113 protein-coding genes, 2 pseudogenes, 1 riboswitch and 1 other annotated feature (2 of these 117 cut by a window edge) are annotated in these 115,343 nt (G+C 45.7%); of the genes and pseudogenes, 93 read left to right on the plus strand and 22 right to left on the minus strand.

The window, feature by feature from the left end; translation table 11 throughout:
• From recA to ABJ225_RS03015, 7 genes are all read left to right on the plus strand, one after another.
• Positions 1-712 carry the 3' portion of a recombinase RecA gene (gene recA, locus ABJ225_RS02985; protein WP_053427238.1) on the plus strand. 326 nt of this gene lie to the left of the window's left edge, so only the last 712 of its 1,038 coding nucleotides appear in the window; its start codon lies off the left edge, out of view; the stop codon is at positions 710-712.
• 408 nt (positions 713-1,120) lie between these two features.
• Positions 1,121-2,680 (plus strand): ribonuclease Y, encoded by a 1,560-nt coding sequence (rny, locus tag ABJ225_RS02990; protein ID WP_048003983.1) that lies wholly within the window; start codon positions 1,121-1,123, stop codon positions 2,678-2,680.
• A 108-nt stretch (positions 2,681-2,788) separates the two neighbouring features.
• Positions 2,789-3,592: a TIGR00282 family metallophosphoesterase gene (locus tag ABJ225_RS02995; RefSeq protein ID WP_218245912.1), complete on the plus strand. Its 804-nt coding sequence runs from the start codon at positions 2,789-2,791 to the stop codon at positions 3,590-3,592.
• A 133-nt stretch (positions 3,593-3,725) separates the two neighbouring features.
• A complete protein-coding gene (gene spoVS, locus ABJ225_RS03000; RefSeq protein ID WP_034760060.1) occupies positions 3,726-3,986 on the plus strand; it encodes a stage V sporulation protein SpoVS in 261 nt (86 codons plus the stop codon).
• A gap of 81 nt (positions 3,987-4,067) precedes the next feature.
• The gene (locus ABJ225_RS03005) at positions 4,068-4,997 is read left to right on the plus strand and encodes a dipeptidase (RefSeq protein WP_347318337.1); all 930 of its coding nucleotides are present in this window, start codon (positions 4,068-4,070) and stop codon (positions 4,995-4,997) included.
• A gap of 129 nt (positions 4,998-5,126) precedes the next feature.
• On the plus strand, positions 5,127-6,878 hold the full coding sequence (locus ABJ225_RS03010) for a 2-oxoacid:acceptor oxidoreductase subunit alpha (protein ID WP_347318339.1): 1,752 nt from the start codon (positions 5,127-5,129) through the stop codon (positions 6,876-6,878).
• Complete coding sequence (locus tag ABJ225_RS03015; protein WP_218245914.1) at positions 6,865-7,731, plus strand: 2-oxoacid:ferredoxin oxidoreductase subunit beta; 867 nt, start codon at positions 6,865-6,867, stop codon at positions 7,729-7,731. Before ABJ225_RS03010 ends, ABJ225_RS03015 begins: the two co-directional genes overlap by 14 nt.
• A 68-nt stretch (positions 7,732-7,799) precedes the next feature.
• Here the strand turns inward: ABJ225_RS03015 and ABJ225_RS03020 are convergent, their stop codons facing one another.
• Positions 7,800-8,315, minus strand: coding sequence for a hypothetical protein (locus tag ABJ225_RS03020; protein WP_347318341.1), 516 nt, complete (start codon positions 8,313-8,315; stop codon positions 7,800-7,802).
• 468 nt (positions 8,316-8,783) lie between these two features.
• Between ABJ225_RS03020 and ABJ225_RS03025 the strand changes: the two genes are divergently transcribed.
• From ABJ225_RS03025 to ABJ225_RS03045, 5 genes are all read left to right on the plus strand, one after another.
• On the plus strand, positions 8,784-9,965 hold the full coding sequence (locus tag ABJ225_RS03025; RefSeq protein ID WP_142245911.1) for a BMQ_0737 family morphogenetic spore coat protein: 1,182 nt from the start codon (positions 8,784-8,786) through the stop codon (positions 9,963-9,965).
• A gap of 99 nt (positions 9,966-10,064) precedes the next feature.
• Positions 10,065-11,117 (plus strand): hypothetical protein, encoded by a 1,053-nt coding sequence (locus ABJ225_RS03030; RefSeq protein ID WP_347318343.1) that lies wholly within the window; start codon positions 10,065-10,067, stop codon positions 11,115-11,117.
• Between the two features lie 23 nt (positions 11,118-11,140).
• Entirely contained in the window at positions 11,141-11,275 is a 135-nt protein-coding gene (locus ABJ225_RS03035; protein WP_269430405.1) for a hypothetical protein, read from the plus strand.
• The gene (locus ABJ225_RS03040) at positions 11,259-11,669 is read left to right on the plus strand and encodes a M67 family metallopeptidase (RefSeq protein WP_197082247.1); all 411 of its coding nucleotides are present in this window, start codon (positions 11,259-11,261) and stop codon (positions 11,667-11,669) included. Before ABJ225_RS03035 ends, ABJ225_RS03040 begins: the two co-directional genes overlap by 17 nt.
• Before the next feature lie 133 nt (positions 11,670-11,802).
• A complete protein-coding gene (locus tag ABJ225_RS03045; protein ID WP_056537033.1) occupies positions 11,803-12,501 on the plus strand; it encodes a glycosyltransferase in 699 nt (232 codons plus the stop codon).
• A 150-nt stretch (positions 12,502-12,651) separates the two neighbouring features.
• Here ABJ225_RS03045 and ABJ225_RS03050 read toward each other — a convergent pair whose 3' ends face one another.
• Together ABJ225_RS03050 and ABJ225_RS03055 are read right to left on the minus strand one after the other, a co-directional pair.
• A complete protein-coding gene (locus ABJ225_RS03050; protein ID WP_347318346.1) occupies positions 12,652-13,557 on the minus strand; it encodes an NAD-dependent epimerase/dehydratase family protein in 906 nt (301 codons plus the stop codon).
• A 76-nt stretch (positions 13,558-13,633) separates the two neighbouring features.
• The gene (locus ABJ225_RS03055; RefSeq protein WP_347318348.1) at positions 13,634-14,701 is read right to left on the minus strand and encodes a glycosyltransferase family 4 protein; all 1,068 of its coding nucleotides are present in this window, start codon (positions 14,699-14,701) and stop codon (positions 13,634-13,636) included.
• 175 nt (positions 14,702-14,876) lie between these two features.
• Between ABJ225_RS03055 and ABJ225_RS03060 the strand changes: the two genes are divergently transcribed.
• The 8 genes from ABJ225_RS03060 (at position 14,877) to ABJ225_RS03095 (ending at position 21,774) form a co-directional block, all read left to right on the plus strand.
• Positions 14,877-15,578, plus strand: coding sequence for a glycosyltransferase family 2 protein (locus ABJ225_RS03060; RefSeq protein ID WP_048013107.1), 702 nt, complete (start codon positions 14,877-14,879; stop codon positions 15,576-15,578).
• Complete coding sequence (locus ABJ225_RS03065; protein WP_347318350.1) at positions 15,575-16,534, plus strand: hypothetical protein; 960 nt, start codon at positions 15,575-15,577, stop codon at positions 16,532-16,534. The genes ABJ225_RS03060 and ABJ225_RS03065 overlap by 4 nt, the downstream gene beginning before the upstream one ends.
• Before the next feature lie 19 nt (positions 16,535-16,553).
• On the plus strand, positions 16,554-16,712 hold the full coding sequence (locus tag ABJ225_RS03070) for a hypothetical protein (protein WP_159641135.1): 159 nt from the start codon (positions 16,554-16,556) through the stop codon (positions 16,710-16,712).
• Between the two features lie 4 nt (positions 16,713-16,716).
• Positions 16,717-17,925, plus strand: coding sequence for a glycosyltransferase family 4 protein (locus ABJ225_RS03075; RefSeq protein ID WP_347318352.1), 1,209 nt, complete (start codon positions 16,717-16,719; stop codon positions 17,923-17,925).
• A gap of 97 nt (positions 17,926-18,022) precedes the next feature.
• Positions 18,023-19,117: a non-hydrolyzing UDP-N-acetylglucosamine 2-epimerase gene (wecB, locus tag ABJ225_RS03080; RefSeq protein ID WP_347318354.1), complete on the plus strand. Its 1,095-nt coding sequence runs from the start codon at positions 18,023-18,025 to the stop codon at positions 19,115-19,117.
• Positions 19,107-20,099, plus strand: coding sequence for an SDR family NAD(P)-dependent oxidoreductase (locus tag ABJ225_RS03085; RefSeq protein WP_048003969.1), 993 nt, complete (start codon positions 19,107-19,109; stop codon positions 20,097-20,099). Before wecB ends, ABJ225_RS03085 begins: the two co-directional genes overlap by 11 nt.
• A complete protein-coding gene (locus tag ABJ225_RS03090) occupies positions 20,096-20,911 on the plus strand; it encodes an SDR family oxidoreductase (RefSeq protein ID WP_347318356.1) in 816 nt (271 codons plus the stop codon). Before ABJ225_RS03085 ends, ABJ225_RS03090 begins: the two co-directional genes overlap by 4 nt.
• Positions 20,893-21,774 (plus strand): NAD-dependent epimerase/dehydratase family protein, encoded by an 882-nt coding sequence (locus ABJ225_RS03095; RefSeq protein WP_347318358.1) that lies wholly within the window; start codon positions 20,893-20,895, stop codon positions 21,772-21,774. The genes ABJ225_RS03090 and ABJ225_RS03095 overlap by 19 nt, the downstream gene beginning before the upstream one ends.
• 34 nt (positions 21,775-21,808) lie before the next feature.
• On the opposite strand, the gene ABJ225_RS03100 is transcribed toward ABJ225_RS03095, so the two are convergent.
• Positions 21,809-22,690 (minus strand): glycosyltransferase family 2 protein, encoded by an 882-nt coding sequence (locus ABJ225_RS03100; protein ID WP_347318360.1) that lies wholly within the window; start codon positions 22,688-22,690, stop codon positions 21,809-21,811.
• Positions 22,691-22,812: 122 nt separating this feature from the next.
• Between ABJ225_RS03100 and ABJ225_RS03105 the strand changes: the two genes are divergently transcribed.
• Positions 22,813-23,973: a hypothetical protein gene (locus ABJ225_RS03105; protein WP_347318361.1), complete on the plus strand. Its 1,161-nt coding sequence runs from the start codon at positions 22,813-22,815 to the stop codon at positions 23,971-23,973.
• A 286-nt stretch (positions 23,974-24,259) separates the two neighbouring features.
• Here the strand turns inward: ABJ225_RS03105 and ABJ225_RS03110 are convergent, their stop codons facing one another.
• Positions 24,260-25,222 carry a coiled-coil domain-containing protein gene (locus ABJ225_RS03110; RefSeq protein WP_218245923.1) on the minus strand — a complete coding sequence of 321 codons (963 nt, stop codon included), beginning with the start codon at positions 25,220-25,222 and terminating at the stop codon, positions 24,260-24,262.
• Positions 25,223-25,525: 303 nt separating this feature from the next.
• Between ABJ225_RS03110 and miaB the strand changes: the two genes are divergently transcribed.
• Both miaB and ABJ225_RS03120 read left to right on the plus strand, forming a co-directional pair.
• Positions 25,526-27,082, plus strand: a complete 1,557-nt coding sequence (gene miaB, locus ABJ225_RS03115; protein WP_347318363.1) for a tRNA (N6-isopentenyl adenosine(37)-C2)-methylthiotransferase MiaB — start codon at positions 25,526-25,528, stop codon at positions 27,080-27,082.
• Position 27,083: 1 nt separating this feature from the next.
• Positions 27,084-27,515, plus strand: a complete 432-nt coding sequence (locus tag ABJ225_RS03120) for a YlbF/YmcA family competence regulator (RefSeq protein WP_056536995.1) — start codon at positions 27,084-27,086, stop codon at positions 27,513-27,515.
• A 93-nt stretch (positions 27,516-27,608) separates the two neighbouring features.
• Here ABJ225_RS03120 and ABJ225_RS03125 read toward each other — a convergent pair whose 3' ends face one another.
• A complete protein-coding gene (locus ABJ225_RS03125; protein ID WP_056536992.1) occupies positions 27,609-27,908 on the minus strand; it encodes a hypothetical protein in 300 nt (99 codons plus the stop codon).
• 76 nt (positions 27,909-27,984) lie between these two features.
• Between ABJ225_RS03125 and ABJ225_RS03130 the strand changes: the two genes are divergently transcribed.
• From ABJ225_RS03130 to ABJ225_RS03145, 4 genes are all read left to right on the plus strand, one after another.
• Entirely contained in the window at positions 27,985-28,521 is a 537-nt protein-coding gene (locus ABJ225_RS03130) for an outer spore coat protein CotE (protein WP_048003961.1), read from the plus strand.
• A gap of 144 nt (positions 28,522-28,665) precedes the next feature.
• A complete protein-coding gene (locus ABJ225_RS03135; protein WP_082529753.1) occupies positions 28,666-30,828 on the plus strand; it encodes a DNA topoisomerase 3 in 2,163 nt (720 codons plus the stop codon).
• A gap of 200 nt (positions 30,829-31,028) precedes the next feature.
• Entirely contained in the window at positions 31,029-31,190 is a 162-nt protein-coding gene (locus ABJ225_RS03140; protein WP_218245924.1) for a hypothetical protein, read from the plus strand.
• Between the two features lie 168 nt (positions 31,191-31,358).
• Positions 31,359-32,699: an aspartate aminotransferase family protein gene (locus ABJ225_RS03145; RefSeq protein WP_347318367.1), complete on the plus strand. Its 1,341-nt coding sequence runs from the start codon at positions 31,359-31,361 to the stop codon at positions 32,697-32,699.
• A 44-nt stretch (positions 32,700-32,743) separates the two neighbouring features.
• Here the strand turns inward: ABJ225_RS03145 and ABJ225_RS03150 are convergent, their stop codons facing one another.
• Positions 32,744-33,646: a VanW family protein gene (locus ABJ225_RS03150; protein WP_481900586.1), complete on the minus strand. Its 903-nt coding sequence runs from the start codon at positions 33,644-33,646 to the stop codon at positions 32,744-32,746.
• A 156-nt stretch (positions 33,647-33,802) separates the two neighbouring features.
• Between ABJ225_RS03150 and ABJ225_RS03155 the strand changes: the two genes are divergently transcribed.
• The 3 genes from ABJ225_RS03155 (at position 33,803) to mutL (ending at position 39,159) form a co-directional block, all read left to right on the plus strand.
• Positions 33,803-34,594 carry a hypothetical protein gene (locus tag ABJ225_RS03155; protein WP_481900587.1) on the plus strand — a complete coding sequence of 264 codons (792 nt, stop codon included), beginning with the start codon at positions 33,803-33,805 and terminating at the stop codon, positions 34,592-34,594.
• Positions 34,595-34,722: 128 nt separating this feature from the next.
• Positions 34,723-37,317, plus strand: a complete 2,595-nt coding sequence (gene mutS / locus ABJ225_RS03160) for a DNA mismatch repair protein MutS (RefSeq protein WP_347318369.1) — start codon at positions 34,723-34,725, stop codon at positions 37,315-37,317.
• A 9-nt stretch (positions 37,318-37,326) separates the two neighbouring features.
• Positions 37,327-39,159 carry a DNA mismatch repair endonuclease MutL gene (gene mutL, locus ABJ225_RS03165; protein WP_347319295.1) on the plus strand — a complete coding sequence of 611 codons (1,833 nt, stop codon included), beginning with the start codon at positions 37,327-37,329 and terminating at the stop codon, positions 39,157-39,159.
• A 40-nt stretch (positions 39,160-39,199) separates the two neighbouring features.
• Here the strand turns inward: mutL and ABJ225_RS03170 are convergent, their stop codons facing one another.
• On the minus strand, positions 39,200-39,646 hold the full coding sequence (locus tag ABJ225_RS03170) for a DUF4385 domain-containing protein (protein ID WP_218245928.1): 447 nt from the start codon (positions 39,644-39,646) through the stop codon (positions 39,200-39,202).
• 140 nt (positions 39,647-39,786) lie between these two features.
• Between ABJ225_RS03170 and ABJ225_RS03175 the strand changes: the two genes are divergently transcribed.
• The 6 genes from ABJ225_RS03175 to spoVK all read left to right on the plus strand — a co-directional run bounded on the left by ABJ225_RS03175 (position 39,787) and on the right by spoVK (position 46,583).
• Positions 39,787-40,797 (plus strand): class I SAM-dependent methyltransferase, encoded by a 1,011-nt coding sequence (locus tag ABJ225_RS03175; protein ID WP_347318371.1) that lies wholly within the window; start codon positions 39,787-39,789, stop codon positions 40,795-40,797.
• 12 nt (positions 40,798-40,809) lie between these two features.
• Entirely contained in the window at positions 40,810-43,185 is a 2,376-nt protein-coding gene (locus ABJ225_RS03180) for a penicillin acylase family protein (RefSeq protein ID WP_347318373.1), read from the plus strand.
• A gap of 45 nt (positions 43,186-43,230) precedes the next feature.
• Positions 43,231-44,022 carry an aminoglycoside adenylyltransferase domain-containing protein gene (locus tag ABJ225_RS03185; RefSeq protein WP_218245930.1) on the plus strand — a complete coding sequence of 264 codons (792 nt, stop codon included), beginning with the start codon at positions 43,231-43,233 and terminating at the stop codon, positions 44,020-44,022.
• Positions 44,023-44,056: 34 nt separating this feature from the next.
• Positions 44,057-45,043 carry a tRNA (adenosine(37)-N6)-dimethylallyltransferase MiaA gene (gene miaA, locus ABJ225_RS03190; RefSeq protein WP_481900588.1) on the plus strand — a complete coding sequence of 329 codons (987 nt, stop codon included), beginning with the start codon at positions 44,057-44,059 and terminating at the stop codon, positions 45,041-45,043.
• Between the two features lie 28 nt (positions 45,044-45,071).
• On the plus strand, positions 45,072-45,308 hold the full coding sequence (gene hfq, locus ABJ225_RS03195) for an RNA chaperone Hfq (protein WP_048003951.1): 237 nt from the start codon (positions 45,072-45,074) through the stop codon (positions 45,306-45,308).
• Positions 45,309-45,647: 339 nt separating this feature from the next.
• Entirely contained in the window at positions 45,648-46,583 is a 936-nt protein-coding gene (spoVK, locus tag ABJ225_RS03200) for a stage V sporulation protein K (RefSeq protein WP_235576324.1), read from the plus strand.
• 33 nt (positions 46,584-46,616) lie between these two features.
• Here spoVK and ABJ225_RS03205 read toward each other — a convergent pair whose 3' ends face one another.
• Positions 46,617-47,225, minus strand: coding sequence for a trimeric intracellular cation channel family protein (locus ABJ225_RS03205; protein WP_053427203.1), 609 nt, complete (start codon positions 47,223-47,225; stop codon positions 46,617-46,619).
• A gap of 190 nt (positions 47,226-47,415) precedes the next feature.
• Between ABJ225_RS03205 and ABJ225_RS03210 the strand changes: the two genes are divergently transcribed.
• From ABJ225_RS03210 to glnA, 3 genes are all read left to right on the plus strand, one after another.
• Entirely contained in the window at positions 47,416-48,693 is a 1,278-nt protein-coding gene (locus tag ABJ225_RS03210; RefSeq protein WP_347318378.1) for a methionine gamma-lyase family protein, read from the plus strand.
• A 190-nt stretch (positions 48,694-48,883) separates the two neighbouring features.
• Entirely contained in the window at positions 48,884-49,297 is a 414-nt protein-coding gene (locus ABJ225_RS03215; protein WP_053427201.1) for a MerR family transcriptional regulator, read from the plus strand.
• A 39-nt stretch (positions 49,298-49,336) separates the two neighbouring features.
• Complete coding sequence (gene glnA, locus ABJ225_RS03220) at positions 49,337-50,671, plus strand: type I glutamate--ammonia ligase (RefSeq protein WP_053427200.1); 1,335 nt, start codon at positions 49,337-49,339, stop codon at positions 50,669-50,671.
• A gap of 147 nt (positions 50,672-50,818) precedes the next feature.
• Here glnA and ABJ225_RS03225 read toward each other — a convergent pair whose 3' ends face one another.
• The 3 genes from ABJ225_RS03225 to ABJ225_RS03235 all read right to left on the minus strand — a co-directional run bounded on the left by ABJ225_RS03225 (position 50,819) and on the right by ABJ225_RS03235 (position 52,404).
• Positions 50,819-51,523 (minus strand): DUF421 domain-containing protein, encoded by a 705-nt coding sequence (locus ABJ225_RS03225; RefSeq protein ID WP_347318381.1) that lies wholly within the window; start codon positions 51,521-51,523, stop codon positions 50,819-50,821.
• 65 nt (positions 51,524-51,588) lie between these two features.
• Positions 51,589-51,993 (minus strand): DUF6944 family repetitive protein, encoded by a 405-nt coding sequence (locus ABJ225_RS03230; protein ID WP_481900603.1) that lies wholly within the window; start codon positions 51,991-51,993, stop codon positions 51,589-51,591.
• A gap of 9 nt (positions 51,994-52,002) precedes the next feature.
• Positions 52,003-52,404: a hypothetical protein gene (locus ABJ225_RS03235; RefSeq protein WP_347318385.1), complete on the minus strand. Its 402-nt coding sequence runs from the start codon at positions 52,402-52,404 to the stop codon at positions 52,003-52,005.
• Between the two features lie 125 nt (positions 52,405-52,529).
• On the opposite strand from ABJ225_RS03235, the gene ABJ225_RS03240 reads away from it, so the two are divergent.
• From ABJ225_RS03240 to ABJ225_RS22345, 4 genes are all read left to right on the plus strand, one after another.
• Positions 52,530-52,688, plus strand: coding sequence for a hypothetical protein (locus ABJ225_RS03240; protein WP_347318387.1), 159 nt, complete (start codon positions 52,530-52,532; stop codon positions 52,686-52,688).
• 249 nt (positions 52,689-52,937) lie between these two features.
• Complete coding sequence (locus tag ABJ225_RS03245) at positions 52,938-53,252, plus strand: hypothetical protein (RefSeq protein ID WP_347318389.1); 315 nt, start codon at positions 52,938-52,940, stop codon at positions 53,250-53,252.
• A 1,079-nt stretch (positions 53,253-54,331) separates the two neighbouring features.
• A complete protein-coding gene (locus ABJ225_RS03250) occupies positions 54,332-54,724 on the plus strand; it encodes an S-Ena type endospore appendage (protein WP_347318391.1) in 393 nt (130 codons plus the stop codon).
• A gap of 227 nt (positions 54,725-54,951) precedes the next feature.
• Positions 54,952-55,095 (plus strand): helix-turn-helix domain-containing protein, encoded by a 144-nt coding sequence (locus ABJ225_RS22345; protein WP_079516003.1) that lies wholly within the window; start codon positions 54,952-54,954, stop codon positions 55,093-55,095.
• 95 nt (positions 55,096-55,190) lie between these two features.
• On the opposite strand, the gene ABJ225_RS03255 is transcribed toward ABJ225_RS22345, so the two are convergent.
• Positions 55,191-57,623: a hypothetical protein gene (locus tag ABJ225_RS03255; RefSeq protein WP_347318393.1), complete on the minus strand. Its 2,433-nt coding sequence runs from the start codon at positions 57,621-57,623 to the stop codon at positions 55,191-55,193.
• 527 nt (positions 57,624-58,150) lie between these two features.
• Positions 58,151-59,611, minus strand: coding sequence for a SulP family inorganic anion transporter (locus ABJ225_RS03260; RefSeq protein WP_347318395.1), 1,461 nt, complete (start codon positions 59,609-59,611; stop codon positions 58,151-58,153).
• A 122-nt stretch (positions 59,612-59,733) separates the two neighbouring features.
• Here ABJ225_RS03260 and ABJ225_RS03265 point away from each other — a divergent pair, with 122 nt between their 5' ends.
• Positions 59,734-60,276 carry a recombinase family protein gene (locus tag ABJ225_RS03265; protein WP_347318397.1) on the plus strand — a complete coding sequence of 181 codons (543 nt, stop codon included), beginning with the start codon at positions 59,734-59,736 and terminating at the stop codon, positions 60,274-60,276.
• A 52-nt stretch (positions 60,277-60,328) separates the two neighbouring features.
• Here ABJ225_RS03265 and lexA read toward each other — a convergent pair whose 3' ends face one another.
• Complete coding sequence (lexA, locus tag ABJ225_RS03270) at positions 60,329-60,949, minus strand: transcriptional repressor LexA (protein ID WP_053427197.1); 621 nt, start codon at positions 60,947-60,949, stop codon at positions 60,329-60,331.
• Between the two features lie 157 nt (positions 60,950-61,106).
• On the opposite strand from lexA, the gene yneA reads away from it, so the two are divergent.
• The 15 genes from yneA to ABJ225_RS03345 all read left to right on the plus strand — a co-directional run bounded on the left by yneA (position 61,107) and on the right by ABJ225_RS03345 (position 73,535).
• Complete coding sequence (yneA, locus tag ABJ225_RS03275; protein WP_053427196.1) at positions 61,107-61,430, plus strand: cell division suppressor protein YneA; 324 nt, start codon at positions 61,107-61,109, stop codon at positions 61,428-61,430.
• 11 nt (positions 61,431-61,441) lie between these two features.
• Positions 61,442-62,092: a YneB family resolvase-like protein gene (locus tag ABJ225_RS03280; protein ID WP_053427195.1), complete on the plus strand. Its 651-nt coding sequence runs from the start codon at positions 61,442-61,444 to the stop codon at positions 62,090-62,092.
• Positions 62,093-62,161: 69 nt separating this feature from the next.
• On the plus strand, positions 62,162-62,392 hold the full coding sequence (locus ABJ225_RS03285; RefSeq protein WP_053427194.1) for a DUF896 domain-containing protein: 231 nt from the start codon (positions 62,162-62,164) through the stop codon (positions 62,390-62,392).
• 195 nt (positions 62,393-62,587) lie between these two features.
• Positions 62,588-64,594, plus strand: coding sequence for a transketolase (gene tkt, locus ABJ225_RS03290; RefSeq protein ID WP_347318400.1), 2,007 nt, complete (start codon positions 62,588-62,590; stop codon positions 64,592-64,594).
• A 54-nt stretch (positions 64,595-64,648) separates the two neighbouring features.
• Positions 64,649-65,104: a GNAT family N-acetyltransferase gene (locus ABJ225_RS03295; RefSeq protein ID WP_218245938.1), complete on the plus strand. Its 456-nt coding sequence runs from the start codon at positions 64,649-64,651 to the stop codon at positions 65,102-65,104.
• 102 nt (positions 65,105-65,206) lie between these two features.
• Entirely contained in the window at positions 65,207-65,644 is a 438-nt protein-coding gene (sirA, locus tag ABJ225_RS03300) for a sporulation inhibitor of replication protein SirA (RefSeq protein WP_218245939.1), read from the plus strand.
• 85 nt (positions 65,645-65,729) lie between these two features.
• A complete protein-coding gene (locus ABJ225_RS03305; protein WP_048003937.1) occupies positions 65,730-65,951 on the plus strand; it encodes a YneF family protein in 222 nt (73 codons plus the stop codon).
• Between the two features lie 200 nt (positions 65,952-66,151).
• Complete coding sequence (locus ABJ225_RS03310) at positions 66,152-66,643, plus strand: tyrosine-type recombinase/integrase (protein ID WP_347318403.1); 492 nt, start codon at positions 66,152-66,154, stop codon at positions 66,641-66,643.
• Positions 66,644-66,901: 258 nt separating this feature from the next.
• Positions 66,902-67,351, plus strand: coding sequence for a hypothetical protein (locus tag ABJ225_RS03315; RefSeq protein ID WP_056536932.1), 450 nt, complete (start codon positions 66,902-66,904; stop codon positions 67,349-67,351).
• Between the two features lie 313 nt (positions 67,352-67,664).
• Positions 67,665-67,871, plus strand: coding sequence for a DNA-binding protein (locus tag ABJ225_RS03320; protein ID WP_347318405.1), 207 nt, complete (start codon positions 67,665-67,667; stop codon positions 67,869-67,871).
• A gap of 138 nt (positions 67,872-68,009) precedes the next feature.
• Positions 68,010-68,198, plus strand: a complete 189-nt coding sequence (locus ABJ225_RS03325) for a hypothetical protein (RefSeq protein WP_286188198.1) — start codon at positions 68,010-68,012, stop codon at positions 68,196-68,198.
• A gap of 214 nt (positions 68,199-68,412) precedes the next feature.
• Entirely contained in the window at positions 68,413-68,481 is a 69-nt protein-coding gene (locus ABJ225_RS03330; protein ID WP_347319297.1) for a YneF family protein, read from the plus strand.
• 255 nt (positions 68,482-68,736) lie between these two features.
• Positions 68,737-69,858, plus strand: coding sequence for a CamS family sex pheromone protein (locus ABJ225_RS03335; protein ID WP_347318407.1), 1,122 nt, complete (start codon positions 68,737-68,739; stop codon positions 69,856-69,858).
• Between the two features lie 133 nt (positions 69,859-69,991).
• The gene (locus ABJ225_RS03340) at positions 69,992-71,734 is read left to right on the plus strand and encodes an ABC transporter transmembrane domain-containing protein (protein WP_347318409.1); all 1,743 of its coding nucleotides are present in this window, start codon (positions 69,992-69,994) and stop codon (positions 71,732-71,734) included.
• A gap of 4 nt (positions 71,735-71,738) precedes the next feature.
• A complete protein-coding gene (locus ABJ225_RS03345; RefSeq protein WP_218245943.1) occupies positions 71,739-73,535 on the plus strand; it encodes an ABC transporter ATP-binding protein in 1,797 nt (598 codons plus the stop codon).
• 91 nt (positions 73,536-73,626) lie between these two features.
• On the opposite strand, the gene ABJ225_RS03350 is transcribed toward ABJ225_RS03345, so the two are convergent.
• On the minus strand, positions 73,627-73,800 hold the full coding sequence (locus ABJ225_RS03350; RefSeq protein WP_079516015.1) for an aspartyl-phosphate phosphatase Spo0E family protein: 174 nt from the start codon (positions 73,798-73,800) through the stop codon (positions 73,627-73,629).
• 268 nt (positions 73,801-74,068) lie between these two features.
• Between ABJ225_RS03350 and ABJ225_RS03355 the strand changes: the two genes are divergently transcribed.
• The 3 genes from ABJ225_RS03355 to ABJ225_RS03365 all read left to right on the plus strand — a co-directional run bounded on the left by ABJ225_RS03355 (position 74,069) and on the right by ABJ225_RS03365 (position 75,793).
• Positions 74,069-74,773: a cytochrome c biogenesis CcdA family protein gene (locus tag ABJ225_RS03355; RefSeq protein ID WP_347318412.1), complete on the plus strand. Its 705-nt coding sequence runs from the start codon at positions 74,069-74,071 to the stop codon at positions 74,771-74,773.
• Between the two features lie 86 nt (positions 74,774-74,859).
• On the plus strand, positions 74,860-75,219 hold the full coding sequence (locus ABJ225_RS03360) for a response regulator (protein WP_056536912.1): 360 nt from the start codon (positions 74,860-74,862) through the stop codon (positions 75,217-75,219).
• Positions 75,220-75,313: 94 nt separating this feature from the next.
• Entirely contained in the window at positions 75,314-75,793 is a 480-nt protein-coding gene (locus ABJ225_RS03365) for a CcdC family protein (RefSeq protein ID WP_053427803.1), read from the plus strand.
• Positions 75,794-75,931: 138 nt separating this feature from the next.
• Here the strand turns inward: ABJ225_RS03365 and ABJ225_RS03370 are convergent, their stop codons facing one another.
• Positions 75,932-76,357 carry a DUF2621 domain-containing protein gene (locus tag ABJ225_RS03370; protein WP_053427186.1) on the minus strand — a complete coding sequence of 142 codons (426 nt, stop codon included), beginning with the start codon at positions 76,355-76,357 and terminating at the stop codon, positions 75,932-75,934.
• 202 nt (positions 76,358-76,559) lie between these two features.
• On the opposite strand from ABJ225_RS03370, the gene ABJ225_RS03375 reads away from it, so the two are divergent.
• The 13 genes from ABJ225_RS03375 (at position 76,560) to ABJ225_RS03435 (ending at position 90,244) form a co-directional block, all read left to right on the plus strand.
• A complete protein-coding gene (locus ABJ225_RS03375) occupies positions 76,560-77,897 on the plus strand; it encodes an ATP-binding protein (RefSeq protein ID WP_347318414.1) in 1,338 nt (445 codons plus the stop codon).
• A 219-nt stretch (positions 77,898-78,116) separates the two neighbouring features.
• Positions 78,117-78,632, plus strand: a complete 516-nt coding sequence (locus tag ABJ225_RS03380; protein ID WP_347318416.1) for a hypothetical protein — start codon at positions 78,117-78,119, stop codon at positions 78,630-78,632.
• 99 nt (positions 78,633-78,731) lie between these two features.
• Positions 78,732-78,869 carry a YvrJ family protein gene (locus tag ABJ225_RS03385; protein WP_048004508.1) on the plus strand — a complete coding sequence of 46 codons (138 nt, stop codon included), beginning with the start codon at positions 78,732-78,734 and terminating at the stop codon, positions 78,867-78,869.
• 110 nt (positions 78,870-78,979) lie between these two features.
• Positions 78,980-80,122: an exonuclease SbcCD subunit D gene (locus tag ABJ225_RS03390; protein ID WP_347318419.1), complete on the plus strand. Its 1,143-nt coding sequence runs from the start codon at positions 78,980-78,982 to the stop codon at positions 80,120-80,122.
• A complete protein-coding gene (locus ABJ225_RS03395) occupies positions 80,119-83,250 on the plus strand; it encodes an SbcC/MukB-like Walker B domain-containing protein (protein ID WP_347318421.1) in 3,132 nt (1,043 codons plus the stop codon). The genes ABJ225_RS03390 and ABJ225_RS03395 overlap by 4 nt, the downstream gene beginning before the upstream one ends.
• Positions 83,251-83,261: 11 nt before the next feature.
• Complete coding sequence (locus tag ABJ225_RS03400; RefSeq protein WP_218247241.1) at positions 83,262-84,071, plus strand: type II pantothenate kinase; 810 nt, start codon at positions 83,262-83,264, stop codon at positions 84,069-84,071.
• Positions 84,072-84,146: 75 nt separating this feature from the next.
• Complete coding sequence (locus ABJ225_RS03405; RefSeq protein ID WP_347318423.1) at positions 84,147-84,746, plus strand: SCO family protein; 600 nt, start codon at positions 84,147-84,149, stop codon at positions 84,744-84,746.
• 516 nt (positions 84,747-85,262) lie between these two features.
• Entirely contained in the window at positions 85,263-85,811 is a 549-nt protein-coding gene (locus ABJ225_RS03410) for a VanZ family protein (protein WP_056536892.1), read from the plus strand.
• Between the two features lie 74 nt (positions 85,812-85,885).
• Entirely contained in the window at positions 85,886-87,091 is a 1,206-nt protein-coding gene (locus ABJ225_RS03415; RefSeq protein WP_347318426.1) for a phospholipase D-like domain-containing protein, read from the plus strand.
• Positions 87,092-87,199: 108 nt separating this feature from the next.
• Complete coding sequence (locus tag ABJ225_RS03420) at positions 87,200-87,631, plus strand: hypothetical protein (RefSeq protein ID WP_347318428.1); 432 nt, start codon at positions 87,200-87,202, stop codon at positions 87,629-87,631.
• Positions 87,597-88,223, plus strand: coding sequence for an NUDIX hydrolase (locus ABJ225_RS03425; RefSeq protein WP_056536882.1), 627 nt, complete (start codon positions 87,597-87,599; stop codon positions 88,221-88,223). The genes ABJ225_RS03420 and ABJ225_RS03425 overlap by 35 nt, the downstream gene beginning before the upstream one ends.
• A 35-nt stretch (positions 88,224-88,258) precedes the next feature.
• Positions 88,259-88,885, plus strand: a complete 627-nt coding sequence (locus ABJ225_RS03430; protein WP_053427175.1) for a metal-dependent hydrolase — start codon at positions 88,259-88,261, stop codon at positions 88,883-88,885.
• Between the two features lie 55 nt (positions 88,886-88,940).
• Positions 88,941-89,162: a binding site (T-box leader), on the plus strand.
• A gap of 86 nt (positions 89,163-89,248) precedes the next feature.
• Positions 89,249-90,244, plus strand: coding sequence for a tryptophan--tRNA ligase (locus ABJ225_RS03435; RefSeq protein WP_347318430.1), 996 nt, complete (start codon positions 89,249-89,251; stop codon positions 90,242-90,244).
• A 90-nt stretch (positions 90,245-90,334) separates the two neighbouring features.
• Here the strand turns inward: ABJ225_RS03435 and ABJ225_RS03440 are convergent.
• A pseudogene (locus ABJ225_RS03440) lies at positions 90,335-91,435 on the minus strand (alcohol dehydrogenase catalytic domain-containing protein).
• 280 nt (positions 91,436-91,715) lie between these two features.
• Positions 91,716-91,824, plus strand: a riboswitch (SAM riboswitch).
• A 75-nt stretch (positions 91,825-91,899) separates the two neighbouring features.
• Here ABJ225_RS03440 and ABJ225_RS03445 point away from each other — a divergent pair.
• From ABJ225_RS03445 to metH, 4 genes are read left to right on the plus strand one after another with little or no spacing between them, the layout of a single operon-like run.
• A complete protein-coding gene (locus ABJ225_RS03445; protein ID WP_347318432.1) occupies positions 91,900-93,021 on the plus strand; it encodes a methionine biosynthesis PLP-dependent protein in 1,122 nt (373 codons plus the stop codon).
• A complete protein-coding gene (gene metC, locus ABJ225_RS03450; protein WP_218247233.1) occupies positions 93,014-94,201 on the plus strand; it encodes a cystathionine beta-lyase in 1,188 nt (395 codons plus the stop codon). The genes ABJ225_RS03445 and metC overlap by 8 nt, the downstream gene beginning before the upstream one ends.
• Positions 94,202-94,216: 15 nt before the next feature.
• Complete coding sequence (locus tag ABJ225_RS03455) at positions 94,217-96,067, plus strand: bifunctional homocysteine S-methyltransferase/methylenetetrahydrofolate reductase (protein ID WP_218247232.1); 1,851 nt, start codon at positions 94,217-94,219, stop codon at positions 96,065-96,067.
• The gene (metH, locus tag ABJ225_RS03460; RefSeq protein WP_218247231.1) at positions 96,048-99,494 is read left to right on the plus strand and encodes a methionine synthase; all 3,447 of its coding nucleotides are present in this window, start codon (positions 96,048-96,050) and stop codon (positions 99,492-99,494) included. The genes ABJ225_RS03455 and metH overlap by 20 nt, the downstream gene beginning before the upstream one ends.
• 19 nt (positions 99,495-99,513) lie before the next feature.
• On the opposite strand, the gene ABJ225_RS03465 is transcribed toward metH, so the two are convergent.
• Both ABJ225_RS03465 and ABJ225_RS03470 read right to left on the minus strand, forming a co-directional pair.
• The gene (locus ABJ225_RS03465) at positions 99,514-100,320 is read right to left on the minus strand and encodes an STAS domain-containing protein (protein WP_347318435.1); all 807 of its coding nucleotides are present in this window, start codon (positions 100,318-100,320) and stop codon (positions 99,514-99,516) included.
• Between the two features lie 124 nt (positions 100,321-100,444).
• Complete coding sequence (locus tag ABJ225_RS03470; RefSeq protein WP_347318437.1) at positions 100,445-100,663, minus strand: hypothetical protein; 219 nt, start codon at positions 100,661-100,663, stop codon at positions 100,445-100,447.
• A gap of 398 nt (positions 100,664-101,061) precedes the next feature.
• Between ABJ225_RS03470 and ABJ225_RS03475 the strand changes: the two genes are divergently transcribed.
• From ABJ225_RS03475 to ABJ225_RS03530, 13 genes and pseudogenes are all read left to right on the plus strand, one after another.
• Positions 101,062-101,895: an STAS domain-containing protein gene (locus ABJ225_RS03475; RefSeq protein ID WP_218247228.1), complete on the plus strand. Its 834-nt coding sequence runs from the start codon at positions 101,062-101,064 to the stop codon at positions 101,893-101,895.
• Positions 101,896-102,004: 109 nt separating this feature from the next.
• Positions 102,005-102,976, plus strand: a complete 972-nt coding sequence (locus ABJ225_RS03480) for a ring-cleaving dioxygenase (protein ID WP_347318439.1) — start codon at positions 102,005-102,007, stop codon at positions 102,974-102,976.
• Positions 102,977-102,989: 13 nt separating this feature from the next.
• Positions 102,990-103,601: an alpha/beta hydrolase gene (locus ABJ225_RS03485; protein WP_347318441.1), complete on the plus strand. Its 612-nt coding sequence runs from the start codon at positions 102,990-102,992 to the stop codon at positions 103,599-103,601.
• Between the two features lie 88 nt (positions 103,602-103,689).
• Positions 103,690-103,992: a TIGR04104 family putative zinc finger protein gene (locus ABJ225_RS22350; protein WP_481900589.1), complete on the plus strand. Its 303-nt coding sequence runs from the start codon at positions 103,690-103,692 to the stop codon at positions 103,990-103,992.
• Positions 103,993-104,100: 108 nt separating this feature from the next.
• A complete protein-coding gene (locus ABJ225_RS03490) occupies positions 104,101-105,084 on the plus strand; it encodes a DUF3231 family protein (protein WP_347318443.1) in 984 nt (327 codons plus the stop codon).
• Between the two features lie 158 nt (positions 105,085-105,242).
• Entirely contained in the window at positions 105,243-105,935 is a 693-nt protein-coding gene (locus ABJ225_RS03495; RefSeq protein WP_218247223.1) for a YwaF family protein, read from the plus strand.
• A 68-nt stretch (positions 105,936-106,003) separates the two neighbouring features.
• A complete protein-coding gene (locus ABJ225_RS03500) occupies positions 106,004-106,570 on the plus strand; it encodes a glycerol-3-phosphate acyltransferase (protein ID WP_347318445.1) in 567 nt (188 codons plus the stop codon).
• Positions 106,571-106,582: 12 nt separating this feature from the next.
• On the plus strand, positions 106,583-108,193 hold the full coding sequence (locus tag ABJ225_RS03505) for a GNAT family N-acetyltransferase (protein WP_347318447.1): 1,611 nt from the start codon (positions 106,583-106,585) through the stop codon (positions 108,191-108,193).
• Positions 108,186-110,048, plus strand: coding sequence for an LTA synthase family protein (locus ABJ225_RS03510; RefSeq protein ID WP_347318449.1), 1,863 nt, complete (start codon positions 108,186-108,188; stop codon positions 110,046-110,048). Before ABJ225_RS03505 ends, ABJ225_RS03510 begins: the two co-directional genes overlap by 8 nt.
• Before the next feature lie 525 nt (positions 110,049-110,573).
• Positions 110,574-111,413 carry a YitT family protein gene (locus tag ABJ225_RS03515; protein ID WP_373921207.1) on the plus strand — a complete coding sequence of 280 codons (840 nt, stop codon included), beginning with the start codon at positions 110,574-110,576 and terminating at the stop codon, positions 111,411-111,413.
• A 98-nt stretch (positions 111,414-111,511) separates the two neighbouring features.
• The gene (locus ABJ225_RS03520; RefSeq protein ID WP_347318451.1) at positions 111,512-112,330 is read left to right on the plus strand and encodes an undecaprenyl-diphosphate phosphatase; all 819 of its coding nucleotides are present in this window, start codon (positions 111,512-111,514) and stop codon (positions 112,328-112,330) included.
• A gap of 120 nt (positions 112,331-112,450) precedes the next feature.
• Positions 112,451-112,894: pseudogene (locus tag ABJ225_RS03525) on the plus strand (GNAT family N-acetyltransferase); the annotation flags it as partial.
• 57 nt (positions 112,895-112,951) lie between these two features.
• Positions 112,952-113,338 carry a GNAT family N-acetyltransferase gene (locus ABJ225_RS03530; protein WP_286188401.1) on the plus strand — a complete coding sequence of 129 codons (387 nt, stop codon included), beginning with the start codon at positions 112,952-112,954 and terminating at the stop codon, positions 113,336-113,338.
• A 22-nt stretch (positions 113,339-113,360) separates the two neighbouring features.
• Here ABJ225_RS03530 and ABJ225_RS03535 read toward each other — a convergent pair whose 3' ends face one another.
• Positions 113,361-113,588: a hypothetical protein gene (locus ABJ225_RS03535; protein ID WP_053427156.1), complete on the minus strand. Its 228-nt coding sequence runs from the start codon at positions 113,586-113,588 to the stop codon at positions 113,361-113,363.
• A 193-nt stretch (positions 113,589-113,781) separates the two neighbouring features.
• On the opposite strand from ABJ225_RS03535, the gene pssA reads away from it, so the two are divergent.
• Entirely contained in the window at positions 113,782-114,456 is a 675-nt protein-coding gene (pssA, locus tag ABJ225_RS03540; RefSeq protein WP_056536837.1) for a CDP-diacylglycerol--serine O-phosphatidyltransferase, read from the plus strand.
• A 38-nt stretch (positions 114,457-114,494) separates the two neighbouring features.
• Here pssA and chrA read toward each other — a convergent pair whose 3' ends face one another.
• On the minus strand, positions 114,495-115,343 hold the 3' portion of the coding sequence (chrA, locus tag ABJ225_RS03545) for a chromate efflux transporter (RefSeq protein WP_347318453.1). The gene runs 330 nt beyond the window's last position; 849 of the gene's 1,179 nt are visible here — the last part of the coding sequence; the start codon falls outside the window, past its right edge — the gene reads right to left on this strand; the stop codon is at positions 114,495-114,497.

The following is a 115,343-nucleotide window of genomic DNA, read 5'->3' on the forward strand; positions in this document are numbered from 1 at the left end:
CGACGAACTCCTGCTTTCACAGCCGGATACGGGTGAACAGGCATTGGAAATCGCTGAAGCCCTCGTACGAAGCGGTGCAGTCGATGCGATTGTTATTGACTCTGTGGCTGCCCTGGTGCCTAAAGCCGAGATTGAAGGGGAGATGGGGGATTCCCACGTTGGTCTCCAAGCTCGTCTCATGTCCCAGGCCTTGAGGAAGCTTTCTGGTGCCATCAACAAATCCAAGACCATCGCCATCTTCATCAACCAGATCCGTGAAAAGGTCGGGGTTATGTTCGGAAACCCGGAAACGACACCTGGTGGACGCGCACTTAAATTCTACTCTTCCGTCCGTCTTGAAGTCCGTCGTGCCGAGACCCTTAAACAGGGAAATGAAATGGTAGGGAACAAGACAAAGATCAAAGTCGTCAAGAACAAAGTTGCTCCTCCATTCCGTGTTGCAGAAGTAGATATCATGTACGGAGAAGGGATTTCCAAAGAAGGTGAAATCGTCGACCTTGGTTCAGAACTTGATATCATCCTCAAGAGCGGTGCCTGGTATTCCTATAATGAAGAGCGTCTTGGTCAAGGACGTGAAAATGCAAAAGTATTCCTCAAAGAGAATCCGGACATCCGCAATGAAATCATGCTGAAGATCCGTGATCACTATGGGTTGGATACAGGCCGTGCCGAGACAGAGGAGACGGGAGAAATGAGTCTTTTAGACGACTGATGCACTCCTCCTTGGCTTTGGCTGCACTTTCCACCCCCAAGAGTCATCGTACCTTGTTTGCGGGGGAAAGGGCAGAGCACGGCTTTATGAAAAGCGGACTGGTTATGGCCAGTCTGCTTTTCTGCTTTTTAAGGAATGAATTGTCCGGGAAGTGACCACAATGATACTAATGTCATTCATTCAGGAGTATAAAACGTGCCGATTGATGGGATTGCTTCATAAATCTGGACACAAAGCTCCCAACCCCTTGACAATAAATTTTCTGAGATTTAAAATTAACATGTATATTTTACAATATTTTCGAATGACATTTGAAAGCCTTGCGCTGTATGTTGAGATCAATTTGTGCAATGTACAAGCCGACATGTAAAAAACATGATGAAAGTGATAGCAAGAGGAGGTGAAATGATGCAACCTATAACACTCATCTCCATTTTGCTTAGCCTTATCGTCGGTGTCGTTGTTGGATACTTTATTCGCAGATCCATTGCCGAAGCGAAGATTGCAGGAGCCAAAGGTTCCGCAGAGCAGATTTTGGAAGAGGCCAGGCGTGAAGCGGATGCTCTGAAAAAAGAGGCCTTGCTTGAGGCAAAGGACGAAAATCATAAACTTCGCACTGAAATGGAAAATGAACTCCGTGAACGAAGAAATGAACTGCAAAAACAAGAAAATCGTTTGATGCAAAAAGAGGAGAATCTGGACCGTAAAGATGAGACGCTCGACAAACGGGAATCTCAGCTTGAACGCAGAGAAGGTACTCTAAACGAGAGACAACAACATATTGAAGAGATGGAAAGCAAAGTGGACGAGATGGTAAGATTGCAGCAAACGGAGCTTGAACGCATCTCGAGCCTGACGCGAGAAGAAGCGAAGGGCATCATTCTTGAGCGTGTGGAAAATGAACTGTCCCATGATATTGCCATCATGGTTCGCGAACATGAAACCCGTGCTAAGGAAGACGCAGACAAGAAGGCGAAGGAAGTTCTATCCCTCGCAATTCAGCGTTGTGCCGCAGAACATGTGGCTGAAACGACTGTCAGCGTCGTGAACCTGCCTAACGATGAGATGAAAGGTCGTATCATCGGAAGGGAAGGAAGAAACATCCGTACTCTGGAAACACTAACAGGAATTGATCTCATTATCGATGATACCCCAGAGGCGGTCATTCTTTCAGGATTCGACCCGATCCGCAGGGAGACTGCTCGAATCGCACTTGAGAAATTGGTCCAGGATGGTCGTATCCATCCGGCACGCATCGAAGAAATGGTCGACAAATCCCGTCGTGAAGTGGATGAATACATCCGCGAGATCGGTGAGCAGACCACATTCGAAGTAGGTGTCCACGGATTGCATCCTGACCTCATCAAGATCCTCGGTCGCTTGAAGTACCGTACGAGCTATGGACAGAACGTCTTAAAGCATTCCATCGAAGTAGCTCATCTATCCGGGCTATTGGCGGCAGAACTTGGTGAAGATGAACGTTTGGCAAAACGGGCAGGCCTTCTTCACGATATCGGTAAGGCCATTGACCACGAAGTGGAAGGAAGTCACGTTGAAATCGGCGTTGAACTTGCCACCAAGTACAAGGAACATCCGGTTGTCGTGAACAGTATCGCATCCCATCACGGGGATACTGAGCCGACGTCTATCATTGCAGTCCTCGTCGCTGCAGCAGATGCTCTTTCTGCAGCAAGACCGGGCGCAAGAAGCGAAACCCTTGAGAACTATATCCGACGCCTTGAGAAACTCGAAGAGATCTCAGAGTCCTATGAAGGGGTCGAGAAGTCATTTGCCATCCAGGCAGGGCGTGAAGTCCGGATCATGGTCCGGCCGGAAGCCATCGACGATCTGGAATCTCACAGACTTGCACGGGACATCCGAAAACGGATCGAAAGTGAATTGGATTATCCGGGACATATAAAAGTTACGGTGATTCGTGAGACAAGGGCAGTAGAATACGCGAAATAACAGGTTGACTCAGGAGGGGCTCCCCTTTCTGAGTCAGCTTTTTTATTGATTCAAATGCTTCCGGATGTGATACAATAACGTAATGAAGCAAACAGAAGGGATTTTTTTATGAAATTATTATTTGTAGGAGATGTCGTAGGCTCAATGGGCCGGGAAATGATCTCTGAATATTTACCTAAATTGAAGAAAAAACATCTTCCGGATTTTACGATTGTAAACGGGGAGAATGCAGCCTCAGGCCGGGGAATCACGGAAAAGATATACAAGCAGTTCATTCAAGATGGAGCCAACATGGTGACCCTTGGGAACCATGCATGGGATAACAGAGATGTTTTTGACTTCATCGACGGAGCAAAGCAGATTGTTCGACCTGCGAATTTCCCTGAGGGTACACCTGGGCAAGGATTGGTATTTGCCCAAGTACACGGCAAGGAAGTTGCGGTGATCAATGCACAGGGTAGGACATTCATGCCCCCACTCGATGATCCTTTTGCTGTTCTCGACGACTTGGTGACCGAAGCAAGGAAACGGACGCCGATCGTTTTCGTTGATTTTCATGCCGAAGCAACAAGTGAAAAACAGGCGGTGGGCTGGTTCCTCGATGGCAGGGTATCTGCTGTCATCGGAACACACACCCATGTGCAGACAGCAGACAACCGGATATTGCCGAACGGGACGGCATTCATGTGTGATGTCGGCATGACGGGTCCCTATGATGAAGTACTCGGAATGAACAAAGACTCGGTGATCAAACGATTCCAGACGAGTCTTCCTGTGCGCTTCGAAGTACCTAAGACCGGTAGGAAAACCCTGAGTGCCTGCTTGATCGATATTGATCAAAAAACCGGAAAGGCATCGAAGATTGAACGCATCCTCATCAATCAAGATCATCCGTTCATGACTGAATACTAAAATTCACTCCTTTTTCATCCATACCGGAATGATTTGTCCATTTCCTGAATATAGTAGCAGTGGAATTGTTTATACCAAGTTTGTTCTTTACCACAAGCATACGGTATAGGGGAAATGACAAGGAGGAAAAGGAATGGAAATATTAAAAGTTTCAGCAAAATCTAATCCTAATTCTGTAGCAGGTGCACTTGCCGGTGTTCTTCGTGAGAGAGGGGGAGCTGAAATCCAGGCAATCGGTGCCGGTGCACTGAACCAAGCTGTAAAGGCCGTTGCCATCGCCCGCGGATTTGTGGCTCCGAGTGGTTTAGATTTGATCTGTATTCCGGCATTCACAGATATCCTGATCGACGGAGAAGAACGAACCGCGATCAAGTTGATTGTAGAACCAAGATAAAGAACGTCAAGGGCTGTCCGCCAAGGTGGACAGCCCTTATTTCGTTGATTACGATAGATATAATTACTGGGAGGTGCTTGTATGATCATCGATACACATTGTGACGTACTAATGAAACTGTACATGGGTCCGGGTCGACATTTATTCAATACAAAAAATGGATTGATGATCACCTACCCACAGCTGAAGCAGCAAAACAGTCGGGTGCAGCTCTTCGCCATATTTGTACCCACACATCTGAAGCCTGGCGAACGGTTTCAGGCTGCCCTGACGATGGTCAATCTCTTTCACCGTCAAGTGATCGCTCCTAATGAGAAGATGGTGATGGTACGGTCAAGGAAGGACGTACTCGCTTTGCAAGAAGGTGAAATCGGTGCCATGCTGTCTCTGGAAGGCATTGAAGCAATCGAAGAGGATATGGAGAAATTGGAGATTCTCTATCGCCTGGGGGTGGCGTCAGTCGGTCTGACCTGGAACTGGGCCAATGCCGCAGCAGACGGGGCTCTTGAACCGAGGGGGGCGGGCCTGACGAAGTTCGGGATGGAGATCATCACGTTCCTCAATGGTCATGGGATGTGGACGGACATGTCACATCTCAGTGAAAAAGCATTTTGGGATGCACTGCCTGTTGCCGAACATCCTATCGCTTCCCATTCGAACGCCTATACGATTTGTCAAAACCCACGAAATTTAAAGAATGAGCAAATAGAGGGGCTGATTGCAAAGGACGGGTTCATCGGCATCACCTTCGTCCCTCCATTCTTGAATACGGCGAAAGAGGCCTCCATGAATGACGTGATCCGCCATGTCGATCATGTGTGCAGTCTAGGCGGCGAGGACCATATCGGTTTTGGCTCTGATTTTGACGGGATCGATCAAACAGTGAGCGGGTTAAGCAGCTTTTCTGATTATGGCTCGCTGATCGGTATGCTTCTTCGTTATTTTTCAGAAGCTCAAGTGCGAAAATTCATTGGTGGAAATGCGCTGAAAAGGCTTCCTGAAATCGTGTAATCCACAGTGGAATGGTGCGAATTGCAGGTAGTGATTTTTAGGTAAAAGTGATACACTGTTTAAGTGAGTAAGGTATAGGGGGAGACCGTTTTCCCATTTAATAGTTTGCTATGGAAGGGATTGAATGGAATGAAGCATCAGCTTTCCTGGAAGGTCGGCGGACAACAAGGAGAAGGGATCGAGAGTACAGGAGAAATCTTCTCCATGGCTTTGAACCGCCTCGGTTATTATTTATATGGATATCGTCATTTCTCCTCTAGGATCAAGGGAGGACATACGAATAACAAGATTCGCGTCTCAACCACGCAGGTAAGGGCGATTGCCGATGATCTTGATATTCTCGTTGCATTCGATCAAGAGACGATCGATGTGAACTATAAGGAATTACATAATGAAGGCATCATCATTGCCGATGCGAAATTCAACCCGATCAAACCTGAGGATACAGCCGCAGAACTATATGTGGTTCCTTTCACGGAGCTTGCCACAGAGCTTGGGACTTCCCTGATGAAGAATATGGTTGCGGTCGGCTCCACTTGCGCAGTGATGAACCTGGACCCATCTGTATTCAAAGAAGTGGTCGTTGAAATCTTCGGTCGTAAAGGGGATGCCGTGGTCGACAAGAATATGGAGGCGATCAGGCAGGGGTTTGAGAAGATGAATGCCGATCTAGGTGACAAAGCCGGTTCCCTTCAGTTGGAAGCGGCAGATGGGAATAAGCGTATGTTCATGATTGGGAATGACGCCATTGCTCTCGGTGCCCTTGCAGGAGGAGTGCGCTTAATGGCTGCTTACCCCATCACGCCGGCCTCGGAGATCATGGAGTATCTGATCAAGAAGTTGCCACTCGTTGGCGGGACGGTGATTCAGACCGAGGATGAGATTGCTGCGGCGACGATGGCAATCGGTGCCAACTATGGCGGAATCCGATCATTCACGGCATCTGCAGGACCTGGCCTTTCACTCATGATGGAGGCTATCGGATTATCCGGCATGACCGAACAGCCTCTAGTCGTGGTGGATACGCAAAGGGGAGGACCGTCCACCGGACTTCCTACAAAGCAGGAACAATCCGATCTGATGGCGATGATTTACGGGACGCACGGCGAAATTCCTAAAATCGTCCTCGCTCCAAGTACGGTGCAGGAAGCGTTTTATGATACGGTTGAAGCCTTCAATCTCGCCGAGGAGTATCAGTGCCCTGTCATCATCCTTTCCGACCTGCAGCTTTCATTAGGTAAACAGACCGTGGAGCCGCTTGATTATTCAAAAGTGGAGATCAGGAGGGGGAAGCTTGCGGACGAAGAGCTGGATGAACTTGAGCCGAAGCACTACTTCAAGCGCTATGAAGTGACCGGAGATGGCGTGTCTCCAAGGGTAATTCCAGGAATGAAAAACGGCATTCACCATGTTACCGGGGTGGAGCATGACGAAACGGGGAAACCGTCGGAATCGCCGGTGAACAGGCAGGCACAGATGGATAAGAGGATGCGCAAGCTGAATGATATCCGCTTTGACACACCGGTTCATATTCAGGCACGACATGAGGAGCCCGATCTCCTCCTCGTGGGATTCAATTCCACCAGGGGAGCGATCGAAGAAGCCATGGTGCGTTTGGAGAAAGAGGGGATCTCAGTCAACCATGCCCATATCCGCCTCATTCACCCTTTCCCTACGGAAGCCATACAGCCTCAGCTTGCAGTCGCGAAAAAAGTGGTTGTCATCGAGAATAATGCTACCGGACAGCTGGCGAATATCTTGAAGATGAATGCAGGATACGGCCAAAAGGTCGTCAATATGACCAAATATGACGGGACACCTTTCCTCCCGCATGAAATACATGAAAGATGTAAGGAGCTGAAGCAAAATGGCAACATTTAAAGATTTCAGGAATAATGTCAAGCCGAACTGGTGTCCCGGATGCGGTGACTTCTCTGTCCAGGCCGCCATACAGCGTGCTTCTGCGAATGTAGGACTGGATCCGGAACAGCTGGCCGTCGTTTCAGGTATCGGTTGTTCCGGCAGGATTTCCGGCTATATCAATTCATTCGGTTTCCACGGGATCCATGGTCGTTCCCTGCCTATAGCTCAGGGGCTGAAAATGGCAAATAGGGAGTTGACGGTAATTGCATCCGGAGGTGATGGCGATGGTTTTGCCATCGGGCTCGGTCATACGATCCATGCAATCCGGAGAAACGTCAACATTACGTATATCGTCATGGATAACCAAATATACGGATTGACTAAAGGACAGACTTCCCCAAGGTCTTCTACCGGTTTTAAAACAAAATCCACTCCTCAAGGGAGCATCGAACCTGCTCTTGCACCGATGGAGATGGCTTTGACCGCCGGTGCCACATTTGTCGCACAAAGCTTTTCTTCTGACCTGAAGGAACTGACTGCACTGATTGAAGCCGGGTTGAACCATGAAGGGTTTTCTCTGATCAACGTATTCAGTCCATGTGTGACCTATAATAAGATCAATACGTACGACTGGTTCAAGGAAAACCTCACCAAGCTTTCCGATGTGGAAGGATATGATCCTTCAAATAAGGAAGAAGCCATGAGCCTCCTAATGGAGAAACAGGGACTCGTGACGGGCCTCATCTATCAGAACAGCCATCAACCTTCCTATCAGGAATTGATCCCCGACTACTCGGAAGAACCATTGAGTTCTCATGATATTCGTCTCGAAGAAGCTACGTTCGATCAATTGGTGAAGGAATTTATGTAAAAGAAACCGGGCTCTCTACGGAAGAGTCCGGTTTCTTTATGTGCACAGAACGGAACATCCGGCTCTGCTCATCGCTGACCACGCTGCATGCTTCTCATGTAGCCCGCTTTTAGAACCAGGAATCTTTGCTTCAAGCGTTCCAGTGTCTCGGCTACTTCGTTTTGTCTTTTCTTTTCCTCGTTTATAGAGGTGATCAACTTCCTGATCTCTTCATTCTTCTCATCAATGATCTTTGTAAACTCTCCGTGTGTTGATTCCTTGTGATGCCTTTCCTTCGCGAGTTCTGCCTCCAGTTGTAGGACTGTCTCTTTCAGCCTTTCGATCTCCGCCTTATCGTTCTTCACGATGCCTTCATTATCCCTGATAAGGAAAGAAAGGCTGTGGCGTCCGATTTCTTCCTTGGCGATTCGTTCGGTCAGCTGCCTGTTTTCTTCCTTCAGCTCCTCGACTTGGCGCTTCAGTGTCAGGATTGCCTTTCTTGATAAAGTGAACTCCAATGCCTCATATTCCTGTTTGAACCTTTGCATTTCCGATTTATAATGGATGATCAGCTGATTGAGCTGGATGGGATCGAGCCGATTCATGCGGGTCACCTCTCTTTCGCTGGTTTCTTTTACTTCTATATATATGTATAAACCGGGTCATTCGTCCATCCAATGAATAAAGCTGAGTAAACTTCCCAGCGTTTACTCGGCTTTCTTTCTGTATTTTTATCCGCACACGAATATTCATTCTAAGCGTAAACGTTTGATCATTCTTATTTAATCTCATCATCTCTTTGAATGATGCGACCATTGTTATTCCCGATGCGGGCGCATGTATGGAATCCATTCATAAGAGGTTGTTCTTCACCTTCCTTTTACATCCTATGCACGTCCAACGCAAAATTGTTGGATAGGTGTCAGGGGGGACTGCGCCTTTTTTTACATGCTGAAAATCAAGCCGTTTATATTTTTTTGGGGAATCTAGGTGTTTTCTCTATACCGATTCGCGATGCCCCCATAGGATGTAGTGTTAAATAAATATTCATGTAGACGAAAGGAAGGATTTGTTTGAATAAGCGTAAACAACTTAGGGGTTCCCAGACTCCTACGCCAACACCATCACCATCTCCAATTCCATTGGATCCAAATGATCTGGCTCCAGAATGTATTCGTGTCGACAAAGTGTATGATTGGGTGTTTTATGCCAATCGATACGAAAACAAAAACTTCATCCCTGATGAAGACTGCCGTGCAGCCGTCAGTGCAGCACTAGCGGCCGGTCAACGTGTGGAAGTACAGACAGCTCCGGTAGATCCTGCTAGCGTCAGTGTGACTGGTACCATCCTTGAAAATGGTAACCCTGGCCGCGTCCTGATCGTATGGACAGTTCCAGTAGAAGTCACCATCCTTATCGCAGGTGTACCAGCTTGTACGTTCACAGTCCGCACTCAATTCACTGATGAAATCATGCTTTGTGTGCCGACTGGCATCACGAATGCCAACCTGAACATCCGTGCAACGCAAGTCATCGCCTCTTCCGGTGGCGTCCTTATGGGACCAGATCCATTCGGACCGATGATTCCGCTTCGTGTTGTCCTTTGTAAAGATGTTCAAGTGGAATTCCCTGTGAAGTTGGAAGTACTGGCTAAGTTCTGCTTCCCACGTCCAAATAACATTCCAGTACCAGAAGAGCAACTTCAGTGTGACCTGAGCCTTCTTGAGTTCCCACGTCAATGCCCTGGCTTGTTCCCGGTTGCCAACTGTGAGTGTCAAGGTACAGCTCTTGCAAGAAATGAAGATACCGAAGCCACATTCGGTACCGGAGCAGCGGCAGAACTTGTTACAGGTCTATCCACTCTCAGAGCGGAAATCTGTCAAGAATGTTCCCTTGGGGACAGCACATGGTCTTACTCCTTTGTTGATACTGAGGTCGGACCGACTCCTGCACCGACTGCAACTGGATTCCAACCGGACTTCAGCTTCAGCTTCAACCCGTCTTCCATCGACCGCGTAACTTGCGGAACAGATGCATTGACTGCAGTTGGAGAAGGGATCCGCTACTTCGATGGCGCCCCTGAGCAATTGTTCTACGAACTTCAAATCTTCACTGGCCTGCTTGGACCGATTGCAGAAGGCTTCCGCCTGATCCTTCGTAACACAGCCAATGCCGTTATCTTCGACAGTGGAGTTGTAGAAGCCCTCGTTGAATTCAGCGAGTGTCAAACATTCAATGACCTATTGAACGGCTAATGATTAGGGAGAGAGGGGAAACTCTCCCTCCTTTTTTTAACATGGAAAGAATCTGTACATATGATGAAGGAAAGAGATTGATGGGGGTGTTTGCGGGTGGTGGATAAAGGTGAAGCATTGAAGGCACTCGATGATATTCGGGTCATATCGGAAGAAGTGGAATCGTTGTTCGGGGAATTGGCAGAACGCGGTCCAGGCCGCATGGAGAAGGCAAGGATGCCGGAGGAAGCAGGTGGCCACCGTGTCGTTGAATCCCTACAGGCTCAATTGAGAGAATGGAAGACCCGGGAAAGGGAGCAAGGTGAAGTAATTCTTACCCTGAAAAGAAAAATGGAGCAGCTAAAGGAAACGATTCATCAGGAAAGAGTGAAAGGAGGAAGGCCATCGCCCCCTTCAGTGGAAGTCATCATGATCGAGACCAAGGGACCCGAAATGCTGAAAGCAGTGAAGGAGAGGGTGGTTAAACTCGTATGTGAAACTCCATCCAGTGATGTTGTCAGGATTGACTGCGGTGGTATCCTCATGGGGTTGGAGACGAATAGAAAGATGGTGGAGCTGTTTTATCAACAGCTGAAATCTCATTCGGAAAGGTGGAGATATACAATGTGGCATTTTTTATCCGGTAAGGAGCACGCAGAAATGAATGCTGAGATCTTAAAGAGGCTGGAGGAAATCGATGGGCAGCTTCGAGAATATTCAGCAAAGTTCACAGAAGTGAAGGGTGCGATAGCCGAGCAGCAAAGCATAAACGAATCCGCTCAAAATCATCTCACCGAAGTGAAGAAGATCCAAGAAGAAATCAATAAAATTGAAACCTATTATGAGGAAGAAATCCAAAGCCTCAAGCAACAGATCGACCACTTCAAGGAGCGGGAAGGGGAGCTGGAAAGGGAAATCACCCTTCTGCATGATCAGCAACAAAGGGCTCCTAAACAAAGTGCAAGGGAGCTTGAATTGGAATCTGAGATTGAAGCTTTAAAAAGTAGAATCAAACAACAATCAAACAAAAAAAATGATCTGTATAACCAGATGAAATCCCAGAAAAAAGCGGAAGTCCCGCAGGTGAACCCGGAATTTGATGAGTATGGAAACATTCCCCTCCCCTCCGATTCCAAGAAGACGATGTTCAATCCGCAAAAGTACTTCCGATGACCCATGGAAGGGGGTGAACCACCATGATGAAAAAAGATCAAAACCAAATTTACAGACAGAAAAAAAGCATACCCATCGGCATCAAAAAAGAACAAATGGAAAAAATCGCAGCAGAGCGCACCAAGTTCAAGTTTAAAGGGTGTGGGTGCAACGCGTAAAGAGTCAGTCTTTCTTTCAAAGAATCTCTATAGCAGGTTGATCCTGGAGGCGAAATCTTCCATGCCGAATGAAGCATGCGGTCTCTTATCAGGAAGCGGATCCAAATGCACAAGGGTATGGCCTATGAGAAATACTGAACCGTCCCCGTTTTCCTTTGCCATTGATGAAGGGGAAAAGGAACGTGCGGTCAGGGAAATGCATGAACGCAATGAGGCATTTATCGGATTATACCATTCTCATCCGAATGGACTGCCTGTCCCTTCTCAAGATGATATTGATCATGCACCAGATGTATTCTACTTCATCATTTCCGTTGGAGGAGCGGAAGAAGGGATCCGCTGCTATAGAATCCGTGGAAGGCAGGTCATGCATTTGACCATCATTGTGGAATAAGAGTGCATCGGCACTCTTATTCCCATTTGTCTTTTAATTGAAAGGGTAGATTACGAGAGACGGTGAAACGCACAAGCGGGTTTACTACTGAATGCATATAGTATAGGGAGACAAGCAGGAAAGAGGTGATTATGTGAAAGTCTCAATCATCATCCCATTTTACAATTGTCCATATGTCGATCAGGCGATACGAAGTGCCATCCATCAAACCTATCCTGATATTGAAGTCATTGTAGTGGACGATGGTTCTACCAAGTTCACCGAGAAGATCGACCCTTACAGACACCGAATCAAATACATCCGGAAATCGAACGGAGGAACTGCTTCGGCACTTAATGAAGGATTGCGGCATGCAACAGGTCATTACTTCGCCTGGCTGAGCTCCGATGATCAATTTGTTGCCGATAAAGTACAAAAGCAAGTGACGTTTATGCAGAGGAATGGATCAAGACTCTCCTATACGGCATTTAAAACGGTTGATTCAAACAATACGATTATTAGCGAAATACGTTCTGCCCCTATGAGGCATGGGACATTCAAGCAGCGGCTGCTTCAAGGGTGCCCGGTGAATGGGTGTACGGTCATGGCAGAAATTTCCCTTATGAAGCAAGCAGGCTGGTTTGATGAAGGATATAAATTTGCACAGGATTATGAAATGTGGTGCCGACTCAGTTTGTTTACGCCCATGCATTACTTTGATGAATCCCTCGTGTTATACCGTGTGCACCCGGGGATGGGAACGGCCCGTTTTGCAGGCGGGATAGCAAACGAAGCACAACAGATTCAACAAACGTACAGCAAACTCTTTCAATCTCCCAGACGGAAAAAATAGAAAGAGGCTGGGACAAACATATTTTAGTCATAGTAAAACCCGAACTCCTTTTATCAGGCAAAGGAGTTCGGTTTTTTTCATTTCTGTTATGACTATTAAGAAATACTTGTTCCTAGTGGGTAGTTGAAGTGGATGATCTCTGTCATTCCATTAACGACAGACCGTTTCGGAAATGCCCATGTCCATGTTGAATCGGGGAGTCCAGCTGAGGACCCGGCTGATTAAAGCAGGATCCAGACAGCTGTGTTTAATATCCCCCGGCCGATCCTGACCGTGGATATAGTGAATGGATTTCCCTGTGGTAGTCTCAAGGATCTTGATAACGTCGAGAAGTGATGTGGGGATACCGGTCCCTACTACAAACGTTCCCACATCCGGTGCCTTACCAGCCGCCATGTTGGCAGAAACGATGTCTTGCACATATACATAGTCCCTTGTCTGCAATCCGTCTCCATTCACCTTTAACGATTCTCCTTTAGAGAGTTTGTCGCTAAAGACGGCGATGACACCGCCTTCCCCTTTTGCCGTCTGTCTAGGACCATAAACATTTCCGTATCTCAAAATGGTGTAAGGGATAGAAAAGAGGTCGTGATAGAGGGTGATATATCGTTCAGCTGCTAGCTTGGAGAGGCCATAATATGAAAGGGGAGAAGGAGGCACATCCTCGGTGAGCACAGACTCGGATGAATTTCCGTATACAGCAGAAGTGGAAGAAAAGACAAATTTCTTCAGGGACAAATTCCTGCACGCTTCCAAGATATTGATTGTGCCTCCCACATTCACCAACATATCCATGTGCGGATCATTCAATGACCGGTTCACATCTGCCTGGGCTGCAAGGTGATAGATAACATCCGGTTTAATGGAAGTGATGAGTTCCCTTGCTTCTTGAGATCTTATATCCAACTGATGAAACGAAGCGGAAGCAGGCAGATGCTTTACTTTTCCGCTGCTCAGATCATCGATGATATGAACGTCCAAGCCCTCTTTGATCAAATTGTCTGCCAGATGAGAGCCGATGAAACCCGCTCCACCGGTTACAATAGCTTTTTCCATAGTATTCACCTCTGTTTTTAATACCCTATGCAAAAAAGATGATTCGGGGTGAACAGCACGCCCATGTAAGGGTGTTTTAGATGCCTAAAGTTTTGAGCATGCCGTAGAAGTGAATTCTATAAGCTTCGTGCCCAAACTGCGATTTGAGGTGGAGAAGGGCATTTTCGATGATGTACGAACGCAGCTGTCCATCATCCATCAGCTGCACCGCCTGCTCGACTGCTGTCTGGACGTTCCCGATTGAATAATATTTTCCCGTTTGGTTATGGAGCACGGCGCTTCTGATCCCGTCTGAATCTGATGTGAGGACGGGACATCTGCAACTCATCGCTTCCAAAGGGGAATAAGGGGCTCCTTCGACCTTGGACGTGCAGCACAGGAATCCTCCGGAATCACCAATCCTCGAGAAATAATGAGGCATCTGGGAATGGGGGACATTCTGAAGGAGGTGAAGGTGGTCATCAAGTTTTAAAATCGATTTCAGCGTGTTGAAATCCTGACGTTCTTTTGGTGTGGATAGACTTGGATCTTCGAACATATATAGCTGGACTCCAGGCTTCCTTTTGATCATCTCGTGCCCGATGTGCAGGAATTCCCTCCAGTTTTTATTATCCTCGAGCCTGCCGATCCATGCGATGATCGGGGATGGGTGCTTCGGGAGCGCCCTGTAGGCAAAGGCATCCGCATCAAAGCAGTTATTGAATCCGAATGTTGGGGTACCAGGGAAAAACTCATTGAATATAGCTCCGATATGCGGTGTTTTCGGATAGAGCAACCCATCGCAGAATTGATTGACATAGGGAATGGCATTTTTCATTTCAGCCCGTGCTGTTGCCTGGGGACCATATCCTTGTATCTCCAATAGAATCTTCCCCTTGTAACCAAGTTTCCGGAATCTTTCCATGCCTCTGTAGTCGGATGTTATGATGATGGCATCGTACCGGCCTTTTTTTAGGATCCTCTGGATGTCTGCATCCTGATCAGCGATATACACATTGCTTTCTTCGTGGTTCAATAGATCCCTTTTCTTGCTGTAGTAGAGAAAGTCGCTCTGGATCCCTGCACAACGCAAAGCGGCAGCCCTCTGTCGATTCAGCGTTTCTACACCGCCACTTGGGACATAGAAGACAAATAATACATTCAAGATGATATCCTCCTTTAACCGAATGGACTTGTAGGTCCTTATTATCAGGTATATGTAAGAGGCGGGAAGTTGTACAGGACATTCAGGGAATAACCGCTGAAATTCCTGATTTTACTGTCAACGGAAACAAGCATTACATAGTATGGAGAAGAAAAGCTTATGAGGGGGTGAAAGGATGATTCCAAAAGTGTCTATTATCATTCCGTTCTATAATTGTGCTTACGTGGATCAGGCAATCGAGAGCGCCCTTAATCAATCGTATCCGTCAATCGAAGTGATTGTGGTGGACGATGGCTCCACCATGCATCTGGAAAAGCTTGAACCTTATGCCGATCGGATTACGGTCCTCCACAAAGTCAACGGAGGAACGGCAACAGCATTGAACTGGGGGATGGATACTGCGACTGGGACCTATACCGCGTGGCTAAGCTCAGATGATCTGTTCCTTCCGGAGAAGATTTCTCTGCAGGTAGAGTACTTGGAGCGGAACCGGATCGACCTTTGCTTCAGCGATTACCTTCTCATTACGGATAAAGGAACAGAATGGATGTGGTCGGTCAATGAATCCTTCGAGGATATAAAAAGGCTGAAAGACGTTCTGGCTTATCGTAATCCCATTAACGGTTCTACGATGCTCATGAAGAGGAAGATATTCAAGGAAGCAGGATTCTTCGAGCCGAAGTACCGTTTCACCCATGATTATGAGATGTGGATGCGGCTGATGATGAAGGGATCCTCATTTGGTTATCTTCATTTGCCCCTCATCAAGTACCGCACCCATCCGGCGTCGGGTAGCATGAACTATCAAGCTGATATTGGCCGGGAAACGAATGAACTGCAGTTGCTGTATAGAGAGAAAAGGAGTGAAGAAGATTGAGAGAACTCATCCTTTCGGGTGCCACCCAGAAAGCCGGTCTGAAGAAGGATTGGGAGCAATTTAAAAAAGGGCTCGTGCTTTCGTTTCACACAAGATCGCAGCAGATTCAAAAAGTGATTGAATATATCTCACCACCGGACGTGTGTGCTGATGGTGACCCCTCAATATCGTTTACGGCCGCTACGCTGAGGAAGAACAAGCTCTATGTTCCGACGCATACCGAAATATTGGTATACGATTTGAATACCTATCAGCTCGAGAAGTATTTCACCTATCCTTCATTGAATGATGTTCATCACGTGTATCCAAGAAACAACGGGAATCTGCTTATTTGTAACACAGGGCTTGATATGGTGATTGAAACGTCCCCTAAAGGTGTGATTTTGAACGAGTGGAATGTAGGCAGGGGCGGGCCGTGGAAAGCGTTTGATCCATCGATTGACTACCGGAAAGTCTCTACGACCAAACCCCATAAGCACCACCCGAACTTTGTGTTTGAACTGGAGGATGAAATATGGGTCACAAGATGCCTGCAGAAAGACGCGATCTGTTTGACCGATCCTTGGAAAGAAATCACGATCGGCAGACAGTTCATCCATGACGGAGTCCTTTATAAAAACCATTTGTATTTCACGCAGGTGGACGGCCACATCATCAAAGTGAATGCAGGGAGCCTGCAGGTCGTTCAGGATATCGACCTCACAACCGTGGGCTCACATGAGGAAAAACTAGGTTGGTGCAGGGGCATCAAACCGCTTACAGAGGACATCATCCTGGTGGGATTCACACGGATCAGACCGTCAAGCAGGGTGAATGAAGACGGCTCCAGGGAGTATTACGGACAGCACGGAGTCCTTCCAACCCGTATAGCCTGTTATAACATCAAGGAGATGGCTTTGATGTGGGAGAAAGATCTTGAGCCCTATGGAATGAATGCCATCTATTCAATTAGCTGATTAAAGGAGAGTGGAAGAGTTGTTGCCCAGAAAAAATACGTATCGCTTCCCTGTCAGGAGCACGCCCATTTCGGCTAAAAAACCGCTCCCGAGACCCCATTCGAATACACAGCCGAAGTATGCCATCCCAGATCCACGGCTGAGAGAACTGCTCGACCGGCATGCAGGGGGATGGTGAACCGATGAAAATCCTGATTGCTACCATCTTCCCATTACCCGGAGGTGGCATTTGGTCATTTGTCTCCAATCTTCATGATGGTCTTGTTGCAAAAGGGCACTCTGTCGATATCATCTGCTCGAACTCTACAAACACTCAAGTATTGAACCTCTTAAAAGGGAATACGACCGAACTTTTACCCTTCCGGCCCATGATCGAGCGGAAACTCAGGAAGTCCATTCCGAGATTGATTGAGGATCCATGGGTGTATCATGCAGAAGTGAACAGATATCTTTTTGAACGTGGACTGGCAGAACATGATTTGTCGCAATATGACCTCATCCATTGTCAGGATGTTCTGTCGGCGGTATCGATCAGCAGGATGAAACCTGCCCATACCCCCATGGTTACATCCATCCATGGTTTTTTGTCCGGAGCGATCTTCCATCAAATCAAAGCGACTAATCCCGGCAGATCCGACGGTGACATCTGGAGCAGTTTCGTCCTTCAGTATTACGCCAGGTTGGAGAAAATCGGCTATGACAGCAGTACATCTCTCCATACGTCAAGCAGGTGGATGAGGGGCATCCTGCTGAATCAATACAGCGTACCTTCTTATAAGATCATGACCTTCAACTATGGGGTTCCCATTGAACAATTCCCTGCCTATCCCGGAAAGCGTCCTTCAGGAAAGTGTACCATTGTGGCCATCAGCAGATTAGTGTACCTGAAAGGCCTCCACCACCTTCTGGAGTCGCTCGAAATGCTTTCTCCCTCACTGGAATGGGAATGCCAGATCCTCGGAGAAGGTGAGATGCAGGAGAGACTGGTGGCTCAGGCAAGGCAGCTTGGGATTGAATCCAATGTGAGCTTCCTTGGTAACCGGAATGACGTTGTGCAGATTCTGCAGAAGGCAGACGTTCTGGTCATTCCGAGCCTTCAGGAAAATCAGCCGTTCGCCGTCATCGAGGCGCAAATGATGGGGGTACCGGTCATTGCCTCCAACGCTGGAGGTCTTCCGGAAATGGTCGATCATCAGGGAACGGGTCTGATCGTGGAAAAAGGGAACAGCTTCCAGCTCTCCAATGCATTGGATCTTATCATCCGACACCCAGCGGAACGGGATCGTATGGGGCAGCAAGCTTGGAAACGGAGCAGGGAAAAATGGGGTCTCCCATCCCTCATTGAGAATGCTGGGGCATTCTATCAATCAGCGATGAACCTGAATACCTGATGGATGCGCCTTTTTATCAAAACATGGTGAAGAGTCTAGGACAGCTCCCGCATTTTATCATAAAGTATTAAGACGAAACAGAAAGGAGAGGTCACAGGTGAAAATCGTAACAGTACTGGGGACGAGGCCGGAGATCATCAGGCTGAGCCTCATCATGAAAAAGCTTGATCAGCTTGCGGATCGGCATGTCATCGTGCACACAGGGCAGAACTTCACCCACTCATTGAACGGTGTGTTCTATCAGGAGCTTGGCCTGCGTGCGCCCGACTACGTCCTGTCGGATAAACAGCAGTCGCTTGGCAAGCAGCTATCTGCCTTATATGAAGGACTTGAAGAGATACTGATCCGTGAGAAGCCGGATAAAGTGCTTGTGCTTGGCGACACGAATAGCGGGCTGAGTGCCATCCTGGCCGAACGGATGATGATTCCTGTCGTCCACATGGAAGCAGGGAACCGCTGCTTCGATTTGAATGTACCGGAAGAGAAGAATCGGAGGATCATCGATTCCGTCTCATCATTCAATCTCGTTTATACTCCGTATAGCAAAACCAATCTTCTCAATGAAGGAATGACACCAAGCAAAATCATCACAACCGGCAATCCCATCTATGAAGTTCTGAAGCATTATGAAACGGACATTGATTCCAGCACCATACTTAAAGACCTTTCATTAGAAGAAAGGGACTATTTCCTGGCTACGATCCACAGGGCAGAAAACGTAGACAACCCCCACCACCTTACCTCCATCATCCAAGCCATGAACACCATTGCGACCACCTACAAAAAAAGAATCATCTTCAGCGCACATCCGAGAACACGCTCCAAGTTACTGGCCATGCCTGATCTATCCATCGATCCAAGAATTGAATTCCATGAACCATTCGGATTCTTTGATTTCATACAACTCGAAAAAAAGGCGTATTGCGTATTGACCGATAGCGGAACGGTCCAGGAAGAGTGCTGTATCTTCCATGTGCCGGCCGTAACAGTCAGGAAGACGACCGAAAGACCGGAAACGGTTGACTGTGGCAGTAACTTCATTTCCGGCCTGGTGGAAGCGAACATCGTGAACGGTGTGAACGTCATGTGTTCCAAGGCTGCGAATTGGAAGTGTCCTGCAGAATACTTGGATGAACATGTGTCGGATAAAGTGATCAATATACTTTTAGGAGGGACAGAAATTGTTTACTAATAAAACCATCTTAGTAACGGGAGGAACGGGATCGTGGGGTAACGAACTCGTATCCCAGCTTCTTGAGAAAAATCCGAAGGAAATCAGGATCTTCTCCCGGAATGAAACCAGTCAGGTACTGACAAAGCAAAAATTCGAGAACGACCCGCGCCTGACGTTCCTGATCGGGGACGTACGTGATAAGGAAGCAGTGATGGAAGCGGCTCAGAAAGTCGATTATATCTTCCATCTTGCGGCACTAAAACATGTACCGGTGTGTGAGCATCAGCCACTTGAAGCACTGAAAACGAATGTGATGGGTACCCAGAATATCATCGACGCCGCCATTGAAAATGAAGTGGAGAAGGTAATCAATATCTCCACTGACAAAGCGGCCAATCCGTCCAATTTCTATGGATTCACGAAAGCCATGGGAGAAAAACTGATCATCAATGCCAATGTGCTGACGGATAAAACGAAATTTGTTTGCGTACGGGGTGGGAATGTACTAGGGACAAATGGAAGCGTCATCCACGTCTTCAAGCATGGCATCAAGGAAAAGTCGAAAATCGGGATAACGGATAAAAACATGACCCGTTTCTTCCTCACCATCAAAGATGCCATCAAGCTTTTGTTCAAAGCCACCTACGAAAGCCACGGGGGAGAAATCTTCGTCATGAAGATGCCGACGTGCAAGATCATGGATCTGGCTCAAGTTCTCATCGATCGATATTCCCCTGATCAAGAAGTGACAGTGGAGGAACTAGGGATCCGACCGGGGGAAAAACTGCATGAATTGCTTCTGACGGAGTTTGAAAGCCACAATACCATCGTGTATGACAACGAATACTTCGTCATTCTCCCGACGATTCATATCGAAGGATTAACAGAATTTTACAAAGACTTCCCGCAGGTTGATCTTGATACGTATTCCTCAAGTGATAATATCATCAATTACGATCAGATCAAGTCCATGCTGAAGGACGGGGGCTTTCTGGAATGAGGATCCTCGTATTGGGGGGCAGGGGCATGGCTGGCCATGTCATCACCTCCTATATGAAAAAGCAGGGACATGACGTCCTCTACACCACCAGGAATGAAGACGGGATCCAACTTGATGTAACAAGCCTTGCCGGTGTAAGGAACGTCATCTTGCATCACAAGCCGGATGTGCTCATCAACGCCGTTGGACTCCTGAATGGGGATGCAGAGGCCAGACTCAAGGACGCCATCATCGTCAATGGCCTTCTGCCCCATTTTTTGACGGAAGTACTGGATGAATACGGTGGAAAACTTATCCATATCAGTACGGATTGCGTCTTTTCAGGAGAAAAGGGAAGCTATGTAGAGAATGATGAGAAGGATGGCACCACTGCCTATTCCAAGACGAAGGCGATCGGTGAGGTGACCCGCTCACCTCATCTGACCATAAGGACTTCGATCATCGGACCTGAATTGAAGGAGAATGGAATCGGTCTCTTTCACTGGTTCTTAAAGCAACAAGGTGAAGTGAAAGGATATGCGAATGTATTTTGGAACGGTGTGACCACCCTCGAACTCGCCAAAGCCATCGATCACTTGATCCCCACTGGTGCAACAGGACTCTATCATCTGTGCACACCGGGAAGAATCAGTAAGTATGAGCTCCTTCAACTTTTCAAAGAAGTTCTCAAAAAAGATGACGTGACCATCACAGCGTCACTGACTCCAGTTCATGATAAGACGCTCGTGCATACCCGGAAAGACGTTCAATATCCGGTTCAGGATTACAAAAACATGCTCATAGAAATGGTCGAATGGATGCGACAAAAATGAAACGGGTCCTTGTGACCGGAGCCTCGGGATTCACGGGACGTCATGCTTGTGCCTTGTTTGCAGGCATGGGTCACACAGTGTACGGTCTAGTGAGGAAATCGACAATGATGAAAGATGTGACGCTTGTACCATGCGATATTATGGATGAACAGCAAGTCAAACGGGTGGTGAAAGAGGTGAACCCCGACATCACGCTTCATCTTGCTGCTCAGAATCACGGTGGTGTTGCCTGGGAGAAGCCTGCTTTCACATTCCGCATAAATGTACTGGGAACCTTGAATCTGTTGGAAGCTTTTAGGATCTGCGCACCGAAGTCTATCATATTGATCACGGGTTCGGTACTGGAATGGAACGCCGGCTATCAGCCGGCGCATCCATATGGCGTATCCAAGCTCATGCAGACGGGCCTTGCTTCCTCCTGGTCTACACTTTTCGGATTGGATGTTCGGATTGCCCGCTCCTCTAACTTATGCGGTCCGGGAGAATCAACTGGCATCTGTTCTCTTTTAGCAAGGAGCTGTGTGGAAGAGAAGAAAGCTTTTCACTTTGCCAATATACTCGATCAAAGGGATTTCCTAGACGTCAGGGATGCGGTTTGTGCCTATGAGAGGATTATTGCAAACGGAGAGCGCGGAGGTAATTATACAGTGGCCTCCGGTCGGAACCGGACTCTTCTGGAAGTAGCGAGGGCTATAAGGGATATAGCTGGAAGCGGAATCACCTTCAGTACAGACCTCTTTCAGCGAACTGTCCAGGAGCTGTACCCTGCGGTAGAAACCCGGGGTCTGGGATGGGAACCGGCCATTCCGTTCACACAAACATTGGAAGATATCCATGACTATATGAAAACAACAAAAAGGTAATCGGGATGATTACCTTTTTGTTGTTTTCGCAAGGTCAGAAGTAGATCGAAAATTTCTTGAATAGTGTATCGATGCTGGTCTTCCTTTTTTTCATATACTCTGTTCTTTTTTGGAGCACCCCATCCTGGAGCACCTTTCGGTCAATCTTGATGGATGAACCATGCACAATCAGGGATTTGGCCCTTTCAATCCTGGCATCATCAAAATGAAGATAGGCCATCCTCATGAGATTGTAGTAGATCCCCTCGTAGTTCACACTGTACGGGTGGGCCGTCCTGAACAAATGAAGGATGGTCACCGTAGGATCGCAGTGGCATCGGTATCCGAAAAGCCAAAGTTTGATCGAAATTTCTACATCTTCGTGCCCCCACGAATAAAATCCAGGTTCAAAACCGCCGATATCATCGAATGTCTCTTTCTTCATGACAATGCATGCACCGGGAAGAATAGCTGTTTCAAAAAGCCCCCTCCCTCTGGGGTTCCACTTAATCTTCAGTGAAGGAGTCAAGGATTGTCCGTATCCTACGATGGAGGGGTCTTCCAGTGAACCGATGGCTGGACAAACGGCATCTGTCACCCCGCTTGCCAGTGGATAGACAAGACGGTCCAACCAGAAATGTTCAAAGGTCATATGGGCATCACAAAAAGCGATATAAGGGAAGTGCGCAGCTTCCGCCCCCAGATTCCTAGCAACAGAGGGACCTACCCCTTCTGCACGTACATAGATCACTTTTTGTTTATGTTCATAGGTTGAGAGAAAGGCGAAGCCCTCATCGGTGGATGCATCGTCCACAAGGATCGCCTCGACCTCGACATTCGTCTTGACGTTGAAAAGGGAATCCAACGTCATCTTTACATTCTTTCCTTCGTTCTTCACAGGGAATACAACGGAAACTTTGGGTATATGCCTGCTCATCTCGACGCTCCTTTACTACATGCCTCTGAATCAGTGTATGTGGCTTCGGTCCGACCGTGAATCATGCAGATAACATAAGTCAGGGGATGAGTTCATAAGATGAGTATTGGGTGATGCACATGGTGAAATGGAAAGTGGACGGAAGAGAGATGGGGGAGCTTGCAGATCACCTCCTTCCGTATATTCAATGGTTTTGCGCAGAGTATAAGTTCGAGTATAAAAGGGATCCATCAGGAGAGATGGAGGTATTTTCACCATTGTTTGGAAAAAAAGTGGAGGTAGCTGTAACCGGGATCAAAGAAGAAGCTTTTTTTCGTGTGTTCAAATCCATTATGGAGTTTAATGGAATGAAAGTTCGCACAGCACATAACAAGGAAGAGGAACCACCGGACAAATTCATCGATGTCCAATTTGCTCAGACGGAAGATAAAGAACGATCACTCTCGTTCGGGTTTTCCAATGCTGTGGAGGCAGTCGATGTGAAAAGTCTTATTAAAATCTATCAAGGAGATATTAAATTCGGGAGCATCAACGTGCTGCCAGGAAGACCTTTTGACCATCGATATCGCTTTGTTTTCAAAGGCAGGGAGTGGGATGACTTCCTTTCTGTGGAAGCCCCGTCCATCGTGGCGAACTGCATGCTGAAATCCATCTTGAAGACGGATTTGATTCCATACCTGACCCTTTTGTCCATCGGAGGATCGCCTCCACCTATGAAGCCGACCGACCCCCCGGTAAAAGAAGCAAGGGTGCAGGAAATCGAAGACAGGGAATATGAAGAAGCGAAGAGAAGGAAACAGCAACAGCGCACCGAGAAAATCGTGAGCGCTCATTCTTACTTTGATTACAATGTTTTGCCGAATCGGAAGCTGGATAAGTATACGGTGAAAGCAGATTTTTTCATTAAAAATACAGGGACAGCCGTTCTCCAAAATCCAAAGCTCTGTTTTAGGGTCGATCCTCATGACCGGGTCGAAATCGGCGGTCAAATACTGCCTCCTGAAATGAGTGAGCTTTTCTCCCTCCAAGGCCAGACCGGAGCGCAAGGATGGCAGTATGCAGGCAAGGATTGGCTTGAAAAGGCGTATGAAACAGGGGAATACTGGATTGAATCCATTCAACCTCTTCAAATGGCTCCGGGGGAGACCATCAAGGTGGAAGGCGTACAGTTTTCAATCGAATCTCTCGATGAACAAACTGCTGCCACGATCGTGGGGTTTGTATATGTGGAAGGGGAGAATCTACAGATTCAGTCACAAAACAAAATCCTCATTACATTTTAATAGATAGGCTGGGACAAACGTGTTTAAGTCATGGAAAGACCCGAATTCATTTACCAGAAATAAGGTGAATGAATTCGGGTCTTTCCTTTCTTTAAGAACATTTACATTGCATCTTGTGCATGATTGGAGTGCAAGGCGAAGACTCCTGGGAAAAGAGTGGCACACCGTAGGATTGCAGAGGAGACTCACAGGCTACCAGCAGAAAGGCAGGTCTTGCACTGGAATTTTCAGGAATATAGGGATCGTAGGTCTCATTAAATGGTACCTAGTTCGACAGCCTCTTCTTTTATGATTCGGATTTGGAGGTCCGTATGGTACTGGGTTTGGTCTGGCGCCTGCGATGATGCTCGATCATCCCCTTCAGTTCTTGAACCTGAGAAGATAGGGAATGATTCGTTGAGCGGATGGACTGAATTTCGTCAAAGAATCGTCGATCCGTTTCTTCGATCAGCTCCTGCATGAATACATGCTGTCGCTGGATGCCGAGTATCTGGAGAGCTTCTATATCATCCAACCGCCCTTCCTGTTCTTTCCTATTTTGATCTATATCCCCGAATCTTGATTCCATGAGCCATTCGTAATCCTTCATTTCCTGCTGGATCCCTGCCATCATTTCTTTGATGAACGTCATCTTTTCGATTTCGGCTACTTTCAACTGTTCTTTTGCTCGTTCAAGGGAAGTTAGGGCGAAGGTACGCTCCGATACCAACTCCTCGAACTGTTCCGTTTTGGTAATCAGGCTTTTGAAAAGGTCATTCTTGGAATCCTCCGAACGGCAGAGAGCTTTTCTCAAATCTTCGATATGGGCTTGTTGATTGAGCAATTTCTCATCCTTCTTCAACGCATCGGTTTTGATGCGATCATACCATTCTCTCAATGTATCATTCTCATCAGTAAGAGCAGAGACTTCCTGCTCCCATGTTGAGATCGTTCCGTTCAGTTGAGCATTTTTCTCCTTCAGGATGTTGACTTCACTCTGTATGGTGAGGGCTTTTTCCTTCCAATGATGCAGGGATGTTTCAGAGGCTAATAATTGCTCACGTAGATTGGCTGCTTCTGCGGTGATCTCCTCTGATATTTGGAGGAAATGATTCCGATCCCTGATTAATTCTTCCTCGATCGCCTGCTGAGATGCGATTTCGTCCAGAGAGGCTTCCCATTGTAACTGAACTTCTGATAGGCGCTTCTTATAAAAAGCTGCTTCTGCAAACAATACCCCCCGACTCAGACGGGCAATTTCTTGTTTCAATAGGTGCAACTGTGATTTTAAATAGATGGTTTCCCCGTTTTCGATATAATACGAGGGTTGTTTTTCATCCTGTCTGATGACCTTCTCCTCCTCGATCGTTTGTTATTTTTACCGTATGCACCCTTCCTCGCGGCGCAACCGGGGAGAATGCCCAATTTGTGCTGCATTGTTGATAGATGCAGGGAGCTATTGTATGATCTTCCAAAAACCGATATACTTAAACAAGCAGAATACCTTCTTATTGAAGCGGTTACAGTGCGGGGAGGTCGTTCTCTCGTTACAAAGCTTGAAAGGGGACTACTCATGAATGAGGAACAGCGAAAACATGGACAGCAGGCTAATCCGACATCAGCTAAAAGCGAGAAGGATTACAGTCAATATTTTCAGAGCGTCTATATTCCGCCTTCGTTGAAAGAAGCAAAAAAACGCGGGAAAGAGGAAGTCCAGTATCATAATGACTTCACCATTGATGGTAAATTCAAAGGCCTTGGAACAGGAAGGAAATTCTACATACGTACATACGGTTGTCAGATGAACGAACACGATACCGAGGTCATGGCCGGGATCTTCATGGCCCTGGGCTATGAGGCAACGAATAACACGGATGATGCGGATGTAATCCTTCTGAATACATGTGCCATCCGGGAGAATGCGGAGAACAAAGTGTTCGGGGAGCTCGGTCACCTTAAAGCGCTGAAACGGGAGAATCCGGGACTGCTCATCGGCGTATGCGGGTGCATGTCACAGGAAGAATCCGTCGTCAAAAAGATTTTGAAAACGTATCAGCAAGTCGATATGATCTTTGGTACCCATAATATCCACAGACTCCCTGAAATCCTTTCAGAGGCATATATGTCCAAGGCCATGGTCGTGGAGGTCTGGTCAAAGGAAGGGGATGTGATCGAGAACCTTCCGAAGGTGCGCAGGGGAAACATCAAGGCTTGGGTGAATATCATGTATGGCTGCGATAAGTTTTGCACGTACTGCATCGTACCCTATACACGCGGGAAAGAACGGAGCAGAAGACCGGAAGAGATCATTCTGGAAGTACGGTCGCTGGCTGCTCAAGGGTATCAGGAAGTCACCCTTCTTGGCCAGAACGTCAATGCATACGGTAAGGATATTGAAGATATGGACTACGGACTCGGGGACCTGATGGACGAATTGAGGAAGATCGATATCCCTAGGATCCGCTTTACGACCAGTCATCCACGCGATTTTGATGATCATCTGATCGAAGTGCTTTCGAAGAAAGGGAATCTCGTTGAACACATTCATCTTCCTGTTCAGTCCGGATCCACTTCTGTCCTGAAAATCATGGCCAGAAAGTATTCCCGTGAGGTCTTCCTTGACCTCGTGTCGAGGATCAAGACGGCCATGCCGGATGTTGCCCTAACCACAGACATCATCGTCGGTTATCCGAATGAAACAGAAGAGCAATTCGAAGAGACCCTCTCCTTGTACAGGGAGGTGGGCTTCGAATCGGCCTACACGTACATCTACTCCCCGCGGGAAGGCACCCCTGCGGCCAAAATGACGGATAATGTTCCTGACGATGTGAAAAAAGACCGTTTGCGCAGACTGAACGCAGTGGTCAATGAGTTTTCCGGGAAATCCCTCCTGCCCTATAAAGGCGAAATCGTGGAAGTCCTTGTAGAAGGGGAGAGTAAGAAGAATCCGGAGGTGCTCGCCGGATATACAAGAAGGAGCAAACTAGTGAATTTCAAGGCACCCAAGACGGCCATTGGCAAAATCGTGAAGGTGAAGATCACGGATACCAAAAGCTGGTCGCTCGATGGGGAAATGATCGAAGAAGGTCTAATCGGATCTGAATTTCAAATACCGGCAGAGGTGAACTGATATGGCGAAATATACAAAAGACGATATTATCAAGCATGCAGGCGATCTTGCACAAATGATCGCAGATACAGAAGAAGTGGACTTCTTCAAACGTGCAGAGGCACAGATTCACGAAAATCAAAAAGTGAGAGAAATGATTGCAAGCATCAAGAGCCTTCAAAAGCAGGCGGTCAACTTCCAACACTACGGCAAAAGTGAAGCACTGAAGATGGTTGAAGCAAAAATTGAAAACCTGGAAAAAGAAATTGACGCTATTCCTATTGTCCAACAGTTTAAAGAATCTCAAGAGGATGTGAATGATCTGCTTCAGATCGTAGCATCGGTCATCTCCAACAATGTGACCGATCACATCATCGAAACGACCGGCGGGGACATCCTAAGGGGAGAAACCGGGTCTCAGGTCCGGAATTCCATGCCGGGCAGCTGCTCATAAGTTTCCCATTAGATAAGGCTGAAACAAACATGTTTTAGTCATCGAAAAACCCGAATTGTTGCCTGCTGCAAGGCAACAATTCGGGTTTTTCATTTATTTAATGAACATTTTTATGGTGTCTAACGGTGGACTGGAGAGCAAGGAAAAGACAACTGCGGGAAGAATCGTACCCTGAAGGCATGTGGGGTGGATCGCCAGCTCCCCGCAGAAAGCGAAAACTTGCAGAGAAATCGGTTTAAAGAACCGAAATGGATCGTGTCCGTCATTAGATTGTACCTTTTTTGTTTTATCCCAACCCTCTTCCTCCATAGCTGCGCCTCGCAAACGCTCTCCTTTTCGTAACATCCCTTGGGTATTCGCATACAATACAGTATCTCGCAACAATCCTTTCATGCAATCCAATTTACTCGCACAAACACCTAAGTCATCGCATAAGATGAATTGAAAATGAATGAGGAGGTACGCTCGAATGGCAGAATATAGAGAGATCATTACAAAAGCGGTCGTAGCGAAGGGACGCAAATTCACTCAGTCCCATCATACGATTTGCCCGCCGCATCACCCATCGAGCATTTTAGGCTGCTGGATCATCAATCACGAGTACAAGGCACACAAAGTAGGGAAAAAAGTAGAGATTCAGGGTTGTTATGATATCAACGTATGGTACTCCCACAGCGACAACACGAAGACATCCGTGGTCACTGAGCGAGTCGAATATACAGACGTCATCAAATTGAAATACCGCGATCCTGATTGCTCGGATGATCTTGAAGTGTGCGCCCGCGTACTCCAACAGCCGAACTGCTGCGAAGCGGTCATCTCACCGAATGGGAATAAAATCATCGTTCATGTAGAACGTGAATTCCTGGTGGAAGTGATCGGTGAAACAAAAGTATGTGTCCTGGTGAATCCTGACGGCTGTGATGATCATGATTGGGACTGCGACCTGGATGACGAAGAGTTTGAAGAATTGGATCCGGAATTCCTTGAAGGCATCGAAGAGTAAAGATTGCTAGGAAGACGGCCTCTTCCTAGTTTTTTTATGAAACCATCCGAACGGATGGTTTTTTCTTTGTGGCAAGCACCTGCCCGATTGCATGGAAGTATGCTAAAATGGGTGGGAAGACCGATCATGAAAGGATTTTTAAACATGAAAAAAACAGTGGTTCTGGCAGAAAAGCCTTCTGTCGGAAGAGATATCGCACGGGTGCTTAACTGCACACAAAAAGGGAATGGATTCATGGAAGGAAAAGAGTACATCGTAACCTGGGCCCTTGGGCATCTCGTTACCCTTGCAGACCCCGAAACCTATGATGATAAGTATAAAACGTGGAAGATAGAAGACCTGCCGATGCTTCCGAAAGATCTTAAGCTGGTAGTGATCAAAAAAACAGGAAAACAATTCAATGCCGTAAAAACACAGATGAATCGGCCGGATGTAAAAGAAATCGTCATAGCAACGGATGCCGGGCGTGAAGGAGAACTCGTCGCCAGGTGGATCCTGGAAAAGGCGAAGCCGCAAAAGCCGTTGAAGCGTTTATGGATTTCATCCGTAACCGACAAAGCCATTCAGCAAGGTTTCAGCCGTTTAAAAGATGGAAAAGCCTATGAAAATCTCTATAGGGCTGCAGAGGCAAGGTCAGAAGCGGATTGGTATGTCGGCATGAATGCCACAAGGGCTTTGACAACCAAACATAATGCCCAGCTTTCCTGTGGTCGTGTACAAACTCCGACACTCAGTATCATTGCGCAGCGGGAAGAGGAAATCAGGAACTTCAAGCCCGTCCCGTACTATGGTATCCAAGCGGTCACCTCAAAAGGGACCTTTACATGGCTCAAAGGTCAAGAATCAAGGTCGTTTTCAAAAGAAGAAGTGGAACGGGTAGAAGCTGCCTTGAAAGCGCAAAAAAAACCGCTTACGATCGATACGGTCAAAAAAGCAACGAAAAAGAATCCTGCACCTTCGTTTTATGATTTGACTGAGCTCCAGCGTGATGCCCATAAAGTATATGGTTTTTCGGCAAAGGAAACGCTGTCGATCATGCAGAAGCTTTATGAACAGCATAAATTGGTCACATACCCCAGGACTGACAGCAGGCATCTCTCGAGTGATATGGTCGATACATTGAAAGATCGGCTGATGGCCGTCAATGTCCAAGAGTACAGGGGAATCGTGCATCATGCATTGAAAGGAAAGCTTACCCTTTCAAAAGCGTATGTAGATGACGCCAAGGTGAGTGATCACCATGCCATCATCCCAACGGAGGAAACACCTTTTCTTCAGAAGCTCCAGGACAGGGAACGGAAAATCTATGATCTGATCGTGAAGCGTTTCGTCGCTGCTTTCTATGCTCCGTATTCTTATGAGCAGACCACCGTCACGGCTAGTATCGATCAGAACCGGTTCCAACTCAAGGGGAATAGGGTACTGGATCAAGGCTGGAAGGCCGTTTATGAGAATGAAATCGTCGAAGGCTTGAAGGCTGCGATAGCTGAAGGGGAGAGTCTGCCCCTGTTATCGGTAAAGCATACGGAAGGCAGGACCACGCCGCCAGGAAGATTCAATGAAGGAACCCTTCTGACCGCCATGGAAAACCCACGCAAGTACATGAAGGGCAGCGATCAGAATTTGTTGGAGGCAATATCGGAAACCGGGGGACTTGGTACCGTGGCGACTCGTGCCGACATCATTGAAAAGCTATTCCACACGGCTCTCATCGAAGAGACGGGGAAAGAAATCACCATCACGTCCAAAGGGAAACAGCTGCTTGATCTGGCGCCCTCTGAGTTGAGGTCTCCGACACTGACTGCAGAATGGGAAATGAAGTTGGAGCAGATTGCCAGTGGCAAACTGAGCAAACAAGAATTCATGAAGGAAATCAAGGAATATACGAAAAAGTCGGTCCATGAAATCAAGCAATCCACTAAAAAATTCTCCCATGACAATATCACAGGAACGAGATGCCCGGATTGCGGGAATCTCATGCTTGAAATTAAGAATCGCAATGGGAAAATGCTCGTTTGTCAGGATCGTGAGTGTGGACATCGCAAAAACGTCAGTAAAAAGACGAATGCACGCTGCCCGAACTGCCACAAGCGCCTTGAACTTAAGGGAGAAGGCGATGGACAACTGTTCGTATGCGTGTGCGGTCACAAAGAAAAGCTTTCTACCTTCAATCAGAGGAGGAAGAAGGAAAAGGGCGGTAAAGCAACAAAAAGGGATGTCAATCAGTACTTGAAAACCCAGCAAAAGGACGAACCGGTCAATACGGCTCTTGCCGATGCACTTGCTAAATTAAAGCTTGATCAATAAATGTAAAGACGGTCTTTGGGCCGTCTTTTTCTATGGGTAAAAAGCAATAAGTTTAATTATTTTTAATATTTGGTTTATTCACTTGTCGAATCATAATAAGATTGCGTTCATGCTGTGGACGGGTTCCATTTATTTACTGAGGAAGGCTGCATTACACTGGATATGCACGATTCCTGCCCTATTCATGACCGCGGTCGTGAGTGTGTATATCTTTTTATGTGCCTGAAGGATTCGGACTCGATTATAAGCTGTCCATGATTCTTGGAACGGTGATTTGGGTGGCAGTCCTGATCTGGTTCCTCCGTCAATGGAAGATGAGCCGGCCGATCCGCTCCCTCAGCCCTGAAACACTTCATTCCTGAAGGGATTGGTCATAGAGTCGGACGGTTAGTCAAACCGTCCGGCTTCTTAATTTGTCTCAGCTTATCCCCGCAGCCCGTTAACGGGAGAACCTGTTCGGAAACCACCGCTTCTAAAGGTGGACAGCCCCGAATAAAGATGAGTAGGGGAATACCAATCAGGAAGGAGCGATGGTGGTGGATCAACACAAAGATCTGTTACAAGATGAGCGAAGTGTATGGCATTCCATGAAGCCATATAATCCAGATTCGACCATGGTGGTGACCAAAGCAGCCGGTGCGTGGGTGACCGATCATGAAGGGGCACGTTTCCTCGATGGAATGGCGGGGTTATGGTGTGTGAACATAGGATACGGAAGAGAGGAGCTGGCGGTTGCAGCTTATGAACAACTAAGGGAAATGCCATATTATCCCCTTACTCAAAGTCATCGGCCAGCAATCGAACTGGCGGAAAAGCTGACCGAGCTCATCGGGGATGATTATGTGTTCTTTTTTTCCAATAGCGGTTCAGAAGCAAATGAGACGGCATTCAAGATAGCCCGTCAGTATCATCAGCAAAAGGGTGAAGGGAATCGGTATAAAATCGTGGCAAGATACAGAGGGTACCACGGGAATACCCTTGGGGCTTTATCTGCAACCGGTCAGGCCCAGAGGAAATATAAGTACGAACCTCTGGCACCGGGATTCATCCATGTGAGGCCGCCGGATGCTTACAGGGATGCAACCGGATCTACCGGAAAAAATCTCCCTGCCGTTCAGGCGCTGGACGAAACACTGACATGGGAACTCAGTGAGACGATTGCAGCTGTCATCATGGAACCGATTATCACAGGCGGTGGGATCGTCATGCCCCAAGATGGCTATATGAAGGCAGCGAAAGAAGTTTGTGAAGCCCATGGTGCCCTTCTGATCGTGGATGAAGTCATTACAGGATTCGGACGAACGGGAAAGGCATTCGGATTCATGCATTACGGGATCAAGCCGGATATCATCACGATGGCGAAGGGAATCACCTCAGCATATCTTCCACTTTCTGCGACGGCAGTCAGGAGAGAGGTGTACGAGGCCTTCAAGGGTAGTGAAGAATACGATTACTTCCGGCATATCAATACATTCGGGGGAAGCCCGGCGTCATGTGCCGTGGCCGTGAAAAACATCGACATAATCCAAAAGGAAAAGCTTATTGACCGGTCTGCGAGGCTTGGAGAGAAGGCCTTAAACTACCTACGTAGAAAACTGGCCACTCATGCCCGGGTCGGTGATGTTAGGGGAAAAGGCTTGCTCCTTGGAATCGAGCTGGTGAAGGATAAGTCGACAAAAGAGCCCCTTGACGGGAAATCCGTAAGCAGCGTAGTGGATTATTGTAAACAAAAGGGTATCCTGATCGGTAAAAATGGAGCCACCGTAGCGGGATTCAATAACGTACTTGCCCTCTCGCCACCCCTTGTCATTGAAGAGAACGATCTTGAGCTGATGCTTGAAACCATAGTGGAAGGGATCAGCCGTCTATAATACGGTAAAAGCCCTCGCGGTTGCGAGGGCTTTTACCGTTACAATCAAGGTCGTTCTCCTGATGGTTTGGCAGGCGATGCGCCTGGGACGCTCCTCTTCTCGGCTTCTACTTGATCGGATGAAAAAATGGTGACGATCATTTGTCCCCCGATGACTTTTGACCGGATCAGGATCGGCTGATGATATGGGTTGCGGAACGCAAAATCTGGTCCATACCAGCTGACGGTCGCGTCTCTGCCTTTCGGGACGTACGGGACCCTTTTGGAATGGTGATAGCGTTCCACGATCTTCACCCCTGCACGATCAACGGCATTGAAGAGAGTAGATGAAACCTGGCAGATCCCTCCCCCGATATCCTCTGATAATTCCCCTTTGACGATGACGGGAGCCTTCATATAGCCCTTTCCTTTTGTACGTTTACCCACCGTTTTATTGAATGAGAACGTTTCGCCGGGAAAGATGACCGTATTGTTGATTTGATCAGAAGCAAGGATGATATTGTTCGTTCGTTCTTCATTTCTTTTATTGAAATACGTTACATAGGAGCCAATACGATTCGTTCGTATATGGGCGAGGATTTCGGTATCAACCTTCGGGTAGGTTTTCAGGGTTGGGACCTCTGTGGGAGTCACCCCTCTGTAAAGGTAGTTCATAACGGCTTCTTTGAATGCGGTGCTGTCAAGGATAAGGCCGGTTTGCCCGGGGATGATCCGGTTATGTTCGTCAATTTTGGCATTGACCGGGGCTTTATACGCCTTTTCCTGAAGAAGTGAAACAAGATGATTAAAATGGTCTTCATTAAGTATCGGTACATCCAGGTAGGGAAGTGTAAGCGATTCTTCCTTGACGGTAATGATTTCATTCCCCGTATCGAGTTCAAGGGGCTGCTGATTCGATAGTCCGATCATGGCAGCAAGGTAAAAAGTGGTCCATGCCATCGTTATCACCCTTTCCCTTTTAGTATGGTCCCCACGTATACGGTCATGCGGGTGAAGGCTGATTTCCAAAAATTAATGGTTATGGAACAGGTCAATTAACGAAAAAGTAGAAGGAAGAGTGCGTGTAAACATATGGATGAAATTAACAAAAAAAGGAGGCCTCTGATGGCATTGATGATGAAAGTACTCATAACCGCCACCATTATAGGGGCGGTACCCTTAAGAATGGACTATATGACCGACACGCTTCCTTGGAAAGAGACGAACCTGCTTCTCCCCAAGTATTCTTATTTCGAGGTCATCGACGTGGAAACAGGCAAAAAGTTTCAAGTCCAACGCCGTGCGGGGAATAAACATGCGGATGTACAACCGGTGTCAGAGGCGGACACGAAAGTGATGAAAGAAATCTACGGCGGACATTGGAGCTGGAACAGAAGAGCGATCCTGGTGAAGTCGGGAAACCTCCTCATTCCTGCTTCCATGAATGGAATGCCTCACGGGGGAGGAGCTCTTCAGAATGGATTCCCGGGACATTTCTGTGTCCATTTTCTTGGAAGTACGACCCATAAAACCCCGCGTCCGGATTACGCTCATACCCTGATGATTCATAAAGCTGCCGGAGAACTTCCGGAGTTCCTTGCATCCCTGAAACCGGAGGGAGCCATGAGGGTAGTTGAAATGGCTGTGAAACAACGGGATGAAGAGTTGCTGGGAAATATGCTCATGGAAGGCAAGGGGAAGGATTCGGAAACCCTTTTGAAAAAAGTAAAAACGATGAAGATATCTTCATATGAAGCGAAAGAACTAAGCCCGTTCCTGGCTAGTATCACAATCAAGTTGAAGTGGACGGATGGGAAACGTGGAGTCCATCATTCTGATTTGGATTTAACTCTCCATCAGCCGGAAGGAATATCAGGTTGGAAGGTTGACGGGAAAGAACTGAACGGTTCCTTTTGATCATGATTGGTAGTAGGCGGATGATATCCTTTCATCCGCCTGTTTCCATTGTTTCCGGAATGAAACCACACGGTGGGATATGATATAATGAGACGTCTAGCAGAATACGGAAAGGTTTGAATGAACCCATGACTCAATACACGCCAATGATTAAACAATACTTACAGGTGAAGGCAGAATATCAAGATGCCTTTTTATTTTTTCGTTTAGGGGACTTTTATGAAATGTTCTTCGATGATGCCATTTCAGCTTCTCAGGAACTGGAAATCACCCTGACAAGCAGGGACGGTGGAGGGAAAGAACGGATCCCGATGTGCGGAGTTCCATACCATTCTGCGCCCAATTACATAGAGCAACTGATCAATAAAGGATACAAGGTTGCCATTTGTGAACAAACAGAAGACCCGAAGCATGCCAAAGGGGTCGTAAAGCGTGAAGTCGTACAGCTCATCACGCCGGGTACCGTGATGGAAGGCAAAGGCCTGAGCGATAAAGAAAACAACTATATCGCCGGAGTGGTTTCCTTTGAAGATGACACATACGGCCTTGCCTACAGCGATCTGTCGACGGGTGAAACCAACGTCACCCTTGTAGCCGATGGCGCGGGGCAGCTATTGAATGAACTGTCCACCATCGGGGCCAAGGAGGTAGTCATAACGCCGGATATGGAGGAGGAGCAACAGCTCAAGCTCAAAGAACGTCTTGACGTGACTCTCTCATTCGAGGCAGGTCAAGGACCAAGTGATGCGTTCGAGCACTTACTGGAAAGGCTGAAACAGGAAAAATTAAAACAGACGGCAGCTCTTCTCATGCATTATCTGTTCAGGACTCAAAAGCGGAGCCTGGATCATCTGCAAAAAGTTGAGACATATCAATTGAACCATTTCATGAAAATGGATTACTATTCCAAACGAAATCTTGAGCTGACGGAAACCATCCGTTCAAAAGGCAAGAAAGGTTCGTTGCTCTGGCTCCTGGATGAAACCATGACCGCAATGGGAGCGCGTCTTCTCAAGCAATGGATTGACCGGCCTCTCATCTCTCGCGGGGAGATTGAAAAGAGGCAGATGGTCGTCGAAGTATTCCTTGAACGGTTCTTTGAAAGACAGGACCTGAGGGAAAGGCTGAAAGAAGTCTATGACCTTGAAAGACTCGCAGGAAGAGTGGCATTTGGAAACGTGAATGCAAGGGATTTGATCCAGTTGAAGAAATCCCTCCAGCAGATTCCGATTTTAAAATCCCTCATTGCATCACTGGATCATTACTCCATCTATCGCTACAGTAAGGAACTTGATCCGTGTGAAGAACTGACGGATCTTCTGGAGCTTGCCCTCGTGGAAAATCCTCCGCTTTCCATCAAAGAAGGCAGCTTGATCCGGGATGGGTATCACGATGAGCTTGATCAATATCGTGATGCCAGCCGCAACGGAAAATCGTGGATTGCTGCTCTTGAACGGGATGAGCGCGAACGCACAGGGATCCGTTCCCTAAAGGTCGGCTTCAATCGTGTCTTCGGCTATTATATTGAAGTAACAAGGGCGAACCTTCACCACCTTGAAGAAGGAAGGTATGAGAGAAAGCAGACGCTCACTAACGCTGAGCGTTTCATTACACCAGAGTTGAAAGAAAAAGAAGCGCTGATCCTGCAGGCAGATGAACGCAGCGTGGACCTTGAATATGAATTATTCATCGGGATCAGGGAACAGGTGAAGGAATTCATCCCGCGCCTTCAACGACTGGCAAAAGTTGTGAGTGAACTCGATGTTCTTCAATGTTTTGCCACAGTCAGCGAAAAGCGGCACTACAGCAAGCCTGCCTTCAATGATGAAAGACGGATCGCCGTCAAGGATGGCCGCCACCCGGTGGTTGAAAAGGTCATGGGGGCGGATGGGTATGTGCCCAATGATTCCTACATGGACAGCGAGCGGGAAATCCTCCTGATCACCGGACCGAATATGTCTGGGAAAAGTACGTATATGAGGCAGCTTGCCCTTACAAGCATCCTGGCCCAGATTGGCTGCTATGTTCCGGCTGCTGAAGCAGATCTTCCGATATTCGATCAGGTATTCACGCGGATCGGAGCGGCAGACGATCTGATATCAGGACAGAGCACGTTCATGGTGGAAATGCTTGAAGCGAGGAACGCCATCATCAATGCGACGGAGGCAAGTCTGATCCTGTTTGACGAAATCGGACGCGGGACGTCCACTTACGATGGAATGGCCCTGGCACAGGCAATCATTGAGTACATCCATGGGCATATCGGTGCCAAGACGTTGTTTTCGACTCACTATCATGAACTGACAGTACTGGAAACCGAACTGCCTAAAGTCAAAAATGTTCATGTGAGTGCCATGGAGCAGAGTGGGAAACTGGTGTTCCTTCACAAAATCAAAGAAGGGGCGGCAGATCGAAGCTACGGGATCCATGTGGCGGAACTTGCCGAGCTTCCGGAGATCCTCATTACAAGAGCCAATGAGATCCTTTCGACCCTAGAAAGCAAAAAAGGGATGGAAGAATCAGCGGCAACCATTGTAAAGGAGGATGAGCCTGGCCAGCTTTCTTTCTTCGAAGAAGGAAAGAAACAGAAGACCGTTGCAAAAGAGCTATCCACAAAGGAAACAAAAATTTTGGATGAGCTTAAGAAATTGGACATTCTTGATATGACTCCGATCGATGCCATGAACACCATTTACGGAATCCATAAGAAACTGAAGAAATAAGGAGGCAGTATCGTGAAGATCTTTCAGCTCGATGACTCCCTATCAAATAAAATAGCAGCCGGGGAAGTGGTGGAGCGCCCTGCATCCGTGGTGAAGGAACTCCTTGAAAATAGTATCGATGCAGGAGGCACCATCATTGAAATCCATGTGGAGGAGGCAGGACTGAACTCCATCCGCATCATTGATAACGGGGATGGGATCGATGAAGAAGATGTCAAAACGGCATTCAAGCGACATGCCACATCAAAGATCAAGGATGAGAACGATCTCTTCCGCATCCGCACCCTCGGGTTCAGGGGAGAGGCCCTGCCAAGTATCGCCTCTGTCTCCTACTTCACGATGAAGACCTGCACGGGAAATGGGCCTGGAACCAAAATAGAACTTGCAGGTGGTATTGAAGAAGCGTTTGAGAAAACTTCTTCTCGCAAAGGCACCGATATCACGGTGTCCCAACTGTTCTTCAATACACCTGCAAGGTTGAAATATATGAAGACGATTCATACGGAACTGGGCAATATCACCGATGTGGTCAACCGCATTGCTCTGTCTCACCCTGAGATTTCCATCAAACTCCTTCACAACGGAAAGTCACTCCTCCATACGAATGGGAACGGAGATGTGAGGCAGGTCCTGGCATCGATCTACGGACTCGCGATTGCGAAGAATATGGTGCCGATCCATGTACAATCCCTGGATTTCAAGGTCACAGGCTATGTATCCATGCCTGAGATCACCAGAGCTTCACGCAACTACATTTCAACGATGATCAATGGACGATTCATAAAGAATTATGCATTGGCCAAAGCAATCGGAGAAGGATATCACACCCTTTTACCAATTGGCCGGCATCCCATTGTCCTGTTGAATATTGACATGGATCCGGTCCTCGTCGATGTCAACGTCCATCCTTCCAAAATGGAGGTAAGGATCAGCAAGGAGCAGGAGCTTAACGCCTTGATCAGTGAGGGGATCAAAACCGTATTCAAAAAGAAGGAACTCATTCCGACCGGGTCTGTCGCACCGAAATCGATGGCACCCAAGTCTGAGCAAACCTTCATGACCCTCGACCATGTTTCTCGCCCGAAGCCGACTATTCCTGAGATGGTAAAGGAACGGCAGCCGGTGATGGTGGAGACTGTGACGAAGGAAGAGGCATACTCAAAGCCAGTCTCCATGGAAGTCCCTCATGAGACGGAGAAATTCCTGAACACTGTTCCCGTCGAAACAGCTGTGGAACCGGATGAAAGAGAGGAACACTCAAGGATCCCGCCCCTTTATCCAGTCGGACAGATGCATGGAACCTATATCTTTGCACAGAATGACCAGGGTCTGTATATCATCGACCAGCATGCCGCTCAGGAGCGGATCAAATATGAATTCTTTAAAGAAAAAGTAGGCGAAGTGGCCAAGGAGCTGCAGGAAATGCTTGTGCCCATGACCCTTGAGTTTTCCACTGATGAATTCATCAAAATCAATGAATGCAGGGGTATGCTCGAAGAGGTCGGGGTGTTCCTTGAGGACTTCGGTCATAACAGCTTCATCGTCAGGTCTCACCCGCAGTGGTTCCCTAAGGGTGAAGAGCAGGAAACGATCGAGGATATGATTGAACAGGTCCTGAAGATGAGCCGCGTCGATATCAAGAAGCTGCGAGAAGAAGCGGCCATCATGATGAGTTGTAAGGGTTCCATCAAGGCAAACCATCATCTTCGGAATGACGAGATCCTTTCCCTTCTTGATGAGCTGAGAAGTACGTCGGATCCGTTCACTTGTCCGCACGGACGACCGATCATCATTCACTATTCCGTCTATGAGATGGAAAAAATGTTTAAGCGGATCATGTAAAAGAAAGCAGGGAGATGCGGCGCATCCCCCTGCTTTCTTTTTATCCGTACTTTTTCTGATGCTGTTTTTTCCTCTTGAGGTAATCCGGATCCTCTCTTACTTGTATCCACTTTTCTTCAAAAATAGAAGCGGATTCTGCTTTTTCATCATCTATTTCCCTATCATTCACATTTCCATCTTTGTCGTATTTCTTACCACCAGGGTAGTTGGCATACCTCCTTGCCCTTGTATACCCCATCTGCAGGAACTTCCGAGCCATATCCATCCCCACAAAATCATCTTTCTTCTGATAGTCCAGGAACATAGCATGGATTTTCTCAGATGATTCCTGTGCAATCGCCGGCGTCTTGAACTTCCAATGCGGCAGGATTTCGCTTTTATATGGTTCGACCATCAGGACTCCTTGTTCCCCCCGGCCGACGCGATAAAGCTCAGGGGACTCCCTGAAATCAATCTGTTTATAGTCTAGGGAATAGTCAAAAGCCATCACTTCACCTCCTATGGCCCATTTACCCCATCCTCCCAGGTGGGAAACGGATTCTCCTTTGAAGGAATTTAGAGAAAGAAAGGATAATAGTATATAGAAGGAATGAGAACGCTTTATTATGAGCGGGAGGGGTGTAGGAGATGAATGGAAAGAAGAAAGATACATATATGGAACCTTCTTATCGAGTGGACAAGCGCAGTTTTACAAAAAGGGAGCACAATCGTTTTGTGAAGCTGAAAGGAGTAAGGGATTGGTCAGGCGTCTCGTGGGATCAGGTGGGAAGACCCTTCGAGGTGACCCGGGTTTCCAAAGAGAAGAAAGAGTGGGAGCTGAGGGAGGGGAAAGCCTTGCCTGTCCATGCTTCATGGGAGATGTTCAATCGTTCCTTCCATGAGTGGTTCGTGAAAGATGTACCGGACAGTCTGAGTCACAACAGAAAGAAGATTGTGGGGGAGGCCCTAAAGCTTCATCTGACATCATCTGTGGAAGCGATGAACGATCATTTGCGCCTGCACTTATGGAATTATGTCCACCGGATCCAGGATGGAATATGGGACCCCAGGGGGAAACGGGAGTTGTTCAAGGGATTGGATGTCAAGAAGCCAAAAATCTTATTTCTTGGTGCAGCAGAAGGGTATGAAGCGATGCAGTTGGCCGCCATGTACACGGGAAGCAGCATCGTGATGGTAGATTATGATCCTTTTTGTAAGGACACCCGGTATGAGGATTTCCCTGAATCCTATCCCTTTCTCGGAGAAAATCCCGATACCGGCGGAATGAAAGTCTACCATAAGAGCGATTTCCCTACAGACTATGTAATCAGTGATATCAGGGAGCTTTCCTATGCTAAGGAGTTTGATATTGTCCTGAGTGTCGGGTTATTGGAGCATTTCCCCGATGAGCATAAGCCTGAAGTCGTCGATTGGCACCGGAAATTCCTTAAGCCTGGAGGATATATGATCCTGACGACCCCGAGAGCCCAGTGGAAGTCAAAGGTGTATTACGATCTTATGGCAGATGTGATGAACCATACGTACCGTGAGCTCATGACGGTAGAACAGATGGGACTCTATCTGTATGAAAACGGGGCCGACATCCTCCAGCATGGATACATCAAAGTGCATAACGGGATTATCGCAAAGGCGAGATAGGGAGGTGTTATCTTGGAGATAAAACTCAAGAAGAATCGAAAAAGAACAATCATCATAGGTGGAATCGCCTTCTTGTTTCTATGCATGACTTCTCTCATCCTTTATGCCGATTCGTTCATTGGACGCTCACTTCCTCAGATCGAAGGAAAATTGAGCGTTCCCGGCCTCTCTGAAGAGGTAGAGGTGGTCAGGGACAGCAAAGGCGTCCCCCATCTCGCTGCTTCCAATGACCGCGACCTTTATTTGGCGCAAGGATACATTCAGGCGCAAGATCGGCTGTTCCAGATGGACCTCAGCCGAAGGCAGGCATCAGGCCGATTGAGCGAGGTGGTGGGGGAAAAGGCCGTTGACCGGGACAAGTTCTTCCGTACCCTCGGTCTCAGGCGGGCTGCCGAAGCTTCCCTTGAAGGATATTCACCTGAAGTCAAGGAGGTGCTGACCTGGTTTGCGGATGGAGTGAATGCCTATATAGAAGAATCGAAGAAGAACAAGTCCTTGCCGGCCGAGTTCACCCTATTGGGCTATGAACCTGAGAAATGGACGGAAGTGGATTCTTTGACAATCGGAAAGTACATGGCCTTTGATCTCGGCGGCCACTGGCAAGGGCAGGCTTTCAGGTATTGGGCATTGCAATCGTTACCGGAGGAAAAGGCGATGGATCTTTTCCCCTCTTATCCGCAAGATGCTCCCACGATCATACATGAAACGAAAGAGCTTTCCATGAAATGGGGAGATGCCATCGCAGAGCCTGTCATTCCACCTGAGATGAACGGAAGCAATAATTGGGTAGTGAGCGGCTCGAAATCGGCAAGCGGGCATCCCATGCTCGCGGATGATCCCCACCTTTCGTTGGGAAGTCCGTCCATTTGGTATCAGATGCATCTTGAATCGCCAGACGTGAATGTGAGCGGGGTGATCTTTGCGGGGATTCCAGGCATCATACTCGGTCATAATGAAACGATTGCCTGGGGTGTGACCAACACCGGTCCGGATGTCCAGGACCTTTACATTGAAAAGCGCCACAAAGAGAAAAAGAATGACTTCCTCTATGATGGGAAATGGGAAGAGGCCGAGGTGATCAAGGAGCCCATTGCTGTAAAAGACAGCGAGACGATTCCGTATGAGGTCACGGTTACACGACACGGCCCCATCGTATCGGAATTCGCGAATCAGGATGATAGCGAAAACGCGCTATCCATGAGATGGACCGCCCTTGATCCGAGTCTCGAGTTGCAAGCCATCATCGACATGAATAAGGCGTCCAATTGGACCGAATTCGAAAAGGCAATGGAAGATTTTCATACGCCTACCCAGAACTTCGTATTCGCTGACAACGATGGGACGATCGCATACAAAGCAAACGGCAAAATACCCATCCGGAAGAAAGGGGACGGACTCCTGCCGGTACCAGGATGGACATCGGATTATGAGTGGACGGGATTCATTCCGTATGAAGAACTGCCTAGGGTCGTGAACCCTGCCGAAGGATACATCGCCACCGCTAACAATAAGGTAATCGGGGATGAGTATCCTTATCATATCAGTCATCATTGGGCGGGTCCTTATCGGTACATGAGGATAAGCGAGGTACTTGAATCAAAAGAGAAGCTGACGAAGCAGGATATGAAGGACCTGCAACATGATCATATGAATTTACAGGCAAGGGAGTTCGTTCCTCTCCTCTTGGATGCACTGGAAGGAAAGGAGGTTTCTGTGCAATCCCGGGAAGCCCTTCAGCTGCTCGCGGATTGGGATTATGAGGATGATGCCGATGAAGCCGCTCCGCTTTTATTCCATCATTGGATGGACCGGATGAGCAATGAGCTTTTTGATGACAGCATCCCGAACGATATGATGAAGCTGTTTGAAGGAAAACAGAACGTAGTGGACGAACTGATCAGGAAGGCAGCGAAGGGGAAGGTTTCCCCATGGTTTACGGAACAGGGTGGATTCGAATCATTTCTTGCCGAAAGTCTGTCAGATACACTGGAGGATGGTTTTGATCGATACGGTTCAAATATGGACGAGTGGGCATGGGGAGATTATCACAGAGTCTACTTTGAAAATCCCCTTTCCTCGGCTTCATCCATCCTTGAATGGTTCCTGAACCGGAGAAGCCCTGAACCAGTCGGAGGTAGTCGGGTCACCGTGGGGGCAGCAAGCTATAATGATGAAGGGATCGTCAATCACGGGGGCTCGTGGCGATTCATCATCGATACAGGAGATATGTCCAAGGCCGACCATATCGTGGGACCTGGTCAGTCCGGTCATTTTAAGAGCCCTTGGTATGATGATCAAATCGATGACTGGATAGAAGGAAAGTATCATGAAACGACACTTAAACCACCTGCGGACGGCAAACAGCTCCGCTTGGTACCGAAAACATAAAGTGGGGCCGGAGAGTCCGGTCCCTGTCCAACGGGAGGAAGGTTAATGGAGGAGTATGCAACATCACTTGCAAAACGGATCAGTGGGCTGTTCGGAAATAAGCTGACGGGGGTCTATCTTCATGGCTCATTGGCCATGGACTGCTTCAATCCCAGAATCAGTGATGTCGATTTTCTCATCATCGTGGAGGATGGAATCAGTAACGATGAAAAAAAGGCGCTCGATGACTTGTTCCTAAAGGAATACAGAGGCGATCACCTTCCAGCAAAAGGGTTGGAAGCCAGCGTCTTGAGAAGGAGGAATGTCCGCCCCTTGCTGTATCCGACACCTTTTGAGTATCACTTTTCAGATATGCATATAGACGACATAAGACAGGGGGCGGCTACTTTCCCAGCAACAGACCCAGACATTGCCGCCCATATCGCCGTCATCCGTACGCGGGGGAAGGCATTGATTGGTGAGCCGATCGAAGCGGTTTTTGCCCCTGTTCCATACAATTACTATATGAAGTCCATTTATTACGACATTCACGATGCGGAAGCGGATATTTTGAAACAGCCGACCTATATGATCCTTAACCTGTGCCGGGTGTATCAATTTTGTATCAAACAGTCTGTCGCTTCAAAAAAAGAGGGAGGAGAGTGGGGACTCCAATCCCTGCCGGTACGTTTTCATCCCATCATCCAAAAAGCACTTAAGGTGTATGAAACGGGGGAAATGTGGCAAACAGCCGTTGAGGAAGAGGCTTCTTTGACGGATTTTGCCGTTTATATGACTTCTTCCATCAGGGAAAAGAGTATCAATTTTCTCGATCATGACGATAATTTGAAGATATAATACATCTTTACGTATCATTATGGTACGATAGCGAATGAGGAATGACTACATAGAAGGCAGTGGATATACGTTGAACAAAGAAAAGCTAATCGTCTTGATCGGTCCGACGGCCGTAGGGAAGACGAAGACGAGCATCGAATTGGCGAAGGCATTCGATGGCGAAATCATCAGTGGGGACTCCATGCAGATCTACAGGGGGATGGATATCGGAACGGCGAAAATCCGCCATGATGAAATGGAAGGAATCCTCCACCATCTCATCGATATTAAAGATCCCGTTGAATCGTATTCGGCTGCAGAGTTTCAGCAGACGGTCAGGAAATTGATCACCGAAATCCATGCGAGGGGTAAAATGCCCATTATCGCCGGAGGGACCGGTCTTTACATACAATCGGTCCTCTATGACTACCGATTCACGGAAACGCCGGGAGACGAAGCGTTCAGGGAGCGCTTGGAGGCCGAATCACGTGAGCTCGGTCATGAAGCCATGCATCGCAGATTGGCTGATGTGGACTCTGAAGCGGCCTCTCAGATCCATCCGAACAATATACGCCGGGTGATCCGTGCCCTGGAGATCCACCACACTACAGGAAAGACCATGACAGAGTATCAAAAGCAGCAATCCCGGGATCTCCAGTATGATGTGGCTCTCATCGGCTTGACCATGGATCGGGACAAGCTTTACGAGCGGATCAATCTCAGGGTGGACATGATGATGGACGACGGGCTTTTGCCCGAGGTGAGATCTCTGTATGAAGATGGGATCAGGGGTGTCCAATCGGTGCAGGCGATCGGGTACAAAGAGATCTACGACTACCTTGACGGTAAGGTGAGCCTTGAAGAGGCCGTGGAGAATCTGAAACAGAACTCTCGAAGGTATGCGAAACGTCAGCTCACGTGGTTCCGGAACAAAATGGATGTCGACTGGTTCGATATGACTGCATCGGAGCACCGTGATGAAATAATCGCCGACATTTCGAAATTCATTGCAGGAAAGCTCGACTTAGAGTCGAATAAATAGTATATAGAGATATAGAGGAGGATGCTCGATGAAACAATCCATTAACATTCAGGATCAATTCTTGAATCAACTGCGTAAAGATGGGTCACCAGTTACTGTTTTCCTATTGAATGGTTTCCAAATCCGAGGTCAGGTGAAAGGGTTTGATAATTTCACCGTGTTATTTGAAACGGAAGGGAAGCAACAGCTTGTTTATAAGCATGCCATTTCCACTTTTGCACCTCAGCGAAATGTTCAACTGAATTTCGATGAGCAAAACGTGTGATCATAGTTCTGGAATGGGGGCCGCTCAGCGGTCCTTTTTTCATTTTCAAAAAATGGCGCACCCAGCCTTATGTGTTCGTACCGGCCGGTTGTACCCGTGGAAAATATAGTTTCTGATGAAAATAGGATTAATGAATCCTCATCTATTGAATAGAATGATATGAGGGGGATACGATAATTGCTGCCTTGATCAAGAATGACGGACGATTTATTTCTCGGGAAAGCGCAGGAACTGACAAAAGAATGTTCCTTTGTCGAAGCGTACCGGGGGTGAAAATCCGCAGAATGTGTTTGCATATAGAATGGCGAGGTGAACCCTTTGGACCAACAACCGATGCGAATGAAGAACAACGGTCAGATCAGCATCGTCCTCAATTCACAAAAACGGAATCCGCTGCGGGATACGATGATACAGGAATCCATTCCTCAGTCCATGCCTCAGGAGCATGCAGCTTTGAAGGAAATAGAAGAAGAATTGGGTACGCTCATCGGAATGGACGAAATGAAGAAAATGGTGAAGGAAATCTATGCTTGGATATACGTGAATAAAAAACGGGAAATGATGGGGTTAAAAGCGGGCAAGCAAGCACTTCATATGATGTTCAAAGGAAATCCCGGAACAGGGAAGACAACTGTGGCACGGATCATAGGCAAGCTGTTCCTGAAGATGAACGTGCTGTCGAAGGGACATCTTATAGAAGCCGAGAGAGCGGATTTGGTAGGAGAATACATTGGTCATACCGCTCAGAAGACCCGTGATCTAGTCAAAAAAGCGCTGGGCGGGATTTTGTTTGTCGATGAAGCCTACTCACTTGGGCGTGGAGGAGAGAAGGATTTTGGAAAAGAAGCCATCGATACTCTGGTGAAGCATATGGAGGATAAACAGCATGAGTTCATCTTGATCCTAGCGGGGTATTCCAAGGAAATGGATCACTTTCTCACGCTGAATCCAGGTCTTCAGTCAAGGTTTCCCCTCGTGTTTCATTTTCCCGATTATTCCGTCGATCAGCTGATGGACATCAGCAAGCTCATGCTGAAGGAAAAGGAATATATGCTCAGCCATGATGCCGAACGGAAAATACGGGAGCATCTTCACGGGGTGAAGAATGCCATTACGGCAAACGCATTTTCCAATGGCCGGTATGTACGGAATATCCTTGAGAAGTCCATTCGTGCCCATGCCATGCGTCTTCTCATGGAAAATAATTATGATCGGCATGAATTAATGACATTGAGGAGCAACGATCTTGTCTTCACACGGAAGGACAGTGATTAAAAAAACATGCATTCGTGATGAATGCATGTTTTTTCAGGCTTCCGATTGGAGCCTCTTATTCGGCAGTTTCCATTTATATAAATAGGAAAACACACGTAACGCCGTGGTGATGACGAAGAGGGCATATAATTCGATCGGTGATTCGGCCATCCCGAACCCGACAGCCACACCTGAGACGACGGCCCATACCGCGTAAATCTCAGATCTGAATACAAGGGGTTTCCTGCCGGCAAGCAAATCCCTGACTATCCCGCCTCCCGTACCCGTCAGCACAGCGGCCACGATCACTGCGCTCATGGGATGATCCATGTTGACGGCATACAAGGCACCCTGGATGGCGAATGCAGACAAACCGATGGCATCAAAGAAGTTGCCCCACCGTTTCCAATGCTTCAATAAATTGTGAGGGAATAGAAAGACGGCGGTAATGGCGAGGAGGGCGATCTGAAAAAGCATGCCCTGCTCCCATAGGGCGGAAATGGGTACTCCGATCAATAAATTCCGGATCGCTCCGCCACCGAAAGCCGTGACAATACCGAGTACGTATACACCCAATATGTCATATTCTTCTTCCATCGCTACAATCGCACCTGACACCGCGAAGGCAACAGTGCCGATGATACTCAATACTTCCCATGTCATACCCTGGTCTTCCTCTCCTGCTCGTACTCTTTAAACCTATCTGATTGTATCATGGGAACATGGATTTGCAACCATTTTTGCCATAGTGTTTGGAAGGATTATTTGATATGATTGGTCTGTTGGTCCGCAGCATTCAGATTGACTGTGAGCCGGCGCAAAGGAATTTGAAAGCAGAAGGGATTTTATAGACATGTTTGATCAATTAAAACACGGAGAGGTCCTGCAGCCGCTAGCCCGATCCGTTGAACAATCCATAGCCCACATCCATGCAGCCATCGATGAGCGGGCAGAACGAAATCAATTTAATGTATTAACTTCTTTTCAGAAGCATCGGGTGAGCGACTCCCATTTCAACCCTTCGACAGGGTACGGGTACGATGATGCAGGAAGGGATACGTTAGAGAGCATTTACGCAGATGTGTTCGGCGGAGAGGCGGGACTCGTCCGTCCCCAGATCATTTCGGGCACACATGCGATATCCATCGCGCTCTTCGGCATCCTCCGTCCTGGAGATGAATTGGTATACATAACAGGAAAGCCTTACGACACCCTTGAAGAAATCGTCGGGATCAGAGGGAAGGGAGCAGGCTCCCTGAAGGACTTCAATATCGACTACCGGAGCATCGACCTTACTTCCGACGGGAAAGTAGACTTCGAGGCAGTAAGATCTGCGCTGAGCACGAAAACGAAAATGGTGGGGATCCAGCGTTCGAAGGGATACGCCAACCGTCCTTCCTTCACAGTGGAAGAGATCAAAGGCATGATTGATTTCGTCAAAGCGATCGATCCATCGATCGTCGTTTTCGTTGATAACTGCTACGGTGAATTTGTTGAAGACCGTGAACCATGCCATGTCGGTGCCGATCTTATGGCGGGATCGCTCATTAAGAATCCCGGAGGCGGACTTGCGAAAACGGGAGGATATATCGTAGGGAAAAAAGAACTGGTCGAAGCGTGTTCGTACAGGATGACCTCACCTGGTATCGGTGCTGAGGCGGGTGCTTCCCTCTATAGTCTCCAGGAAATGTATCAAGGATTTTTCCTCGCTCCCCACGTGGTGGCCCAATCCTTGAAAGGGGCCGTCTTCACCAGCGCATTCCTGACAGAGCTCGGGATGGATACGAATCCGGCACCCGATGCTCCACGGACCGATCTGATCCAATCTGTCCAATTCGGGGACAGGGACCGGATGGTCGCCTTCTGCCAGGCGATTCAATTCGCATCCCCTGTGAACTCTCATTTCACCCCATATCCGAACTATATGCCGGGTTATGTTGACGATGTCATCATGGCTGCAGGCACGTTCATACAGGGGGCGAGCATCGAATTATCGGCAGACGGACCATTGAGGCCACCATACGTTGCGTATGTACAGGGAGGACTAACTTACTCCCATGTGAAGATCGCGGTATGCACGGCCGTCGATGAATTGATCGAAAAAGGTTTTATGCCCCATATAAAAGGTTAATAAGATATGTACAAAAGGATAGTCGATCAATGGCTATCCTTTTATGATTGTTCAGCGCACTTCAGATGAAAAATCGAACTATTCAAAAAGGACACTCAAAAAATATGTAAGGAAAGCTAACATATTATTGACAGAATTCCTGACATTGAATATAATGAACACATGAACGAACAACAAAGGGGGAATCACGATGAGCGGAAGTGAAATTCGTCGAACGATGGCATTGTTTCCAATCAGCATTGTCATGCAGCTCACGGACTTGACGGCTCGTCAGATTCGATACTATGAAGAGCATGAATTGATCAATCCGGCCCGTACGGAAGGAAATCGCAGGCTCTTCTCCCTGAACGACATCGATAAACTCCTGGAGGTCAAGGATCTTTTGGAACAAGGGATCAACATGGCCGGAATTAAAAGGATTTTCGCTGTCTCGGGTCAGGAAACGAAAGTAGCATCTGACGTTAATGGCAAGAAGGAAGAAAAAGCACGGCAGGATCTTTCTGACGATGATCTCCGCAAGCTGCTCCGGAATGAATTGATGCACTCCGGGCGCTTCAGTAAAACATCTCTTCGTCAAGGTGACATGTCACGCTTCTTTCATTAAATAAAAACCTTTACTAAACCTGAGGAGGAATTACGCAAAATGGCAAAGTATACTCGTGAAGATGTACTAAGATTGGCGAATGAAGAAGGTGTAAAATTCATCCGTCTCCAGTTTACAGACATCCTGGGAACAATTAAAAACGTAGAAATCCCTTTCAGTCAGCTTGAAAAGGCGCTAGACAACAAAATGATGTTCGATGGTTCTTCCATTGAAGGATTTGTACGTATTGAGGAATCGGATATGTATCTTTTCCCTGATCTTGATACGTGGTTGGTATTCCCTTGGACAGCTGAAAAAGGGAAGGTTGCCCGTTTGATCTGTGACATCTATAACCCAGATGGAACTCCGTTTGAAGGAGATCCGCGTAATAACCTCAAACGTATTCTAAGCCAGATGGAAGAGCTTGGATTTACGGATTTCAACCTCGGGCCTGAACCGGAATTCTTCCTATTCAAGCTGGATGTGAATGGTGAACCTACTCTTGAATTGAATGATAACGGAGGCTACTTCGATCTTGCACCTACGGATCTTGGAGAAAACTGCCGTCGTGATATCGCCCTTGAGCTTGAAGAAATGGGCTTTGAAATCGAAGCTTCCCACCATGAGGTTGCTCCTGGTCAGCACGAGATCGATTTCAAATATGCCAATGCACTCAAGGCATGTGACGATATTCAAACATTCAAGCTGGTTGTTAAGACCATTGCCCGCAAACACGGTCTGCATGCTACCTTCATGCCGAAACCGTTGTTCGGAGTGAACGGTTCTGGAATGCACTGCAATATGTCACTATTCAAAAGCGGAGTGAACTCATTCTTCGATGAAAAAGGCGATCTTCAATTGAGCGATACAGCGCGTCAATTCCTCGCCGGTATCATCAAGCATGCTACGAGCTTCACGGCCATCACGAACCCTACGGTCAACTCTTATAAACGTCTTGTTCCTGGATATGAGGCACCATGTTACGTTGCGTGGTCAGCTCGCAACCGTAGCCCTCTAATTCGTATCCCAGCATCACGCGGACTCAGCACGCGCGTTGAAGTGCGAAGCGTCGATCCGGCTGCCAATCCATACCTTGCAATGAGTGTACTGCTTGCCGCAGGTCTTGATGGAATCAAGAACAACCTGGAAGCGCCAAAGCCAATCGACCGTAACATCTACGTTATGGACAAAAAAGAGCGTGAAGAGGCAGGAATCACTGATCTACCGGCAACCCTTCATGCTGCCCTTGAGCAGTTGAAAACAAATGAAGTCATCGTCGGTGCTCTTGGTGAGCATATCTTCGAACACTTTGTGGAAGCGAAGGAAATCGAGTGGGATATGTTCCGTACACAAGTTCACCCTTGGGAGCGCGAGCAATATATTCAAATGTATTAATCTATCAAACCTCTTGATACCATTGGTATTGAGGGGTTTTTTATTTGAGGATGAAAGTCAATTTTTATATACTACCCACAGGGCACCCACAAAACACCCTGTTTGTCTGTAAATGATTAAAATAACTACCAACTGTTTAATAATCGATTATTCTATATCCGTTGGATTAGACAAGCGATCTGAGTACAAATCAATAATTAAATTTCCTTTGCTGTTAATAACTCCATAATACACATCTCTAACCTGCACATGGCGATTGCTGCATTGATTTACTATCCAATCTTCTGTGTATGTATTATTTGTGTTTTTCTTAATAACTTCACCTTCCATGATCAACTCAATAGGAAGCATACTTGGAGACGAAGAAATGTGAAGATCACTCTTGCTTGGGTTTTGGAAAGCTTCTTTCTTCAATATAGATAAGTCACCACTCACTTCAAGGATTGCATATTCAACTTCGGAAATATCAAAGATATCTTTTTCACGAAGTAGTTGATTTAAATCATCAAGAGAGAAATTTGTCTTCTTCATATTATGATCCAATATTCTTCCGTTTTCTATAAAAACTGTAGGTCTGCCGGATAGCCATTTTCTAAGGTGACGGCTTTTTGAAGAAATCACCATTGATAAATAAAATAAAAAGATTAAAGCGATAAAAGAGAAGAGCATTTCAAAGAATTTCAAGTTAGTGTCAAATCCCATATTCGCTATAGAAGAACCAATCGTGACGGAAAGGGCAAAGCTATAGTGGTTCTTATGAGAATTTATGTGTTTTCCGATTATCGAGGTAATAAGAATCAATAAAATAAAGCTAATAATTGTTCTTGAAAGAGTTATAACAAAGCCTTCCATTAGCAGCTACTCCGTTTGCTTTTTTCTTCAGTTATTGCCTTCTTTCAAAAAAATAACCCCTTAATTTAAGGGATTATTTCAGGAGAGACGTTGCCTATACCATCAGCTGCCAATATCTCTTCTCCCCCTATAGCTTGTAATCCTGCTCCTACAGATTGTAATAAATCACCTGAAACAGCAAATTGCTGTGCTTTTAAAAGTGCAGACTCACTAAGTGCGGTCAACTGAGCTGAAACAGCTGAAGCCTCTACAAGTTGCCCTAAAGTTTGAACCCAGATCCCAATAATAATTTTTGTATCTCCGCCCGATTCTTCAGTAAAGGAATATAGTTTACTGAGTAAAATGGCTTCATAAAATACGCCAAAAGCTTGAATCCATTGGGCAACAGCGACCTGTTGCTCATATCCTGCTTTTTCTTCAAGCAATAGTGTATCGATATAAGGTTTCTTGCTATTTCGGCTTCCTTTCATTAAAGTCACCTACCCATCAGTTTTTAGAAAATGGTTTATTTGATGTTTACTACATTTCGTTAATATATTTGTAAGAGCTGTGCCAAGTTTTCTTGTTTGTAGATTCTCTAAGTTTTTAGCCCTGATGAACTCATTTTTATCTTTAATTTTTTCTAACCCTGGATTAATATGGTCTTGTTGAAGCATGTAGGCAGATATTAATTGCTCAAAGATACCTATTAAGATTTTGTGATCTTCAATTAGAATCTTTGGAGGTTTCACCTCTAACAAGTCACTGACGGCAGAATTACAAGCCTCAATGTTATTTCTTAATTTTCTGTAGGTGTTATCCACATTTTGATTTCTTTGGCTCATCATCGAAATTCTGTTACCAATTCGAGACAATACTGCTCCATACTCAGTTATTTTCATAAGAGTTCCTCCCAGCCCATAAAGTTACTCTAATATATGATGTATGGATTAAAACGTTAATTCTTTATTGAAGTATTCAACTTCTGAATCAGTGGGCATATGCTGAGTTTTGAGGAGTTGATTAAATGGATAATGCCAATACAAGTACACAAATTCAAAGCAATTTTGAGTTGCTGGTAGGACGGTTATTCACCCTTGGAGGATCCGTTTTATTTCTAATTGGTTCTCTTATTGCTGCAGTCCTCGCTTATAGAGACTATGAAGACTCACTAGGAACAGGGTGAGGAGAAGTGTCAAAACTTAAATTCGTCGCGTATATTATTAAGAAAAGAAAACCTGCTTTATTTAAACAAACAAATTTTAGAACTTCTCTATATTATAGGGAGGTTCTTTTTTATTGTCCGAAAACCGGGGTCAGCTCAATTCTCTTTTTATTCGGAAAGGTACGATGCTTGTTGACCTACTTATCATGCCCAATCATGAAATTAAATTCATGCATATCATGATAACTGACTAATAAGGAGGTATGCTTAATGTATCAGGAACATCAGAGCGATATAAATATTGATGAGTGCGAAAGGTTAAGACCAGGATTTGGTGGGTTTGGAGGTTTTGGAAGACCTTATGGGTTTGGGCGTCCGTTTGGATTCGGAAGGCCATTTTGGGGTGGCCCATTTTTAGGGGGAGTAGCTGGGGGCCTATTAGGAGCTTCACTGCTTTCACCATATGGATATGGTTATGGTGCTGGATACGCATACGGACCGTCTTATGGATATGGGGCAGGCTATGGATACGGTCCCTCATATGGATATGGCCCGGGCTACGGATATGGATCAGGATGTTGCTAAGATTAGGTAAGAAAAATAACCACCCTTAAAGGGTGGTTATTTTCTACACTACACAATGGGGTCTTTTTGCATAGGCGGTCAAAGTTGAAGCGAAAGGGTGCTCAATCTCTTCTCATTAAAAAATAATACCCAAAAAAATCGTTTATACTCTAGTTTCATTGTGAAAGGTATTGTAAAAAGCAACAAATAAAAGGAGGAACTGTTACTGTACAGGTGGTTGCTCCTTTTATATTAGTTCATTGAAGAAGGTATCAAAATTGAATCAGATGGAAATTGGGACTACGGCGAATTTTTTCTATGGGAGATGTTACAAACTTAATATATGTTGCTGCATTGATATAGGTGCCTTTTCTATCCGTGAATAGAAGTAAAAAAATAGGGTACGCTATAAATGACCTTGTACTGATACATGGTTAATTTTCCGACCTTCTGATGGCCATTCTTCTAAACCTAACTAATGAAGATGGTAATATGTAAAGCCCATCTTTGTCAGGGATGGGCTTTTGCATTTGATGCAAGTATCTTCTATTACATTCTGTTACGAATGAACATCTCAATCCACTAACAAAAACACACTTTTATTGAAAAAATACTGAACATTAATTAAAGCGATTTACCATACCCCTTTTAATTCAGTAAAAACTTAAAGATATTGAATGATATTTCACCCTAAATTCTTATCCATATTCGTCCGAAAATGGATTGCTTGTAAATTATTCACTAATTGTAACAGATTGTTTAGAGAGTACCAGAACTCTGACCAGAAGAGTAAAAATAACATCCTTAATATTTGGATAGTAAATTCTAACGAACAATTTTCATGAAGTCGCATAAAATGTTTAATGTAAGGATTGATTGGTCATCAATCCTTTTGCAAGTTTGCTGGGGATCGGCCAGATCTTTACTCTTTCTCTAATTCTATTAGAGAAAGAGTTTTTTTCGTTAATTAACTATTATTTTGAATTTGCAAGTAGAAATTAAGACTATTCTATTAAGTTAATTGAGAGTAAATGGGGCAAGCGTACAAGCATAAAATATTTAACCACATATTCTATAGAAAAGAAAGGTGGTGAAATAATATGGATTGCTTCAGTAAACCTCTAGGAAAAGATGTTAAATGTCCTCAAAGGCCAAAAAGGGAATGTAAAGACGCTCATTTTGAGAACTGTGCTCCTATTTCAGGTAGTGGAAACAGGGACGTAAATGTAATTTTTGATGTTGAGCCCAATAGTCTTCATGTAACAGCTGCAGGGACTATCGAAAATTTCAGTGATCAATCATTTAACGTTCGTTTTGAAAGAGAGAATAGTGCTCCAATAATTATTCTAATAGCACCCCATAGTTCTATTACTTTTGTCTACGATAATCTAATTAGAATTGCGACTACTGGTACTGCTCCTGAGAGAACCTATAATGGTTCGTTAAAGATTCAATTGCACTATACCTTTGAAAGAGTTTGTAAAAAGTACTAATAAATTTGAGCCTCGAACTCTTTCGGGGCTTTTTAATCTTGAGTTTTTAATATAAGGATTTCAGGAATAACAAAAGAGGGTTGGTAAGAAATAATAATTACATTATAATGTGATTGTTAACTAGAATACTGAAGTTAGTATAGACTATAAAATAACCTAAATGATTTCATTTTTTTTAATAGGTGAGTTAAAATAATTGATATACAAAAAAAACAGTAGGCAATCATATTCAAAGGACTCGAAGGTCAAAGGACATTACACTTAGGAAATTAAGTGTAATGACAGGTATATCTCTCAATTACCTATCACAAATTGAAAATGGAAAAAAGAATTCCTCTTTAATGAAATTGACTATAATTTTTTTTACTTAGAAATTGGTTGGGAAGACTTGTTTGAGCGTATTTGGTGAAATTTTAAATGTAAATAAAAGAGAATGCAATTAATTAGTTTGCATTCTCTTTCTTATTTAAATTAAGTCGCAGTTTGTAATAAATGAGGTTGGACTGCCTTGCGATACAAACGGAACAAGGGTTTGGAAAGTAGTGGTCGTATTATCGGTAGCGAAGATTTCCCAAGTAATCTGACCAGTTACTGTATTCAGAGTAGCGGTCACTTGCGCTTCGAATGTTCGTGAAGGACCATTATTTATCCGCCCGTTAATAACCCCCTCAACAGTAGCGATCGTTAACCCGGCCCCACAAGTAATTGACGTGCGTCGTCCCTGTGTAAACTGAAAGTTCTCTCCGTTACCCGCGTTAAAGACGAAGTTGAAATTATCGACTGCTGGATTGCATATACCCTGTATTCCTTCTCCACACTCAACGACTGTAATGTTCAGTGTGCCGGTGTAATCGGTTGTGTTGCCAAATTGGGTAACCCGTATTTGGGCGCCCGGCTGAGCTCCGCCTTGGGTATTTAATCTGAAACGACATGGGCAATCTTCCGGAGGAAATGGACAATCAACCGATACGTTAACAGGACCGGCCGTGACGTCTTGCCCACCAACCGTTGCGGAGGCCGTAATCGTCACCGTCTCCACAGCACCAACTGCAGGTTGAACGGTGGCAGTGTAAGACCCGTCAGCCTGAGTGATGGCTGGATTAGGATTAACAAAGACATTGTTGCCAGGGGAAGCGACCGTGAAGAATACCGGTATGCCAGCCACTGGAGAACCGTCACATAATAAAGTGCCGTTTATAGGAGCTCCGTCACACCCCACTACGATACCTGGAGGAACTAGGGTTAAGGAAGGATTCGCACATTCAAGGCAACTGGCACGGACGTAAGCTGTCGTGGAAATCGGGATATTATTGACTTCAGCACTGGCAGTGATCGGTACTCCCTCCTGCACATCTGTGCCAAATGGAACCGTAGCAAGACTTTGGAATTCTCCGTTTTGATCGGTTAAGACTTGAGATGGTGTAAACTCGACCAAGGAACTGGAAAGCGTTACTTCAACATTTGGAACCGGTGTGCCTTCGCATAACACTCGACCAGTGATTGGCTTGCTGCAACTGATTGGAGATGGGTTATCGAGCTGAATGATTGGATTCACGCATTCACAATCGACTAGGACATTTCTTGTAGGGGATGAAGTCGGAATGCCACCTACTATTGTAGAGGCTTGGATGGTAATAAGCTCGCTAGCTCCGACACTTGGAAGGATTGTAGCTGTATATGTTCCATCTGCCCCGGTTATGGCCGGATTTGGAGATATGATAACTTCGGCCTGAGGTGGGAAAATGGTGAAAGAAATCGGTGCGCCTGAGATCGGCTGACCGTCACAAGTGAGTTGGCCTGTGATTTGCGCCCCCTCACATCCTACTGTCTCTGCCGGTACGTTTAACGTAAGAATTGGATTGGTACAATTTTCACACCCAGCAATAACCGTACCAGTTGCAGAAACAGGTATACCAAAAGGAGTTGCAGTTGCGGTATAAGAAACAGTTTGATTTGGAGTTCCTGGTGCAACGGTGACAGCACTTGAAAATTCACCGTTTTGATCTGTCACAGAGGTCGGAGTGGTGAAATTTAAGATAGGATTTCCGGAAAAAGTGACGGGTAAATTCGGTATCGGAGTGCCGTTGCATGTTAAACGACCTGAAAGGGTGCCATTACAGCTGATTTGCATAACCTCATCCAAATCAATGGTCGGATTATCACATGGTGGGCAAATGACTCGAATGGATTGGGGAGTGGTGCTGACGACTATGCCACCTACAGTGGTTGTGGCCGTTAATGTAATGGTTTCATCTACTCCCCTAAATGGAAGGAGGGTGGCTGTATATTCCCCGTTAACTCCAGTGATAGATGGATTGGGATTGACAACGACCCTTCCCGAAGAGCTCTGAACAGTGAAGCTAATAGCTGCACTTGGTATAGATTGGCCATCACAAGTCAATCTTCCACTGATTTGAGCACCTTGACACGTCACTACTTCGGTAATGGCGTTAATCGTTAACGTAGGGTTTTGACATACTATACACCCGACCCTGGTGGTTATACTTGTGGTATCGGTTCGTCCATTTATTTCAGTGGAAGCCGTGATGATGACATTTGGAGTAATGGGAGTACCTCTCGGAATGGTAACGGTTGTGGTGAATTGACCAAAACGATTAGTAACAGGTCGTGGATTAGCAAAAATCAACCCTGGAAAAGACGATGACAACTCTACAATTTGTAAACTTAGAGGTCGCATATCACATAACACCCGTCCAGTAATGGTCCCAGTGCAGCTAATGGCTACGATTTGATCCAACTGGATCATGGGGTTTATACAATCCGCAGGAAAAATGTCAGGACAGCCTTTTGGAGCTAACTTTTGAATACATAAATTTTCAACATTATCTTTTTTTTCTTCATTAAACAATTGCGTTTCTCCTCTCAGTAAATAAGTCAAATCTTCACCATCAACATATGAAAATAGAGAAATATAGGTACGCCCTTTTTAAATGTTCCAATGCTATATGAAAAAAGGGTGGAATTACGGAGGTGAATCCACTCACGATTCCACCAACAAAACACACACACTTTTAATAAAAGTTACGATATAATATTGAAAGAGTTTTTTTGAAATCCCCATTATATCAACAATTAATCAAAGTTATTATACGGAATTCTCCCCAGAATTCTAATCCGTACACAAGTTCACCCTTGGGAGCGCGAGCAATATATTCAAATGTATTAATCTATCTAAAAATCCCCCTGAAGGGTTGCACCCTTCAGGGGGATTTTTTTACAATTTGATTAGAATACATATCGCATACACCCTGCGCATAGGGGTTCAGGAAATAAACTTCCTCATTGGGAGAATTGAAACTGCTTCTATATGACACAATGAGTGAGATGAATCTAATGTAGACCGTTGTCTGTCCCATAAGACGACGGTGACACTAAAAACGGATGCCGCAGCATCCGTTTTGTATATTAAGCTGATAGAGTCGTTTTTTGGTCTATCAACAGTAAGAGGGAGTCCTGAATCTTTTTACTCGATGAGCTTAGTCCGACCGTCTCCACATCACAGCCTTGGTCTCTGCACTTTGACAAGACTTTTTCGAAGGCTGCCACAGCGGACTCATCCCAGATCTGTGCACCGGTAAAATCGATTTTTACATGTTGTACCTCATCAGACAATTGGAATGCACCCACAAACGTCTCCACGGATGCAAAGAACAATTGACCCTCCACTTTAAAATGACGATTCACACCCTCAACTTTTTCCGTCACCTTCAGCGTGGATATCTTGGCCACAAAGAACATGGCGCTGAGCAATACCCCTGCAATGACCCCTTTTGAGAGATCGTGAGTGGCAACCACGATGGCGACGGTGATGAGCATCACTGCGGCATCTGCTTTAGGAGCTTTCCTGATGTAACGGAATGATGACCAGTCGAACGTACCGATAGAGACCATGATCATGATTCCGGCGAGAACCGCCATGGGGATCTTCACGACGAAATCCCCAAGTACGATGATTAGGAACATCAGGAAAGAGCCTGCAACAAAGGTGGATAAACGTCCCCGTCCACCGGATTTTACATTGATCACCGACTGACCGATCATCGCGCATCCGGCCATCCCACCGAAGAATCCATTGATGATATTGGCGATTCCCTGACCCCTTGCTTCCTGATTTTTATTGCTGTCCGTATCCGTCATGTCATCTACGATGGAAGCCGTCATAAGGGATTCGAGTAGTCCTACAATCGCGAGTGCGAGTGAGTAGGGTAAAATGATACTCAATGTCTCAAGTGAGAACGGGATATCGGGAAGGAAGAACGATGGCAAGGTCTGACGTATCGTCCCGAGATCTCCCACGGTCCTTAAGTCTGCCTTTGAAATCAAGGCAACGGCAGTAAGCACCACAATAGCCACTAGGGGGGCGGGGATGGATTTTACGAATCGGGGCAGCACATACACAACCACCAATGTCACCGCCACAAATACATAGGTCATCCCATTAATGTTGAAAAAGTGAGGCACTTGGGCTGAAAAAATCAGGATGGCCAAAGCATTCACGAATCCGATCATCACAGCGCGTGGGATGAATTTCATGAGCCTTGCGATTTTACATACACCGAACAAGAGTTGGATGACTCCTGTCAGGATAGTGGCTGCCAACAGATAGTTTAACCCATAATCTTTGACAAGAGGGACCATGACAAGGGCCATGGCACCGGTAGCAGCAGAAATCATGGCAGGTCTTCCGCCGACAAAGGAAATGATGACGGCAATACAAAAAGAAGCGTATAGCCCGACCATAGGATCGACACCCGCTATGATGGAAAAGGCAATGGCCTCAGGAATGAGCGCAAGGGCTACGACGATCCCGGAAAGGATGTCTCCCCTGACATTCGAAAACCATTGTTGTTTTATGGTATTCTTCATATTGTCACCTCAAAAAAATCATATATTTTAATTCAATAGAAAACAGTTTATCACCGATTTTCCCAAAAGTAAACCTTTTCGGGAAAAGTAATTACAAACAGGTGAAGGGGAAGGAGATAGGTATGATCATCGGATACTACAGACCGAGCAATGATGATCCTGAAGGACGGATCCAGGAGAAAAAACTACTGGAGAAAAAATGCACGGTTTTATACAAGGAGGAACATTCTTCACCGAAGAGGAGAGTGAACTTGGAAGCGCTGCTTGCAGAAGCAGGGCAGGGGGATACGGTCGTCGTGGCTTCTCTAATCGACTTCGCTGATTCCACCCGGCAGCTATTGGAACTTTTAAACGAGTTAGAAACGAAAGGGACACAGTTCATTTCCATATCTGAAGGGCTGTCGACCAGTCCTGGGAAGACGTACCGTTTTCAGGAGGTATTGGAGCATCTTATAAGCTTTCAAAGCGATGTGATCAGTGAAAGGACAAAAAAGGGCTTAGGAGAAGCTAAAGAGAAGGGAGTCAGTACGGGACGACCGCGCAAGCCTGATGAAAATGTAAAAAAGGCCATCGCCATGTATGAATCAAAAACGTACAGCCTGGCGGAAATAAAAGAAAAAACGGGCATCAGTAAGTCCACTTTATACCGCTATCTTGAAAGATAGAAGAAAAGGAGCTTCCGCCACATGTGACGGAAGCTCCTTTTTGCTTGTCATTTTAATGAACTTGACGGTAGACACCGACGACCTTGCCCAAAATGGATACATTGCGTAGGATGATCGGATCCATGGAGGAATTTTCAGGCTGGAGCCTCACGAAATCTCTTTCTTTGAAGAATCGTTTCACGGTCGCTTCATCTTCTTCCGTCATGGCGACTACGATCTCCCCATTGTTGGCGGTTTGCTGTTGCCTTACGATGACGAAATCCCCGTCGAGGATACCGGCTTCGATCATACTGTCACCCATGATTTCCAGCATGAAAGTATGCTCGTCAGCAGGAGCCATTCTTTCCGGGAGAGGAAAGTACTCTTCGACATTTTCAACCGCTGTGATCGGTTGACCGGCTGTGACTTTCCCGATGAGGGGAACATTCACAACATTATGGCGGGGGATCGAGTCTTCCACCAGGTCGAGGATCTCGATGGCTCTTGGCTTGGTCGGATCCCGGCGGATGAGGCCTTTGCTTTCGAGTCGGGCCAGATGGCCGTGGACAGTGGAGCTTGAGGCAAGTCCAACGGCTTCCCCGATCTCACGTACGGAAGGCGGATAGCCCTTTTCTTTTACGGAGCTTTTGATATATTCCAAGATATCCTGCTGCCGTTTGGATAGTTTTGTCATAGTCACGCACCTCAATCTATCGATCTTATGTTCCCATTATAACATGGGGATGGGAACGATACAAACATAAGTTCGAATTTTCGATTGACTCCAAACGGATGTTCGTATTATGATGGATACAACAAGCAGAACAAACATTCGTATGGAGGGGAACATTATGGCAGGAAAACTTTGGGCGAATTACTCATATATACTCGTATTTTTTGGTTTGGCACTTATGGCTTCAATCTATTTCATTCTTCAAATGGGAGGCGGAGTATCTTATCATAGTATCGAGGTGCAGGATGGTGATACGCTCTGGACCATAGCAGAGGAATACAGCAGCGACTCTTCCATGTCCACCGATGAATTTATCAAGTGGGTGGGAGAAAGGAATAATCTTTCCACTTATACAATTTCTGCAGGTGATTCACTAGTGCTTCCAGTCGAAAAGAAGCTCGGGATCAACGGGGATTATCAGTATGTCATGAACGAGGAATAGAGGGATTTTAAATGAATGCGATCATCTACTGTCGGGTGAGTACGAAGAAAGATACACAAGAAACATCACTCGAACGTCAGGAAGAAGAACTGTCCAAGCTTGCGCTGGAGTATGGGATGCAGGTGACATCGGTCATAAAGGATCAGGCAAGCGGTTATGATCTTGACCGGCCAGGCGTCCTCGAGATGCTGGACATAGTAAGGGATCAGTCGATCGATGCGGTGTTGATCCAGGATGAGACGAGGATTGGAAGGGGCAATGCGAAGATTGCCCTGATCCATTGCCTGTTGAAAGAAGAGGTCAAAATTATCAGTCAATCCCACAGCGGCGAGCTCCACCTATCGGACTCCGACTCCATGGTCATCAATATCGTAAGCATGGTGGAGGAATATCAGCGCAAGCTGCATAACCTGAAGATCAAAAGGGGGATGAAAAGGGCAGTTGCGAATGGGTTCCGTCCCCAGAAGAATCTGAAGAACAAAGGGAATATCGAAGGCAGGGAACGAAAGGAAGTCCCCGTCGAAGAAATCGTCAGGCTGCGCAAAAATGAGCTAACATTTGCAGAAATTGCCGCTACTTTGCGTGGGTTTGGCTACGACGTTTCGAAGGCAACCGTTCATCGGCGCTATAAAGAACATATGGACTCCATCGATCAAGCGTAACCCTTGTCATCACCCTTTATATTTAGTAACATGTCGTTATACGTTACCGAAATCAAAGGGGTTTTATAGATGCTTTCAAAAGAAAAAATGAACCGGATCAATGAATTGTCCAAAAAATCCAAGTCTACCGGGCTTTCAGCAGATGAAGCGAAGGAACAGACCAGGTTGAGGAAAGAATATCTTGAGACGTTCCGTCAATCCATGAAAGGGACCATAGAGAATACCAGAATCTTTGATCCTGATGGGAATGAAGTGACGCCCAAGAAGATACAAGATATTCAAAACAAAAAGAAACACTGATTGTAAGTCAATACTGGATCACGCTGCCTTTTAAGCGTGGTCCTTTTTGATTATGTCGAATGAATGAGGCAGTGGTGAATTCAGAATGGATATCGGTTTTAACAAAAAGAGAGACGTGGTATCATTCAAGATAGTTGTATAAACAGCCAAAGAAGATTAATATTAAGTAGAGATTGAAAAGGAAGGATGTCTGACATGTTTGATAAAACAGATCAATTAGCAATTAACACAATCCGAACGTTATCGATCGACGCGATCGAAAAGGCAAACTCCGGTCATCCGGGAATGCCGATGGGTGCAGCCCCTATGGCGTATGCCTTATGGACACGCTTCATGAACCATAACCCAAAAAATCCTCATTGGTTTAACCGTGACCGTTTTGTTCTCTCTGCAGGGCATGGGTCAATGCTTTTATACAGCTTGCTTCACCTTTCAGGCTACGATGTTTCCATGGACGACTTGAAGAATTTCCGTCAGTGGGGAAGTAAAACACCTGGACACCCTGAGTATAAACATACAGCAGGTGTAGAAGCTACAACAGGCCCGCTTGGACAAGGAATCGCGATGGCGGTTGGTATGGCTATGGCTGAGAGACATATGGCAGCTACTTATAACAAAGAGGGCCACGACATCATCGATCACTTTACATACTCCATCTGTGGAGACGGAGATTTGATGGAGGGCGTTTCAGCTGAAGCAGCTTCACTTGCTGCTCACTTGAAATTGGGCCGCTTGGTCGTTCTTTATGATTCAAATGATATTTCCCTTGATGGGGAACTTGACAAATCATTCTCTGAAAGCGTCAAAGGACGTTTCGAATCCTACGGCTGGCAATATGTCCGCGTGGAAGATGGAAATGATCTTGAGGAAATCTCTAAAGCCATTGAAGAAGCACAGGGTGATACAAACCGCCCTACCATGATCGAGGTCAAAACGGTCATCGGCTACGGTGCACCTAATAAATCTGGTAAGTCTGCTGTCCATGGTGCTCCACTAGGGGAAGACGAGATGAAACTCACCAAGGACTACTATAAATGGACGTTCGATCAAGACTTCCATGTTCCGGATGAAGTCTACGCCCGTTTTGAAGAGAAAATCCAACAGGCTGGAAGTGAGAAAGAGGAAGCATGGGCGAAGAAATTCGTGGCATATCAAGATGCTCTTCCAGAACTTTCAGCACAGCTTGAAACAGCCATCAGAGGCGAATTGGCTGAAGGATGGGATAAAGAAATCCCTGTTTACGAAGAGGGCAGTTCATTGGCAAGCCGTGCTTCTTCAGGAGACGTACTGAATGCCATCGCTAAAAACCTGCCGACGTTCATCGGTGGATCTGCTGACCTTGCGGGTTCAAACAAAACGAACATCAAGGGTGAAACAGACTTCTCTGCAGAATCGTATGATGGGCGCAACATCTGGTTCGGTGTCCGTGAATTTGCCATGGGTGCGGCTATGAACGGTATGGCCCTTCACGGCGGCCTGCAGGTGTTTGGCGGAACATTCTTTGTGTTCAGTGATTATTTGCGTCCTGCCATCCGTTTGGCGGCTCTGATGGGACTACCGGTCACATACGTATTCACTCATGACAGTATCGCAGTTGGAGAAGATGGACCTACGCATGAGCCTGTAGAACAGCTTGCATCACTTCGTGCACTTCCGAATCTATCTGTCATCAGACCGGCAGATGGCAACGAAGTAGCAGCTGCGTGGAGACTTGCTGTTGAGTCGAAAGATCAGCCGACCATGCTTGTCCTTTCACGTCAGAATCTGCCGACCATGAAGTCTTCTGCTGATAAAGCGTATAACGGTGTAAGTAAGGGTGCGTATGTAGCATCCCCGGCTGGTAAGGAACAGCCTGATGCGATTTTGATTGCTACCGGTTCGGAAGTGGGTCTTGCCATGGACGCTCAAAAAGCACTTGAAAAAGACGGGATCAATGCATCGGTTGTCAGCATGCCTTCATGGGATCGTTTCGAAAAACAATCTGCGGAATACAAGGAATCCATCCTTCCGAAGAGCGTGAAGAAACGTCTTGCCATCGAAATGGGCTCTCCACTCGGATGGGACCGTTACGTCGGTGATGAAGGTGACATCCTCGCTATTGACGGATTCGGTGCCTCAGCGCCTGGAGAAAAAGTGATGGAAGAGTACGGATTTACAACAAATAATGTTGTGTCCCGTATTAAAGCCTTACTTCAAAAGTAAAACATCCTGAGCCGGCTCATCCATTGAGCCGGCTTTTTTTAGGTGGTGTACATGATGGAGATTAAATGTGAACATCAAAAAGAGCGGAGTGCCTTCGTCCCTCTGTTGATGCTTGCCGATGAATCAGAAGCTGCAGTAAGAAGTTATCTTGAAGATGGGGAAGTGTACACCTTCTCATACAATGGAGAAATCGTCGGGATCATGCTCATAGTGGAATTGGATTCAACCATAATCGAGATAAAAAACATGGCTGTAGTAGCCTCATTCCGTGGACAGGGGATCGGCCGGCAAATGATCGAGTCAATAGAAAAGAAGGTCAGGAATTCGAGATATCGGACCATCCTTGTGGGGACATCCAATTCGTCCATCGGCAATCTGATGTTCTATCAAAAATGCGGTTTTCGCTTCGAAGCTATCAAAAAGGATTTCTTCCTCGACTATCCGGAGCCATTCTATGAAAATGGAATAAGAGGGTTGGACATGGTGATGCTGAAAAAAGAATTGGTATGAAACGGCGATTCGACAAAACTAGTCCATCTTCTCAACAAATTCTGACAACTCCCTTTTCTATGTTTGGGTATACTGAATAGTATAATGGGAGGGGGAGTAACTGTGCGACGCTATCAGGTCTATTGGATTGCAGAGGAGTTTGCCCAGCATTTTTACGGTAGGGAACGGATGTTTCACCAGCTTTTCAACGAGATGGAGAGTTCCACCGGGGAGCTGCACACCATCATTTCAAAACAAGTAGAGTATATTACAAGACCGATTCCATACCTCCCTACGAGACGCTTTATACAAAATGAATTACTATCGGTACAAGGTTCCGGTTGGGACGATGATAAAGCCATGATCCAACAGGAGTCATCCGGGGTCTCTCTCGAATTAAAAGAGAGAGCGTTGACGATTCATGCATGGGGTTTGGATGAATCAGAGTATATTTTCTTTGAAATCCTAAGAAGACATATGGGATACTTATTGGCTGTAGACATCCAAAATGAACGATTTGGTTGGTTAAAGCCAATAAAACAAAGAAAATTTATATATTAATTAAGAAATTATGACAGAAATATTGTATAATCTTCTTTGGTTTAGTACACTTTTATAAGGACAACATGAAGGAGGAAGTAAACGTATGTCAACGACCGCTATAGCTATTCTGGTCGGCGTGATCGCACTGCTTGCCGGAGTTGCGCTAGGGTTCTTCATCGCTCGTAAGTACATGATGAGCTATCTTAAGAAAAACCCGCCGATTAACGAACAAATGCTACGCATGATGATGATGCAAATGGGACAGAAACCGTCTCAGAAAAAAATCAATCAAATGATGAATGCTATGAACAAAAACATGAAATAATCATCCCTGATATACCTAGGGTTGACTGCACTTCATTTGATGACTTCTTATATAGATTGAAGATAATCTTTACAGAAAGGTTAAACCTTCTTCTATTAATTGCATTTGATATGGTTAATCTTTCGTATAATTCAAAAACAACCACTTTTCCTGTGAAAAATTAAGCAGGGGGGGTGGTTTTTTTGTTGCTTCTAGAAGATGTGATTAATGAGTATCTATATCATTGTCAAGCTAAGGGATATACACAGAAGACAATGATAAATAAGCGTTTTGAATTGCAACAAGCTAAGTGTTACCTTCAAGACAAAAGAGGGATATTGAGCCTTGATAATGTAACCGTACATGATTTAAGGGCTTATGTAAGGTTCAAGGTTCAAATTGGTTTAAAACCGCAAAGTACTGTGACACTGTTCAAGGTAATAAGGGCGTTTTTTTCTTGGTGTGAGAAAGAGGAATACATTAGAGTAAACCCATCTATTAAAGTTGAGTTACCTAAAGTACCGAAAAGGATAGTTGAAGGGCTTACTACTGATGAAGTTTATAGGATAATTAACGCTTTTTCTTATAAGACCTATTTAGAGGCAAGAAACAGAGCAATGTTATCTATAATGACTGATCTTGGATTAAGGGCTATGGAAATCGTCAAATCTCTATATCCATTATTCACTCTAATCTTATGGATCCATTTCTGAATTTCACCTGGTTGCTTTTCTCGGGTAGTGTTGATATCCGTAAACTGAGTTACACCAAACCCATCGACTTCATACTTGAAATCCACTGTAAATCGAAAATTTTCACCCATTTCAAATTATTAAAACGTATAGTGTCATAAATATTATCTCAAGTTTATCATGAAAATATTCTTCTGCGACTATTTGGACAATTATCTCTTAAATAGTGTTAGTCTTACAATGTTACAAAATAATACAAAAAGAGGAGAGGATTGTAGAATGGGAAAGAAGCTAGTCAAGTTTTTGTTTATCTTCGCTTTAGTAGGTAGTGGGTTCTTCGGCGTTGTTGGGAGCAAAGCCGAAGCAGCAAGTAGCAATAATGGCTATATCAAGACAAATGGTGGTAAATGTACAGTTCGCATGTACACGGATTACTACACATATTCCAAGACCGCATCCACTGTCGATAGTTGGGCAACTGCAACAGGTACATGTAAAACAATGTACTATAAAATGACCGTTAAATATGGTGACTCAGGGCATTCTGCAGGAAAACAACAATTTACAGGAAGCTTTAGCCGACAAACGCCTACCAAGGCATTCGCAATTAGTCAGATTGGGAAGTCAGAACCGTATAATTCTTATAGAATAAGAATTGATCTTTACTCGGATTCAAATAGAAAAAACCATATCGGTGCAACAGATACGAAAGTAATTATCAATAGGTAAAAACCCAATGGATGCTCTCTTTTTAGAGGGCATTTTTTATGGAGTTATACAAAAAAGTTCTATTATTATCATTAAAATCCGCACAATACTTTAGTACTGTTTTTTGGTCGATTATTAAGTGGAATTTATATTTGTTTATTTTATTTACATTAGTAAAATCCTATAACCACCTGTGTTCACACCACCTCATTTTGGTATATTTTAGGTATGAAATGGTAGAGTATTTTTTGTTTGTTTATTTTACTATTTTGAATTTTCTTTGATTTAATAATTATTCCGGAATACAATCGTGTCTTGTAGAGGAGGAAACAACATGAGTGAGCAACAGATGACAAGAGAAGAATTACCAGATGTAATGTCACCTATAGATGTAAAGTCATTTTTAGGTATTGGAAAGAAACAAACTTACGAAATGATGGAAAAACCACCTTTTCACTCAGTGAGGGTAGGAAGGCTACATAAAATTTCAAAAAAAAGCTCCTTCGAATGGTTTGATAATGGAGGGACAATTGGTGAATAGAAATGAGCTGCCAGAGGTAATGTCACCAATTCATGTAGAAAAATATCTAGGAGAATCCACCATTCCATGTAGCGAGAGTAGGAAGACGATATAAGGTATCTAAACGTGTATTTTTGGACTGGATAGAAGGTGAGGAAGATGATTGATGTAAAGGTAAATCAGGAAGAAGTTAAAGAGTTATACCTAGAGGAACTAAAGAGAGCAATTAAGGAAGCTGAGAAGCAGACAATTTTCTGGGACATGAAAGAGTTGGTACGGCAGACTAACCTATCGCTCAGTACTATTCAAAGGACATTCTTTTTTAACCAAGATTTCCCCAAAATATAAAGTAGGCGGTAAGTGGATGTTTCCAGCGCAAAAAACTAGGGAGTTTCTATTGGAATGGATAGAAAGGCAGCCTATATATTAATAGAAGAAAGATAAATCGAAATAAAGGCAATTCCTTAATTCTTGGTGGACACTTATTTATTTCCATGGTAAATTCTTCATAATAGGAAAAGTGATTTTGGATTCCTTATGAATGTTGATTTAACAATATTTGATGCAAATGGGACAGAAACCGTCTCAGAAAAAAATCAATCAAATAATGAATGCTATGAACAAAACATGAAATAATCATCCCTGTTCGATGGGACTGAGATAAATCATTTCGCTACGTTTTATTGGAGAGTAAGACTTTTCTACTGGAATTGCTGTCAGATTGGTTTATCCGTTTTATCGCAAAAAGCCACTTTCCATCGGGAAGTGGCTTTTTTGCGGGAAGGAAAGGTGAAGGTTCTCTAAAATGATGGATTTCACAAATTAGGATGAATATCATTCTTCAACCAATTTGATTTGTGGTAAACTATAGTCCGGAGGTTGTTATATGAAAAAATGGATGATTGCTTCACTTTCACTATTGATCTTCGCATCAGGATGCGCGAATAAGCCTTCTGAAGTTATTAATGATGAAACACTTGAAGCACAAAGCAAGGCAGCCGGTAAGGCGAGAGAATATTTAACCTATAAAATTGATCAAGAAAAAAAGTCCGTCAATCGTGGACTGATCACGCAGACGGTGAATAACCGCAGCGATATGGATGAAATTGAAACGGGCTTGATGTCTCAGTCGATTAAATACTTTCCCCCCGATAAAGTAAACTATCAGGAAGGTCAATACCTGACCGGCATCAAGGATTGGATCAAACGTAAGTCTTCTTCAAATAAAACAGGTTTGAATCCTGAATTGGAGATAGAGGACGGTATGGGATGGGAGGATCAGGTGAAGCTCGAAAAGGACAATCCTGCCTATCTTGCTTACATACATGAACAGAACTACGTAGATTCTGATGGAAAGATTCAAGGGATCTCCTTGGGGCTAGCCATGAACTCGGTCGATTATATCAGGGTGCAGGACAGTCAAAAGCTTATGCACTTTGACGAAAAGCAAATCAGTTCAAAAGAAATGGCTGCATACGGGAAAAAGGCAGCCGAAACGATCGTGAAGCGAATCAGGAAAAACTCGAAATTAAAAGATGTTCCTATTATGATTTCCCTTTATAAACTCCAGCCGACCAATAGCGTCGTGCCCGGAAATTACTTCACCACGGCATTTATCGATGGCAACGACAACTCCATCAAGAAGTGGAGTGACCTCGATGAAGAATACTATTACTTCCCAAGTGACAAAGGGGAAGAGAAAAACCGGGACCTGGCGAAGAACCTGTTGAACCTTGAAGATGAGGTATCCAAGTACTTCTCGCACCAGGATATCAAACTGGTCGGTAAAGCACTGTACTCCAATGATTCAATGAATAAGCTTGTGATCGAGGTGAACACAGGTATGGTCAAAGAGGCAGAACTAATCGGATTTTCCCAAGTGTTCGGCACTGAAATCGTCGATTATTTCCCTAATATCCCTGTGTATGTGTACGTTAAAACACCTAAAGGGGTCAAGGCCACGATGGTAAAAGAAGTGGACCAGGAACCGTTTGTGGACATTCAATGAGCATCTCTTCGGAGGTGCTTTTTTTTGCGCTGTAATCCGGGCGTTTTCTTTTGAAATGGCTGTTTTTTTCGTTTATTACCACCTGAGTATTTGGTAAAATAAAGAGTCTTAAGAAAATTATGGGGGAGTAGTTATGAGGGTATTTTTAGATTTAAAGTGGTTTTTTCTTCAAGAGAAAAAGTCATATATCACGGGGATTTTGATCCTTTTGATGGTAGCCTTCTTGCAGTTGATCCCACCTAAAGTCGTCGGGATCGTTGTGGATGGGATCAAGGATGGAACCCTAACACGTTCCGATATTATAAGGTGGATGCTGCTTCTTGCGGGAACGGCAGTGGCTATGTACGGGTTGAGATATGTATGGAGAATCATGATATTCGGTTCAGCGAATCGACTTTCAAAGCTTCTCAGGAACAAGCTTTATCACCATTTTACGAGGATGGCTTCTTCGTTTTTTCAGAAAAGGCGTGTTGGAGACCTAATGGCTCATGCCACAAACGATTTGCAGGCCATCCAGCAAACGGCAGGTTCGGGCGTATTGACCCTTGTTGATTCCTTGTCAACAGGTGGATTCGTCATCATCGCCATGGCCTTCACGATCAGTTGGAAACTCACGCTGATAGCATTGATCCCAATGCCCTTCATGGCCATTCTGACAAGTTACTATGGAACGCTTCTTCATAAACGCTTCCATAAGGCACAGGAAGCGTTCTCATCGCTGAATGATAAGACTCAGGAAAGTGTGACTGGAGTCAAGGTGCTGAAGACGTTTGGTCAGGAAAAAGAGGATATCCAATCCTTTAAACGTGAGTCGGAAGACGTCGTGCAAAAAAATATGAGTGTGGCAAGGGTAGACTCATTGTTCGATCCCACCATTTCCATCATTGTAGGTCTTTCGTTTTTCCTTTCCGTTGTATTCGGATCGAGGTTTGTGCTGAGCGGTGAACTGACGATAGGAGAGCTCATATCATTCACAACCTATCTTGGTTTGCTCATTTGGCCGATGCTTGCATTTGGTTGGTTATTCAATATCGTCGAGCGTGGGAGGGCTTCCTACGACCGGGTGTCGAGATTATTGGGGGAAGAAGTCGAAATTGCAGATGGAACAGTTAGGGAGCAGCCGAAAGGTGATATCGAATTTAACATCGAATCATTCGCTTTTCCAGGAGAAGAGCACCCCGCTCTCAAAGATATCCACTTTACTTTGGCAAATGGCCAAACCCTAGGTGTGGTCGGGAAAACCGGATCAGGAAAAACGTCTCTTCTGAAACTTCTACTCAGAGAATTCGAAGGCTATTCCGGAGAAGTTCACTTTGCAGGTCTACCAATTACAGCGTATACGCTTGATTCATTACGGCAATCGATTGGATATGTTCCTCAGGATCACTTCTTGTTCTCAGCGACGATCAAGGAAAATATCGCCTTCACTGATCCGCTGTCATCCATGGAGAAGGTGAAACGAGCCGCAGAGTCTGCCCAGATCCATCATGATATAGAAGGGTTCTCTCAAGGGTACGATACCGTTGTCGGAGAAAGGGGAGTCTCTCTTTCAGGAGGACAAAAACAGCGGATATCCATCGCCCGGGCATTGCTGATGGAACCGGAATTGTTGATACTCGACGATTCCCTCTCTGCTGTCGATGCGAAGACGGAAGAAGCCATCCTTACTTCACTGAGGAAAGAGCGTGAAGGAAAGACCACCATCATTACCTCCCATCGCCTGAGCGCCATCGTTCATGCTGATCTGATCCTGGTCATGGATGGAGGCGCGGTGATCCAAAGGGGTAGACACGAAGAGCTGATGATGGAAGACGGCTGGTATAAGGAAATGTATCTCCGTCAGCAATTAGAGGATATTGTAGAATATGGAGGGTGAGCAGATGGAACCGATACCTGCACTTAGCCCCAAGGATCAGCGAAAGATCTTTTTCCGCCTGATGGGGTATGCAACGCCGCATCGAAAGACAATTTATTTGGCTTTCTTTTTACTCTTGTTAACAACGATCGGGGATGTGTTCGGTCCCATCCTCATAAAGGTATTCATCGATGACTATCTGACACCGGGAGTCTTCCCATATGGCCCACTAGTAGCCCTGGGCACGGGTTATCTCCTCATTCAACTGGGCAATGTCGTGGTCTCCTACTTCCAACTGCTGAAGTTCCAAGAAATCGCCCTGAAGATCATCCAGCAGCTAAGGGTCGATGTGTTCACCAAAGTCCAAGGGCTCGGGATGAGATATTTTGATCATACTCCTGCAGGCAGCATTGTCTCCAGGGTCACCAATGATACGGAAGCGATAAAGGATATGTTCGTAAGCGTCCTCGCTTCTTTCATCCAGGGAGGATTCTTGATCATCGGTATCTTCATTGCCATGTTTGTCCTCAATGCAAAGCTTGCAGTCTTTTGTTTGTTCATCCTCCCTGTATTGATCTGGATCATGAGCCTGTACAGGAAGTATAGCTCCGTTTTTTATCAAGATATGAGGGAGAGACTGAGCCAGTTAAACGCAAAGCTGAGTGAATCTCTCTCCGGGATGTCCATCATTCAAATATTCAGGCAGGAAAAGCGGATGAGGGAAGAATTCGGAGAAACCAATGAACAGCATTTCAATGCGAATATGAGAAATATCAAAGTAGATGGTCTTCTTCTGAGACCGGCTATCGACCTGGTCTATGCAGCGGCCCTTATGGTCGTATTGACCTATTTCGGGGTGGCCTCATGGGATCGTCCGATTGAAATCGGGGTTTTGTATGCATTTGTGAACTATCTGGATCGTTTCTTTGAACCCGTCAACCAGATCATGATGAGGCTCAGTCTGTTCCAGCAGGCCATCATCGCTTCGAACAGGGTGTTCACCCTTCTGGATGAACAAGAATTGAATCCTTCCCAGGGAAAAGACGGGCAATCGTTGAAAATCAGCGATGGGAAGGTTGTGTTTGATAACGTATCTTTCTCGTATGACGGGAAGCAGGATGTGTTGAAGAACATCTCGTTTACAGCAAACCCTGGGGAAACAGTAGCCCTCGTCGGTCATACGGGAAGTGGAAAGAGTTCGATTATCAATCTTTTGATGAGATTCTACGAATTCGAGCGGGGAAGGATCATGATTGACGGTGAGAGCATCAAGTCATATCCCGTTCAAGAAATAAGAAGAAAGCTCGGGCTCGTCTTACAGGATCCGTTTCTATTCTATGGTGATGTGAAAACGAATATCCGATTGTACAATGAGCAACTGAGTGATGAAGAGGTAAAAGCGGCAGCGGAATTCGTCCAGGCAGACAGCTTTATCCGAAACCTACCGCAGGGGTATGATGATCCTGTTGTCGAAAGGGGCTCGACGTTCTCAAGCGGTCAGCGGCAGCTTATCGCCTTTGCACGCACGATTGCCACCAAACCAAAAATCCTTATATTGGATGAAGCAACGGCGAATATTGATACTGAAACGGAAGAAGCCATTCAGGGAGCACTCTCCAAGATGAGAGAAGGACGCACGACCATTGCCATTGCCCACAGGCTTTCCACTATCCAAGATGCCGATCTGATCCTTGTCCTCCATAAAGGGGAGATCGTCGAGAGGGGTACCCATAAGGAATTACTGGACGGTAGAGGAATCTATCACAAAATGTATCTGCTCCAGAATGGGATGGTTGAAGGGATGGAAGATGCCATGACCTGACGGGATTCAAACAGGCAGCCCTGTCGGGGCTGCCTGTTTTTTCCGTATATTAGAATACTATTAATCAAAAATTATAATGGATATGGCCGGCTCAATGAAGGACAACAGCATTTTTTATGTATTGCGCATTATAACGGTTCAAGAGGCGATCGAGTTCCTGGCTGAACTGGATGGCTTGAGGAGACGTCAATCCATTCTCGGCGACGATGGCAATGAGTTGGGCGCGTTTGAGTTCAATTCGATCAAGTAGCTCTTTTTTAGACACGGCTGTTTCCTTTCTTTTGTATAACCTGACAAGGTCTATACAAAACTAGTAATAACTGTAACTTTTTTATTAGTATATCGAAAAACGAAGTTTTTTTCAAAGTAAAAATTCGTTTTTATTAAAAAGATAAGAGTCTTTAATGTTTTTGTTAACAATGCTTGTTCACTGTAATCGTACCGACATAAACCTTTCACATGAACATTTCTCATAAAGTTCATTTTTGTCTGATAGAATAGAAATATAAAATAAATATAAGGGGGATGTCAACTTGTCTGATGTAAATATTTTTCTTGCGTTCGGCGCAGGGGTCCTTAGCTTCATTTCCCCGTGCTGTCTTCCGCTCTATCCGGCTTTTCTATCATACATAACCGGAATGAGTGTAAGCGAGCTGAAAACCGAAAACGCCATGCTTCAAAAAAGGAGCCTGCTCCATACGCTGTTCTTTTTGATCGGCTTTTCCATTATCTTCGTTGCCATAGGATTCACCTCTTCTTTTGTCAGTGGATTCTTCACACAATATCAGGATCTCATCCGGCAAATCGGTGCGATCTTCATTGTGATTTTCGGTTTGATGGTGATTGGTGTGTTCAAGCCTGAGAGTCTGATGAAGGAAAGACGATTTGAATTCAAGAATCGTCCTGCCGGTTTTTTAGGGTCGATCTTGATCGGGATGGCGTTTGCTGCAGGCTGGACACCGTGCACGGGACCAATCTTAGCTTCTGTTATCGCGCTGGCGTCGAGCAATCCTGGGTCGGGTATGATTTATATGCTGGCCTACGTTCTGGGTTTTGCCATCCCGTTCTTCGTTTTATCATTCTTCTTGGGGAAAATGCAGTGGATCAGAAGGAATACCGGCAGGATTATGAAAATCGGCGGATACATCATGATTGTCGTGGGGATCATGCTATTCTTCGATTGGATGACCAAACTTCTTGGATACCTGATTTACGTCTTTGATTTCACAGGCTTCTAATCCTTTCCAATCTATGATATAGTGAAAGCGTCAAATTCCAATAAGTTACACATTTAGATAGAACAAGGAAGAGAGGGGGGCGAAACGTGGCGGGCATTCTGATTGTGGACGATGCAAAGTTCATGAGGGTCACCTTGGGGAATATGGTACGCTCCGGAGGACATGTCGTGGTGGGGGAAGCAGAGAACGGACTCGAAGCGGTAGAGAAATTCAAGGATCTTCAACCCGATCTTGTCACCATGGATGTCACAATGCCGGAGATGGACGGGATTCAAGCAGTGAAACGGATCATTGATGACTATCCAGGTGCTGTGATCATCATGTGTTCTGCCATGGGTCAACAACGTGTAGTAATGGACGCAATCGAGGCCGGGGCAAAAGACTTCATCGTCAAGCCCTTTGAAGAGAGCAGGGTCTTAGAAGCAATAGGGCGCATACTTTCGTAAGGGTTTACATAAAATACGGATGAAGTGTTTTCGTTTTATAGAAGAATCATGTTATACTGATGATAAGCTAGAAAGTAGAAGATAAAGGATGATGATGGTTATGGTGATTGCTTCATCCATAGCAGCGATTCTTATGGGGTTCATGGTGATCTTTATCCGCACGAAAGCCCAAAAGAAACCAGTAAGCGCAAAAAAAATCATATTGCCTCCGGTGTTCATGAGTACAGGGGCCCTTATGTTCATATCCCCCTTCTTCAGGGTTCATCCTCCTCAAATCATAGAGGCGCTGTTTGTTGGAATGGTTTTCTCCATCCTATTGATCAAAACGTCCAAATTTGAGATCAGGGATGATGATATTTACCTTAAGCGGTCAAAGGCATTCGCATTTATTTTAATCGGGTTGCTGATTATCAGGATTGTCGGGAAAGTCTTATTGAGCACCTCCATCGACTATGGGGAACTAAGCGGTATGTTCTGGATCCTCGCATTCGGAATGATCGTACCTTGGCGCATAGTGATGTATATCCAATATAAGAAGATCCATCAGGAACACCAGAGCTTTTCAACGATTTAAAAAAAGGCTGTCGCAACCAGATGCGACAGCCTTTTTGTCATTTCCTGTCCTTCTTGATCTTTCGGTAGAAGAAGATTCCACCAGAAGTAAGGACGAGCAAATAAAGTAAAATCGGTAGTAGAAGGATCGGGCCCATATTCAAAACAGATGCCTGTATGGAGATGCATCGATTTCCATTTCATCCAGTTTCTTCAGAAGGAATTTATGATCCCTTTTCGGTGTCGCCATAATATATCCCTTGATGATCAGATCCTCCGATATATCTTCTGCATGTTCTGAAACGGCTAATTCCCCGATCTTGCCTGCTATTTTATGCTTCGCCACATCTCGGAACAACTCAGGTACCGGAGTGACGAGTTCATTGAGCATTTTCTTCCCATCATCATTCCATAGATGAATCGTTTCATTCACATAATGCTCTTCCCAGTCCATATCCGACTTTCCATCTTCCTTAGGAAACCGTTTGAGGAATTTTCTGAACATGAAAAATCCCCCGATGGCAAATGAGGCTGTGAGAAATACGACCCAAAACAAAATAAAGTAGAGAAACCATCCTTCAAGCACGTGATCACCTCAACATTTCGTGTATTCCCTTACATTATTATAATCAAGCTGGTGAAATGTGACAAGATGATGCGCAAAATTCGACGAATTGTATGATGTTCTCAATAAGAAATGATATACTGATGATAGCGTTCATGTAAATTCTTTCTAGTAATGACATTTTTTAATTTTACGAAGTGTTAGAAGAAGGAGTCGTTCTGTGATGAGGTATCGGGGAAGGGTATCAATGACGTTGATCGGGATCATCTTCATTCTTATATGGGATATTGTTTATTACATTGAGATGAATCTGCAGATGGATGCGGTATTAAATATCTTGTCCTCATGCATCTTATTAATCGTCTTGTATTGGGCGGGCGGTTATCTGGATAAGAAATCAGAGAAAATAGCATCCTATAAAGATAGTAAAGACGAGATGAAGATCATCAATGAAGAGATGCAGCATGTGCTTCAAAGCATTGAAGAAGTTGTTTTTCATACAGATGCCAAGGGGTGCTTTCAATTTCTAAACCGATCCTGGGCGGAATTCAGCGGATATTCGGTGAAAGAAAGCCTTCAGAAAAATGCCCTTCACTTTATTTCCTTGCATGAGAGACATGAAGTGTTGCGTATGATCAGACAGCATATCGATCAGGGCAAACCAAAATTCAAAATGGATTTTTCCTATCAGAAGCGCGATGGAACACAACGCTGGGGAGAAATGAACATCAAGCTGAACTATGATCAGGCAGGCAGGCTTGTGGGGACGGTGGGAACGATTTCCGACGTGACAGATCGCATCCATACGGAAGAAGAGCTGAAGGAGCTGAATGAAACACTGGCGATTGAATCGCAAAAGCTTTCAGTAGCCGGTCAGCTTGCTGCGGGCATCGCCCACGAAGTGAGGAATCCCCTTACTTCCATTAACGGATTTCTACAGCTTATCAGGGATGATGCAGATGAAAAGACGAAAGATTATCTTGAAATCATCTTTTCGGAAATCAAGCGAATCGAATTGGTCCTGAGTGAGTTATTGATCCTCGCAAAGCCCCAGACCGTTTCATATCGCCATATTGATGTCAAAGAAACGCTTGTGCATGTGCAGAAGCTGTTGAACACCAATGCCATCCTCTATAACATCGATATTCGGACGGAATTTTCATCTGACGACCTTTTTATTAAAGGGGATGAAAACCAGTTGAAGCAAGTGTTCATCAACCTGATTAAAAACGGGATTGAATCCATGCCCAGGGGAGGGACTATCACGCTTAAAGGGCTGCTTAACAAACACAATAAGGTCGTATTGACGTTTGAAGACCAGGGTGTGGGGATGAAGCGGGATATCCTCGATAAGCTCGGGGAACCTTTTTTCACAACCAAAACGAAGGGGACAGGGCTGGGTTTGACGATCTGCCTCAGGATCTTGAGGGATCACCGGGCAGATGTCAGGGTGAACAGTGAGCCGGGAGAAGGAACGAAATTTTTCCTATCCTTTGAATCTGCTGGCCCTCCCACCCGGAAAAAACGTGAAAAAGCTGATGCTCAGGCATCTGTGCGGTGAAAATAAGCGCAGGAAAAAGGTCACTCTTATCACCTGATATGAATTGAAAATTCTTAAAATTATAACTTTGGAGAAATTAGGAAATATTCCTTTACTTCAGCTTTGACCCCATGATACTATACATTTTGTGGACTTTACACAATGTTCCAGTGCTGGATCAGGCATTTGTTGAACAAAGTGTAAGACCTTACATATGAATGTACGAGAGGGGAAACAAACATGAAAAAATGGTTGATTGCAGGATTGGGACTTTCACTTGCACTTGTCGGTTGTTCCAATGCCGATGAAGACAAAAAGGAAAGCACAAACAAATCAGAAGAAAAAGCAGACGCTAAAGGCGATCTAATGGATTACTACTTGAACCTTACCACAACTGTAAATGGTGTGGATGGAGATTTGAACGCGTATGAGGGTGCGATCGCAGGCGAAGAGCCACCTAAAGGCGATGAGCTCAAAACCCTTCAAGACGCTGCTGCTGCATCAGCTTCAGAAACAGCTACTGCGGTAGAGGGAATGGATATTCCGAAAGGACTGGATGACCAGAAGGCAGACTTGGAGAAATTCCAATCTACCCTAGCTGAATCCTACAAAATGAAGTCGGAAGAATTGGCGAAGGATGATGCCAACACAGAAGAAGCCGACAAGAAATTCACGGAAGCAGAATCTCAAATTGCCAAGATCCTTGAAGATGAAGGACTAACAAGCCCAAGTCTTGCAACTGATCTTAACGGTTAATACAGAAGGGACCTCCTATTACAGGAAGGTCCTTTTTTTGTTTCAAGGGTACCTTCAATCTGCAAAGCTTCCTATAGTAAAGGAAAGGAGGTGCTCAAGATGGATGCGTTCATTTCATTCATATCGGAAGTCGGCTTTCCCATCGTCGTAACCATGTATCTGCTGTATCGGATCGAAACCAAGCTAGATGCTGTCATTACTTCGTTGCAGACGCTGCCCGACCGGATGAAGGATTGAAAAGGGGGAGTGATCCCCTTTTTGTTATGGCCTCCGGCTGATAGTGGGACAGGAGCTTGTCCTGTCTGATATAATTTGAGATAACAGATTACGAGAAAGGAAGAGATCATGTGAAGTTCATACATACTGCCGACTGGCATCTCGGCAAGCTTGTACACGGTATCTATATGACAGAAGAACAGCGCTACGTCCTGGACAGGTTCGTTGAGCTTGTAGAGGAGGAGAAGCCGGATGCCGTCGTCATTGCCGGTGATTTATACGACCGCAGTGTCCCTCCGACAGAAGCGGTCGAGCTGCTGGATGAAACCTTATACAAAATCAATGTGGATCTGAATACCCCCATTGTGGCCATTTCAGGTAATCACGATAGTGCAGAAAGGCTGTCATTCGGTTCTTCGTGGTATAAACATAGCGGTTTTCACTTGAAGGGGAAGCTGACGGACGATTTCACGCCTGTGACGATCAACGGGGTGCATTTTCACTGTGTACCTTACTGTGAGCCAGGTACGGTCAAACATCAACTCAAGGATGAACGTATCACTTCTCATCATACGGCCATGGAAGCGATCGTATCGCGCATCAAAGAAAATCTGGGGGATGGACCCAATGTACTGGTCGGACATGCTTTTGTACTTGGCGGCCAAACCACTGATTCAGAAAGGATATTGTCAGTGGGAGGTTCAGGGTGTGTCGGGGCTGAATTATTTGATGCCTTCGATTACACGGCCCTGGGACATCTTCACAGTCCTGATGCCATTAAGCATGATAAAATCCGCTACTCGGGATCCTTGATGAAATATTCATTTTCTGAAGCGGCCCAAAGAAAATGCGTCGCCATTGTTGAGATGGACCGTGATGGGGAATTTCAACTAAAAGAGAAGATCCTTAAACCCCGTAATGATATGAGGGAACTGGAAGGGTATCTGGATGAGCTCCTCGATCCTGCTTTTTATACAGAACAGGAAGTGGGGGATTACCTCAAAATAACTCTGAGAGACCAGGGAGCCCTGATCGACCCCATCAATAAATTGCGTCAAGTATATCCAAATGTCCTTCATCTGGAACGGAAGATTGAACGTACAGACGAAAAAAAGAAGCAACTCGTACGTCTACAGCAACATAAACAGACATCGGGTATCGACCTGTTCAAAGACTTTTATAACGAAATGACCAGCAGTGAATTTACTCATGAAAAAGAAGTCCTCATCCAAAAGGTCCTGGAAAAAGCCACAAAGGAGGTAGAAACACGATGAAGCCATTACAGCTGACCATGCAGGCTTTCGGTCCCTATGCATCCAGGGAAGTCATCGACTTCAGGGAACTGGAGAATCGGACGATGTTTGTCATCTCCGGTAAGACGGGTGCAGGAAAGACGACGATCTTCGATGGGATTTCATATGCCATATACGGAAAAGCAAGTGGGGAAGACCGCAATCCCGTTGATCTGAGGAGTCAATTTGCCAAGGAAGAAGAGTTGACGGAAGTGGAGCTTCTATTCACCCTGCGTGGAGAAACCTATAGAATATGGCGTTCCCCGCAGCAAGAGAAAAAGAAGGAAAGAGGAGAAGGATTCACGACTATGAATGCACGCTCCGAGCTTTATCGACTCGGTGGCGATGGAGATGAACTGCTTGCGGCAAATGTGCGTGAGGTAGACGAAAAGATCCGCAGTATGATTCAACTCGATGCCAACCAGTTCCGTCAAATCCTTATGATTCCACAGGGAGAATTCAGGAAGCTTCTCACTTCGGATAGTAAGGATAAAGAAATCATCCTTCAAAGGCTTTTCCATACTGAATTGTACAGAGCTGTCCAAGAACAACTGAAGGAAGAAGCCGACCTCCTCAAGAATCGGGTATCGTCCTCCGTTGAGGATCGCACCCGGGAGCTATTGAACATTCGTTTTGTTGACAATGAAAGCATGCGAGAACTGCTCCTCTCCGATCCCCTGAAGGATAAGGCCATTATGGAGCTTCTCCCGGCCCACATCGATTCATTGAACGAGTCAAAGGGTAAGATCGAAGTGGAACTGGTGGAAATCCAAGAAAAAAGGGATGCCCTCCAACGGGAACTTGCCGAGGCCAAGTCACTGGACGAGCAGTTCAATTTAAAAGAAACCCTCCTCCGGAAGAAAGGAGAACTGGAAGGGGGTAAACCCCGTATAGAGCAGTTGGAAAGGGAAATCAAACTGGCCAACTATGCAGCTCTCCTGGTACAGCAGGACGATTACTGTAAAAAACTGAACAAAAAGCTGAAAGCGGAAGAAGACATACTCCAGCAGCTTACGGACACGAAGAAACAAATTGATGCCCGTCTCGTCAAGGCCAAAGCGTATTTTGAAGAAGAGGCAAAAAGACAGGAAGAGCGTGATCAGGTGGCACGTTATGTGCTGGAACTTGAAGGAATGGAAAAACAGGTCCAATCCATCGATGACCTTCAAAGGAACACAGCCAAGTTGAAGCAAGAACAGGATCAGTTCCTTTACAATGTCCATAACACAAAAAAACAGGCCGACGGTGTCAGAGAAGGAATGAAAGAACGGGAAGCTGAGCTTGAAAAGGAGGATGAACTGTTTAAAGAGATTCATGGTGTCGAAGAGACTATCCGTGAGAAGAAGGAAAAGCAGGACCTTTTAGAAGAGTTGTCCAGCCTTTTTCAAAAGGAAGAAGCACTATTGAATTCAGTCAGGGCACTCAGGAGGGACGAGGCTTCTAATGATGCCCGCTTGTCCGATGCACGGTCCACCTTCCTTTATCTTGAGGACAAACGTAATTCCGCTCATGCAGACCGGCTCTCGGCTCTGCTGGAAACGAACCAGCCCTGTCCGGTCTGCGGGTCCCTTCACCACCCTGAACCTGCAACAGGTCAATCAGAATTACCTTCAGAATCGGAGTTGGAGGCAGCAAGGGAAGCAAAGGAAGCCCTCGAGGAAGTGAAAGGGAAGCTCTCCATCGAAATCGGCCGGGAAGAAGGCAGGCTACAAGGAATCCAGGATCAGTGCCGGGACAGGTCCGAGCGCTTGAAAGAGCGGATGGGTCCATTTGAACGGGATGAAATCCAAGTGAAATCACAGGAGAATCGTGAAGAAATCATTAACCTCAGCTTAAAACTGAACCACTTGAAATCACGTGAAGAGAGGGTGAGGGTCCTTAAAGAGGAAGTGAAACATCAGAGAGTGAAGCTTGAAGAACTCCAAAAGGTGATCCTAGACGCTGAGAATCAACTGGAAAACGCAAAATCTGCGTATGTTACCTCTCATGCGAAACTGGTGGAGATCACCTCCTCCATACCGGAGAACCTTCGCTCCCCTGATGCATTCAGGACCGAACTATTCAAAGCTAAAAAACAAAAAGAAGAGCTGCAACGCGCTCATGAGCTGGCCCAAGAAGCCTTTAACAAACTTCAAAACGAAGAACAGATCAAACAAGGGCAGATTGCAGATAAACAACAATTGCTCACTTCCTTGCAGGAAGAAATGGAGGAAGAAAGGCAACATTTCAAAGATATGTTGGATAAGCAGGGCTTCAAGGACTATGGTGCATATATAGAAGCCAAAAGAAACGAAGAACAAATCCTTCATCTTACTGATCAGGTGAGAAAGCACGGAGAAGAAATGCGGTCGGTCCATGATCGTCTGTCTGACCTCATGAAGCATCTTGATGGGAGGGAACGTCCTGACCTCGAGTCCTTGAATCAAAACCTCATCCTCTGTACCGAAGAATGGAAAACGGCCAATCAAGAACTTAATCGCATTCAGACCGATATATCCCAGAATGAAGGAATCTTTCATAGGGTCAATGACATCAATGAAGGAATCAAGGAACTTGAGGAACAATATTTTACCGTGGGTCACCTGGCGGAAATCGCCCGTGGACAGAACACGAATCGTATTACGTTTGAACGGTATGTACTCGCTTCTTTCCTTGAAGATATCTTATTGGTGGCAAATGACCGACTGAGGAAGATGACTTCGGGCAGATATGAGTTGATCAGGAAAAATGACAGAAGTAAGGGGAACGTGCAGAGTGGGCTGGAACTGCTGGTTTTCGACCAGTTCACAGGACAGGAGCGGCATGTGAAGACCTTATCTGGTGGAGAGAGTTTCAAAGCGTCCCTCGCACTGGCGTTGGGGCTTGCCGATATCGTTCAACAGCATGCCGGGGGAGTGTCCCTTGAGACCATGTTCATAGATGAAGGATTCGGTACCCTGGACCCTGAATCACTAGATCATGCCATCGAAGCTCTAATGGATATTCAAAGCAGCGGAAGACTCGTCGGGATCATATCACACGTCCCTGAATTGAAGGAACGCATCGATGCAAGACTTGAGGTCATTTCTTCCCAGAATGGGAGCCACACAGAATTCAGGATTTCAGGATAGGAGGATGTATGATGAAACGGGTGATCGGTGTAGATGCAGGCAGTACGTTGACCAAGCTTGTTTATGAAGAGGATGGAAGAATGCACTACAAAAAATTCCCTACGTATGATCATCTTTCAATCCGGAATTTCCTTAAGCTTGGTGCTGCTGATTCAGTGGTGGTGACAGGTGGAAGGGCAGACCTGTGGAGGGAAGCGCAATGCGTCCCTCTTCATGAATTTGATGCCGTCACACAGGGAACCCGTGAGCTGCTGAAACTTCAAGGGAAATCCCTGGACGAGTTCATATTAGTCAATATCGGAACAGGGACATCCTTCTTCCAAGTGAAAAAAGACGAGTATGAACGGATGTTAGGCAGTGGGATCGGCGGTGGGATGTTCATGGGATTAGGCACGAGGTTAACAGGGGTGACCGACTTTCAGGAACTGGCGAGACTTGCCGGAGGAGGGACACGGCAGAATGCCGACCTTCTCGTCGGGGATATATACAGGGAAGAAGAGGTGGGCATCGCACCGCATTTGACGGCGGCAAATTTCGGGAAATCTCCTTCTTCCACTGAAAGCCCGGGAGATCGACTGAGATCGTTAACGAATATGATGGCGGAAACCTTAATCCTTTTATCAATGAGCATCGCCACCCATTTGCCCAAGCCCGTACTTGTGTTTGTCGGAAATGGTGTGGAGGGAAATGCAGCGCTTCAAGCAGATTTGGGAAGTTTCAAGGCATGGTTAGGGTATGAGCCTGTTTTCCCTGATAACGGTGGGTATGCAGGAGCCATCGGAGCCTATATCAAAGGGTTGAATTCACAAAATGGTCAATGATAATCAGCTGGCGGTGATTGTATTTGTACCCATTCTTTACTAACATAGAATGTGGAGAACAGAATCAGAGGGGGTATGGCTTTGAAAAGGAAAGCGTTTTTATCGGTAATCGGACTTATCATGATCCTTCTGTCAGCTTGTAGCAACAGCGGTTTCCAAGCAGATACCAATTATAAAGTGGGGAATTTTTCATTCATCAATCAAAAGGGTGATACCGTGTCCTTGGATGATCTGAAGGGAAAGGTGTGGATTGCTGATTTTATCTTCACCAATTGTGAAACGGTCTGTCCACCGATGACATTCAATCTCACCAAGCTTCAAAAGGAACTGAAGGATGAAGGGGTAGAGGATTATCGCATCGTATCCTTCAGCGTTGATCCCGAGAATGATACGCCCGAGAAATTAACGGATTACATAGGCAACTTTGAAGCAAATACCGATAAATGGGATCTTCTTACAGGCTATGAATTCGACAAAATTAAAAATCTGGCCGAGAAATCCTTCAAATCGGTCGTGGCCAATGTATCAGATTCCGATCAAAAGATACATGGGACCAGTTTCTACCTGGTTGACCAAGAGGGGACCGTCGTGAAAACCTATAGTGGGAATTCGGATGTTCCATATGATGAAATGGTTTCAGATATGAAAGCCCTTATAAAAGAAGGGAAAAAATAAGCCTGAATAAGGCCGAGACAAATGCATAGTAGACATAGTAAAACCCGAACTGTATTTGCTTGAGAAAAGGCAGAATAGGTCGGGTTTTATTATGCTGTGTCATCGTTTCTATTTAGTCCTGAACGGAAAACATCAGCGATAGGAAGTACCTATACGGATCCTGTCCGTCATTAAGTGATGCCTTTTTAGTTCTGTCTCATGAAAGATATTTCTATCATGGTGTGGACTGTCATAGACTGGATAGTGGACGACGTGGTAAAAGTGGCCGATTGCGGTTTCGGTATGATAGAGTAATGAAGATAGTTTGAAAAGCGCAGGTGAAGGAACATGAGGAATAAGGGTATATTTATTGTGGATTGTCTTATAACATTCTTTATTCTACTTTGGGGATTGAATGCTTTTTTGAATGGAGAAGTCATTAAAGGGATCTTGTTTGTACTTTGTTTTCTCATCATGGCCGGAGTGTTCCTTTTTCGCTTCAGGCAGAAGAAATGAGGATGGTGATGGAGTAATATGATGGAACTTTGGCGTTCATTCGGCTGGTCGGTGCCGATCTTGCTTACGGCCGCCACCGCCTTGATCATGATCATCATCACGAATCAAGGGCGATCCCGAAAGAGGGATCTTCTTCCGAAAGTGTTCACGATTCTTTCAATCGGTGCCGTCTGCCTCCTGACATTGACCCCTCTGGATGGACCGAATATATCGGAAGGACAAACCAATTTTGAGCCGTTTTCAAACTTGAAGTTGAATCTCCATGGGGCGCACATTGAAGTTCCAATTCGGAATCTATTGGCTAACGTCCTTTTGTTCGTCCCGTTCGGTTTTTTCGCAGCCTGGTGGATGAAACGGAAAAAGGCATTGTGGTGGAAAGTGACGGGTGCTGGAGCGCTTCTATCCTTGATCATTGAAGTATGTCAGTATGTGTTCCCTCTCGGAAGGGCGACAGATATCGATGATTGGATGATGAACACCCTGGGTGCCTTGGTGGGGGTCCTCTTGTTTCAGGTCGGCAAGAGCCTATATAGAATAGTAAAGAACAACTGGAGAAGGGGAAGGCCGTAGACTACGGCCTTCCTTTCTTATGTATCACGCCCCTCCTTAAGACAAATGCTATAGGAAAAAGGAGGAGGGATAAAATGAAAAAATCGTTGATTTGGATTCTGAGCCTCTGCCTGTTCCTATCGTATTTACTCTGGCTGATGAATGTGGATGTGAAAAAAGGAGCGGCAGAATATGAACAAAATCATCCACCGGTCCAGACGTCCTTTTATCATGGTAAGGCATCCATTTTGAATGATGGAAAATCATTTTACTCTTCCTTAACAGCAGATGTGGAGAACGCCAGTCAATCCGTGAGCATTCATTTCTTTATCATACGGGATGATGAAGTGACCCGCCCCTTCTTCTCTTTGCTACAAAGAAAGGCAGAGGAAGGAGTAGATATTCGGTTATCGGTGGACGCGATCGGATCAGATATGAAAGGCAGGACGATCGAAGGATTGAAAGCAAGCGGGGTGAAATTCCTCAAAAGCCGATCCGTCAAACCGGAACATATATTTTATCGGCTGCATCACCGGAACCATAGGCGCATTATCGTCATTGATGATGCCATCACCTATATAGGTGGATTTAATCTGGGTAAAGAGTATATTGGGAAAGATCCCGACCTTGGCTACTGGAGGGATTATCATCTTCGGATCCAAGGTGGTGTTTCCAGGGAAGCCTCCCTTCAATTTAATCGTGATTGGAAAGAAGATGGTGGGAAGGGAAAGCAACTAACAGAAGGGAAATCGACCATACGTTCCGGGGATTCCCTTTATTCCCTGCTATTCAGTACAGGTGGGGATCTGGAAGGACGGATGATTGATTGGATTGATGACGCAGAGGAAAGCCTGATTGTCGCCACTCCCTATTTCATTCCGACTGATTCCCTCATGCACTCTCTGAAACGTGCCATTTCGAGGGGAGTGGATGTGCGCATCCTTGTCCCGGATGAGACTGATGCCTGGTTCACGAAGCCACCAGGTTATAAAATCGAAAAAGAGCTCCTGGAGGCAGGAGCAAGTGTATATCTGTATGAGAAAGGTTTCTTTCATGGGAAGGTCATGATCATCGACCATCAGTGGGCAGACGTTGGAACGGCAAATTGGGACCCGCGAAGCTTGTTCCTGAATGACGAAAGCAACTGTATAATCAAAGGGAAGATGGCAGCAGAACTCGAACAGCTGGTTCTGAAGGATATGGAGGATGGCCGCCGGCTGTCATTCAAGGATTTTGAAAGAATTCCCCTGTGGCAAAAAGGTCTTCAGTACACACCAAAGTGGGTTTTTCGCTACTTTTAGAAGGGAATGTGTTACAATGTATAAATGGTTTTTTCTGCCCGTGATCAATAGTCGGGAGCAGAAAGAAGATTGAAACGCAACAAAAGGAGAATATGAATGGACTCGGCAGTGATATTTGATATGAATGAAACATTTATGAGAGAGGACGACATGAAAGAGGTGTGGAAAGAAGAAGCTCCAGAGCTTATTCACTATCTATCCGCAAGCGGGTATAGGATATTGGCCGTGAACTGTCCGATGATGAAACAGGCGAAGGATTATTTTCATGAACTTGGCTTGCTGGAATATGTAAGTGATTTTTATGATAGGGATGCATCTCTTCCCTCAGAGTTGACGGACTCTTCCAAAGGAATCCTTGTGGGAGGAACTGGAACAAAGCTCTCAGAGATGGACTGTATGACCATCTGTATCGGGGATCTGTCTTCAGAGGAGGGGGCGGATGTTTTTCTAGAAAGGCCGATACAACTCAAATCCTACTTAGAGGCGATAAGGGAAGGGGTACAGTATGAAAGAAAAGGAGATACTCTCCATATTCAATGATCGATACGATCGTATCGGAAGCGCTGATCGTGAAGAGATCCACTCAAAAGGATTTTGGCATGAGACGTTTCACTGTTGGATTGCCTTCCGGGATCAGGGAAGGGACATGGTTTATTTTCAACTGAGAAGCATGGGGAAGAGGGACTTTCCAGGTCTGCTGGATATAACCGCAGCCGGGCATCTCTTGGACCATGAGGAAGTTTCGGATGGGATCAGGGAAGTCTATGAGGAGCTTGGGCTTGCGCTTACATTTGAAGAGCTTAACCCTCTGGGAGCGTTGAAAGAGGAATTGATCGATGGGCCACTGATCGATAGGGAATGGACGAATGTTTTCCTTCTTGAACAGCATGTCCCATTTGAAGCATTTCATCTTCAAGAAGAGGAAGTGGCAGGGATATTTGCTGCCGGTCTTGATGATGTGGAGAGTCTGATCAAAGGTGGGAAGGATTCCATCCCAGTGGACGGATTCAGGATTCGAAAAGGGAAGAAGGAATACATCAGTTCAAAGGTAGCGTGGGAAGCATTTGTTCCACATGAATCATCTTACATGCTGCAGGTGATTGATCGCATACGTGATAGATTAAGAGAGTAATCCTACATATTTTTATAGCGAAAGAGGGAAATGACTTGAATGGAACGGCACATATGACAGTGGGAGCGGCTGTCGGATTCATCATTGCCCAAACGTACGGAGCGGATGCAGTCGATACTGCCTCACTTGTCGCTGCAGGAGGGGTGTCTGCGCTTATTCCGGATCTTGATGTGAATGGCAAGCTCAGCAATAAAGTGACTTTCTCCTCCAAAATGGTGAGGTCTGCGGTCCAGGTGGTTTCATTGTTGGTGATGCTATACAGCTACTTAGAGGGAACGGGGAATGAAAGATGGCTGGGGATCGGGTATGGTGTCCTCATCCTGATCTTCTCGACATTCATCACTCAAAGAAGGATGCTCACCATCACCGGCATTGGGATAGCGGCCTGCGGTTTTCAGCTTGATACATCATGGATGTGGCTGATGGGGATCTACGTGATCATCGCCTCGTTGGTTTCACACCGGACGTATACACATTCCATCCTGGGTATCATCTATTTTTATTTCGTGGCTCTTGCCTTTCAGGGTGCTGTGATGGTGGATGGCTTGTTTCAGGCAGCCATGATCGGCTATATCAGTCATCTGATCGGGGATATGAAGTTTCTCCCATTCAATAAAAAGGGAGTGAAACTTTTTCTTCCCCTCTCTTCTAAAGAAATTTAAAATGATGGAAAAGATTGACTGGGAGAACCTGATTCTGTATGATAATAAAAACGATAGTTGAGCGTCGATAAAGAGTAGTAAACGGAACAGATGCCGCAGAGAGCTGATGGTTGGTGTGAATCAGTGCATATGGCCGTTGAATGGACTTTGGAGCTTCCCGGAATGGGCGGATTTCCCACCGATAAAAGGGAGTCCGACGGTGGATGGTCACCGTTGGCCGATAAGCGCATGCTTGATGCATGAATGAAGGTGGCACCACGGGTCTCCCGTCCTTTTCCGAGGACGGGGGACTTTTTTGTTTATAGAGAAATCAATTTCATCAGCATTTAGAGAAGGCGACAATCACAGGGGGGAAAGACTAAGATGAAACAAAGGGTGTTAACAGGTATCAAACCTACAGGGAGAATTCATTTAGGGAACTACGTTGGTGCCATCAAGCCTGCACTGAAGCTGGCGGAATCTGAGGAATATCAGGCATCTTACTTCATCGCCGACTATCACGGGATGACCAAGGTACAGGATGCGGAAGAAATGAGAAACCTTACAAGGGGGATTGCGGCAGCGTGGCTAGCACTGGGTCTTGACCCTGAAAAGGTAACGTTTTATAGACAGTCTGACGTACCGGAGATCTTTGAACTCACATGGATCCTCTCCTGTGTTACGCCAAAAGGACTCATGAACCGTGCACATGCATATAAAGCCATGACCGATGGCAACAAGGGGGCTGGACAGGAAGTTGATCATGGCGTGAACATGGGTGTCTACACATACCCTGTCCTCATGGCATCCGATATTCTGTTATTCCAGGCAGACAAGGTCCCTGTGGGAAAAGATCAGTTACAACATATCGAAATTGCCCGCGATATTGCAGGATACTTCAACAAGCAGTACGGAGAAATCTTCAAACTTCCTGAACATTTCATCCAGGAGGAGTCGGCTGTAGTACCTGGTTTGGATGGGAGGAAAATGAGCAAATCATACAATAATACCATTCCCCTTTTCGAAGAACCCGCAAAACTGAAGAAGTTGATCAATAAGATCAAGACCGATTCTTCGCTTCCGACAGACCCTAAGGACCATGATCAATCTGTGATTTTCGCTTTGTACAGGGAATTCGCCTCTCCGGAAGAGGTCATCGTGATGAAAGACCGGTTCAGGGATGGAATCAGCTGGGGAGAGGCGAAATCGGAACTGTTCCACGCCATCAATGGAAAAATGACCGGGCCGAGGGAAAGGTACATGGAACTGATGGGCTCTCCTGAAAAGATGGAGGCAATACTGGCCCGCGGAGCACAAAGGGCAAGGGAGACAACCGCTCCTTTTCTGACAGAAATCAAGAAAAAAATAGGGATTCTTTAATGCGAACCCATGCCTATTGCTTAAATCAAAAGGCCGGACTTCCTGGTAATAAGGAGGTCCGGCCTTGGTCGATTTAATGGGCGGGCTTCTTTATGGTTTCAGAATCACTTTGATGTTCCCGTCGGATTTCTCGTCAAAGATTTTATAGCCTTCGCTTGCCTGTTCCAGAGGAAGCGAGTGGGTGATGATATCAGTCGGGTCAAAAGCTCCATCTTCAATCATGCTGTAGAGCTTCGGCATCAGATGAATCACTGGAGCCTGGCCCATTTTAAGGGAAACGTTCCTGCTGAAGAAGTCACCGATCGGAAAACCATTTGCTCCAGTCGCATAGACGCCCGTCAACTGAACAGTACCGAACTTGCGCACCGCCTGAGAAGCAGTGATGATAGGACGGATCGTACCGAACTGATTATCAAAATCAGATCCGAATGATTCACCGGAAGCAACAGTCCCGTCCATCCCGACGCAGTCGATCACGACATCTGCTCCTCCATTCGTATCTTCGTGCAACAACTGTCCGATGTCCGGATTTCCCGAAAAGTCATAGATTTCTGCTCCATTCGTCTTCTTGGCATGATCAAGGCGATGCCTTACCTGATCAACGGCAATGACTCTTTTTGCCCCTTTTAACCTGGCGAATTTTTGAGCCATGAGTCCGATTGGACCACTGCCGAGGATGATGACGGTATCACCAGCCTATACACCGCTGTTCTCAACGCTCCAATATGCAGTAGGAATGACATCTGAAAGGAAAAGCACATTCTCGTCAGAAAGTTCACTTTCTTCGGGGACTTTGAACGAGGTGAAATCTGCGTAAGGGACCCTCAGGTATTCGGCTTGTCCACCAGGGTAATTCCCGTTCATTTCGGTAAAACCAAAAAGCCCGCCGACTTCACCATGGGGGTTCGATTCATCACATTGACTTTCCATCTGGTTCTGACAGAAGAAGCATTCTCCGCAGCCGATATTGAAAGGGATCACGACACGGTCTCCTTTTTTCAATGTCTTGACGTCTGCTCCCACTTCCTCGACGATTCCCATCGGTTCGTGACCGACCACATAATCCCGTGGTGGTTCGATTCCTGCCTTATATAAGTGCAGGTCCGATCCGCAAATTCCGCTTGCCGTGATTCTTACGATCATATCTGTGCTTTCCTGGATATCAGGATCTTCGACTTCCTTCACCGACATGTTTTCTTTGCCTTGGAACGTTACTGCTTACATCGATGTCACTCCATTCATATTTTGTATGATTATGGTAGTTGTTTTGAGGTAATAGGGGTGAGGTAAACCTAAGAACTGCATTTCATCGTCATCCACCCTTTCTTCATAAAAAAAGTGAATGCGGTGAAAAATGCATCTATGACCATGAAAGAAGTCTGAGTTTTGGTTTAAATTCGTCAATTCGCATTGACATTTTCCCTTTACTGGTATAAATTATGGGAAAGCCATTAAACAATCATATACGCAATTCTTATCAAGAGAGGTAGAGGGACTGGCCCGATGACACCTCAGCAACCAGCCGTGAACAAGGTATGGTGCTAATTCCAGCAAGCTGATACAGGCTTGGGCGATAAGAGGGACTTAACCATTCAAACCTTCTTATTCGTATAAGAAGGTTTTTTGATGTAAATAGGATTAAAGGAGAGGTCACGATGAGTCGACATATTGAAACATTACTGGTGCAGGCGGGGAACAGAAAGGATGCAGGAACAGGTGCTGTCAGTCTCCCCATCCACTTATCGACAGCGTATGAACATAAGGGCATCGGGCAGTCGACGGGCTTCGATTATTCACGTACGGGGAATCCAACGAGAAGTGCATTGGAAGAAATACTTGCGCAACTGGAAGGGGGGCAGAAAGCATATGCCTTCTCATCCGGCATGGCTGCGGTCCACGCTGTTCTGTCCCTATTTCAAAGCGGTGACGAACTGGTCGTTTCCAAAGATCTTTATGGGGGAAGCTACAGGCTGTTTAAACAATACGAAGCACAGTATGGGATTAAATTCCGCTTTGTGGATACAGCATGCATTGAAGAAGTGGAAGCATCTGTCACGCCATCCACGAAGGGGATATTTGTAGAGACTCCGACGAATCCACTGATGAATGAAGCGCCGATCCGGGAAATCAGCCGGGTGGCAAGGAAACATAATGTACTGCTCATTGTGGACAATACCTTTTATACCCCGGTCATTCAGAGACCGATTGAAGAGGGTGCTCATATCGTCGTCCATAGTGCAACGAAGTATCTTGGAGGTCATAACGATGTCCTAGCCGGTGTAGTGGTGGTCGACTCAGAATCTCTGGCCGACCGAATCTATACGGTTCAGAATTCTATCGGTGCCACCCTTGCACCATTGGACTGTTGGCTCTTGATAAGAGGAATGAAGACGCTTGGCTTGAGGATGAAACAGCACGAATCAAATGCGAAACAAATTGCTTCGTATCTTGAAAGTCACTCATCCATCACTGATGTCCTGTATACAGGGAAAGGCGGAATGCTTTCGTTCCGTCTGAGGAAAGAGGAGTGGGTCGGGCCGTTCCTGGAGCGCCTGGAGTTGATTACATTCGCTGAAAGTCTTGGGGGAGTGGAGAGTTTCATCACATACCCGGCTACCCAGACGCACGCGGATATTCCCGAAGAAGAACGGATCGTTCTCGGAATATGCAACCGGCTACTACGATTTTCAGTGGGAATCGAAAATGCAGACGATCTGATTCAAGACCTTGAGCAAGTATTGACGAATCTGGAGAAAGAGGTGTTTTTATATGAGTGATAAAAAGGAGTTCAGCATCCAGACATCCCTCATCCACAGTAATGGAGTGGATAAAGAGACCGGCGCCGTCAGTACGCCGATTCATCATGCGACCACATTCCACCAATCAGATTTTGATCAGTATGGAAACTATGATTACAGCCGTTCGGGTAATCCCACTCGTGAGAAAGTCGAAGAAGCCATCGCGGAACTTGAGGGCGGTGTAAGAGGGTTTGCTTTTTCATCGGGTATGGCAGCCATTTCTACTAGCTTCCTTTTGTTATCAGGCGGAGACCATGTCCTGGTATCTGAAGAGGTGTACGGAGGCACGTATAGGATGATCACGGAAGTATTGACCAAATTCGGGATCGAGTACTCATTTGTCGACATGAAAGATCTTCACGAAGTCGCCTGCGCCATTCGCCCGAATACAAAGGTGATCTATATGGAGACCCCCTCCAATCCGCTGCTCAATATCACCGATATTGAAGGGGTCGTCAAGCTTGCTAAAGCCCATGGGTGTATGACGTTCCTTGATAATACATTCATGACGCCCCTCCTCCAAAGACCGCTCAGTCTCGGAGTGGATGTGGTCCTTCACAGTGCCACAAAATTCCTCGCCGGCCACAGTGATGTCTTGGCGGGACTCGCCGTTACAGGAGATGAAGAGATTGCCAAAAAGCTCGCATTTTTGCAGAATTCCTTTGGGGCAGTCCTTGGTGTCCAGGACTGCTGGCTGTTGCTTCGCGGGATGAAGACTCTTCATGTGAGATTGAAAGAGTCGTCCGAATCAGCCTTCAAGATTGCCAGATTCCTTGAGAAAAGGGGTGAAGTGGAGCATGTATATTATCCGGGCCTCACGTATCACCAGGGTCATGAAATCCAAGTAAGGCAGGCCGAAGGGCCGGGAGCGGTGCTTTCCTTCCGACTTAAGGGGGCAGATGAAGTAAAGCAGCTCATCGACCATATCCATATTCCGGTATTTGCTGTGAGCCTGGGTGCAGTGGAGTCGATTTTATCCTATCCTTCAAGGATGTCGCATGCTTCCATGCCTCGTGAAGAAAGGGAAAGAAGAGGGATCACCGATGGTCTTCTCAGACTTTCGGTAGGGCTGGAAAATGTCGATGAACTGATTGCGGATCTTTCCAAAGGTCTGGATGCCATTACATCAAACAAACCGTCAAAGATCATTAACTTATAGGAGGGATGGAACAAAATGAGAGCTTTATTGGATGCACTATCTGAAAACATACTGATTGCGGATGGTGCGGTCGGAACCCTCCTATACTCGTATGGGGTGGACCGATGTTTTGAAGAATTAAATCTTTCCCATCCTGAAGAAATCGTCAATGTGCATAAGCAATATATAGATGCAGGCGCCGATATTATCCAGACCAATACGTATGGTGCGAATTATGCGAAACTTTCCAGATATGGTCTTCAAGATCAGGTGAAAGAAATCAATGAAGCAGCCGTACGACTGGCGAAAAAGGCAGCCGGGCAAGGAACATATATCCTCGGGACCATCGGGGGGATCCGGGCCATCAATCAGCATATCAGCCTTGAAGAAGTGAAAAGGGGCTTTAGAGAACAACTATACTGCTTGCTCCTTGAAGGGGTCGATGGGATCCTCCTCGAAACCTATTACGACTTTGAAGAGCTCAAAACCGTCTTGCAAATCGTGAAGAAAGAGACCGATCTGCCGGTCATCGCACAGGTATCCATGCATGAAACCGGAGTATTGCAAAACGGGATGGATATAAAGGACGCCCTTGGGGAATTGGAACTCCTCGGTGCCGATATTGTCGGGATCAACTGCCGGATGGGTCCTTTCCATATGGTAAAGTCCTTGGAGGGAGTTCCTTTGCCCAAGTCGTCCTTTTTGTCGGTCTATCCGAACGCAAGTCTTCCAAACTATGAGGAAGGGCGCTTCTACTATGCGGCAGAGCCTGATTACTTTGGAGACATAAGCAATGAATTGCGCCTCCAGGGTGCCAGAATCATCGGGGGCTGTTGCGGAACGACACCAGCCCATATAAAAGCTGTAAAGGAACGGTTGATATCAAGGGAACCGGTTAAAGAAAAAAAGGTGAAAACGCAAGAGCTGATTAAGCTCAAAGATCCCCATATTCAAAAAAACCTCCTCCATAGAAAGGTAAAGGAGAAAAAAACGCTCATTGTTGAACTGGATCCCCCGAAGCATCTCGACACCGGATTGTTCTTCCAAGGAGCAAAAGCTCTAAAAGAAGAGGGAATCGATGCGATAACCCTTGCGGATAATCCGCTTGCTTCCCCCAGGGTCAGCAATGATGCAATGGGAACCCTAGTCCAACAGAAATTTGGCCTTGATCCCCTTGTGCATATCACTTGCCGTGATCGTAATCTCATCGGCCTGCAATCCCACTTGATGGGCCTGCATACCCTTGGTATTCATAATATTCTGGCGATAACAGGCGATCCCGCAAAGATTGGTGATTTTCCAGGTGCTGCCTCGGTATACGATCTTTCCTCCATCGAACTGATCGAGCTCATCAAGCAAAATAATGACGGATTATCTTTTTCTGGTAAATCGCTGAGACAACGAACGAACTTTTCTGTCGGTGCAGCCTTCAATCCTAACTTCAGGCATTTGGATGCTTCCGTAAAGCGTCTCGAGAAAAAACAGCACGCCGGAGCGGACTATTTCATTTCACAACCGGTTTTCAGTTGTGAACACCTCGTACAAATTGCAGAAGCGACCAGTCATTTGCATGCGCCATTATTCATCGGAATCATGCCATTAATCAGTTCGCGCAATGCCGAGTTCCTTCATCATGAGGTTCCGGGGATCAAGGTGCCGGATGAAGCACGGAAATTGATGAAAGAAGCAGAGGGGGATCCGCTACAATCCAGGGCGGTGGGCATGGAAATTGCAAAGGAATTAGTGGAAACGGCAATGGAACTGTTCAACGGGTTGTACATCATCACTCCGTTCATGCGCTATGATATGAGCATTGAATTGATTAGGTATGCTAATTTGATTGAAAAGGAAAAGAGGGAAGTACCATATGACCACAACATTGTTTGAACAACAGCTCAAGAAGAAAATCATGATTCTTGACGGTGCGATGGGCACGATGCTTCAGCAAGCGAATCTCTCTCCGGATGATTTCGGTGGGGAAGATCTTGACGGATGTAATGAACATTTGGTGTTGACGGCACCAGACGTTATCACCCATATTCATTCTGAATACTTGCGTGCAGGTGCGGATATCGTAGAGACCAATACATTCGGAGGGACCCCTGTCGTTTTGGAGGAATACGGGATCGGACATAAGGCGTATGAGATCAACCGTGTGGCTGCAGAACTTGCAAGGAAGGCAGTAGACGCATTCAGCACGCCAGATTGGCCGAGATTCGTTGCCGGAGCGATGGGGCCAACCACGAAAACGTTATCTGTCACGGGCGGGATCACATTCGATGAACTGGCCGATGATTACAAAGTTCAAGCTGAAGGCCTACTTGCTGGTGGAGTGGATGTCCTTCTCCTCGAAACGAGTCAGGACGCCCTGAACGTCAAGGCGGCAAACTTAGGGATCAGACAGGCCTTTTCCACTGTAGGCAGAGAAATCCCGATCCTTCTTTCCGGAACCATCGAGCCTATGGGCACGACGCTTGCCGGTCAGAATATCGAAGCGTTCTATTTATCACTTGAGCATTTGAATCCCCTTGTAGTGGGGTTGAATTGCGCAACGGGACCAGAATTCATGACCGATCACCTGAGGACGCTCTCAGGACTTTCATCCTCGTATGTGAGCTGCTACCCAAACGCAGGGCTTCCGGATGAAGAAGGCCATTACAACGAAACGCCTGCATCTTTAAGCATCAAGATGAAAGGATTTGCAGAAAAAGGCTGGTTGAATCTTGTGGGAGGCTGTTGCGGTACGACACCAGAACACATCCGCGCCATTCGTGAAGCAGTGAAGGATCTGCCACCGCGACTACCGGAAGAGGTTCATCCCCACGCGGTATCTGGCATCGAGCCTTTTATCTACGACGATCCCGATAATCGCCCCATCTTGGTAGGGGAAAGAACCAATGTTATCGGGTCAAGAAAATTCAAAAGGTTGATTTCAGAAGGGAAGATCGAAGAAGCATCGGAAGTCGCCCGGGCACAGGTGAAGAATGGGGCGCAGGTGATCGATATCTGTCTTGCGGACCCTGACCGTGATGAAGCTGAAGATATGAACATTTTCATCCAGGAAGCTGTTAAAAAAGTGAAGGTTCCCCTCGTTATCGATTCAACGGATGAAGAGGTGATGGAGGGTGCCCTCCGGTTCATACAAGGGAAGGTGATCATCAATTCAGTCAATCTTGAGGATGGGGAAGAACGTTTTGAAAAGGTGGCTGGCCTTGTGAAAAAATACGGAGCAGCCATAGTGGTGGGAACGATTGATGAGGAAGGCATGGCCGTCAGTGCAGAGCGCAAGGTGGAAATTGCACAGCGCTCACACAAGCTTTTGACCGGTAAATACGGTATCCGTTCAGAAGATATTATATTCGATCCCCTCGTATTCCCTGTAGGTACAGGGGACGAACAGTATATCGGTTCTGCTTCAGCCACGATCGAAGGGATCAGGAGGATCAAAGAAGTGCTCCCTGAGTGTCCCCATATTCTCGGTGTAAGCAATGTGTCCTTCGGGCTCCCGCCGGTGGGGAGGGAAGTCCTGAATGCTGTTTATCTTTACCATTGTACGAAGGCAGGACTGGACTACGCCATCGTCAATACGGAAAAACTCGAACGATTTGCATCCATTCCCGAAGAAGAGGTGAAGCTGGCGGAACGGTTGCTTTTTGATACCACCGATGCCAACCTTGCAGAATTCACTGCCTTCTACCGAGGGAAGAAGAAAGAATCGAAGGTCCCCGTCAATACCATGTCCCTTGAAGAAAGGCTTGGACACTATGTAGTGGAGGGCACAAAAGAAGGACTTTTGCCGGATCTGGAAGAAGCACTACAAACATATGACTCACCCCTATCCATCATAAATGGCCCCTTGATGGCAGGCATGAGTGAAGTGGGAAGGCTCTTCAACGACAATCAACTCATTGTTGCAGAAGTCCTGCAGAGTGCAGAAGTGATGAAAGCATCTGTAGCCTTCCTTGAACCCCACATGGAGCAAAGCGAATCTTCATCTTCTAAAGGAAAGGTCATCCTTGCCACTGTGAAAGGGGATGTACATGATATTGGTAAGAATCTTGTTGACATCATCCTCAGTAACAACGGCTATGAGGTGCATGACCTCGGGATCAAAGTGGCGCCTCAGGAGCTCATTGAGGTCATAAAAAAAGAAAAACCCGACATCGTCGGTTTATCGGGTCTGCTTGTGAAATCCGCTCAGCAGATGGTCATTACTGCCCATGATATGAAACAAACTGGAATCGATGTTCCCATCGTCGTCGGAGGGGCCGCTCTTACCCGCAAATTCACTTCTACGAAAATTGCCAAAGAATATGCCGGCCTGGTGTTATATGCCAAGGATGCCATGGATGGTCTCAGCATCATGAATGGTATTCAAGATGTAGATAAAAGAAAAGAGCTGGAACAAAAACGGTCATTGGACCTCGCTGCACATACTGAACCGGTTGCCATAAAAGAGGAGGAAGGTGGGGGTCTCGCGGTAAAGGTCCGTTCGGAGGTATCAACCGACGTCGATGTGTTCATCCCGCCAGACTATAGCGATCATATTATCCGGGAATTTTCACTTGATCATATCCGTCCATATATCAATGAGCAGATGCTTCTTGGTCACCATCTCGGAATTAAAGGGAAAATTACAAGACTCCTGGCTGAAGGAGATGAGCGGACGGTTGGACTTAAGAAGATGGTTGATGATTTATTTTCGAAAGCGAAAGAGGACGGACTGATCCAAGCGTCTGCTCTCTATCGGTTCTTCCCGGCACAGGCATCAGGGGAGGACGTTCTGATTTATGATCCCGAAGATCACCAGAAGATCATCGAAACATTCCATTTCCCTAGACAAAAAGGAAATCAGTATCTTTGCCTTTCAGATTACTTGAGGCCGCTTGAAAGTGGAGAGATGGACTACGTAGGCTTCTTTGCCGTCACAGCAGGATATGGAATCCGGCAGTGGGCCAAAAAACTAAAGGAGGAAGGAAGATTCCTGGAAAGCCACGCCCTCCAAGCGTTAGCACTGGAAACCGCTGAAGGTCTGGCGGAAAGAGTTCATGAAATGATGAGGAGCAGATGGGGGTTCCCCGACCCAGTCGATATGAGCATGCAAGACCGATTCAGGACAAAGTATCAGGGACAAAGATTTTCTTTTGGTTATCCCGCTTGTCCCGATCTGGAAGATCAGAGCAAGCTTTTCAAACTGATTCAGCCCGAGCGCATCGGCATCCACCTCACCGATGGATGCATGATGGAACCCGAAGCATCCGTTACTGCCATGGTATTCGCCCATCCGGAAGCGCGATATTTTAATGTCCTATAGAAAAAACAACGGAAATCCTTTAGAGGATTTCCGTTGTTTTATGTACAAATGTAAAACCCATTTCCTGAAGTGCGATGGCGATGGTCGGCTTCACTTTCAACCATGAAAAATCAATGCCCATTTGAACAGCTGTTTGAGCGACTTCCGGCCTGATTCCTGATAAAACGATGTCCACACCGATGAGGTTGAGTGCGGAAATGATCCGGAACAGCTGTTGAGCAACCATTGTATCAACGATTGCTACGCCTGATAAGTCGATGAATAGAAGGTCCAGCTCTTTTTTTAAACTATCCTCGAGTGAATGGGTGAGGATTGCTTTAGCCCGGTGAGTGTCAATGTCCCCGATCAAAGGGAGGATGCCGACTTTTGGAGCTACTTCAATGATCGGGCTACTCAACTCATTGATCAGCTCCTGCTGACCGGACAAAATCCGGTTGGAATGGATTTCAAAAGTGCCGAGGAACACATCGGTCACTTTGTCGAATATTCGGTTGACCCCTATCAACCATTCCAGGAAGACAGGGTCTGCTACGAATGCATCAGGTAGGGTTTCCTTTACCTTATCAACAAAGATGTGTTTGAGCCTATTCAGCTCGTGAATTTCCAAACGGGGTGGCCTTAAGAGACCCAGTCTTTCATCGACTGCTTTTTCAGCCCAACCAATAATTTTCTCATCGGACGGCAAAGGCGTGGAACGAAGAAGAAGGATGAACTCGATCAGTCCCTCCTTCAGTTTGTCGCTTTGGGGTGAACCTTTTGCCCACTCCTCGGCGATCTGATCGCACAATTCAAGGGTGAGGTGTTGATGGATGAGGTTTGTGTCCATATGTCTCTCGCTTTCGTATAGAGTTCGATCTCTCGTTATCTATACCCGTTGGGGGAGTAAATAAACACAATATAATTGTAATTTTTAAATAGGGAATATAGTATTTCGTGAAGGTGAATAGGGGTCAGTGGGATTTCAGATTCTTTTTGGGAAGTCTTATAGAATCAGGTGATTGATACGATGATTCCATGATGATCAAAATTTTTTCTTCTGAAAAACCGCTGATCATCGCGAGGTTTTCAAGGGTGGGAGCTAATTCCAGCGACTTACAAAATCGGCAGGCGCTTTGGATGGCCAATAATTCGATATAGTGTCTCGACAGCTTCTCTTTCAATTGTTTCATCCCCCTTCATTGGATTGGCCGTCTTCAGGATGGAGATCTACCCCGATGCAGGAAGGAAAGGTATCATCAAACACCATACAGGGATTCGTTTAAATATTCAATCTATTATTTCTATTATATACTTTATAATTGGAATTGTAGAGAAGTATTTTCAAATTCTCACGGATTTTAAAAAAATTTGTCGAAAGTTCAATGTCATACTAGTATTAAAGAGTTTGATACTGGTAAAATGTGAAAGACTTCAGATATACTAATATCATCAAACCGGTTAGTTTAATGAACCTGCAGGGTAGTGGATAAAAGCCGCAATGCTTATATAGTTCATACATACACGACTAGGGAGATCCCCCGGTCGCTGCAAAAGGTTTCAGGAAGAGCTGCCTTAAAGGAGGAGCACCATGCCAAGCAATCAGGATTTTTACGAATTTTTAATCGAGAGGGCAAAACAGTTAACGGACGACTGGTATAATTCACTTGATAAAAGCAATACATCCGGGGTGTATTCCTCATCCAATCCACAAGTAATTGAAAATCTTAAAAATCAAAATTTCGAATTCCATGGAATTCTTTGCAGTATTTTTATTAAAGAGCGACTTGAGTTCGAACACGATCTGGATAAATGGATTCTGTCGATTGCAGAAGACAAAGAACACATCGACACGCCGAATCATCATATCCTGAAAGAGTTTGTCAGGGTAAGGGAGCAATACCTCGGCTTTTTACAGGAATTCAAAGATAGGTGGTCCTCTGAAGAAGACGGATTTGATGTTTTTAATGAATGGTGGAAACTGTTGGTTCAATCGTTCGATCATGCAATGGTCCGCTTCGTAGAAATGCAGACGGCCGTAGTGAATAAACAGCTCCAGGCTCAGCAGGAAGTCATAAATGAGCTGAGTTCTCCTGTGATCAAGCTGAATGATCAGACTGCCCTGCTTCCACTTGTGGGCAATATCGAACCCACGAGGGCTGAGTATATTCTTGAAAGTGCCCTTGAACAATGCGTTGAGAAGGGTGTCTCTCAACTATTTATCGATTTATCGGGAGTGGTACTGATCGACACGATGGTGGCGCATCAGCTGTTCAATCTCATGGACGCTCTTCAGCTCATAGGTGTCAAACCAATTCTGTCCGGACTCCGGCCTGAAATCGCCCAGACAGCCGTTCAGTTGGGATTGAAATTTGATAATCTCACCATCACCTCCACCCTTTCCCAAGCGCTAAACAGGCTCTGAAAATGGGTGAAATTAGAGAAAGCAATTCTGCTTTCTCTTTATTTTGACTTCTGATATCTTGAATTAAAGATAATTTTCGGTTATACTTTTACTAAAAGGAGGGGACAACATGGAGGTAAAAGCAATCAAAGGACATCACCATGTGTCAGCCATCACAGCGAACGCGCGCAAAAACCTGGATTTTTATACTGGTGTTCTCGGCATGAGGTTAGTCAAGAAAACAGTGAATCAGGATGATCCATCGGTGTATCATCTTTTTTATGCAGATGAACGTGGGAATCCCGGTACGGATTTTACTTTTTTTGAAATACCTCCTGCGGCCAGGACTCATTACGGTACGAATAGTATATCTATGACCTCCCTTAGGGTAAAGGATGATCAAGCGCTGGCTTATTGGGAAGATCGATTTAGACAGCTTGGCGTGGAACATGAAAGCATTTCAGTCTTTACCGGGCGTGCGTCGATTTCCTTTCGGGATCCCGAAGGTCAGAGATTGATGCTCGTTTCGGATGAAGAAAATACTGGTGTCCCTGGAGGAATCCCTTGGGAAAAGGCGTCAGTTCCTGCTCGCTTTGGCATCACCGGTCTCGGGCCGGTCCAACTAACGGTATCAAGGAGTGAACGGACAGCCAGGGTGTTAACTGAAATCCTTGGCTTTAGGGAAACAAGGTCCTTTGCTTCCCCTGTGGATGGTCAAAAGGATATCAGGGTATTTGAAACAGGGGAAGGCGGAACGGGTAGTGAAATTTTCTTAGAAGAGCGCAAGGATCTCCCAGGTGAAAGACCGGGACGAGGCAGCGTTCACCATCTTGCACTGAGGGTGGAAGATGAAATGGAACTACGAAAATGGATTGACCGAATCAACAAGTCTGGCTATGCAAACTCGGGATTCGTTGACAGGTACTACTTCAGATCCCTTTACTTCCGTGATCCGAATGGAATCCTTTTCGAACTTGCTACGGATGGACCGGGATTCGACCAAGACGAAGAGTTAGAGTCGCTAGGAGAATCACTGGCTCTTCCCCCGCATCTTGAACCAAGACGAAATGAGATTGAACAGTCATTAAAACCTTTATCCTAAGGAGGATGAGACCATGAAACATATTTATCAAAAAGGAACAAAAGAAAACGCACCGACACTTCTGCTATTGCATGGAACAGGAGGGGACGAGCGTGACTTATTGCCTCTCGCTGATATGATTGCCCCCGGCGCATCTGTTCTCAGCGTGAAGGGGAATGTCAGTGAAAACGGGATGCCAAGATTCTTCGCACGGCTCGCAGAGGGGGTTTTTGACGAAGAGGATCTCGTTTTCAGGACAAAGGAATTGAAAGACTTTATTGATCATAGCGCGGAAGAGTATGGGTTCGATCGGGATCAGGTGGTCGCCATCGGATACTCGAACGGAGCGAACATCGCAGGAAGCATGATCTATCATCATGAAGATTCTCTTGCGGGCGCGATCCTTTTTCATGCCATGGTACCGAGAAGAGGAGTGGATATTCCCGCACTTGAAAAATTACCAGTTTTCATCGGCGCAGGCACGGTGGATCCGATCATCCCTAAGCCGGAAACGGAAGAGCTGGTCCGGAACTTGAGGGAATCAGGTGCTGATGTGACCGACTACTGGACAAATGGCGGTCATGAGCTTAGGAGAGATGAAGTGGAAGAGGCATCCCGTTGGTTCCATGTCCATTTCGTTAAATAGGAGTACAGTCGGGATTCCATCTATCCCCCGGCCAATTGTAGTGATACAATCTAAGAAGAGGGTATCACTGTAGGAGGCTTCAATAGATATGCAAAAATGTGAAAAATGCGGTCGGTCATTCCGTTGGAAAGATGTTTTATTTTCCATTTGGCAATCCTATAAACCGATTACATGCAGTCATTGCAACACCAAACATATTATCAATTTCACTTCGAAATTCATCGTTTCCTTTATGGTTCTGCTCCTGGCGCTGGTGGTCATTGTTTATTTGGCTCCTGCCAATGGTTGGTCAAAACCAGCCACATTCGGAGTCGCACTGGTCGTGGTTTTCTGTATCACTTTCACACTTCCGACCTTTGTACGTTACGAGGTTCCCACAACTAAACGATAGCAAAAAGGTGCTTCTTACGAGAAGCGCCTTTTTTAATTGATGTAACTGATACGAATACAAGTAGGGAAAAAGACAACACTATTGAAAAAGGATAAAGGAGCACTCCCTATGAGTATTAAAGACATTCAACTCACAACGGCTGAGATTGCTGCCCTTTGGACCACATATATGAAATGTACGGCGATGGATTGCTTTTACCAGCATTTCCTCATCCAGATGGAGGATGAGGCCATAAGGGATATTCTCGTTCAACACGCAGAGGCCAATACAGGGTGGATCCAAGAGTTAAAGTCCATATTTCAATGTGAAGGGTTTCCTGTGCCGAAAGGATTTTCATCTGCTGATGTCGATCTGACTGTCCCGCCTCTCTTCACAGATATCTTCGTGTTGAGCTTTGTGTACAGAGGAGGGCAAGTGACGAACGAGCATTTCACTTCCTTGCTAGAGACCGTGGCTCGAGCCGATGTGCTGTCCTTTTTTGAGGATTCGTTGGCAATAAGTGTGAAACTTTATAAGTCATCGTTGAATCTAATGCTTGAAAAAGGTTTGTATGATCGTCCTCCGAAGATCCCATATCCCGATTGTGTTGGGTTTGTAAAAGAGAACCCTTCCTTGATTGGTCAGATCCTTGGTGAAAACCGTCCGTTAAATGTACTCGAATTGAGCGAACTGTTTTTCATCATTGAACGTAACTGCATCGGCCTCGTCCTATTAAAGGGTTTCCTGCAGGTTGTAAAGGACCGGGAAGTAAGTGACTATTTAAAAAAAGGGAAGAAGCTTAGTGAAAAACAGATCACAGCGTTCAACAAGATCATTATGGAAGATGATGCATTCCCGACATACCCGGTAACAATGGAAGTAACGGATTCAACTGAATCACCATTTTCCGTTAAGCTTCTTGTATTCTTCATTACAAGCTCGAATGCAGTGGGACTAAGTACGATGTGTCACGCCATTACCATGTCTACAAGGAAGGACCTCGGTGTACAATTCGCCATGTTCGTGACCGAGATTTTAAAGTTTGGGTCCACAGGATTGGATCTGTTCGTAAGAAGGGGATGGATGGAAGAGCCGCCGCAAAAGAAAATATAATCGGAATGATTGGTTCAACCCTCTTTCAGCGGAAAGGGGGTTTTATGCTACTATAAATATATCCGGTCCATCTTGAAACTCGACTTGATGCGCAGAATGATTGACGCTCAAACATCAGGCTGGGCAGATGTACATCATACATATCTGGGGGAGCTGTCATGCTGGTAATCATCTATCCATTTAAATTATTCTCTGTTTCCCATGTCACCGCGATCTTGTTGACACTTGTCGGAATCCTGTTCCTATTCCTGGTCCGTAACAAAATAGGTCACAAAGGGAAAAGGGTCCTTAAAACCTGTCTTATCGCTAGTCTATTCCTATCTGAATTGACGTTCCAATTGTGGTATCTCATCAAAGGGGAATGGACAATTGAAACGAATCTTCCTTTCCAGCTATGCTCTCTGTCGATTTATCTTTGTGTGATCATGCTATTGACCAAAAGCTACAGGCTATTTGAGGTAACCTATTTTGCAAGCATGGCAGGTGCGCTCATTGCCATGATTACTCCCGAGCTTTTTTATGGATTTCCTCATATACGGTACTTTCAATTCTTCATTGCCCATGCGGCAATCATTCTATCTGCCTTCTACATGATCTGGATTGAAGGGTTCCACGTCAGATTTACTTCCGTTTTAAGGGCGTTTGTTTCCCTCAACGCCATTGCAGTGGTGGTGTACTTCATCGATCGGGTCACGGGCGCCAATTATATGTTCCTTGCGCATAAACCATACAATTTAAGTCCGATCGACTACCTGGGTCCGTATCCGTGGTATCTCCTTTCTTTGGAATTTGTTGCTTTTTTTATTTTTCTGCTTTTGTACCTACCTTTCTTTCTTTATAATAAAAGGTGAATTTGTTAAAATAGGAAACTTTTTCTTTTACTCTTCGTCTACTATTATGTAAAGAAAGGCGTTAAATCATGAATTTTATCATCGGAATAACAGTGGTGGTTCTTTCCTACTTAGCAGGGGGGATCATGGGTGCCCACTATTCGGTAAGGGGATCTGGCGTTGATATTCGACAGGAAGGAAGCGGAAATGTCGGGGCCACCAATGCTCTAAGGGTCTCAGGCAGAAAGGCATTTGTCCTGGCTGTGATCGTGGATATCGCAAAAGTGATTGCCACCTTATTCATTGTGAGTGCAATGACGGACGGAAATATGTATTTGATTGGTTCGTCATTCTTTTTAATGATCGGTCACTTGTTCCCCTTTCAACTGGGATTTCACGGAGGGAAAGGGGTGGTCGTCTACTTGGCTGCCTCCTTATTTTTATCCCCTCTCGCCATTGCGGGTTTCATCATGGTGATGGGGATATGCTATTTCGCTTTGAGGAAATACAAGGTCGCAGGCTTCATCGCCATGACCTCCATACCGGTCACCTCCTATATGACGGGTGATCCCATAGAGATATCGCTCTCATTGGCAGGACTATTCATAGTGGTAATGATCATGCATTTGAAACCATCACATCATGTAAAAGCGTAGGAGGTAATCAGAATGGAAAGCCATTCTCTCGTCTATAAATTGGCAACTGAAAAAGAAGAGATGGATCAGATTAACCGGTTGAATTATCGTACATTCGTAGAAGAAATTCCTCAGCACACATCCAATGAGGAGAAGGCCCTCGTGGACCGTTTCCATGACGAGAATACATATATCATTGCCAAATGGGGCAGTGAGGTTGTGGGCATGATCGCCCTTAGGAGTAACCGCCCTTACTCCCTTGACGGCAAGATCGAGGATCTTGATCGATTCTTACCAAAGGGTTCAAGCACCTGTGAAATCCGCCTTCTATCAGTGAAAGAAGAATTCAGGAGTACAAGGGTCTTCTTTTCACTTTGCGATCAGCTCGTAACTCATTGTCTTGACCATGGATATGATATGGCCCTCATATCGGGTACCGTGAGACAGCTGAAACTCTATAAGAGAATGGGATTCATTCCCTTTGGTGAACGGGTTGGAAGTGGGGATGCCGTCTATCAGCCGATGTATCTTACTAAAGAAAGCTTTGAATCATCCACAAAAGCATTCATCCGGATGATGGAACGAAAGAACCGTGTGAGGGAGCTGTCATTTCTTCCGGGCCCTGTGCCCATGAGAAAAAAGGTTATGGATGCTTTCAAGGATGCGACGGTATCCCATCGTAATATAGAATTCATTGAGAACATGGACGAAGTCTGCTTGAAATTGAAGAAACTCGTAAATGCAAACCATGTACAGGTCGCGGTAGGTACGGGCACTCTGTCTAATGATATGGTAGCTGCCCAGCTTTCAACCCTTCCCGGACCAGGTTTGATTTTATCGAACGGTGAATTTGGATACCGTCTTCAGGATCATGCAGACCGCTTTGGTCTGGAGTACACCACCATTTCGAAAGAGTGGGGACAACCAATCTCTTCTAAAGAAGTGGAAGGGATCCTGAAGCAGAATGGTGAAATTAAATGGATCTGGACGGTACACTGTGAAACTTCGACCGGCTTTGTCTATGATGTGAAGAGTCTCTCTGACCTGTCGGAGTGTTATGGTGTACACCTGTGCATCGACGCGTGCAGTTCGGTCGGAATCATTCCCTCGGATTTCGGCCGTGCATACCTTGCCACCACTGTGAGCGGTAAGGGGATCGGGGCTTATCCAGGACTTGCGATCGTATTCCACCGAGACCCGATCGAACCCGACAAACGTCTCCCGCGTTATCTGGACATTGGCCAGTACGATAAGAATGCAAGCATCCCCTATACCCACTCTTCCAACCTGGTGAACGCCCTGAATACGGCACTGGATGGGGTGGATACAACTTCCAGGCCAATTAGAATGGAAGAACTGAGGCGCCATTTGATCAACGAAGGTTACCAAGTGATGGGTGACGACACCTATTCACCGGGAATCGTTACGGTGGCATTACCAGCGGAAATCCCTTCAAGGGAATTTGGGGATAAATGCCGGAAGAGGGGGTTGATCCTGAGTTATGAAAGCGACTACCTCATGAAGCGGAATTGGATTCAGCTTGCCCTGATGGGAAGTTATCAGGAATCTGAGATCAACGAAGCCCTTGGTCGGATCAAGTCATGCATGGATACTTATCACAGGGAGTTTGTTTCCCATGGGTGATCAAAAGAGCACGATAAATGATTGGAAGTTTACCTTCACCCCGGTTCTCATCCCGGGGTTCGCTTTATGGATCAAGACCGTTATCGTGCTTTTCGTCGGTTTTTCCCTGCACATCGACAATCTCCATGATGCACTGCTTGTGCTGATCAATCCGATTGCATCGATTCTCCTCCTTTTGGGAGTAAGCTTTTACTTCACTAAAAAAATCAGTCGCATCACCATCTTTATCGTCATGATCATTGCGAGTGGAATTTTGTATGGAGACCTTCTTTATTACCGCTTTTACTCCGATTATGTGACGGTACCTATCCTGTTTCAGTTCAAGAACGTTGGAGGCATCGGACCCAGTACATTCGAATTGATCAGCGGCTGGGACATCCTCTTCTTACTGGATCTGATTGTGGTCGGTGTTTATCTCTGGAAGACTCGTGCTATGAGGGTGAATGTTCAAAGAAAGCAAAAGGCAGGGTACATCCTTGGGAGTATCCTCGTTTTGCTTGTCACGATCGGAATCGGTCTGCTGAAGTCGCCCTATATGTTCGCTGAATCCTATGATAGGGAGCAGATGGTGAAGGCGATCGGCCCTTATAATTATCATCTTTATGACATTGGAATCGCAGCAGGCAAGCCGTTTTCAAGGACACTTGCCACTAAGGCAGACACAAAGGAAACCATACGATACATCGACTCCACTGACAAAGAAGAATCCGACTTGTTCGGAATTGCAAAAGGCAAAAATCTTGTTCTGGTCAGTATGGAATCCACCCAGAATTTCGTGATCGGTGAAAAGGTTAATGGAAAAGAGATTACTCCCTTTCTCAATTCGTTGATCGAGGATAGCTTCTATTTCAGTCAAATCTATGATCAAACGGCCCAAGGGAAGACTTCTGATTCAGAATTCATGGTGGATAATGGATTATATCCCCTTGCCAGCGGATCTACCTTCGTGCAACGACCTGAAAATACATATAGGGCCCTTTCGCACCTTTTGGATGAGCAGGAGGATTACTACACGGCTGTTTTCCACGGGAACGATAAAACTTTCTGGAATCGAGACAAGATGTACGAAGCGCTGGGTTATGACCGATTCTTTTCCAAAGTAGAGTATGAAGTAACGGATGATAATTCCGTGAATTACGGCATCAAAGATATTCCATTCTTTCAACAGTCCATGGGCTATGTAGAAGATCTTCCTCAACCTTTTTACGCCAGGTTCCTCATGCTCACGAATCACTTTCCTTTTCTTCTCGATGAAGAGGATCAATTCATAGAAGAAGCGGATACGAGTGAAGGAGTAGTCAATCGCTATGTGACGACCGTAAGATATGAAGACGAAGCGATCAAGAATCTCATTGAGGATTTCAAGAAGAAGGGACTCTACGATGACACAGTCTTTGTTTTTTACGGTGATCATTATGGAATCTCCGAAAAGTATGAAAAGGGTGTCTTCGAACTCCTTGGTATGGAGGACACCGTCATCAATCATATGAAGCTTCAACAAGTTCCTCTCATCATCCACGTTCCGGGTGAGGAAGGACGAACAATCGATACGCTTGGGGGAGAGATCGATATCAGACCGACGATTCTTCATTTAATGGGAATCGAAACCCAGTCGAATCTGTCTTTCGGGCATAATCTCTTCACCAGGGTGGAAAATCACCCGGTGATCTTTAGGAATGGTGATTTTATCACTGAAAAATTCCTTTACAAAAATAACGTTTGCTACAATAGGAAATCTGAAGAAAGTGAAAACACGAGCAAATGTGATCCCTACAAAGAAATTGTAAGGAAGGAACTTGGGCTATCTGATGATATTATCTATGGTGATCTGCTGCGATTTATAAAAGCGGAATAACGTATAAAGCTCTTTCCAATGTGGAGAGAGCTTTTACTAAATTACTGGACTTTGTGCATATGATAGGGGAAGTGGCTCATTCGAAACAAAACATCATAATCTTGGTTTCATGTTAGCGTGACTTTTCTCCTGATAATTAAACGATAGCCTACCCAAGTCCAATAGCATTGATTGGATTGAAGCGGTAAGGATCTAATTCCTGGGGAAATGAAGGCTCGACATGCTCTCCGCGGAAAGCAAAGCGATGATTTTACAGCGGGCACTGTATTTAGCCGTCGGCTTTCACTATAACCAAAGTGAACATGCACAAGATTAAAAAACGTTCAACCTATCAAGTACAGCGATTCTGTTAACGATCAGGGAGGTTAGGAAGAGATTTGTCGAAAAATGAAGGAATTTCCATGCGCCACGGCGAATTGATTAATTAATAGAACCCGCATCGTACAGAGCGAGTCTTAAACTTTACCAGGAGGTCCTATGGAAAATTCAGTAGACTATTTGCGCATAAACCATAAAAAAATTCCGATGAAAGAAATCATCAAACGGGGGATCTTCATTACCCTTGGAGCCATCATCATGGCTGTAGGGCTGGAAATCTTCCTCGTTCCAAACCAGGTCGTAGACGGAGGGATCGTCGGCATATCCATTATGCTTGCCCATATTACAGGCTTCAAGTTGGGGCTATTTATTTTCATCCTGAACATCCCCTTTTTCTTCGTTGGATACAAACAAATCGGAAAAACGTTTGCCCTCTCCACCTTATACGGCATTGCCGTGTTATCAGCATTTACCACCTTCCTTCATCCTGTACCCGCCCTGACAAGCGATGTAATGCTCGCTACCTTGTTCGGGGGAGTCGTTCTTGGAATCGGTGTAGGGATGGTCATCCGCTATGGAGGATCCCTTGATGGTACAGAAATCCTCGCCATCCTCTTTACAAAACGTCTACCGTTTTCAGTCGGTGAAATTATCATGTTCATCAATCTCTTTATATTGGCCAGTGCCGGCTTTGTGTTCAGTTGGGACCGGGCCATGTATTCGCTCCTTGCGTATTTTGTAGCCTTCAAGATGATTGACATCACCATCAAAGGGCTCGATGAGTCCAAATCCGTTTGGATCATAAGCGATAATTATCAAAAAATCGGTGATGCCCTCCTTTCAAGACTTGGCAGGGGAGTCACCTATCTGTCCGGGGAAGGTGCCTTTTCAGGAGACGATAAAAAAGTGATCTTCTGCGTCATCACAAGACTTGAAGAGGCAAAACTGAAAGACATCGTTTCGGAACACGATCCCACCGCGTTCCTTGCCATCGCTGATATCGCAGAAGTAAAGGGTGGAAGATTCAAAAAGAAGGCGATTCATTAATTCACAACTTCGACCAAAATTCTTATTGCCCAGTGCCTCCTAAAATCGTAAACTAAATAAGTCTTACTTATTATGTGGTAATAGAGGAGAACTGACATATGGAATGGTTGACGCTATTGAAAGCACTTATCCTTGGAATGGTCGAGGGATTGACCGAATTTGCACCCGTTTCTTCCACTGGACACCTGATCGTAGTGGATGACCTGATTATCAAATCACAGGAGATACTGGGCAAATATCCAGCTAATACATTTAAAGTCGTAGTCCAGTTGGGATCCATCCTTGCCGTTGTGATTGTATTCAGAGATCGATTCATCGAGATGCTCGGTTTAAGAAGAAAAAAAGAAAAAACACATACATTAAAGCTCAGTCACATCATCGTTGGCCTTTTGCCAGCCATGGTCCTCGGTCTATTATTCGACGACTTTATCGATGAACATTTATTTTCCCTTAAAACGGTTCTCATAGGCCTTGCAGCGGGATCGATCCTGATGATAGCCGCCGATATGTTTCGCCCCAAGGTTCCCGTTATCGAGACCGTCGACCAGCTGACCTATAAAAAAGCACTCATGGTCGGCCTAATGCAGTGCGTCGCCCTTTGGCCTGGATTCTCACGATCGGGTTCAACGATCTCTGCCGGAGTCCTCTTCGGTCTCAGCTACAGGGCAGCTTCTGACTTCACGTTCATCATGGCCGTCCCAATCATGGCAGGAGCGAGCGGGATTTCCTTATTGAAGAACTGGATGTATATGACGCCGGAATTTGCCCCTTTCCTCATCACCGGATTCATTAGTGCATTCATCTTTGCCTACTTATCGATCAGATTCTTCTTAACGGTCATCAGCCGGATCAAGCTTATTCCTTTCGCCATCTATAGGTTGGTCCTGGTGGCGGTCATTGTGATTTTTTTCATGTAAATAATTAACAAAAAAACTGCCTAGGCAGTTTTTTTTATAAAGAGGGGAATACAGTAATCGTCTTTACAGTTGGATTATTTTACCTTAAACTAGTTTGATAGATATGAGGGGGTACCAAGGATGTTTACTTTTCAACGGATGACTCAGAAAGAGGCTGAGGAAATTGCTTATTCATGGAAGTACGAAGGTATGTATTCATTCTATGATATGACAGAAGACGAAGAAGACCTGCTCGAATTCACAGACGCTCACACCAGGGGAGAGCACGTTTTTTCCTCGTATGTAAATGGGGAGCTGATTGGATTTCTTAGCTTGGATGTTCTGGATGGGATGATCGATATCGGTCTTGGACTTAAACCGGATTGGACAGGAAAAGGGAAGGGTCGTGGATTTTTGCAGTCCGCCATTTCGTTTATCCAGTCTCACTACACGTTTGATGCGTTGACCCTCTCGGTGGCATCATTCAATCAAAGGGCCATATCCCTTTATTCTCATGTTGGCTTTGTACTGAATGGAAGCTTTGTTCAGAGAACAAACGGGGGAGAGTACGAGTTTATCAACATGATTCTGCCACCCCATAACGGAGTTGTAGTAACCAGGGACTTTGACCAATCAAGATTGATGGAAATTCAAGAAGTATATCATTCCGTCGGGTGGAATAAGCACTCTATGGACGTAATATTTGAGATCTATCGAAAGAGTAATGTTTTCAGTATGGTGTATGTGGACGGACGGGTAAGGGGCATGGGAAGAGCGTTATCGGACGGGGTTTTCAATGCAGCCATTTATGATGTGGTGACCCACGTGGATGTTCAACAACAGGGATTGGGAGCACGCATAATGGACGATTTGCTTGACCAACTTGCGCCCGTTTCGTGTGTTCATCTGATTGCGACGACAGGAAATGAAGGGTTTTATTTAAAGCAAGGACTGTCCCCACTGAAAACAGGTATGGCCAGGTATAGAAATGAGAAACTTGAAAAGGAGTACCTCATAAAAGAAAAATAAGCACCGGAGGATACAGTGCTTATCAGATGATTTGATCCTTTTTGGAGGACGGGCTGTTCAATTCCATTTTTTGAAGCTCAAGCTTCATTTTCTCCGTTTCAAGAACAAAGTTTTCATGTTTCATTTGTTCGAGCTTGAGCTGATCTTCAAGCATTTTTTGTTTATACTTTGTTTGTTTTGTAAAATGATCTGAGATGATTGCAATGATCGGTATGGCAAACACCATGATTACTGCGATTGTGCCGGTCATATCCATTTCTCCTTTCGGCTTTTTCATCCGTTATCAAGAGTATACCAGACTACTCCGTATAGTAGACAGTGGTTTCATGTATTTCTACGAATCAAAAGCAGTCTTGGTTTCATAATTTATAAGTCACCCTGAACTTTTCCTGCTGATTTCATGATATGCTAGTACTAAAAATTAGAGAATAGTGAGGACATGTATGCGATTGAAAAAAATGATACCCAATATGTTCACACTTGGGAATCTGTACTGTGGTTTTTTATCAATAGGTTTTGCTGCCAGCGGTCAGTTTAAAAATGCCGCCGTGTTGATCATTATCGGCATGATGCTCGACAGTATGGACGGGAGACTTGCCAGGATGCTGAACGCCGACAGTGAGCTAGGAAAAGAATTGGACTCATTGGCGGATATCGTGACGTTCGGTGTGGCTCCTTCTTTCCTTGTGTATTATACTTCTTTTTACCATTATGGGTTGCTCGGTTTCATTGTTGCCGGATTGTTCCCCTTGTTTGGCGGATATCGCCTTGCCAGATTCAATACCAGTCCAAAAAAAGCATCTCTCCATTATTTTGTCGGGGTCCCGATCACCGCTGCCGGTGGAATCATGGCCATATTGACATTGTTCGGATCGATGATACCGAATATCGTCATTACCGTGATTTTCACGGCCATGTGTTTCTTGATGGTGAGCAGGATCCGCATCCCGAGTTTAAAAGAGGTTCCTCTGCCGAAGTACGGGACGATTGTAACCATTTTTCTAGGAGCCATGCTATATGTCATCTATAAAGGTACGTATGAGCAATTCCCTTACCTTATCTATATCGCGACTCCACTCTATATCGCCTATCTGGCGTATAAATTTGTGAAAAGATAAAGCAGAAAGAGCATGATCCCCCGATCATGCTCTTTCTTCTATAAAAATAGTGAACCGGCAACAATTCCGGTCACAACGATGACCCATGGAGGAAGCTTCCAGAACATAAGCATGCTGAAGAGAATGGCAGCCATGCCGAAATTTAGGGGAGACGTTATGGAACTCGTCCAAATGGGGTCATAGAATGCAGAGATCAATATCCCGACTACACCAGCATTTACTCCCATTAACACTCCGTTCATCCCGGGATTTCTTCTCAGGGCATTCCAGAAGGGAAGGGCTCCGAAGATGAGAAGGAAAGCAGGTAGGAAAATGGCGATTGTCGCCAATAAAGCATATTCCCATCCGCCAATCGCTCCTCCAAGAAACGCAGCAAATGTAAAGAGAGGACCTGGGACTGCCTGGGCAGCACCATACCCCGCCAAAAATTCCTGACCGGATATGAGACCGGATGGAACCAATTCTCTTTCCAGTAGTGGAAGGACAACATGCCCCCCACCGAATACCAATGCTCCTGCACGGTAGAAGCTATCGAATAACGTCACCGCCATGGTTGAGGTGGCTTCTTTTAATAGTGGAAGCCCACCCAATAATACGAAGAAGAGAACGAGGCATACGGTCCCGAATGTTTTACTGATGGGGAACTGTGAGTGTGTGTGCCGTTCAGTATGCTCGTCGTGTTTCCTATAAAGTAGGAAGCCACATACTCCGGCAAGGATGATGACGGTAACTTGAGAAAAGGCCGATCCCCATAATAAAGTGAAAAGAATAGCCAAAAGGGCAATCCCTTTCCTGGTCAAGTCAGGGGTAAGTTTAGAGGACATTCCAATTATGGCATGAGCAACAACTGCCACAGCAACGATCTTAAGACCTTTTAGCCACCCCGC

Origin of the sequence: Rossellomorea sp. RS05, assembly GCF_039822645.1 — a bacterium.
In the GTDB taxonomy this organism is placed as follows: Bacteria; Bacillota; Bacilli; order Bacillales; family Bacillaceae_B; genus Rossellomorea; species Rossellomorea marisflavi_B.

Coding starts and splice junctions, on each gene's coding strand:
- ABJ225_RS03380 (WP_347318416.1), top strand. CDS start 78,117: ATGAAAAAATGGTTGATTGCAGGATTGGGACTTTCACTTGCACTTGTC.
- ABJ225_RS03475 (WP_218247228.1), top strand. CDS start 101,062: ATGCCAAGCAATCAGGATTTTTACGAATTTTTAATCGAGAGGGCAAAA.
- metH (WP_218247231.1), top strand. CDS start 96,048: ATGACCACAACATTGTTTGAACAACAGCTCAAGAAGAAAATCATGATT.
- ABJ225_RS03375 (WP_347318414.1), top strand. CDS start 76,560: ATGAGGTATCGGGGAAGGGTATCAATGACGTTGATCGGGATCATCTTC.
- ABJ225_RS03520 (WP_347318451.1), top strand. CDS start 111,512: ATGGAATGGTTGACGCTATTGAAAGCACTTATCCTTGGAATGGTCGAG.
- pssA (WP_056536837.1), top strand. CDS start 113,782: ATGCGATTGAAAAAAATGATACCCAATATGTTCACACTTGGGAATCTG.
- miaA (WP_481900588.1), top strand. CDS start 44,057: ATGAGGAATGACTACATAGAAGGCAGTGGATATACGTTGAACAAAGAA.
- glnA (WP_053427200.1), top strand. CDS start 49,337: ATGGCAAAGTATACTCGTGAAGATGTACTAAGATTGGCGAATGAAGAA.
- ABJ225_RS03095 (WP_347318358.1), top strand. CDS start 20,893: ATGGATGCGACAAAAATGAAACGGGTCCTTGTGACCGGAGCCTCGGGA.
- ABJ225_RS03495 (WP_218247223.1), top strand. CDS start 105,243: ATGCTGGTAATCATCTATCCATTTAAATTATTCTCTGTTTCCCATGTC.
- ABJ225_RS03345 (WP_218245943.1), top strand. CDS start 71,739: ATGGAACCGATACCTGCACTTAGCCCCAAGGATCAGCGAAAGATCTTT.
- ABJ225_RS03230 (WP_481900603.1), bottom strand. CDS start 51,993: ATGAAAGGAAGCCGAAATAGCAAGAAACCTTATATCGATACACTATTG.
- ABJ225_RS03315 (WP_056536932.1), top strand. CDS start 66,902: ATGGGAAAGAAGCTAGTCAAGTTTTTGTTTATCTTCGCTTTAGTAGGT.
- lexA (WP_053427197.1), bottom strand. CDS start 60,949: ATGACAAAACTATCCAAACGGCAGCAGGATATCTTGGAATATATCAAA.
- ABJ225_RS03480 (WP_347318439.1), top strand. CDS start 102,005: ATGGAGGTAAAAGCAATCAAAGGACATCACCATGTGTCAGCCATCACA.
- ABJ225_RS03535 (WP_053427156.1), bottom strand. CDS start 113,588: ATGACCGGCACAATCGCAGTAATCATGGTGTTTGCCATACCGATCATT.
- ABJ225_RS03145 (WP_347318367.1), top strand. CDS start 31,359: ATGGTGGTGGATCAACACAAAGATCTGTTACAAGATGAGCGAAGTGTA.
- tkt (WP_347318400.1), top strand. CDS start 62,588: ATGTTTGATAAAACAGATCAATTAGCAATTAACACAATCCGAACGTTA.
- ABJ225_RS03515 (WP_373921207.1), top strand. CDS start 110,574: ATGAAAGAAATCATCAAACGGGGGATCTTCATTACCCTTGGAGCCATC.
- ABJ225_RS03175 (WP_347318371.1), top strand. CDS start 39,787: ATGAATGGAAAGAAGAAAGATACATATATGGAACCTTCTTATCGAGTG.
- ABJ225_RS03090 (WP_347318356.1), top strand. CDS start 20,096: ATGAGGATCCTCGTATTGGGGGGCAGGGGCATGGCTGGCCATGTCATC.
- ABJ225_RS03400 (WP_218247241.1), top strand. CDS start 83,262: ATGAAACGGGTGATCGGTGTAGATGCAGGCAGTACGTTGACCAAGCTT.
- ABJ225_RS03005 (WP_347318337.1), top strand. CDS start 4,068: ATGATCATCGATACACATTGTGACGTACTAATGAAACTGTACATGGGT.
- ABJ225_RS03210 (WP_347318378.1), top strand. CDS start 47,416: ATGTTTGATCAATTAAAACACGGAGAGGTCCTGCAGCCGCTAGCCCGA.
- ABJ225_RS03425 (WP_056536882.1), top strand. CDS start 87,597: ATGAAAGAAAAGGAGATACTCTCCATATTCAATGATCGATACGATCGT.
- ABJ225_RS03240 (WP_347318387.1), top strand. CDS start 52,530: ATGGATAATGCCAATACAAGTACACAAATTCAAAGCAATTTTGAGTTG.
- rny (WP_048003983.1), top strand. CDS start 1,121: ATGCAACCTATAACACTCATCTCCATTTTGCTTAGCCTTATCGTCGGT.
- ABJ225_RS03075 (WP_347318352.1), top strand. CDS start 16,717: ATGAAAATCCTGATTGCTACCATCTTCCCATTACCCGGAGGTGGCATT.
- ABJ225_RS03365 (WP_053427803.1), top strand. CDS start 75,314: ATGGTTATGGTGATTGCTTCATCCATAGCAGCGATTCTTATGGGGTTC.
- ABJ225_RS03235 (WP_347318385.1), bottom strand. CDS start 52,404: ATGAAAATAACTGAGTATGGAGCAGTATTGTCTCGAATTGGTAACAGA.
- ABJ225_RS03120 (WP_056536995.1), top strand. CDS start 27,084: ATGGCGAAATATACAAAAGACGATATTATCAAGCATGCAGGCGATCTT.
- ABJ225_RS03225 (WP_347318381.1), bottom strand. CDS start 51,523: ATGGAAGGCTTTGTTATAACTCTTTCAAGAACAATTATTAGCTTTATT.
- ABJ225_RS03280 (WP_053427195.1), top strand. CDS start 61,442: ATGAATGCGATCATCTACTGTCGGGTGAGTACGAAGAAAGATACACAA.
- ABJ225_RS03485 (WP_347318441.1), top strand. CDS start 102,990: ATGAAACATATTTATCAAAAAGGAACAAAAGAAAACGCACCGACACTT.
- ABJ225_RS03285 (WP_053427194.1), top strand. CDS start 62,162: ATGCTTTCAAAAGAAAAAATGAACCGGATCAATGAATTGTCCAAAAAA.
- ABJ225_RS03465 (WP_347318435.1), bottom strand. CDS start 100,320: ATGGACACAAACCTCATCCATCAACACCTCACCCTTGAATTGTGCGAT.
- ABJ225_RS03415 (WP_347318426.1), top strand. CDS start 85,886: ATGAAAAAATCGTTGATTTGGATTCTGAGCCTCTGCCTGTTCCTATCG.
- ABJ225_RS03435 (WP_347318430.1), top strand. CDS start 89,249: ATGAAACAAAGGGTGTTAACAGGTATCAAACCTACAGGGAGAATTCAT.
- ABJ225_RS03295 (WP_218245938.1), top strand. CDS start 64,649: ATGGAGATTAAATGTGAACATCAAAAAGAGCGGAGTGCCTTCGTCCCT.
- ABJ225_RS03250 (WP_347318391.1), top strand. CDS start 54,332: ATGGATTGCTTCAGTAAACCTCTAGGAAAAGATGTTAAATGTCCTCAA.
- miaB (WP_347318363.1), top strand. CDS start 25,526: ATGAATGAGGAACAGCGAAAACATGGACAGCAGGCTAATCCGACATCA.
- ABJ225_RS03530 (WP_286188401.1), top strand. CDS start 112,952: ATGGAAATTCAAGAAGTATATCATTCCGTCGGGTGGAATAAGCACTCT.
- ABJ225_RS02995 (WP_218245912.1), top strand. CDS start 2,789: ATGAAATTATTATTTGTAGGAGATGTCGTAGGCTCAATGGGCCGGGAA.
- ABJ225_RS03125 (WP_056536992.1), bottom strand. CDS start 27,908: ATGAAAGGATTGTTGCGAGATACTGTATTGTATGCGAATACCCAAGGG.
- ABJ225_RS03050 (WP_347318346.1), bottom strand. CDS start 13,557: ATGGAAAAAGCTATTGTAACCGGTGGAGCGGGTTTCATCGGCTCTCAT.
- ABJ225_RS03320 (WP_347318405.1), top strand. CDS start 67,665: ATGAGTGAGCAACAGATGACAAGAGAAGAATTACCAGATGTAATGTCA.
- ABJ225_RS03060 (WP_048013107.1), top strand. CDS start 14,877: ATGATTCCAAAAGTGTCTATTATCATTCCGTTCTATAATTGTGCTTAC.
- ABJ225_RS03410 (WP_056536892.1), top strand. CDS start 85,263: ATGGAACTTTGGCGTTCATTCGGCTGGTCGGTGCCGATCTTGCTTACG.
- ABJ225_RS03505 (WP_347318447.1), top strand. CDS start 106,583: ATGGAAAGCCATTCTCTCGTCTATAAATTGGCAACTGAAAAAGAAGAG.
- ABJ225_RS03020 (WP_347318341.1), bottom strand. CDS start 8,315: ATGAATCGGCTCGATCCCATCCAGCTCAATCAGCTGATCATCCATTAT.
- ABJ225_RS03305 (WP_048003937.1), top strand. CDS start 65,730: ATGTCAACGACCGCTATAGCTATTCTGGTCGGCGTGATCGCACTGCTT.
- ABJ225_RS03470 (WP_347318437.1), bottom strand. CDS start 100,663: ATGAAACAATTGAAAGAGAAGCTGTCGAGACACTATATCGAATTATTG.
- ABJ225_RS03395 (WP_347318421.1), top strand. CDS start 80,119: ATGAAGCCATTACAGCTGACCATGCAGGCTTTCGGTCCCTATGCATCC.
- mutS (WP_347318369.1), top strand. CDS start 34,723: ATGACTCAATACACGCCAATGATTAAACAATACTTACAGGTGAAGGCA.
- ABJ225_RS03335 (WP_347318407.1), top strand. CDS start 68,737: ATGAAAAAATGGATGATTGCTTCACTTTCACTATTGATCTTCGCATCA.
- ABJ225_RS03130 (WP_048003961.1), top strand. CDS start 27,985: ATGGCAGAATATAGAGAGATCATTACAAAAGCGGTCGTAGCGAAGGGA.
- ABJ225_RS03245 (WP_347318389.1), top strand. CDS start 52,938: ATGTATCAGGAACATCAGAGCGATATAAATATTGATGAGTGCGAAAGG.
- ABJ225_RS03185 (WP_218245930.1), top strand. CDS start 43,231: ATGGAGGAGTATGCAACATCACTTGCAAAACGGATCAGTGGGCTGTTC.
- ABJ225_RS03265 (WP_347318397.1), top strand. CDS start 59,734: ATGATCATCGGATACTACAGACCGAGCAATGATGATCCTGAAGGACGG.
- hfq (WP_048003951.1), top strand. CDS start 45,072: ATGAAACAATCCATTAACATTCAGGATCAATTCTTGAATCAACTGCGT.
- ABJ225_RS03445 (WP_347318432.1), top strand. CDS start 91,900: ATGAGTCGACATATTGAAACATTACTGGTGCAGGCGGGGAACAGAAAG.
- ABJ225_RS03325 (WP_286188198.1), top strand. CDS start 68,010: ATGATTGATGTAAAGGTAAATCAGGAAGAAGTTAAAGAGTTATACCTA.
- ABJ225_RS03205 (WP_053427203.1), bottom strand. CDS start 47,225: ATGACATGGGAAGTATTGAGTATCATCGGCACTGTTGCCTTCGCGGTG.
- ABJ225_RS03385 (WP_048004508.1), top strand. CDS start 78,732: ATGGATGCGTTCATTTCATTCATATCGGAAGTCGGCTTTCCCATCGTC.
- ABJ225_RS03010 (WP_347318339.1), top strand. CDS start 5,127: ATGAAGCATCAGCTTTCCTGGAAGGTCGGCGGACAACAAGGAGAAGGG.
- ABJ225_RS03015 (WP_218245914.1), top strand. CDS start 6,865: ATGGCAACATTTAAAGATTTCAGGAATAATGTCAAGCCGAACTGGTGT.
- ABJ225_RS03035 (WP_269430405.1), top strand. CDS start 11,141: ATGATGAAAAAAGATCAAAACCAAATTTACAGACAGAAAAAAAGCATA.
- ABJ225_RS03215 (WP_053427201.1), top strand. CDS start 48,884: ATGAGCGGAAGTGAAATTCGTCGAACGATGGCATTGTTTCCAATCAGC.
- ABJ225_RS03455 (WP_218247232.1), top strand. CDS start 94,217: ATGAGAGCTTTATTGGATGCACTATCTGAAAACATACTGATTGCGGAT.
- ABJ225_RS03405 (WP_347318423.1), top strand. CDS start 84,147: ATGGCTTTGAAAAGGAAAGCGTTTTTATCGGTAATCGGACTTATCATG.
- metC (WP_218247233.1), top strand. CDS start 93,014: ATGAGTGATAAAAAGGAGTTCAGCATCCAGACATCCCTCATCCACAGT.
- ABJ225_RS03340 (WP_347318409.1), top strand. CDS start 69,992: ATGAGGGTATTTTTAGATTTAAAGTGGTTTTTTCTTCAAGAGAAAAAG.
- ABJ225_RS03155 (WP_481900587.1), top strand. CDS start 33,803: ATGGCATTGATGATGAAAGTACTCATAACCGCCACCATTATAGGGGCG.
- ABJ225_RS03510 (WP_347318449.1), top strand. CDS start 108,186: ATGGGTGATCAAAAGAGCACGATAAATGATTGGAAGTTTACCTTCACC.
- ABJ225_RS03170 (WP_218245928.1), bottom strand. CDS start 39,646: ATGGCTTTTGACTATTCCCTAGACTATAAACAGATTGATTTCAGGGAG.
- spoVK (WP_235576324.1), top strand. CDS start 45,648: ATGAAGAACAACGGTCAGATCAGCATCGTCCTCAATTCACAAAAACGG.
- ABJ225_RS03260 (WP_347318395.1), bottom strand. CDS start 59,611: ATGAAGAATACCATAAAACAACAATGGTTTTCGAATGTCAGGGGAGAC.
- ABJ225_RS03135 (WP_082529753.1), top strand. CDS start 28,666: ATGAAAAAAACAGTGGTTCTGGCAGAAAAGCCTTCTGTCGGAAGAGAT.
- yneA (WP_053427196.1), top strand. CDS start 61,107: ATGGCAGGAAAACTTTGGGCGAATTACTCATATATACTCGTATTTTTT.
- spoVS (WP_034760060.1), top strand. CDS start 3,726: ATGGAAATATTAAAAGTTTCAGCAAAATCTAATCCTAATTCTGTAGCA.
- ABJ225_RS03500 (WP_347318445.1), top strand. CDS start 106,004: ATGAATTTTATCATCGGAATAACAGTGGTGGTTCTTTCCTACTTAGCA.
- ABJ225_RS03100 (WP_347318360.1), bottom strand. CDS start 22,690: ATGAGCAGGCATATACCCAAAGTTTCCGTTGTATTCCCTGTGAAGAAC.
- ABJ225_RS22350 (WP_481900589.1), top strand. CDS start 103,690: ATGCAAAAATGTGAAAAATGCGGTCGGTCATTCCGTTGGAAAGATGTT.
- ABJ225_RS03490 (WP_347318443.1), top strand. CDS start 104,101: ATGAGTATTAAAGACATTCAACTCACAACGGCTGAGATTGCTGCCCTT.